The 115,343-nt window shown below is 67.8% G+C and carries 93 protein-coding genes and 1 pseudogene (1 of these 94 cut by a window edge); 47 read left to right on the top strand and 47 right to left on the bottom strand.

The features are described from left to right. From FB473_RS14500 to FB473_RS14475, 6 genes are all read left to right on the top strand, one after another. Positions 1 to 833: the 3' portion of an alcohol acetyltransferase gene (locus tag FB473_RS14500; protein ID WP_167170255.1), read on the top strand. Its footprint begins 571 nt before the window's first position; 833 of the gene's 1,404 nt are visible here — the last part of the coding sequence; the start codon falls outside the window, past its left edge; its stop codon occupies positions 831 to 833. After that, entirely contained in the window at positions 830 to 1,492 is a 663-nt protein-coding gene (locus FB473_RS14495; protein WP_167170251.1) for a DUF6320 domain-containing protein, read from the top strand. The genes FB473_RS14500 and FB473_RS14495 overlap by 4 nt, the downstream gene beginning before the upstream one ends. Positions 1,493 to 1,661: 169 nt before the next feature. Further along, on the top strand, positions 1,662 to 2,426 hold the full coding sequence (gene cobF / locus FB473_RS14490) for a precorrin-6A synthase (deacetylating) (protein WP_167170248.1): 765 nt from the start codon (positions 1,662 to 1,664) through the stop codon (positions 2,424 to 2,426). A 52-nt stretch (positions 2,427 to 2,478) separates the two neighbouring features. Beyond that, positions 2,479 to 3,696, top strand: a complete 1,218-nt coding sequence (locus tag FB473_RS14485; protein ID WP_167170245.1) for a cobalamin-independent methionine synthase II family protein — start codon at positions 2,479 to 2,481, stop codon at positions 3,694 to 3,696. A gap of 133 nt (positions 3,697 to 3,829) precedes the next feature. Continuing rightward, positions 3,830 to 4,546 (top strand): ribulose-phosphate 3-epimerase, encoded by a 717-nt coding sequence (locus FB473_RS14480; RefSeq protein WP_167170241.1) that lies wholly within the window; start codon positions 3,830 to 3,832, stop codon positions 4,544 to 4,546. 49 nt (positions 4,547 to 4,595) lie between these two features. Then, on the top strand, positions 4,596 to 6,128 hold the full coding sequence (locus FB473_RS14475) for an alpha-amylase family glycosyl hydrolase (RefSeq protein ID WP_208390816.1): 1,533 nt from the start codon (positions 4,596 to 4,598) through the stop codon (positions 6,126 to 6,128). A gap of 9 nt (positions 6,129 to 6,137) precedes the next feature. Here the strand turns inward: FB473_RS14475 and FB473_RS14470 are convergent, their stop codons facing one another. Both FB473_RS14470 and FB473_RS14465 read right to left on the bottom strand, forming a co-directional pair. Beyond that, on the bottom strand, positions 6,138 to 6,881 hold the full coding sequence (locus FB473_RS14470) for a TSUP family transporter (RefSeq protein WP_167170234.1): 744 nt from the start codon (positions 6,879 to 6,881) through the stop codon (positions 6,138 to 6,140). Between the two features lie 75 nt (positions 6,882 to 6,956). Beyond that, on the bottom strand, positions 6,957 to 8,294 hold the full coding sequence (locus FB473_RS14465; protein ID WP_167170231.1) for an MFS transporter: 1,338 nt from the start codon (positions 8,292 to 8,294) through the stop codon (positions 6,957 to 6,959). A gap of 173 nt (positions 8,295 to 8,467) precedes the next feature. Between FB473_RS14465 and FB473_RS14460 the strand changes: the two genes are divergently transcribed. After that, complete coding sequence (locus FB473_RS14460; protein WP_167170228.1) at positions 8,468 to 9,241, top strand: HpcH/HpaI aldolase family protein; 774 nt, start codon at positions 8,468 to 8,470, stop codon at positions 9,239 to 9,241. A 332-nt stretch (positions 9,242 to 9,573) separates the two neighbouring features. Here the strand turns inward: FB473_RS14460 and FB473_RS14455 are convergent, their stop codons facing one another. Further along, entirely contained in the window at positions 9,574 to 11,619 is a 2,046-nt protein-coding gene (locus FB473_RS14455) for a potassium channel family protein (RefSeq protein WP_167170225.1), read from the bottom strand. Between the two features lie 12 nt (positions 11,620 to 11,631). Then, positions 11,632 to 12,015, bottom strand: a complete 384-nt coding sequence (locus tag FB473_RS14450; RefSeq protein ID WP_167170222.1) for a DUF6394 family protein — start codon at positions 12,013 to 12,015, stop codon at positions 11,632 to 11,634. Positions 12,016 to 12,240: 225 nt separating this feature from the next. Between FB473_RS14450 and FB473_RS14445 the strand changes: the two genes are divergently transcribed. Beyond that, positions 12,241 to 12,897 (top strand): TIGR03085 family metal-binding protein, encoded by a 657-nt coding sequence (locus FB473_RS14445; RefSeq protein WP_167170219.1) that lies wholly within the window; start codon positions 12,241 to 12,243, stop codon positions 12,895 to 12,897. Positions 12,898 to 13,308: 411 nt separating this feature from the next. On the opposite strand, the gene FB473_RS18305 is transcribed toward FB473_RS14445, so the two are convergent. Further along, positions 13,309 to 13,440: a hypothetical protein gene (locus FB473_RS18305; protein WP_279588668.1), complete on the bottom strand. Its 132-nt coding sequence runs from the start codon at positions 13,438 to 13,440 to the stop codon at positions 13,309 to 13,311. A 1,042-nt stretch (positions 13,441 to 14,482) separates the two neighbouring features. Here FB473_RS18305 and FB473_RS14440 point away from each other — a divergent pair. The 3 genes from FB473_RS14440 to FB473_RS14430 all read left to right on the top strand — a co-directional run bounded on the left by FB473_RS14440 (position 14,483) and on the right by FB473_RS14430 (position 20,316). Beyond that, the gene (locus FB473_RS14440; RefSeq protein WP_167170215.1) at positions 14,483 to 15,841 is read left to right on the top strand and encodes an MFS transporter; all 1,359 of its coding nucleotides are present in this window, start codon (positions 14,483 to 14,485) and stop codon (positions 15,839 to 15,841) included. 120 nt (positions 15,842 to 15,961) lie between these two features. Beyond that, complete coding sequence (locus FB473_RS14435; protein WP_167170212.1) at positions 15,962 to 19,360, top strand: PPi-type phosphoenolpyruvate carboxykinase family protein; 3,399 nt, start codon at positions 15,962 to 15,964, stop codon at positions 19,358 to 19,360. Positions 19,361 to 19,488: 128 nt separating this feature from the next. Continuing rightward, the gene (locus tag FB473_RS14430; RefSeq protein ID WP_167170209.1) at positions 19,489 to 20,316 is read left to right on the top strand and encodes a MerR family transcriptional regulator; all 828 of its coding nucleotides are present in this window, start codon (positions 19,489 to 19,491) and stop codon (positions 20,314 to 20,316) included. Positions 20,317 to 20,414: 98 nt separating this feature from the next. Here FB473_RS14430 and FB473_RS14425 read toward each other — a convergent pair whose 3' ends face one another. The 3 genes from FB473_RS14425 to bglB form a co-directional block, all read right to left on the bottom strand. Further along, entirely contained in the window at positions 20,415 to 21,746 is a 1,332-nt protein-coding gene (locus FB473_RS14425) for an MFS transporter (protein WP_167170365.1), read from the bottom strand. A gap of 224 nt (positions 21,747 to 21,970) precedes the next feature. Further along, on the bottom strand, positions 21,971 to 22,609 hold the full coding sequence (locus tag FB473_RS14420; RefSeq protein WP_167170206.1) for an RpiB/LacA/LacB family sugar-phosphate isomerase: 639 nt from the start codon (positions 22,607 to 22,609) through the stop codon (positions 21,971 to 21,973). A 73-nt stretch (positions 22,610 to 22,682) separates the two neighbouring features. Further along, positions 22,683 to 23,729: a beta-galactosidase BglB gene (gene bglB / locus FB473_RS14415; protein ID WP_208390814.1), complete on the bottom strand. Its 1,047-nt coding sequence runs from the start codon at positions 23,727 to 23,729 to the stop codon at positions 22,683 to 22,685. Positions 23,730 to 24,062: 333 nt separating this feature from the next. Between bglB and FB473_RS14410 the strand changes: the two genes are divergently transcribed. After that, positions 24,063 to 24,989, top strand: coding sequence for an AraC family transcriptional regulator (locus tag FB473_RS14410; protein WP_167170199.1), 927 nt, complete (start codon positions 24,063 to 24,065; stop codon positions 24,987 to 24,989). A 40-nt stretch (positions 24,990 to 25,029) separates the two neighbouring features. Here the strand turns inward: FB473_RS14410 and FB473_RS14405 are convergent, their stop codons facing one another. Beyond that, entirely contained in the window at positions 25,030 to 25,863 is an 834-nt protein-coding gene (locus FB473_RS14405) for a sugar phosphate isomerase/epimerase family protein (protein ID WP_167170196.1), read from the bottom strand. Between the two features lie 231 nt (positions 25,864 to 26,094). On the opposite strand from FB473_RS14405, the gene FB473_RS14400 reads away from it, so the two are divergent. Beyond that, on the top strand, positions 26,095 to 27,300 hold the full coding sequence (locus tag FB473_RS14400; RefSeq protein WP_167170192.1) for a S1C family serine protease: 1,206 nt from the start codon (positions 26,095 to 26,097) through the stop codon (positions 27,298 to 27,300). A gap of 13 nt (positions 27,301 to 27,313) precedes the next feature. On the opposite strand, the gene FB473_RS14395 is transcribed toward FB473_RS14400, so the two are convergent. From FB473_RS14395 to FB473_RS14385, 3 genes are read right to left on the bottom strand one after another with little or no spacing between them, the layout of a single operon-like run. Further along, positions 27,314 to 27,928, bottom strand: a complete 615-nt coding sequence (locus tag FB473_RS14395; RefSeq protein WP_167170189.1) for a CbiQ family ECF transporter T component — start codon at positions 27,926 to 27,928, stop codon at positions 27,314 to 27,316. 1 nt (position 27,929) lies between these two features. Further along, a complete protein-coding gene (locus FB473_RS14390; protein WP_167170186.1) occupies positions 27,930 to 28,676 on the bottom strand; it encodes an energy-coupling factor ABC transporter ATP-binding protein in 747 nt (248 codons plus the stop codon). Continuing rightward, positions 28,669 to 29,367 (bottom strand): biotin transporter BioY, encoded by a 699-nt coding sequence (locus tag FB473_RS14385; protein ID WP_167170182.1) that lies wholly within the window; start codon positions 29,365 to 29,367, stop codon positions 28,669 to 28,671. The genes FB473_RS14390 and FB473_RS14385 overlap by 8 nt, the downstream gene beginning before the upstream one ends. A 419-nt stretch (positions 29,368 to 29,786) precedes the next feature. Between FB473_RS14385 and FB473_RS14380 the strand changes: the two genes are divergently transcribed. The 4 genes from FB473_RS14380 (at position 29,787) to cydC (ending at position 35,698) form a co-directional block, all read left to right on the top strand. After that, on the top strand, positions 29,787 to 31,295 hold the full coding sequence (locus FB473_RS14380; RefSeq protein WP_167170179.1) for a cytochrome ubiquinol oxidase subunit I: 1,509 nt from the start codon (positions 29,787 to 29,789) through the stop codon (positions 31,293 to 31,295). A 15-nt stretch (positions 31,296 to 31,310) separates the two neighbouring features. Then, positions 31,311 to 32,396: a cytochrome d ubiquinol oxidase subunit II gene (cydB, locus tag FB473_RS14375; RefSeq protein WP_167170176.1), complete on the top strand. Its 1,086-nt coding sequence runs from the start codon at positions 31,311 to 31,313 to the stop codon at positions 32,394 to 32,396. A gap of 63 nt (positions 32,397 to 32,459) precedes the next feature. Continuing rightward, positions 32,460 to 34,058, top strand: coding sequence for a thiol reductant ABC exporter subunit CydD (gene cydD, locus FB473_RS14370; RefSeq protein WP_243864024.1), 1,599 nt, complete (start codon positions 32,460 to 32,462; stop codon positions 34,056 to 34,058). Further along, positions 34,055 to 35,698: a thiol reductant ABC exporter subunit CydC gene (cydC, locus tag FB473_RS14365; RefSeq protein WP_167170170.1), complete on the top strand. Its 1,644-nt coding sequence runs from the start codon at positions 34,055 to 34,057 to the stop codon at positions 35,696 to 35,698. The genes cydD and cydC overlap by 4 nt, the downstream gene beginning before the upstream one ends. 146 nt (positions 35,699 to 35,844) lie before the next feature. Here cydC and FB473_RS14360 read toward each other — a convergent pair whose 3' ends face one another. Next, positions 35,845 to 36,870, bottom strand: a complete 1,026-nt coding sequence (locus FB473_RS14360; RefSeq protein ID WP_167170167.1) for an LLM class flavin-dependent oxidoreductase — start codon at positions 36,868 to 36,870, stop codon at positions 35,845 to 35,847. Between the two features lie 70 nt (positions 36,871 to 36,940). On the opposite strand from FB473_RS14360, the gene FB473_RS14355 reads away from it, so the two are divergent. Further along, positions 36,941 to 37,648: an NAD(P)-binding domain-containing protein gene (locus tag FB473_RS14355; protein WP_167170164.1), complete on the top strand. Its 708-nt coding sequence runs from the start codon at positions 36,941 to 36,943 to the stop codon at positions 37,646 to 37,648. Here FB473_RS14355 and FB473_RS14350 read toward each other — a convergent pair. Continuing rightward, entirely contained in the window at positions 37,600 to 38,445 is an 846-nt protein-coding gene (locus tag FB473_RS14350) for a DNA-formamidopyrimidine glycosylase family protein (RefSeq protein WP_167170161.1), read from the bottom strand. The genes FB473_RS14355 and FB473_RS14350 overlap by 49 nt on opposite strands. A gap of 70 nt (positions 38,446 to 38,515) precedes the next feature. On the opposite strand from FB473_RS14350, the gene FB473_RS14345 reads away from it, so the two are divergent. The 5 genes from FB473_RS14345 (at position 38,516) to FB473_RS14325 (ending at position 46,959) form a co-directional block, all read left to right on the top strand. Then, a complete protein-coding gene (locus tag FB473_RS14345) occupies positions 38,516 to 38,821 on the top strand; it encodes a thiamine-binding protein (protein ID WP_167170158.1) in 306 nt (101 codons plus the stop codon). Positions 38,822 to 39,023: 202 nt separating this feature from the next. Then, positions 39,024 to 40,655 carry an NAD(P)-binding protein gene (locus tag FB473_RS14340; RefSeq protein ID WP_208390813.1) on the top strand — a complete coding sequence of 544 codons (1,632 nt, stop codon included), beginning with the start codon at positions 39,024 to 39,026 and terminating at the stop codon, positions 40,653 to 40,655. 35 nt (positions 40,656 to 40,690) lie between these two features. Continuing rightward, positions 40,691 to 44,350: a pyruvate:ferredoxin (flavodoxin) oxidoreductase gene (nifJ, locus tag FB473_RS14335; protein WP_167170362.1), complete on the top strand. Its 3,660-nt coding sequence runs from the start codon at positions 40,691 to 40,693 to the stop codon at positions 44,348 to 44,350. A gap of 1 nt (position 44,351) precedes the next feature. Next, entirely contained in the window at positions 44,352 to 45,500 is a 1,149-nt protein-coding gene (locus FB473_RS14330; protein ID WP_167170151.1) for a dihydroorotate dehydrogenase-like protein, read from the top strand. 184 nt (positions 45,501 to 45,684) lie between these two features. Further along, on the top strand, positions 45,685 to 46,959 hold the full coding sequence (locus FB473_RS14325; protein WP_167170148.1) for an ABC transporter substrate-binding protein: 1,275 nt from the start codon (positions 45,685 to 45,687) through the stop codon (positions 46,957 to 46,959). Positions 46,960 to 47,401: 442 nt separating this feature from the next. Here the strand turns inward: FB473_RS14325 and FB473_RS14320 are convergent, their stop codons facing one another. The 7 genes from FB473_RS14320 to FB473_RS14290 form a co-directional block, all read right to left on the bottom strand. Next, a complete protein-coding gene (locus FB473_RS14320) occupies positions 47,402 to 48,148 on the bottom strand; it encodes an ATP-binding cassette domain-containing protein (protein WP_167170145.1) in 747 nt (248 codons plus the stop codon). Further along, positions 48,145 to 49,116 (bottom strand): ABC transporter ATP-binding protein, encoded by a 972-nt coding sequence (locus FB473_RS14315; RefSeq protein ID WP_167170142.1) that lies wholly within the window; start codon positions 49,114 to 49,116, stop codon positions 48,145 to 48,147. Before FB473_RS14315 ends, FB473_RS14320 begins: the two co-directional genes overlap by 4 nt. Beyond that, the gene (locus tag FB473_RS14310) at positions 49,109 to 50,086 is read right to left on the bottom strand and encodes a branched-chain amino acid ABC transporter permease (RefSeq protein WP_167170139.1); all 978 of its coding nucleotides are present in this window, start codon (positions 50,084 to 50,086) and stop codon (positions 49,109 to 49,111) included. The genes FB473_RS14315 and FB473_RS14310 overlap by 8 nt, the downstream gene beginning before the upstream one ends. Positions 50,087 to 50,106: 20 nt before the next feature. Then, positions 50,107 to 51,489 (bottom strand): ABC transporter permease subunit, encoded by a 1,383-nt coding sequence (locus FB473_RS14305; RefSeq protein ID WP_167170135.1) that lies wholly within the window; start codon positions 51,487 to 51,489, stop codon positions 50,107 to 50,109. A 153-nt stretch (positions 51,490 to 51,642) separates the two neighbouring features. Next, complete coding sequence (locus FB473_RS14300; RefSeq protein ID WP_167170132.1) at positions 51,643 to 53,889, bottom strand: heavy metal translocating P-type ATPase; 2,247 nt, start codon at positions 53,887 to 53,889, stop codon at positions 51,643 to 51,645. Then, positions 53,889 to 54,095 carry a heavy-metal-associated domain-containing protein gene (locus tag FB473_RS14295; protein WP_167170128.1) on the bottom strand — a complete coding sequence of 69 codons (207 nt, stop codon included), beginning with the start codon at positions 54,093 to 54,095 and terminating at the stop codon, positions 53,889 to 53,891. The genes FB473_RS14300 and FB473_RS14295 overlap by 1 nt, the downstream gene beginning before the upstream one ends. Before the next feature lie 43 nt (positions 54,096 to 54,138). Then, positions 54,139 to 54,474, bottom strand: a complete 336-nt coding sequence (locus tag FB473_RS14290) for a metal-sensitive transcriptional regulator (RefSeq protein WP_167170124.1) — start codon at positions 54,472 to 54,474, stop codon at positions 54,139 to 54,141. A gap of 761 nt (positions 54,475 to 55,235) precedes the next feature. Between FB473_RS14290 and dnaB the strand changes: the two genes are divergently transcribed. Next, the gene (gene dnaB, locus FB473_RS14285) at positions 55,236 to 56,585 is read left to right on the top strand and encodes a replicative DNA helicase (RefSeq protein WP_243864020.1); all 1,350 of its coding nucleotides are present in this window, start codon (positions 55,236 to 55,238) and stop codon (positions 56,583 to 56,585) included. Here the strand turns inward: dnaB and FB473_RS14280 are convergent, their stop codons facing one another. Both FB473_RS14280 and FB473_RS14275 read right to left on the bottom strand, forming a co-directional pair. Further along, the gene (locus tag FB473_RS14280; RefSeq protein ID WP_167170118.1) at positions 56,586 to 57,620 is read right to left on the bottom strand and encodes an NAD-dependent epimerase/dehydratase family protein; all 1,035 of its coding nucleotides are present in this window, start codon (positions 57,618 to 57,620) and stop codon (positions 56,586 to 56,588) included. A 173-nt stretch (positions 57,621 to 57,793) separates the two neighbouring features. Further along, positions 57,794 to 58,228: a hypothetical protein gene (locus tag FB473_RS14275; RefSeq protein ID WP_167170115.1), complete on the bottom strand. Its 435-nt coding sequence runs from the start codon at positions 58,226 to 58,228 to the stop codon at positions 57,794 to 57,796. Positions 58,229 to 58,472: 244 nt separating this feature from the next. On the opposite strand from FB473_RS14275, the gene FB473_RS14270 reads away from it, so the two are divergent. Beyond that, positions 58,473 to 59,666 (top strand): MFS transporter, encoded by a 1,194-nt coding sequence (locus tag FB473_RS14270; protein WP_167170113.1) that lies wholly within the window; start codon positions 58,473 to 58,475, stop codon positions 59,664 to 59,666. On the opposite strand, the gene FB473_RS14265 is transcribed toward FB473_RS14270, so the two are convergent. Together FB473_RS14265 and FB473_RS14260 are read right to left on the bottom strand one after the other, a co-directional pair. Then, the gene (locus FB473_RS14265) at positions 59,653 to 60,645 is read right to left on the bottom strand and encodes a hypothetical protein (RefSeq protein WP_167170110.1); all 993 of its coding nucleotides are present in this window, start codon (positions 60,643 to 60,645) and stop codon (positions 59,653 to 59,655) included. The two genes, FB473_RS14270 and FB473_RS14265, sit on opposite strands and share 14 nt — an antisense overlap. A 32-nt stretch (positions 60,646 to 60,677) precedes the next feature. Beyond that, positions 60,678 to 61,262, bottom strand: a complete 585-nt coding sequence (locus FB473_RS14260; RefSeq protein ID WP_167170107.1) for an Lrp/AsnC family transcriptional regulator — start codon at positions 61,260 to 61,262, stop codon at positions 60,678 to 60,680. A 58-nt stretch (positions 61,263 to 61,320) separates the two neighbouring features. Between FB473_RS14260 and ald the strand changes: the two genes are divergently transcribed. The 4 genes and pseudogenes from ald to FB473_RS14240 all read left to right on the top strand — a co-directional run bounded on the left by ald (position 61,321) and on the right by FB473_RS14240 (position 65,002). Next, on the top strand, positions 61,321 to 62,439 hold the full coding sequence (ald, locus tag FB473_RS14255) for an alanine dehydrogenase (protein ID WP_167170104.1): 1,119 nt from the start codon (positions 61,321 to 61,323) through the stop codon (positions 62,437 to 62,439). A 154-nt stretch (positions 62,440 to 62,593) separates the two neighbouring features. Next, positions 62,594 to 63,988: pseudogene (gene cycA, locus FB473_RS14250) on the top strand (D-serine/D-alanine/glycine transporter); the annotation flags it as partial. Between the two features lie 254 nt (positions 63,989 to 64,242). Next, on the top strand, positions 64,243 to 64,584 hold the full coding sequence (locus tag FB473_RS14245) for an MGMT family protein (protein ID WP_208390811.1): 342 nt from the start codon (positions 64,243 to 64,245) through the stop codon (positions 64,582 to 64,584). A gap of 94 nt (positions 64,585 to 64,678) precedes the next feature. Beyond that, the gene (locus tag FB473_RS14240) at positions 64,679 to 65,002 is read left to right on the top strand and encodes an antibiotic biosynthesis monooxygenase family protein (protein WP_167170097.1); all 324 of its coding nucleotides are present in this window, start codon (positions 64,679 to 64,681) and stop codon (positions 65,000 to 65,002) included. A gap of 14 nt (positions 65,003 to 65,016) precedes the next feature. Here FB473_RS14240 and FB473_RS14235 read toward each other — a convergent pair whose 3' ends face one another. The 5 genes from FB473_RS14235 to FB473_RS14215 are packed head-to-tail and all read right to left on the bottom strand — an operon-like array spanning position 65,017 to position 68,729. Beyond that, positions 65,017 to 65,388 (bottom strand): FKBP-type peptidyl-prolyl cis-trans isomerase, encoded by a 372-nt coding sequence (locus FB473_RS14235; RefSeq protein ID WP_167170093.1) that lies wholly within the window; start codon positions 65,386 to 65,388, stop codon positions 65,017 to 65,019. A gap of 9 nt (positions 65,389 to 65,397) precedes the next feature. Next, positions 65,398 to 66,492: an AmmeMemoRadiSam system radical SAM enzyme gene (gene amrS, locus FB473_RS14230; protein ID WP_167170090.1), complete on the bottom strand. Its 1,095-nt coding sequence runs from the start codon at positions 66,490 to 66,492 to the stop codon at positions 65,398 to 65,400. A 4-nt stretch (positions 66,493 to 66,496) separates the two neighbouring features. Continuing rightward, positions 66,497 to 67,078 (bottom strand): AmmeMemoRadiSam system protein A, encoded by a 582-nt coding sequence (amrA, locus tag FB473_RS14225; RefSeq protein ID WP_167170087.1) that lies wholly within the window; start codon positions 67,076 to 67,078, stop codon positions 66,497 to 66,499. Beyond that, entirely contained in the window at positions 67,075 to 67,995 is a 921-nt protein-coding gene (gene amrB, locus FB473_RS14220; RefSeq protein WP_167170085.1) for an AmmeMemoRadiSam system protein B, read from the bottom strand. Before amrB ends, amrA begins: the two co-directional genes overlap by 4 nt. A gap of 56 nt (positions 67,996 to 68,051) precedes the next feature. Beyond that, positions 68,052 to 68,729, bottom strand: coding sequence for an HAD-IA family hydrolase (locus FB473_RS14215; protein WP_167170080.1), 678 nt, complete (start codon positions 68,727 to 68,729; stop codon positions 68,052 to 68,054). A 42-nt stretch (positions 68,730 to 68,771) separates the two neighbouring features. Here FB473_RS14215 and FB473_RS14210 point away from each other — a divergent pair, with 42 nt between their 5' ends. From FB473_RS14210 to malQ, 3 genes are all read left to right on the top strand, one after another. Then, the gene (locus FB473_RS14210; RefSeq protein ID WP_167170077.1) at positions 68,772 to 69,989 is read left to right on the top strand and encodes an NAD(P)/FAD-dependent oxidoreductase; all 1,218 of its coding nucleotides are present in this window, start codon (positions 68,772 to 68,774) and stop codon (positions 69,987 to 69,989) included. Continuing rightward, a complete protein-coding gene (locus FB473_RS14205) occupies positions 69,986 to 70,681 on the top strand; it encodes a DNA alkylation repair protein (protein WP_167170074.1) in 696 nt (231 codons plus the stop codon). The genes FB473_RS14210 and FB473_RS14205 overlap by 4 nt, the downstream gene beginning before the upstream one ends. 213 nt (positions 70,682 to 70,894) lie before the next feature. Next, entirely contained in the window at positions 70,895 to 72,781 is a 1,887-nt protein-coding gene (gene malQ, locus FB473_RS14200) for a 4-alpha-glucanotransferase (protein ID WP_341770147.1), read from the top strand. Between the two features lie 268 nt (positions 72,782 to 73,049). Here the strand turns inward: malQ and FB473_RS14195 are convergent, their stop codons facing one another. Then, positions 73,050 to 74,630: a succinic semialdehyde dehydrogenase gene (locus tag FB473_RS14195; RefSeq protein WP_341770146.1), complete on the bottom strand. Its 1,581-nt coding sequence runs from the start codon at positions 74,628 to 74,630 to the stop codon at positions 73,050 to 73,052. A gap of 324 nt (positions 74,631 to 74,954) precedes the next feature. On the opposite strand from FB473_RS14195, the gene FB473_RS14190 reads away from it, so the two are divergent. The 4 genes from FB473_RS14190 to FB473_RS14175 all read left to right on the top strand — a co-directional run bounded on the left by FB473_RS14190 (position 74,955) and on the right by FB473_RS14175 (position 79,190). After that, positions 74,955 to 76,319, top strand: coding sequence for an ABC transporter substrate-binding protein (locus FB473_RS14190; RefSeq protein ID WP_167170067.1), 1,365 nt, complete (start codon positions 74,955 to 74,957; stop codon positions 76,317 to 76,319). 96 nt (positions 76,320 to 76,415) lie between these two features. Continuing rightward, positions 76,416 to 77,366 carry a carbohydrate ABC transporter permease gene (locus FB473_RS14185; RefSeq protein ID WP_167170064.1) on the top strand — a complete coding sequence of 317 codons (951 nt, stop codon included), beginning with the start codon at positions 76,416 to 76,418 and terminating at the stop codon, positions 77,364 to 77,366. Position 77,367: 1 nt separating this feature from the next. Beyond that, complete coding sequence (locus FB473_RS14180) at positions 77,368 to 78,297, top strand: carbohydrate ABC transporter permease (RefSeq protein ID WP_167170060.1); 930 nt, start codon at positions 77,368 to 77,370, stop codon at positions 78,295 to 78,297. 293 nt (positions 78,298 to 78,590) lie between these two features. Further along, a complete protein-coding gene (locus tag FB473_RS14175; RefSeq protein ID WP_167170057.1) occupies positions 78,591 to 79,190 on the top strand; it encodes a histidine phosphatase family protein in 600 nt (199 codons plus the stop codon). Positions 79,191 to 79,235: 45 nt separating this feature from the next. On the opposite strand, the gene FB473_RS14170 is transcribed toward FB473_RS14175, so the two are convergent. The 5 genes from FB473_RS14170 to FB473_RS14150 form a co-directional block, all read right to left on the bottom strand. Beyond that, positions 79,236 to 81,584 carry an ABC transporter permease gene (locus tag FB473_RS14170; protein WP_243864014.1) on the bottom strand — a complete coding sequence of 783 codons (2,349 nt, stop codon included), beginning with the start codon at positions 81,582 to 81,584 and terminating at the stop codon, positions 79,236 to 79,238. 5 nt (positions 81,585 to 81,589) lie between these two features. Further along, positions 81,590 to 82,366, bottom strand: coding sequence for an ABC transporter ATP-binding protein (locus FB473_RS14165; protein WP_167170051.1), 777 nt, complete (start codon positions 82,364 to 82,366; stop codon positions 81,590 to 81,592). A 172-nt stretch (positions 82,367 to 82,538) separates the two neighbouring features. Next, the gene (locus FB473_RS14160; protein WP_167170047.1) at positions 82,539 to 84,017 is read right to left on the bottom strand and encodes an NAD(P)(+) transhydrogenase (Re/Si-specific) subunit beta; all 1,479 of its coding nucleotides are present in this window, start codon (positions 84,015 to 84,017) and stop codon (positions 82,539 to 82,541) included. Positions 84,018 to 84,023: 6 nt separating this feature from the next. Next, on the bottom strand, positions 84,024 to 85,574 hold the full coding sequence (locus FB473_RS14155) for a Re/Si-specific NAD(P)(+) transhydrogenase subunit alpha (protein ID WP_167170044.1): 1,551 nt from the start codon (positions 85,572 to 85,574) through the stop codon (positions 84,024 to 84,026). Between the two features lie 65 nt (positions 85,575 to 85,639). Beyond that, positions 85,640 to 86,242 carry a class I SAM-dependent methyltransferase gene (locus FB473_RS14150; protein WP_167170041.1) on the bottom strand — a complete coding sequence of 201 codons (603 nt, stop codon included), beginning with the start codon at positions 86,240 to 86,242 and terminating at the stop codon, positions 85,640 to 85,642. 100 nt (positions 86,243 to 86,342) lie between these two features. Here FB473_RS14150 and FB473_RS14145 point away from each other — a divergent pair, with 100 nt between their 5' ends. From FB473_RS14145 to FB473_RS14135, 3 genes are read left to right on the top strand one after another with little or no spacing between them, the layout of a single operon-like run. Continuing rightward, positions 86,343 to 86,561 (top strand): hypothetical protein, encoded by a 219-nt coding sequence (locus FB473_RS14145; RefSeq protein WP_167170037.1) that lies wholly within the window; start codon positions 86,343 to 86,345, stop codon positions 86,559 to 86,561. Positions 86,562 to 86,569: 8 nt separating this feature from the next. Next, complete coding sequence (locus FB473_RS14140; protein WP_167170033.1) at positions 86,570 to 87,262, top strand: HAD family hydrolase; 693 nt, start codon at positions 86,570 to 86,572, stop codon at positions 87,260 to 87,262. Continuing rightward, entirely contained in the window at positions 87,262 to 87,741 is a 480-nt protein-coding gene (locus FB473_RS14135) for a GNAT family N-acetyltransferase (protein WP_167170029.1), read from the top strand. Before FB473_RS14140 ends, FB473_RS14135 begins: the two co-directional genes overlap by 1 nt. 187 nt (positions 87,742 to 87,928) lie before the next feature. Here FB473_RS14135 and FB473_RS14130 read toward each other — a convergent pair whose 3' ends face one another. The 6 genes from FB473_RS14130 to FB473_RS14105 form a co-directional block, all read right to left on the bottom strand. Further along, a complete protein-coding gene (locus tag FB473_RS14130; RefSeq protein WP_167170026.1) occupies positions 87,929 to 88,447 on the bottom strand; it encodes a hypothetical protein in 519 nt (172 codons plus the stop codon). 39 nt (positions 88,448 to 88,486) lie between these two features. Then, complete coding sequence (locus tag FB473_RS14125; protein WP_167170023.1) at positions 88,487 to 89,599, bottom strand: glutathione S-transferase family protein; 1,113 nt, start codon at positions 89,597 to 89,599, stop codon at positions 88,487 to 88,489. 493 nt (positions 89,600 to 90,092) lie between these two features. Continuing rightward, positions 90,093 to 91,313: an anaerobic glycerol-3-phosphate dehydrogenase subunit C gene (locus FB473_RS14120; protein WP_167170354.1), complete on the bottom strand. Its 1,221-nt coding sequence runs from the start codon at positions 91,311 to 91,313 to the stop codon at positions 90,093 to 90,095. A 5-nt stretch (positions 91,314 to 91,318) separates the two neighbouring features. Then, positions 91,319 to 92,581 carry a glycerol-3-phosphate dehydrogenase subunit GlpB gene (gene glpB / locus FB473_RS14115; protein WP_167170020.1) on the bottom strand — a complete coding sequence of 421 codons (1,263 nt, stop codon included), beginning with the start codon at positions 92,579 to 92,581 and terminating at the stop codon, positions 91,319 to 91,321. Then, on the bottom strand, positions 92,578 to 94,152 hold the full coding sequence (gene glpA / locus FB473_RS14110) for an anaerobic glycerol-3-phosphate dehydrogenase subunit GlpA (RefSeq protein WP_167170351.1): 1,575 nt from the start codon (positions 94,150 to 94,152) through the stop codon (positions 92,578 to 92,580). Before glpA ends, glpB begins: the two co-directional genes overlap by 4 nt. Positions 94,153 to 94,377: 225 nt before the next feature. Further along, a complete protein-coding gene (locus FB473_RS14105; protein ID WP_167170017.1) occupies positions 94,378 to 95,334 on the bottom strand; it encodes a sugar-binding transcriptional regulator in 957 nt (318 codons plus the stop codon). Between the two features lie 373 nt (positions 95,335 to 95,707). Here FB473_RS14105 and FB473_RS14100 point away from each other — a divergent pair, with 373 nt between their 5' ends. The 6 genes from FB473_RS14100 (at position 95,708) to FB473_RS14075 (ending at position 102,733) form a co-directional block, all read left to right on the top strand. After that, on the top strand, positions 95,708 to 97,018 hold the full coding sequence (locus tag FB473_RS14100; protein WP_167166414.1) for an ISL3 family transposase: 1,311 nt from the start codon (positions 95,708 to 95,710) through the stop codon (positions 97,016 to 97,018). A 231-nt stretch (positions 97,019 to 97,249) separates the two neighbouring features. Next, positions 97,250 to 98,068, top strand: coding sequence for an MIP/aquaporin family protein (locus FB473_RS14095; protein WP_208390828.1), 819 nt, complete (start codon positions 97,250 to 97,252; stop codon positions 98,066 to 98,068). A gap of 80 nt (positions 98,069 to 98,148) precedes the next feature. After that, positions 98,149 to 99,669: a glycerol kinase GlpK gene (gene glpK / locus FB473_RS14090; RefSeq protein ID WP_167170010.1), complete on the top strand. Its 1,521-nt coding sequence runs from the start codon at positions 98,149 to 98,151 to the stop codon at positions 99,667 to 99,669. A 332-nt stretch (positions 99,670 to 100,001) separates the two neighbouring features. Further along, positions 100,002 to 100,454: a hypothetical protein gene (locus FB473_RS14085; RefSeq protein ID WP_167170007.1), complete on the top strand. Its 453-nt coding sequence runs from the start codon at positions 100,002 to 100,004 to the stop codon at positions 100,452 to 100,454. A gap of 24 nt (positions 100,455 to 100,478) precedes the next feature. Next, entirely contained in the window at positions 100,479 to 101,057 is a 579-nt protein-coding gene (locus FB473_RS14080) for a signal peptidase I (RefSeq protein WP_167170004.1), read from the top strand. Then, the gene (locus FB473_RS14075; protein WP_167170000.1) at positions 101,054 to 102,733 is read left to right on the top strand and encodes a hypothetical protein; all 1,680 of its coding nucleotides are present in this window, start codon (positions 101,054 to 101,056) and stop codon (positions 102,731 to 102,733) included. Before FB473_RS14080 ends, FB473_RS14075 begins: the two co-directional genes overlap by 4 nt. A gap of 7 nt (positions 102,734 to 102,740) precedes the next feature. On the opposite strand, the gene FB473_RS14070 is transcribed toward FB473_RS14075, so the two are convergent. Continuing rightward, a complete protein-coding gene (locus tag FB473_RS14070; protein WP_167169996.1) occupies positions 102,741 to 107,102 on the bottom strand; it encodes an acyl-CoA dehydratase activase-related protein in 4,362 nt (1,453 codons plus the stop codon). Between the two features lie 116 nt (positions 107,103 to 107,218). On the opposite strand from FB473_RS14070, the gene FB473_RS14065 reads away from it, so the two are divergent. Beyond that, positions 107,219 to 107,791, top strand: coding sequence for a TetR family transcriptional regulator (locus FB473_RS14065; protein ID WP_167169992.1), 573 nt, complete (start codon positions 107,219 to 107,221; stop codon positions 107,789 to 107,791). A 48-nt stretch (positions 107,792 to 107,839) separates the two neighbouring features. Here the strand turns inward: FB473_RS14065 and FB473_RS14060 are convergent, their stop codons facing one another. From FB473_RS14060 to FB473_RS14045, 4 genes are all read right to left on the bottom strand, one after another. Further along, positions 107,840 to 109,585, bottom strand: coding sequence for a CapA family protein (locus FB473_RS14060; RefSeq protein WP_167169989.1), 1,746 nt, complete (start codon positions 109,583 to 109,585; stop codon positions 107,840 to 107,842). A 51-nt stretch (positions 109,586 to 109,636) separates the two neighbouring features. Next, positions 109,637 to 111,091, bottom strand: coding sequence for a Na+/H+ antiporter NhaC family protein (locus FB473_RS14055; protein WP_167169986.1), 1,455 nt, complete (start codon positions 111,089 to 111,091; stop codon positions 109,637 to 109,639). A gap of 82 nt (positions 111,092 to 111,173) precedes the next feature. Then, positions 111,174 to 112,382 (bottom strand): amidohydrolase, encoded by a 1,209-nt coding sequence (locus FB473_RS14050; RefSeq protein WP_167169983.1) that lies wholly within the window; start codon positions 112,380 to 112,382, stop codon positions 111,174 to 111,176. Between the two features lies 1 nt (position 112,383). Then, positions 112,384 to 113,010 carry a TetR/AcrR family transcriptional regulator gene (locus FB473_RS14045; RefSeq protein WP_167169979.1) on the bottom strand — a complete coding sequence of 209 codons (627 nt, stop codon included), beginning with the start codon at positions 113,008 to 113,010 and terminating at the stop codon, positions 112,384 to 112,386. Positions 113,011 to 113,186: 176 nt separating this feature from the next. Here FB473_RS14045 and FB473_RS14040 point away from each other — a divergent pair, with 176 nt between their 5' ends. Further along, positions 113,187 to 114,401 (top strand): S1C family serine protease, encoded by a 1,215-nt coding sequence (locus tag FB473_RS14040; protein WP_167169976.1) that lies wholly within the window; start codon positions 113,187 to 113,189, stop codon positions 114,399 to 114,401. Positions 114,402 to 115,343: the final 942 nt, after the last annotated feature.

The raw sequence follows: 115,343 nt of genomic DNA, 5'->3' as shown, positions 1-115,343 counted from the left end.
GCAGGGCGGTCGGACCTCCCGCCACCGGCCGGCCGCGCACCCCGATCATGGGAGGCCTGCGGCTACGTGGCCGACGACGCGTCCATCGCGTCCTCGGCACTCGCACACCCGACAACCGAACCCATGTCGTCGAGCTGGAGATGCCCGCCGAGCCCCTCCTGACGCTGGCTCACAGTCATGGCGTCTCTCTCACGGCCTACCTCACGGCGCTGTTCCTCCATGCGATCCTGATCGTGGACGCCCGTCCCGGGTGGCATCCGACGATGGCGGTCTCGGTGCCGGTGGACCTCCGCCAGCACTTCCCGTCCGGTTCGGCCCGCAACTTCTTCGCCACGACCAGACTCGAGCACACCTTCGACGACGACCCCCACGGCGCCGACGACGGCGTGACGGCGCTGGGCCAGGCGCTCCACGAGCAGTTGCGTGCACAGACGACCCCCGAGGCGCTCGAGGCGAAGCTGCAGAAGCTGATCGGATTCGAGCTCAACCCCGTCGCCCGTATCGTCCCTCGTCCTCTCAAGGACCTGGTGCTCGGCACGATCAACCGGTTCAACAACCGGAACCTCACCATCGCGGTCTCCAACCTCGGACGCATCGGCTTCCCGGGCCCGGCCGACGCACACGTCGGGGCGGTCTTCCTGCAGGTGTCCGCGGCACGGCCCCAGTTCTGCGCAGTGAGCCACGGCGACCGGCTGACGGTGAGCTTCACGTCACCGTTCATCGAGACGGCCCTCCAGAGCGCCTTCGTCCGCTCGCTCACCGCGCAAGGCGTCCACGTGACGGTGTCGGCGTCGAAGGTGACCGTCGACGATCTGGGGGCGAGCCGACGATGACCCACTGCCCCGGCTGTGACGCGGACGTGCGCGGCGACTGGCTCAGATGCCCGCTGTGCCGCGAGACCCTCAGCGGCGAGCCGGACGCAGCCCCGGCCCCGTGGCCCGATGTCCCGCTCCGATTCGACACGCGGCAGGTCGTGCGTGTGCTCACGCTGGTCTCGCTCGTGGTCATCGCCGCCACGCTGCTGGCGCTGGTGGTCTTCCCGGCGCCCCTCGACGGCCTGCGGCTGGCGGGGCTCGGGCTGGCCGCCCTGTGGCTGGTCGTCATCATCGCCGTCCGTAAACGCCGCAACGTCGCGAAGAGCATCGTGTACATGGTCGTGATCGTCTCGCTGCTGAGTGCGTACTCCGACTACCTGGACGGCTGGCACGGCTGGTCGACGACCTATGTCATCCCCAGCGTCTGCACCGCCTCGATCGTGGCGCTGCTGATCGCCGTCAGGATCGCACGCATGCGCCCGAACGACTACCTCGTCTACTCGTGGCTGACTCTTCTGATGAGCATGGTGCCCGGTCTGTTCCTCGTTCTCGGATGGGTCACCCACCCGTTGCCGTCCTGGATCTCGGTGGGCCTGGGCGTGGCGATGCTGGGCGCAATGCAGGCCTTCCGGGGCGCGGAGATCCGCCATGAGTTGGGCAAACGTCTGCAGGTGTGAGGACGACACCACCGCGGGTCCGCGATCGACGCGGAGACGAGCCACCTGGGCGGATCCACGAGGGGGCGACCCCGGCTCACAGCGATAGCGTTGCCGTCATGAAGCACTCCCCCCGGCCACGAGACGGCCGCTCGTCCGGCCCCCTGCTGCTGACGCGACGGGCCACCGCATGAGCCGCGAGTTGCTGCTCGTAGGCATCGGCGCCGGTGACCCGGACTGGCTGACGCTCGAAGCGGTCAAGGCGATCCAACGGCTCGACGTGCTGTTCGTCGTCCTCAAGGAAGAAGACCTGGACGATCTCGTGGAGGCCCGCCGGGCCGTCGTCGAGCGGCACCGCACGGAGCCCCTGCGCACCGTCGAGCTTCGCGACGCGCAACGGCCGTGGCGCTCCGCCCCCGACTACAACGCCGCCGTGAGCGCATGGCGAAAGCAGCGGCTGGAGCAGTGGAGTGCGGCGGTCGCCGCCGAGTTGGCCGATGGGCAGGTGGGCGGCTTCCTGTGCTGGGGCGACCCCAGCCTCTACGAGAGCACGCTGGCGATCGTGGACGAGCTGGTGGCCGCGTCCGACGGGACCACGCTGACACGCCGTGTGATCCCGGGCATCAGCGCCGTCCACGCGCTGACCGCGCGTCACGGCGTCCCGCTCAACCGGCAGGGCCGGGCGGTGCAGATCATGCCGGCCCGGTTGCTGTCCGGTGGCCTGCCCGCCGGTGTGGACGACGCCGTCGTGATGCTCGACAGCCGCGGGCTGTTCGCCACCATCGACCCCGCGGGCATCGACATCTACTGGGGCGCCTACCTCGGCACCCCGGACGAGACGCTCATCCGTGGCCCGCTGGCCGAGGTTCGCGGCGAGATCCTTCGGGTGCGGGACGAGGCCGTCGCTCGCAAGGGGTGGATCTTCGACACCTACCTGCTCCGCCGGCGCGGCTAGAGTCGGCAGACACGGCCTCGCCGGGACGCGATGCGAGACGAGAGGAATCCCGATGCCTGACATCCAGACGACCACAGCCGGAAGCCTGCCACGAACCAGTGCACTCATGGCGGCCAACGCGGCCCGCACCGTGTCGGACGACGGTTTCACCCTCGAGTCGACTCCCGAGTTCGATCGGCTGGTGCGCGAAGCGGTCGCAGATGTCGTCGAACGCCAACGCTCCGCGGGCGTCACGCTGGTCGGCGACGGCGAGTTCGGCAAGGCCATGTCGAACGCCAACGACTTCGGCGCCTGGTGGTCGTACTCGTTCCAGCGTGTGAGCGGGCTGTCGCTGACCGAGGTGAACGCCTTCACCCAACCCGCCGTCAGGTCGACCCCGGGCCACGTCCGGCTCACGTCGTTCGCCGACCGCCGCGACCGCCAGTTGTTCCCCGCCGCCTACAACGACCCGGACAGCGGTGTGGCCACAGGCAGGACCGCAACCGCCTTCCCGACGACCACAGGCCCCCTCACCTACCGGGGCCAGGCGGCCGTGGCGGCCGACATCGGCAACCTCACTGCGGCACTGCACCCCGGCGAGCAGGGCTTCCTCACGGCGATCGCCCCCGGTAGCGCAGCGCGCGTGTGGAACGAGTACTACGCCACGGACGAGGAGCACCTGTGGGCCTGGGCGGATGCGCTGCGCGAGGAGTACGCGGCGATCATCGATGCCGGCCTGATCCTGCAACTGGACGACCCCTCGCTGGCGGAGAGCTGGGATCAGATCAACCCCGAGCCGAGCGTGGCCGACTACCAGGGCTTCGTCAAGGCCCGGGTGGACGCGCTCAACCACGCCATCGCCGGGCTGCCCAGGGAACGGGTGCGTCTGCACCTGTGCTGGGGTTCGTGGCACGGCCCCCATGTGACCGACATCCCGATCGCCGACATCCTGCCGATCGTGCTCCAGGCAAACGTTGGCTCGCTGTCGTTCGAGGCCGGCAACGTGCGCCACGAGCACGAATGGACGGTATGGAGCGAGATCGAGGTGCCGGACGATCTCGTCCTGGTTCCGGGCGTCGTGAGCCACGCGACCAACGTCGTCGAGCACCCCGATCTCGTCGCGCAGCGCATCGGCCGTTTTGTCGAGGCCGTCGGCCCCGACCGGGTGATCGCGTCCACAGACTGCGGCCTGGGGGGACGCGTCCACCCCGACATCGCCTGGGCGAAGCTCGAGGCCCTCGGTGAGGGCGCCCGCCGCGCCGGCTCCCTGCTCCCTCAGCACGTCCGTTGATCATTGCGGAAGGTTGAGGGGCATAGTCGCCTCTCAACCTTCCGCATTGGGACACCCGTCCTCATCATGTGTCCGCGCCCTAGTCTTGGGGTCGGCCCTATTTCCTGGATCCTCCAATGAAGGAGACGCACAGATGCTCAATGCCCCGTCCATCGCCAATTCCCCGTTGCTCCGGCTCGGCGACGATCTCGCCGCGCACGTGGCCAACGGCATCACGTTGGTGCATATCGACATCATGGACGGCCACTACGTCCCCAACCTCTGTTTCCCCTTGTCGATCGTGTCCGAGATCAAACAGACGTACCCCGACCTCGTGACCGACGCGCACCTCATGGTCACCGATGTGGATCCCTACATCGAGCGGCTCGCCGAAGCCGGCTGCGACGCGGTGAGCTTCCCGTCCGATGCCACCCGTTTTGCCCGCCGCACCATCACCGCGATCCAGGCGCACGGCATGCGCGCGGGCGTCGTCCTCAACCCGTCACAGCGTGTCGATGTGCTGGAGCCCTACTTGTCTCTCGCCGACTACGTGAACTTCATGGCGGTCGAGCCGGGGATCTCCGGCCAGAAGATGCTGCCCGGGTCGTTCGAGCGCATGGCCGAGCTCGTGGCGCTGCGCGAGAAGACGGGGTCGACGGCGCTCATCGAGGTCGACGGGGGCGTGACCCATGAGGTGGCGCTGCACAGCCTTCAACTCGGCTTCGAGGTGACGATCACCGGTATCTACGCGACCTACGACCCCGAGCTCGGGCTGGCGAAGGCCACCGAGGTGTTCGAGCAGGCCATGGGAGCGCACGGTTTCGTCCACGATCCCGACGCACTGGCCCGCCTGCGCAGACAGCCCGCCTGAGGCCCGCACCGGGAAGCGGGGTGACCGGCGTCCACCTACCATGGAGGTCGTGACCCCCCACCCGGATTACGCGAACACTCACGACCGGGCCGTCGCCGGGCGCTACGAGGCCCGCGAGGCCGACTGGCGCAACGGCGCGATCGTCTACCAGGTGATCGTCGATCGCTTCGCTCCGCCGAACGATCCGCAGGCCAAGCGGCGCCTCTACCCCGCACCCAAACATCTTCGGTCGTGGGACGAATCTCCTGATCAGGGCATGTTCTTGCCGGAATACCAGGTCTGGTCGCACGAGATCGACTTCTGGGGCGGCGACCTCGCAAGCCTGCGCGGGCGCCTCGACCACATCCAGCGGCTGGGTGCCGACGTGGTCTACCTGTGCCCGATCCATCTCGCGTGGACGAACCACGGCTACGACGCCCTCGACTACCAGCAGGTGCGTCCCGAGTACGGCACCCGGGACGACGTCGTGGCGCTGGCCGACGACCTGCACGGGCGCTGCATGCGGCTCGTCCTCGACGGCGTGTTCAACCACATGGGACGCCAGTCACCGGCCTTCCAGGCGGCGCTGGCCGACCCCAGCGCGCCCACGCGCACCTGGTTCGATTTCTCGGACGCCTACCCCGGCGGCGCGCGCAGCTGGGCGAACGCGACCAACCTGCCCGAGCTGAACCTCGAGGACGACGGGTTGCGCGACTACGTCTACGGGGGTGCGGACTCGGTGGTCCGCTCATGGCTGCGCGACGGGGCGGACGGTTGGCGCCTCGACGTCGCCTTCGAGCTCGGCATGAGCCTGCTCGGCGAGATCACGGCCGCTGCCCACGCCGAGAAGCCGGGTTCGCTCGTCCTCGGCGAGATCTGCAACTACCCCGCCGAATGGTTCCCGGAACTCGACGGCGTACTCCACTTCACGCTCCGCGAGATCCTGCTGCGGCTGGCCGACGAGACGATCGCCGCCCCGCACGCCCAGCGCATGCTCACCCGGTTGTACGCGGACGCCGACTACGAGCATCTGCTGAAGAGCTGGATCTATCTCGACAACCACGACACCGCGCGCGTCGCGAACACGATCCGCGACGACGCGGCGCGACGGCTGGCCACCGTGCTGCAGTTCACCCTTCCCGGCGCGGTGAACCTGTACTACGGCACCGAGCTGGGTCAGCGTGGCGGGGACGACCCCGAGAGCCGCGCACCCATGCGCTGGGACAGGGTGACCGACGGCAACCCGACCCTCGCGTGGTATCGCCAGCTGCTCGACATCCGCCGTAGCCACCGCGCCTTGCGTATCGGCGACCTACGATGGCTCGTCACCGAGCGGCTCATCGGCTTCGAGCGATACACCGACCGCATCGGGGACGCGGTGTTCGTCCTGGCCAATCCGTCCGCGGACACCGTCGGTGAGACGGTGCTGCTGCCCGACTCGAAGCTCATGGACTCCTCGGGGCTCATCGACCAGCTCACGGGTCGGCGCCACGTCTCCCATCGGGCGACCGTCACCATCGAGCTTCCACCGCACACGGCGGTCGTACTCGTCGGTGACCGGGAGCCCCGGCACGGCTACACGCCGTACAAGCGCGTGAAGTGAGGGCCTCCCTCAGACCACGACGAGGACGACGGCCGAGGCGATCGACGTCAACAGCGTGAAGACGTCGAAGAATCGCTGATCCACCTTGTGGATGAGCTTCATGCCAATGGCCGCACCCACGAGCACCAGGGGCACGAGGACGAGCGCGGTGTGCAGCACGCGGGGGGTGAAAAGCCCCAGGTAGGCGGTGAGCGGCGTCTTGGCCGCGTTGACGAGGCCGTAGAACCAGGCAGAGGTGCCGAGGAAGCGCATCTTCTCCACCCGCGCCAGCTGCAGGTAGAGCGCCATGACGGGCCCGGCGGCGTTCGCCGTCATGGTCGTGAAACCGGCCGCCACACCGGCCCCGATGCTCAGGGCCCGCGGCGGCGGGGCGTCGTCCTTGCGCTGGTTGGCCTTGCCCGCCCACGTGAGCAGCAACTGGACCAGCACCGATGCCCCGAGCATGACACCGATCGAACGGCGCAGCACGGTGTCGTCCACGAGCCGGATGAACCCCGCACCGAGCAGGAGACCTGGCAACACGGCCGGGAGCAGGGCACGCAGCAGCCGCCAGTCCGCGTTCTTGCGGTAGCGGAAGACGGCGATCACGTCACCGGTGATGAGCAGCAGGAGGGCGGCCGCCGTCGATTCCTTCGTGGGCATCGTGAAGGCCAGCAACGCCACCGCGACGGACCCGAGCCCACCAAAACTCGTCTTCGAGATGCCGATGATGATCGCGGCCACTCCGCCGAGGATCCACACAGGCTCGATCACGACAAACCCCTGTCCACCAGCGCAGGCTACAGGATATCTGCTCGGTCACCGGGACCGCCCGAAACGGCGGGACGATCACTCGGGCCGGGTGCCGGCGTCCTCACCGATCACCTCGTTGACCGTGGCCGCGTCGTAGGTGCGCGACAGGACGCGGTACGGCCGCGAGCAGAACGCCAGGATCGTCAGGCCCAGGCCGACCACGCTGGCGATGACGAAGACCAGGGCGATGCCCCGGGTCGTCCCCTCGCCGAGCAGCCAGCCCAGCGAGCGCCTGCCCTCGTCCGACTCCATGAACGGGATGATCCAGAACTCGGCCAGCGGCCCCACGAGGAACGTGCTGAGGGGAGCCGCGCCCAGCTCGACGGCCTGCGCGAACCCGAAGACCCTGCCCTGCTGGGCGAAAGGCACCACCTTCTGCAGCACCGTCTGCTCCGATGCCTCGGCGTAGGTGATGAGCGCCATGTAGAAGAAGATCCCGATCGAGAGCAGGACGATCGACTCGCGGATCGTCATCGTCGCGCCGAGCATCCACATGGCCACGTTGACCGCGAGCAGCGTCCGCACCGGATTGGCGCCCAGCCCGGTGCGCTGGATGATCGCACCACCGACGATGAAGCCCATGCTCAGCCCGCCCCACAGCAGGCCCCAAGCCTGCACGGAGACCAGTTCGAGGCCATAGGGATCCATCAGGCTCATGTAGACGCCGCCGAGCAGGTTGTTGAGCGTGGAGAACACGATCAGCCCGAGCAGGCCCGGCACGGCGCCGGCCATCCGGAACGCCGCCACGAAATCGACCTTGGCAGGCACCCCCTCGGCGTGGACGACCTCGGGCTCCGGGATGCGCAGCGTCGCCAGGTGCAGGCCGCTGAGCGCGATGAGCACGACCCCGGCCGCGAGCAGCCAGCCCATCCCGAGGTACCCCACGGCCAGGCCCGAGACCACGGAGTTGACCGCCAGCCCCACCCCCTGGGTCATCCCCACGAGCCCGTTCGCTCGTGGCCGGTCATCGGCCGGGACGAGCATCGTCACGCAGGTGGCCAGCGCCAGCCCGCGGATCGACTCGACGACCGTCCCGCACAGAAGAACCACCACCAGCACCCAGAACGCCGGCCCACCCATGTCGAGGAGCACGTCGGAGGGCACCAGCAGCACCAGGACGAGCCCGGCCGCGAACGCCACACCGGTCGCCACCGTCGCCACCGTCATCGCGGTCTTCTTGCGGACCCGGTCGATCAGAGTGCCGAAGGGGACGCTCGCCAACGCGATCAACAGCATGTACGACCCGCCCAGCACGGAGGTCACGAGCACCGACCGCGTCTCCAGATACGCCCAGAAGACCAGGCCGAACCAGACCATGCCGGTCGTCACGTTGGCCAGCAGGGTGTTCACCAGCACCTGGTGGAATGTCCGCATCGGGCTCCTCACCGCGTGGGGCGTCTGATCGCTTGATACACAACGCGATCTTGGCCCGGCTTTGTTCCACGGCATGCCGACCCCGGCCCGGCGGCGCCGCGAACGATAGGCTGTGACCGCTCACGCGTGGTGCGACAGCGGTGTCGCGAACACATCATCCTCCCGGAGAAACCATGAAAAACCTTGTCAAATCCAAGATCGAGAACAACGGGCATCCCCTGGGGACATTCTTCCAGACCGGCAGCGCGACCACCGCCGAATGTCTGGGGCTTGCCGGTCTCGACTACATCATCATCGACACCGAGCACGGCCCGTTCGAGGTCGAGAGCGCCATGTCCTTCATCCGGGCCGCGAGGCTCACGGGGACGACACCCTTCGTCCGTGTCAAGGACTCGAGCCGTGCCGCGATCCTCAAGATGCTCGACGCGGGCGCCATGGGCCTGGTCATCCCCAACGTCCGGTCGGCGCAGGAGGCTCGCGAGATCGTGACCTGGGGCAAGTACTTCCCGCTGGGCGAACGCGGGATCGCCCCCACGTCCGGCAACGCGTACTGGACGCAGGACTGGGCCCGCAACCTCGACGACTACTTCCGCATCAGCAACACCGAGACCCTGCTCATCCCCCAGTGCGAGACGGTCGGCTGTCTGGAGCAGATCGAGGAGATCGCCGCGATCGACGGTGTGGACGGCATCTTCGTCGGCCCGTTCGACCTGTCCGCGGCGCTCGGGCGACCCGGCGACTTCGAGAATCCCGACCACCAGGCCGCCATCGAGCGCGTCGTCAAGGCCTGCCGGGACGCCGGCAAGCTGACCTTCATCTACGCGTCCTCCTACGAGGAGACCAGGATGCGCTACGAGCAGGGATTCGACTCGGTGACCTACGGGATGGACTCGCTGCTGCTCATCGACGCCACCAAGCAACTCGTCGCCCGCCTCGCCACCGCCTAGGGAAACACTCATCAACGGTCCCTGAGCCTGTCGAAGGTCCCTGAGCCTGTCAACGATCCCTGAGCCTGTCGAAGGGTCGCGGAACTTGCTCAACGATCCCTGAGCCCGTCAACGATCCCTGAGCCTGTCGAAGGGTCGCGGAACTGCCGTCCGCAGCGGGCTTCGACGGACTCAGCCGGCGTTGCCCGCATTGATCAGCGGTTCCCTAGACACGGGCACCGACGACATGGGGCCTGGTGATCAGGGCCAGCACCGGCCGAGGTGCCAGCCCGGATCGTGAACGGCTCGTCGAGGCGCTGCGCCGGTGACCGACCGTTCCTCGATCCCGGGACTCAGCTTCCGCTCCAGGACCCGGGGGTCGCGTCCGGTTCATCGCACGGGTCGTCGTCCGGCCGCCGCTCGCCCGGGCCACCCGGGCCGAGTTCACGCGGCGACGGCTTCCCCGTGAGCATCCGCTGCTGGGGCCCCGCGTCCACGGCCGCGTCCGGAACGGCCACCTCCGGGGGGACGGCGGGCTTCTTCTTGACGGGCTTCTTCGGTTTGCAGTCCTCCCAGTCGAGCGACTCCGTCGTGCCCCCGACGTCGCCGTCGACGCCCCAACCGTCGGGACCAGCCTCGTCCCCATGCCGCGCTTCGGGGCTCGGCAACGGCGTGACAGGATTCGCCCGCCGACGTCGGCCGAGCACCCTCCACAGATATCCCCCGTTGGACTCCTGCCCGGTCATGACGTAGGCCAAGTGGTTCACGTTGGAAAGCGTCAGATCGAGCCGGCGCTTGGCCTCGGGCGAGCCGGCGAGCAGGACGCGATCGTCCTCCTTCAGGACGAACTCGTCGCTCGGCAACTGGATGTTGCGGTTGCCCCGCCGGATGAACAACACCAGCACCGACAGGCGGCGACCGCGGTCGAACGGATCGGCGCGCAGGTGGCCGACGGTGAACCTGCCGCCGCGGACGACCAGATCGGTGACGGCCGGGGCGTGCTCGGAGACGATCCCGAGATCCCACAGCTCGGGATGACACCCCGGGTTCAGCTGGGCCAGCCTGTCGTAGATACGGGTGCAGTCGGCCTCGGAATGCTGCGGAATCAGCTTCAGGAATCGGTTCAGCATCGGCGTGGTGATGCGCGCGAGGAACTCCTGGGCGACGATCCGGCTGGGCACCATCAGCAGGTTCTGGTGGAAGGCCTCGAACAGCGGCGTGTTGACCAGCTGGTTCTGCCGGTTGATCACGTAGAGGTCGTGCCTGAGCGCCCGCGCGGTCACCGCGATGGCCAGGTTCTTGGTGTCCGACGAGTTACCCGTCACCAGTCCGACAGCCCTGTCCAACCCGGCCGCGAGCAGATCCTCGCTGTTGGTCCCCGTCCCGTTGACGTCGACGCCGCCCTCTTCGTAGTGCAACTGATCGATGATCGCGATGTCCATGCCCGCCGCCCGCAGTTCCTGGGTCACCGCATGGCCGAACCGGCCGTATCCGCACATGACCCAATGGCCGGCCGGGGGACGCTCGATGGCCGCGAGGGGCTCGCCCGGGAGCCCGGTCAGGAGTTCACGCAGCCGGTAACGATCCGGGGCGGCGATCGCCCCGGCCAGATGCTCGGCGAACCGCTCGAACGGATTGATCACGACATCGCCACCGAACACACCGATATGTGTCTCGGTCTCCGCGTTGCGGATCCGGGCCAGCACCGGGACCCGCGGGGCGAGCAGCCTCACGGTCACGGCAATCGCCTGGTTGGTGGCGTCGTCGTCCGTGAGCGCGACCACCCCCCGGCAGAACCGGCTGCACAACCCGGCGTCCCGCAGGATCCTCGGCTCGCTGGCGTCCGCTCCGACCACGAGCGGATCGATGGCGAACTCGTCCATCCGGAAGTTCTGCACGCGCGTGGCATCCAGTTCGATGGCGACGAACCGCAGCCCCAGGTGGTCGAGCCCGTGGCAGACGAGCGTCCCGGTCTCCCCGGTGCCGCAGACGATGTAGAACGGCTCCCTCAGCTGCTGGACGCGTTGGCTGAACCGGGCCATCCGCACGGCGTTCTGGAAGGCGCGGTCCTGCAGAAGCGCGATGATCGCGAAGAGCGAGTACGTCCAGCTGGCGACCGACACATACATCGTCATCGTCATCCACAGCCGCTGGGCCGTGTTGTAGGGGCCCGGCACCTCGCCGAAGCCGATGGTCGTCGCGGTGTAGCTGACGACGTAGAACGCCTCGAACAGGGTCATGGGGTCGGTGGGGTCGCCGTTGGCGTCGGTCCCGGGGATCAGTGACAGGCCGGTGGCGCAGAACGCGTAGACGCCGATGACGAGGAGCAGGGGGAACCGCATCCGCCTCAGGATGAGGTAGAAGACATCGCCGAAGACCGGCTGGTGTTCACGGGACATGGTGACGACCGCCTATCGGCGGGCCTGCACGATCTCACTGACCATGAGCACCACGGACACGACGTTGGCGAGCAGGGCGCCGGCCGACATCGAGACGATCACCGACATGTGGCCGGGCGTCATGCCCGAGGAGCTCGCCTGGGTCGCCCACACCCACATCACGGCGGCGACGATGAGGTTCAGGTCGGCGACCAGGCTCGTGGCCAGGTGCACCGCGCCCAGCTGCGTCCGGTCGCCGAACTTCAGCACCGTGGCGATCAGGCTCGCAACCAGGGCCGCTGCCAGCTCGGCGCCGTTGTGGACGGCCACGTTGTCGATCTCGCCGGTCCAGAACCCGAAGTTCAGCGCCGCTGCGAGCGTGATGAAGAAGCCGAAGACGACTTTCTCCAGATTCATGGTGACCTGTTCTCCTCCCGAAGCGGCAATCGGCCTCAGCCTAGGACGGTGCGGGCCCGGGGCGTGACAAAGTTCCTTCGAATTCGTGCGAGTCTTTCGCCGGTTCCGCAAACCAGGTAGTCACAGAGGTTGGGTGTGTCGCAGGGGCCGAGTTTGAAGGACATCTGTCACGGCGGGGCGCACCGCTCGCACGCACGGGGCCCGGATACCGCCTAGGTTTGACCCATGAGCTTGGGGATCGCCCGGGACGAACGCCGGGAACTGTGCGACCTGCTGACCACACTCGGCCCCAGCGCGCCGACCCTGTGCGAGGGATGGGACGCCCAGCGCCTCACCGCGCACCTCCACGTGCGCGAGACCGACCCCGTGGCGGGCATCGGCATCGTCGTGAAGCCGCTGTCCGGACGCCTCGACAGGAGGATGGACCAGTTGCTCGCCGACGTGCCCTTCGACGACCTGGTGGCGCTCGTGCGCCGCGGCCCGGGCCGGTTCAACCCGATGTCGTGGCCGTGGGTGGACGAGCGGGTCAACGCGCTCGAGTTCTTCGTCCACCACGAGGACCTGCGCCGCGGCGGCGGGCACGTCGTCCAGCCCCGCATCATCGCGCCCGACCGCGACGACTGGCTGTGGCATCAGGCGGTGTCGATGGCCCGCCTCCGTCTGCGCCGCAGTCCCACCGGGGTGGTGCTGGAGCGGATTCGCGACGGCGTGCGCACCGACGAGGTCTACGCCGTCTCGACTGGCCCCTCGCCCGTGACGTTGCGCGGCGAGGCCGGCGAGTTGGTGCTGTGGCTGTACGGTCGGTCAGACGCCGCGCACGTCACTCTCGACGGTCGCCCCGAGGCTGTCGAAGCCCTGCGCGGCATGTCCCTGGGAATCTAGGGAACCGCTGATCAATGCGGGCAACGCTGGCTGAGCCTGTCGAAGCCCGTTGCCGGACGGCAGTTCAACGACCCTTCGACAGGCTCAGGGAACCGTTGATCAAGCTCCACGACCCTTCGACAGGCTCAGGGACCGTTGAGCAAGTTCCAGGGACCTTCGACGGGCTCAGGGACCGTTGAGCAAGTTCCACGACCCTTCGACAGGCTCAGGGACCTTCGACAGGCTCAGGGATCGTTGATCAGCGTTTCCCTAGGCCCGGGGCCGATCGCGCCGCCCGAATCGGCAACGACGTCGCGGCCCGAACATGAAAACGGCCCATCACCACGTCGCTGTGGGATGAGGCCCTCGATGGTACCGGAAACCCTCCGGCGGGGATTGTGTTGTGTTCGGGATGCTCCGTCCGACCGGGTGTCAGCCGACGAAGCTGTCCGGCCGGGCGTCGTACATGAGAGGGTCGTTCGAATGGGCGTCGTTCAGGTGCGCCGCCAGTTCGCGTGCCGCTTCGCGGTAACGAGCTCCCATCAGCTTCACAAGTCCGTACATGATGTCACTCCTTCTGATGCCGTTCGGTTTGGTGTGGACGAGTCGTGTCAGCGCTGGTGAGCGAACAAGCGGCTCAGGAACCGGAACACCGCCACTTCCGGCTGTCCGGCCGGCGGCTCGAAGTACCGGTCGCTGACGTGGTCGATTGTCTTGAACATTGTCGGCTTCCTCTCAGGGGCTTTCGTGGGACGCCTGGTGCGGCCTCAGCGCGCCGCGGTCTGCCGCTTCAGGCGCTCCTGGTACTCGGTCAACTCGGTGACGCTGTCGAAGTAGCGATCCATCAGGTCCTGGAAGAACTTGATCATCCTGGGCACCTCCTGCGTTGTATCTGGTCTTGTCGCTTCGGACAACACGAAGGTATCCACAGGCATTCCGAATCCCGAGCATTTACGCAACTGAGTTGTCCTCACTAAACGAAACAGTTGTCTTACCTAGTCATCGACATATCTGCTGTTGCGGCTGCGCGGCCCGGACTTTCCGATCATCCAGACGATCGGCGCGCGGAGATCAGGGTTCACGGCGGGCACGAGAGCCCCAGGGTTGTCCACAGACGGTGTGGACAACCCTGGGGAGAAGTCACCCGAGCCTGTGCACTTCCACCGTGGGGGCTGTGGACCGAGCTGTGCGGGACCAAATTACGTCGACGTAGTTTCTCGTACCGAGTTGTTCATCGGCTCAAGGTGAACTAAGAATATGGCACACGATGCGAAGAGCGTCGATGAACATTGGGGAGGGCTCACGGGCGGGGGATGAACCTCACCACGCCGGTAAGGTGACGGGCCGGCGGGACCTTCCGATGTGTTCATGGTGGCCGGAAGCGTCACACCATCTTCGGCCCACCTCGGGCCCCAGTTGTCTGCAGACAAACCGGGGCCCAACCCTTTCCGGGGGCGATCCGCGGCGCAACCGCGGTCCCACGACCGACCAGGCGCACTGCCATCGCGCGCGTCGCCGCGCCACCGCGTCCGTACCCGGCTCGACCGCGTCCGTCAGGTGACCTCACCCGTCTCCCCGGCGGCGTCCCCCGTGAGAGACTTCGTGCGTGAGCACGGCGTCCAAACCCTATGGGATCAATCCCACACGGACGGCCGTGGTGTATCTGGCAGCGCTGTTCGCCTACACGGTGGCCGTGTTGCAGCGCACCTCGTTCGGCGTGGTCGGGCTGGAGGCGGCGCAACGGTTCTCCGCCGGCGCCAGCGTCGTCAGCATGTTCGTGGTCCTCCAACTGCTCGTCTACGCCCTCGGGCAGGTACCTGCCGGACTGCTCGCCGACCGCTTCGGATCCCGGGCCGTGATCACGACCGGGGCGCTGGTGATGATGTCCGGGCAGGTGATCCTCGCGTTCACCGACTCCGTCCCCGTGGCCATCGCGGGACGCGCACTGGTCGCCCTCGGCGACTCCTTCACCTGGACCCCGACGAGCCGGCTCCTGCCCCAGTGGTTCTCCGCCCGGTGGGTGCCGCTGGCGACGCAGATGACGGCGATCCTCGGAGCCACCGGCCAACTCCTCAGCGCCTTCCCGTTCGCCGCGCTCGTCCACACCGACGGCTGGACGACGGGCCTCCTGGGTGCCGCCGCCGTCGGCCTGCTGGCGGCCTGTCTGGCGTTCCTGTGCATCCGCAACGCCCCTGCCGGCGCCGTCGTCACGACGGGACCGCGTCCCGGCGGCGGGACCCGCGGGCAACTGTTCGAGGTGCTGCGCCAGCCCGGCACCCAGACCGCGTTCTTCGGGCACTGGGTGGCGTCCTCGTGGTCGATGAACCTGATCATGATGTGGGGGCAGCCCTTCCTCGTGCAGGGCGAGGGCTACACCCCGGCGCAGGCCGGCTCGCTGTTCGTCTGGCGCTGGGCTGCGAGCGCCGCGTCAGGCCTGGTGCAGGGCTACATGACCGGACGCCACCCCCTGCGCCGCAGCACCCTGGTGCTGATCGGCTTCGTGCTCGGGGCCGCGCCGTGGGTCGCCGTCCTCGCCTGGCCCGGGCAGGCGCCCTACTGGCTGCTGGCGCTGATGTGCCTCGGCTCGGGCGCCGCGGAGCCGGGGGGCAACGTCAGCTACGACATCGCCCGCACGGCCAACCGGAAGGCCCACACGGGCACGGCCACCGGCGTGGTCGTCATGGGGGGATTCATCTCGTGCCTGGTCACCACGTGGATGATCGGCCTCACGCTCGACCTTCTGGGCGGCGGCTACACCCGCACCGACTTCCGCATCGCGATGTCCACCCAGTTCGTCATGCAGGGGCTCGGGCTGGCCGCTTTCCTCCGTGCACGGGGCCGGGCCCGCAGGCTGGACACCCGGACGAACGGCACGGTGTTCCTGCCCTGGCGGGACGTGATCGCCCGCGAGCGGCAGCGTTGGCGCGACCAGCACGGAGGCGACCCGCAGGCTTCGGGCCGCTGATCGTACCCGGATGCGGCAGCCATGCCGACACTTTGGCAACATATGGCAACACAAAGACTTTGTTGCTCCACGTTCTGGTCCGCCCTCCCGCTCGAAAAACCATTCTGGGAGACTGGCGCCATGGCTTCGGACACCTTGAATGCGGCTATCAACCTGCGGCTGGCTCTCCTCGAGCTGCCGAGACCAGCCGAGACGGAGAGCGGGATCGGCCTCGTTGAGCCCCTGCTCGCCCGCCAGCGCGAACTTTCTCGCCGCCTGTCAGATCGGCTCAGCCCTGCGGACCAGCGCATCCAGGACTTCCTGGACGATTACCTCGAGGGTGCAGTTGCGCGGCCGCAACTCCCCAAGCAGACCCTGATCCTCGATCATGCGGGGCTCGCCCGTGGGCTCAGCCTGCCGGCGGACGGCGACGAGTTCCACTCCGCGCTGTTGTCGAGCTACCGGCTCACCAACGGCGTGCTGCACAATCCCGCGAACGACCGCCGCACCACGGCCGGCGTCTTCCACGTGGCCGAGGGCGGCCTGCCCATCCCGGACGACAAGATCGTCGTGACCCGTGATGTCTTCGCCCAGTTGCTGGAACTCGCCTTCCAGCCCCCGCGCGAGGACATGGTGCTGCCCTACACCGCCGGCCAGGCCGAGCCGGCCGCGTGCTTCGTCTCGCTGCTCATGCGCCCGCTCGTCGTCCCGGAGGTTCCCGGTGGCAGCGTCCGCAAGACGATGGAGACGCGCTTCATCGTCCCCGGCGGCCTGGTCTGCAACCTCGACTTCGTCGAAGGCATCTTCGGCAACGCGGGCGACCCGCAGCTGCCCGAGAACGACGCCGCTCTCGATCCCACCGGCTGGTCGGGGCACACCGGCTGTGTCATCCTGGCCCCGCACCTCACCAAGGTGACCAAGAAGAGCCTCGGCATGCCGCACTGGGACGACGCCACGGAGCGCCAGCGCCGCGACGGCCAGTGTTGGAAGAACGAGGACGACCTCTACAACGGCGGCCAGGCCTTCAAGGTCTGCGCACGCGACGAGCGTGGCGTCATGGTCACCGTGATCGCCGACAACTACTTCGGCTACTGCAAGAAAGAGGTCAAGACCCAGCTGTCCTACGCGGCCAACCTGCTGGGCTGCGCCGAGGAGGAGCACTCGGGTGGCGCCCTCGTCTTCCCCGCGTACAACCTCGGCAACGAGTTCACCGACGGGTACACGCCGGCCGACTACACGCTGGCCGACGTGATCGCCCGCGAGCCGGAGCGCTTCCAACTGCAGCCGGAGGGCCATGCGCTCGACCTGCAGCAGCCGCACATCGTCCTCGTGCCGGGCGGCGCCACCTACAGCATGCGCGACCAGACGGTCACCTGGGCGTCCGACGCGGGCACGAGCCAGGTCAAGCTGCTCGCCGGGAAGGTGTACATCACCCCGAACGGCTACCGCATCTTCGCCAAGCATCGCGAGATGGACGAGACGCAGTGGCACCTGGTCGGGGTGTCGCCGATCTCGACCGAGTGCCACAAGCCCTCGACGGTGTCGGGCGGCGGCAAGAGCGAGATCAGCAAGTCGATCAGCGACGCGTTCGTCTTCGGCAACGCCTACGCGGCCGACTTCGAGGACGACATGCGCCAGGTGCAGCGCCTGCTGGACTCCGACTTCTCCGATCGTTTCAGCGACCCTGAGCGGGTGGGCAAGGACCGCCGCCCGATCCTGTCGGACAAGCGCAGCCTCGGTTCGGTCATCAAGCTGCTCACGCCGCGTAGCGAGTACACCGACGACTACAACCACTTCCTGCGCTCGATCCCGGCGCACGTCAAGGAACTCCTGTTCACCGTCAAGCGCTACTACAAGCCGGAGTGGGGCACCGACTGGCGCAGCCACTTCAGCGTCGGCATCATGAACGGCCGGCCCGGCAACGCGTTGCGGCTCGACGGCGACAAGGTCATCGCCAATCAGTTGCGCGTCGGGTTCCAGCCCGACGGGAGCTGGCGGCTGTTCAGCCTGCGTCCGGACTACAGCCCGGCGATCAAGGTGCAGACCGAGGACGACATCACGGCCTCCACGGTGTGTCCCCCGTTCGAGCAGGCGCCCGCGGGCTTCGGCAACCAGGAGGGGCTGCCGCGCAAGTTCGTCCTCAACTGCGAGCAGTTGCTGTTCCAGCGCCCGGACGACGCCATCCACCGTGGCTACGACAGGCAGACCGAGCACGACCTGGCCCAGTCCGGCACGTTCATCTCCAACTTCGAGCCGTTGACCCACGCCGACGCGCGCGAGCTGAAGAGCAACGCACAGGTCTTCAGCGAGTACACCGAGCCGATGCAGCAGTTGATCAGCCAGGTCTCCGGGAAGGACGACGAGGAGTCGCCCAAGTACTGGATCGCCTCTGACCAGCCGCGTCTGGTCAACGGGAAGCGCTCGAAGAACCCCCGCTACCTGCAGGTGCGCCCCGATGTGTCGAACCCGGAGGCCACGGCTGCCGCCGAGCTCGCGTCCCATCTGGTGCGCAAGCTTCCGACGACCCAGTTCGCACCCCTGTCGGTCGACATCGTCGCCGCGGGCCGTCGCAACAACCCGAAGGAAGAGGGTGTGCCGCCGCTGTGCGTGTACAACCCGCTGCACTACATGGAACTGCCCGAACTGTTCATGGAGTTCATCAGCTCGATGACCGGCAAGTCGCCCTCGACGACCGGCGCGGGCAGCGAGGGCGCTCTCACCAAGGGCCCGTTCAACGCGATGCCTCCGATCATCGACCTCAACGCGGCCTTCCTGTCGTACGCCATCACCGGGTACGACGGCTGGCTCAGCTCGGCCGGCTACATCGGCCCGAAGGTAAAGGTCGACCACGACATCTCGATGCTGGTGCCGGAGCTCTTCAGCCGCATGTGGCCGGACGAGCGCCGCGCCGACGTGCTGATCCGTGACGGTTACCTCGACAAGCTCGAGGACTTCGAGTACGAGGACCGCACGATCCTGGCCTCGCGGCTCGGCTACCGCATGAACGAGCGCTTCGCGACCACCTACTTCGGGCGCATCTTCCTGCATCCCGACGTGGTGTTCACCGACGAGATGCTGCGTCCCGAGTTGCAGGACGCGGCGATCTTCGCCGAGAGCATGGACGTCATCGTCACCACCCACCAGCGGGTGGCCGAGGCGTACTTCCGCGACAACGGCATCGAACTGGCGGTGCCCCCGCTCAAGGGGCTGCTGGAGATCATGGCCAACGGCCAGACGGCCGAGGGATGGAAGCTCGACTCGCCCGAGTTCCGTGAGCTGTTCACCCGCGAGAGCGTGCTCGCCAGCGACTGGTACGCCGCCCGCCTCGACGCCAAGCAGGCCGCCGAGGTGGAGCATCAGCGGCAGGGCCTCGAGCACCTGCAGGCGTTCGCCTCCGAGCCCGGCAACGAGTCGGTCATCGGACGGCTCAACCTGGCCGATCGCGCCGCGAAGGCTCACGCCGAGCTCGAACGGCTGTCGAGCGACGCCTACCGCGCCTCGCTGGTCGGGACGATCGGACGTCAGGTCCGGTTCGGCTGATCCTGGGTCTCCATCACGACGGATGGGCCGTCGCACTCCCGGGTGCGACGGCCCATCCGGCTGTTCGGCTTGAACCTGCCATCATGTGAGCTTGAACCTGCCATCGTGTGAGGGTGTTGGGTGTGGACATGGATCACGATGAAGGCGGGCCGCTGCGGATCGGTGTGTTCTCGACTCTGTCGAGGATCAGCGTGCGGATGCTGCGTCACTACCAGGAACACGGGTTGCTCGAGCCCGCGGAGGTCGACCCGTTCACCGGGCGGCGCTACTACCGGGCACGGCAACTCGTGGACGCGCATCTGATCGTCCAACTGCGCGATGCCGGGTTCCCCGTCGAGGCGATACGTGGCCTCCTCGACGGCATCGACGATCCAGCAAGGGTCGATGCCGCGATCGCGGCCCAGCGGGAGCGACTGCGCTCGGCCCGCGACGAGGTACACGCACGACTCGCAGCCCTTGACCGTGTTGGTTCCACCTTGAAGGAGAGACCCGAGATGACCGATGTGCGCACCATGACCATTCCCGAGATGACTGTCGCCTCCCTGCGGAAGACCCTCCCCGGTTATGCGGACGAGGGGCTGCTCTGGAACGAGATCATGCCTCTGCTGGAACGCTCCGGCGCCACGCTTCCCGCCGGGGGAATCTGCGGAGCGACCTTCCACGACACCGAATACCGTGACACCGATGTCGATGTCGAGGCCTGGGTGCAGGTGGCGGCACCCTTTGATCCGGTGGCACCCCTGGTCTGCCGCGTCCAGCCGTCGCAGGACATCGTCACCGCGACCCTGACCGGGGACTACTCACAGATGCCGGGTGTCACGGCCGCGATCGGCGCCTACATCGCCGAGCACGACCTGGCCACCGGGCCGATGTTCGACATCTACCGAGTCGGCCCGGCCCAGAATCCCGATCCGAGCAGCTGGGTCACCGAGGTGTGCTTCCCCGTCGTCGGGTGACCGTCGGACGAGAATGCGGGATCGCGTCGCCACCCAGCGTGTCGCGGCGACGCGATCCCCGTTCTCGTCCAGCGAAGGCCCGGGGGTTCCCGGCCCGGTTACGCCTCCAGGCTCTTGCCGTTGGCGTTGCGCAGGAACAGTGCCGCCACCGCCGCCACCACGGTGATGCACAGGGTCGTGAGGCCGATCTCCAGCGGGATGTTCTGCGTTCCCGGAGGGGCGATCGCACTGAAGACACTCGGCGCGAAGGCCGCCAGCATCAGGCCGACGTTCTGGGAGACGGCGAAGCCTGTGACGCGCAGGCGCACCGGGAACTGCTCCTGGTAGGCCGTCGCGAAGGTGGCGTTCCACATCTGGAAGAAGACCGACATGGCGAGCAAGCCGAAGACCAGCACCAGCCAGAAGTTCTTCGCCTGGACGGCGTAGAGGTACGGGATGGACATGATGCCGCCGCCCAGGGTCCCGATGATCATCGGGATGCGCCGCCCGTACTTGTCGGAGAGCTTGCCGAACAGCGGGATCGTCGCAGCGGACGCGGCGTTGATGATGAGGGTGATCCACAGGAACTCGCTGGTCGTGAACCCGATGCCGTAGCTTTCCTGCTTGCCGTAGGCGACGCCGAAGACCAGAGTCGCCGTGCCGATGACGTTGGCGAGGGTGCAGACGATGCAGATCAGCACCACGCGCGGGTAGCGGGTGAAGACCTCCACCACCGGGGCCTTGTGCTTCTTGGCCTCGGCGGCCTGCTCCAGGTAGACCGCGGGTTCCTCGACGGTGCGCCGGATGATGTACCCGGCGACGACGACGATCGCACTCAGCAGGAACGGAACACGCCACCCCCAGCTCTCGAATGCCTCTTTGGGAAGCGCGGACGCCAGCGGGAGCAGGATCAGGATCGCCAGGATGCTGCCGATCTGCGAGCCCTGCAGATTGAAGCTCGCGAAGAACGCACGTTTCGCGTCCGGCGCGTGCTCGACGACCAGTGCGTTGGACCCGCCCAGCTCACCGGCCACCGCGAAGCCCTGCACCAACCGGAGGACCACCAGAAGAACGGGGGCCAGGACGCCGACCTGCCCGTACGTCGGCAGGAGGCCGACACCGAAGGTGGCGAACCCCATCAGCAGCATGGCGATCACGAGGACGTGCTTTCGGCCGTGGCGGTCGCCCAACCCGCCGAGGACCACTGCGCCGATGGGGCGCGCGACATAACCGACACCGTAGGTGGCCAGGGACGTGATGATCGCCATGGCCGGGTTGGTCGAGGGGAAGAAGATGGTGGGGAATATCAGCGCAGCGGCTTGGGAATAGAGCGTGAAGTCGTAGTATTCGAGCGCGCTTCCGATCCAGCCGCTGGCTGCGGCATGTCGTAGATTGCGTGCCGATGATTTCTGGTCGGTTGGTGAGGTGTCCGGCACCTGATGTGTTTCCATGGTCACGTGGATTCCTTAATGGAAATTGATCAACCCTGATCTTCCTGACGGAATGGATCAACTCTGATCGTGTCGAATTGAGATGGTGGCTCACCCGGCCAGGAGGAGGCCCGGGTGGTTTTTCGCCGGCCCGTCGTACGTGGCGGGGCACAGCCGGCGTACCCGAAGGCACGGCCTGGTCTCGTACTCGTCGCCGGCGAAGATCTGGCTACGTGCCCGTCCGCTCAGGCGAACAGGGACGAGATGTAGTCCTTGATCGGCCCGGCCTCGGCGTTCCCGGCGAAGTACTCCGCGAACCTCTCGCCGGCGACGGTCTCGGCGAGGAAGTCCTGGTCGATCTCCGCGAGCACCTGGATGAGGGGCTTGTGGATCGCGGCCCGCAGGTCCCAGAGGATGCGGGCGTTGCGCTGCTCGGGCACCGCACGTTCCTTGGGGTAACCGCCGCCGATCGGCTCCGCGAAGAGCCGTTCGAAGATCAGCTCGAGGTTGAGTTCGGCGCCCCAGCCGAACCCTTTCGCATACGGGATCGACAGCGCGTTGCCGCCGTTGATCTGCGAGAACAGGTAGGCGTCGGTGGGTTCCACGGCGAGACCGCAGACCACACCGGGAAAGCTGTTGCAGGCGATCATCGCGCCTTCACCGGTGCCGCAACCGGTGACCACGAAATCCGCGGCCTTCGAGTTGAGCAGGATCGAGGCCAGCAGTCCGTTCTGGACGTAGGTGAGCTGACTCTCACCGTCGACCCCGTACATCCCGTAGTTGAACGCCTCGTGCCCCTTCGCGTCCGCGACCTTCTTCAGCGCCTGGAAGATGACGGCATTTTTCGCGGCTTGGGAGTTCTCATTGACAAGTGCGATCTTCATGATCGATCGAACCTTTCCGTCCCGATTTCCCGGAACTGTTTCGGATGTGGACGAGCAGGGATCTCCCGGCGACTCAGCAGAACGAGAGGAGATATTCGGTGAAGCACAGGACCGTGAGCGACTGGCCGTACGGCATGGCCGTCTTGTCGATCCGCCGATAGAAGTCCAGGTCCTCGCCCATACCGGTTCCCACCGAGACGTCCTGGACCTCGCCGGACTCGTTGATCCGCTCGGCGAGCGCTGCGACAGCCTTGTGCGCCACATCGGCGTACTTCGGGTCGATGTAGCGCTCGTGCACCGACTTGAGCAGCCCGTACGCGATGCCCGCGGTGGCCGACGACTCGACGTACGACGCCGGGTCGTCGAGCAGCGTGTGCCACATGCCCGACTCGTCCTGGAGTTCGGCGAGCTTGGCCACCTGATCGGACAGGATCGACGCCAGCCAGTCCCTGACCGGGTCACCGGCCTTGAGGCGGCTGATGTCCAGGAACTCCGGGATGGCGATGGTGACCCAGCAGTTGCCGCGGGCCCACAGGGCTCCGGCGTAGTTGTCGCGCCTGTCGAAGGACCATCCGTGGAACCACAGGCCGGTCCTGCGGTCCATGAGGTAGTTCGCGTGCACCAGGAACTGGTATTTCGCCTCCTCGACGTACTCCGGGCGGTCGAGCAGCCGGCCGATCTTGGCCAGCGGGAGCACGGTCATCATGAGGGTGTCGTCCCAGAGTTGCTGGGTGTTGGGGCCCGCGTAGGTGATGTGTTGCAGGCCGTTGTCGTGGGTGCGCGGCATGTCGTACATGACCCACTTCGCCCACTGATCGAGGTAGGGAACGTAGCGGCAGTCCCCCGTCTCCTCGTAGAGACATGCCATCGCCAGGAGCGGTGCCATCGTGTTGACGTTCTTGGGCGGGCTGCCCTTTTTCAGGGCCTCGTCGAACCAGTCCTGCACGACCTTCAGTGCCATCGGGTTCTTCGTGATCCTGTAATTCTTGTAGATCCCGTACAGGCCGACGCCCTGGGGCCAATTCCACACGTCCCAGCTCTTGTCGTCGACGACCATGTCATCAAAGCGCAGAAGGAATTCACCTGAATCGTCCCTGATCGTCGTCAGATCAGAAATCATGTCATCGATTCGGCGCTCGATCAGCTCTCTGGTGAGCTTGTTCTCGTGAGGCATATTCCCTCTCCCCGGGATCATCGTTGAAGCCTGTCCGGGAGATGATCGTACGCACCGCCGAGTGGCCTGAGTAGGTGTGCAAGCTAGCAGCTATTGCCCAGAAGCTATGTTCTCTTGCAGACCGCCCGAACGAGGCATACCGGCCGTACCCAAGCATCTGTGCTTGCGAACAAGGAATCTCGTCTCGTCCGCCGGTTCGTCCGCGCGCGTGGGGACGCTTGCCGGGCCCGAGCCCGCCGCGGTGCTATCTTTCCCGCAAGGCCACGGAGGGGATGTGCCATGATGCAACGACGCGCGGTGATCGTGAACACACTGATCTCCAACCGCTTCGAGATCTACCACGTCGACCATGCCGTGGTCGAGCACGCCAGCCTTCACTATCACGATTTCCACGAGATAAACTGCGTTCTCGAAGGGACCGGCGTCTTTCATCTGGGCGGAAATGAATATCCGACGGAGCCCGGAACCGTGACGCTCGTCCACAGGAACGACCTGCACAACATCGTCAAACAATCCAGCGCCTATTACGAGCGCGCCTATGTCCATGTGAGAGAGGAGTTCCTGGCGGCCCGCTCGACCGGCAGGTCGGACCTCAACGCATGCTTCGCCAAGAACGGCAAGCCCGCGAGCCATGTGATCCGCGTCGATCCGACGTGGCTCCGCTCACAGATCACGCGCCTGGACGAGCACCAGGAGGACGACTTCGGCTCGGACCTGCTCTACGAGAACCACTTCATCGAGTTCATGATCCTGCTCAACCAGGCATTCCTCGGCTCCGACAAGGACGTCGTGCCCTACAACCGCCCCGTGTCGTCACTGGTCGCCGCGGTCATGGACCACGTGGGCGACAACCTGGACGCCGATCTGTCGCTCGACACGATCGCCAAGGCGTTCTTCGTGAACAAGTACTACCTGTCCCGCGAGTTCAAGAAGAGCACCGGGCTCAACCTTCACGAGTACACCCTCAAGAAGAGGCTCCTGCACAGCAAGGACCTTCTCACCGCCTACGGGAGCGCCCAGAGCGTCTACCGCATGTGCGGGTTCTCGTCCTATACGCACTTCCTGCGCTGCTTCAAACAGGAGTTCGACATGACGACCAAGGAGTTCATCCGGCGGAGCCGCAATCCCGACATCGTCCATTTCACCGATATCGGTCCGGACGCCGACCCCGGCACCCCGCGACCCGACGAGACCTCGACGCGGTGACGCGCACGCGGAAACCCCGGGTGCGCCAGCTCCGGCACCCTCACAGGCTCCCGTATCGGTCGACCGCCCTCGCGATGGCCTGGTTCGTGGTCTCCTCCATGACGACCACCAGATGCGGCCTGCGTGCGCTGACGGTCGACAGGATGCTGCCCACGGGGAGGACACCCTCGTCGATGTCGCAGCGCACGACCTTTCCCTCCTCGAGACGGTAGTCGTCGACGTGGACGGCGACGATCCGGTCGCCGAAGCGATCGAACGCCTCGTCCGTCATGGCGGCCGGATCGGTGGGCGCGTGAGGGTCGAGGAGCGCCGTGGGGTCGAGGACGATGCCCAGGAACGGGGAGTCGACGTCGCCGAGAAGCTGCTCGACACGATCGAGGTCGTGGATCGGATGGTTGACCCCCGGCTCGATGCCGACGATCGTGCCGACGCGCTCGCCGTACTCGACGAGCCGCCTCACGACCCTCGCGGTCTCCGCGTACACGTCGTCGGTGAAGTTCGCCGTCGTGTAGGCGAAGCCCTCCCGGTTGACGGTCCCCGTCTCGGTCGCCACGATCGGAGCGCCGAAATGGCGGGCGTTGCGGAGGTACGCCTCGAACGTCGCGAGCACCCCGGCCCGCCGCTCGGGGTCCGGATCGATGATGTTGCTGTAGCAACCCATCACCGCGATCTGGACGCCACGGTCGGCCATCACCCGCCGGAAATAGGCACCCATGCCCGGGTTGACCTGCCCGCCGCCGCTCAGCGCCGGGAAGGATCTGCCGAGCGCCAGCTGCACATTGTGCACGCCGTAACCTGCCAGCCCGTCCGCCAGTTCCTCCGGCGTCCTCGCCCACGTCACATCGTGGCCACGGGCCCCGAAATTGATCGTCATCGCACTGCCCTTCCGGTACCGGCTTCCGGGCGGACGACCCGGGGTGTGCTCGTCACCGGGCTCGTCCGCCGATCGCGTTCTCGCGGCATCGCCGATCAGACGATACCCGCCGCGGCCACCGGGACGCGGGGACTGTCCAGGTCGGCCCCTGGGCAGGCGCGTCGCCGCTTCACGAGCTCGGATCTTCGGCGGGCGGGAATAGACTGAGCGCACCGTCGCAAGGAGCCCCACATGTCACAGCAGCCGACCGGCTGGCAGGCGCCGACCCAGTGGCCGGCCCCGCAGGGTCAGCCGTGGGGTGGCGAGGGTGCGGGCAGCCTCCAGGCCGTTCACGGTGCCGGGCAGCGGACGGCCACCCAGCCCGTCGTGCCCCTGTGGCGGGAGGTCGTGGCGGCGATCATCGTCCTGGCGCTCGCCCTCGGCGCCGCCGGCGCCTGGATCGTGGACGGGGCGACCCCCAGCAATCGGTCGACGCCGATCACCCGGCACCCGCTGCCCCAGGTCCAGCGCCCGGCGCAGAACCCGACGAGCACCCATCAGGTCACCGTCACCCCTGATCTCAGCGTCGGGGTCGTCCTCGTCTGGGGTGAACTGACCGACAGCGAGAGCGCGGGGTCGGGCATCGTCCTGACCGACTCGGGACTCGTCCTGACCAACTATCACGTGGTCGCCGACACGTTCGCGCTCACCGTCGAGGTTCCCACCACCGGTGACACCTACGACGCGACCGTTGTGGGGCGCAACATGTGGGCCGACGTCGCGCTCCTTCAACTCGCGGGGGCCTCCGGGCTCCAGCCCGCTGCCATCGACCACGACGGCCTGGCCGTGGGCGACCAGGTGACAGCCGTCGGCAACGCAGACGGGGGTGGTGTCCTGGTCGGATCGGGCGGATCGGTGACCTCGGTCGATGCGAGCGTCACCCTGCCGTCCAACTTCGGCATGTACGGAACCGACACGCTGTCGGGGCTGATCCGCTCGACCGCCGGAGCCATCCCCGGCTACTCCGGCGGCCCGACCTTCGACTCCGACGCCGAGGTGGTCGGCATGACCAGCGCCGGGCGCACCCGCGTCTCGAACGACATGACGACCTTCTCCATCCCCATCGGCAGCGCGCTGGAGATCGTGGACGACATCGTCGCGGGCCACGAGACCGAGCACACCAGGATCGGGCCCGCGGCCTGGCTCGGGGTGTCGCTCGGGGCCGCGGACAGACCGGCCGTCACCTACGTCCAACCCGGATCCCCGGCCGAGGTCGCGGGCCTTTCCCCCGGCTCGACGATCACCGCCTTCGGCGGGATTGCCGTCGAGACCGCCAACGCGTTGCTGAGGTTGGTGGAGTCCACCGATCCAGGCGACCGGGTGGATCTGGAGTGGACCGACGAGGCCGGAATCGCGCAGGCAGCGCCGGTCGTCCTCGGGACGAGTTCCACGAACTGAGCCGGGCCCGACCTCAGTCGTCGAGACCGCGGGCCATGAGCGCCTCGCCGATCGAGTCCGCGTCCCTCAGCGCGCGGACGAGCAGGGGCACCGCGAAGGCCCGCAGGCTGTTGGTCGCCCCCCGTGCGATCTGAGCCTCGCGCACCTCCCGCGCCAGGCCGGCGACCACGGGGACGCACCGGATGCCCAGCAACAGGATGAGGCCGAGCCGCTCGGCGTCCACGCCGAAGCGGCGCAGGGGTGCCGCGGCCCGGACGACCACGTCGATCAGCGAGGTCGTGGGCGTGGTGAGGGTGACCAGCGCGGCGGCACACACCAGGACGGCGATCATCACCGTGACCGCGATCGCACGCTCCCAGCCGGCGGTCCACCAGTTCATGGCGGCGGTGAACACCAGGAGCCAGGCCATCGGGCGTACCTGCCGGAGCAGGAGGAACGGACCGTATCCGGCGATCCCGTAGGCGACTCCCACGAGGGCGAACGCGGCGACGACCAGCCACCATTCCCGCTGAAGCCACACCGAGGCGATCCCGAGCAGCACCAGGGCGGCGAGCTTGACCGCCGCCGGGAGGCGGTGAAGCGGCGAAGTGCCCGGGCGGAACAGGCCGAGCGTGCTGGCCCCGAGCACCTCAGACCCCGGTCCTGGCCCCAGGAAGGTCCCCGTCGGGGTCGGCGTCCATGAGTTCCTGGTAGGCGGCGACGGCCTCGCCGGGCGTGCCGTCGGCGACCACTCGTCCCCCGTCGAACACCAGCACCCGGTCGAAGTCGCGCAGCAGATCGAGGTGGTGGGTGGCGAGGACGACCGTCTGCGGCAGGTCGCCGATCACCCGGCCGATCTGCCGGGCGTTGCGCAGGTCGAGCAGGGTGGTGGGCTCGTCCATCACGATGAGCCGCGGCGAGGTGATGAGCACCGAGGCGAGTGCCAGCAGTTGTTTCTGCCCCCCCGACAGCAGGTGGGCGGGATGATCACGATGCCCGGCCAGGCCGAAACGCGCCAGCGTGTCATCCACACGCGCGGCGATCTCGGCCTTCGACAGGCTCGACTTGCGCAGCCCGAAGGCCACGTCCTCGGCCACGGTCGGCATGATGATCTGACTGTCGGGATCGGTGAACAGGAAGCCGGTCATACGGCGCACGTCGCGGGCGCGGGTCGCGGTGTCGAGCCCGTCCACCCGAATGGTTCCCTGCGTCGGTACGTGCAGGGCGTCGAGCATGCGGACGAAGGTCGACTTGCCCGATCCGTTGTGCCCGATCACTCCGATGCGCCGCTGCTCGAGGCTGACGGTGATGTCGTGCAGCACCTCACGGGCCTGGGGGCCACCCTGGCCGTAGACGTGGCTGACCCCTTCGGCCTCGATGCGGACCGCCTCACTCATGGCCGACGGCGCCATCCCCACTCAGGGTCGCCGCGACCTCACCTGATCCCGGGGTCTCCTGCGAAGGGGTCTCCTGCGGCACCGGCGCCTTCCGGCCGCGCCAGGGGAGCAGGCCCGGGTATGCGGTGTGGACGCCCTTCGCGACCACCGCGGCGACCACGGCCTTGATCGCGTCGCCCGGCAGGAAGGGGAGATTGCCGGCCACGGCCTGCGCGAGGGTCAGGTGACCCGAGATCATCATGCCGGGGATGCCGAAGGCGTACGTCACGGGCAACCCGAAGATCAGGTTGATGATGAGGCCCTTCCACAGCGAGTAGGGCGCGCCCACCCGGTAGGTGACCCAGCCGAGCAGCCCGGCGACGACCGCGTAACCGATGAGGAAGCCCCACGTGATGCCGGCGAAGACGCCGATGCCCCCGCGTCCACCCGACAGGAGTGGCAACCCGAGGGCCACCAGGGCGAGGAACAAGGCCTGGGACGCGAAGGCCCGGCGTCCACCGAGGATGGCCCCGGCGAGCATGACGCCGAGGTTCTGTGCGGTGATCTGCACCGGCGAGAACGGCGTGTAGATCGGGGGGACGAGGCCGAGGGCTGCGGTCACCCCTGCGAAGACGGCGACGAGGGCGAGGTCGCGGGCGGTGAAACCGTTCCGCTTGCCGGCCGCACCGGCGGCGGGTGCGTTCGTGGGCATGGTTGCGAGTCCCTTTCCGGGGCGAGCGCCCCTCTCGGAGAAAGACTCTAACACCGTTAGATCCGTCCCCACCCACGCCTCCCGCGGCACCCACCGCCCCGCCCCGGCCCGGCTCAGGCGGGCCGCCTGTATTCACGCGGGCCGTAGCTCTTTACGCGGGCCACACATCACCCGCGGGAACACACAGCACCCGCGGGAATCACGGAAGATTCGCGGGAAACGCGAACCACACGCCGGAGGCGCGGGCCACGGGTGGGGAATCCGGGCGGCAGGGTGCCACCACTCGGCCGATCGCCGGGCGACGGCGGCGTCGATTCAGTAGGCTATATCAGCCGTATACCACACGCCCCCATCGCCCCTTACCCCCGGGGGCATACTGTGGTGTCCACAAGGGTCTCGACCGGTGTAGTGTTCGCGCCATGGACGCACAGGTTCTCGCGCGCTGGCAGTTCGGGATCACGACTGTCTATCACTTCTTCTTTGTGCCCATGACCATTGGGACCAGCTGGATGGTCGCCGTGATGCAGACGCTGTGGCTGCGCACGAAGAACGACGACTGGCTGCGTCTCACGAAGTTCTTCTCCAAGCTGTTCCTGATCAACTTCGCCGCAGGTGTGGTCACAGGCATCGTCCAGGAGTTCCAGTTCGGCATGAACTGGTCGGAGTATTCGCGGTTCGTCGGCGACATCTTCGGCGCTCCCCTGGCCCTCGAGGCTCTCGTCGCCTTCTTCCTCGAATCCACCTTCATCGGGCTGTGGATCTTCGGCTGGGACAAGCTGCCCCGCGGCGTCCACAACGCCATGATGTACCTCGCGGCGCTCGGAACCACGATCTCGGCCATCTTCATCCTCGCGGCGAACTGCTTCATGCAGAACCCGGTCGGCGCCACCTATGTCAACGGCCGCGCCGAACTCACCGACTTCGGTGCGCTGCTCACGAACCCGTTCTTCCTGGTCACCTTCCCCCACCAGATCGGCGCGAGCTTCATGGTGGCCGGTGCCCTGCTCGCAGGTGTCGGCGGATGGAAGCTGGCAAAGGTCGCGAAGTCGGCCCCCGAGGGAACCTCGCATCCGGACGCCGACGCCTGGCGCAACGTGGCCAAGCTCGGAGCGTGGGTGCTGCTGGCGGCGTCCATCGTGGTGTTCGCTTCGGGCCACGCACAGGCCCAGGTGGAAAGCCGCCTGCAACCGATGAAACTGGCGGCGTCCGAGGGCCATCTCGACACCTCGACGTCAGCCGGGTTCGCGATCGTGGGCGTCTACACACAGGAACGCGACGAGCAGGGCATCACACATGTGACGAAGGTGTTCAGCTGGGAAGTTCCCTACGTGTTGTCGTTCCTGGCCTTCAACGACCCCAACGCCGAGGTCAAGGGCATCAACGACCTCACCGACGAATACCTGGCCGACGGCTACTCCGCCTACGACGGCACTCGCACCGAGTTGCAGGAGACGTTCGCCAGCGAGTTGTCGGAACTGTCGGTCGACCCCGTGCCCAACGTCATGGTGTCCTTCTACAGCTTCCGGCTGATGATCGGGCTCGGCACCCTCGGCATGCTGCTCGCCCTGGCGGTGCTCTGGTACACCCGCAAGGGCCACGTGCCGCCGGCCAACCGCCCGTGGCAGGTGCTGATGGGCGTGCTGCCGTTCCTGCCGCTGCTGGCCAACTCGTTCGGCTGGATCCTGACCGAGATGGGACGCCAGCCCTGGATCGTCATGGGGGTCCTGCCCACGTGGACGGCGGTCTCCCCGACCGTCAGCTTCGGGGAGGTGCTCGCGAGCATGATCGCGTTCACGGCCGTGTACGGCATCATCGCGGTCATCGTCCTGCGGCTGTTCTTCTACTTCATCGCCAAGGGGCTGCCCGAGACCGTGGTCGTCCCGGAGATCACCAGGGACGCCGACGCACCCCTGTCATTCGCCTACTGACCCGGGAGACCTGAGATGTCACACGAACAACTGATCATCCTGTGGTTCCTGCTCGAAGCCGTGCTGTGGATCGGGTTCTTCTTCTTCGAAGGGTTCGACTTCGGCGTGGCCATGCTGTACCCGATCATCGGCAAGGACCCGCGCGAACGCCGGGTGATGATCAACTCCATCGGCCCGACCTGGGACGGCAACGAGGTCTGGCTGCTCACCGCGGGCGGCGCGATGTTCGCCGCCTTCCCCGGCTGGTACGCCACCTTGTTCAGCGGCCTCTATCTGCCCTTGGTGCTGGTGCTGCTGGGCCTGATCATCCGCGGCGTCTCGTTCGAGTACCGGGCTCTTCAGCCGGGCGACAACTGGCGTGACGCCTTCGACGCCTGCTCGACGATCGGTTCCTACATCGTGCCGCTGGTGTTCGGCGTCGGCTTCACCAACATGTGGATCGGCATGCCGGTGGCCGGCGACCCGCCGCTGATGACCCAGGGCTTCTGGAGCCTGTTCAGCCCGTTCGCCCTGCTGGGCGGCGTGCTCACCGTCGTCCTGTTCATGGTGCACGGGGCCGTGTTCCTCTCTCTCAAGACCGACGGCGAGGTACGTGAGAAGGCCCACGGCATCGTCAAGCTGCTCGGCCCCGTGGCCCTCGGCCTGATGCTGCTCTTCGTGATCGTCGGAAACGTCGCCTACCCGGCGTCCGACAACCCGTTCCTCGACCCGGGGGCGGGCGCCGCCGCGCTGTGGGTCATCGGCCTGATCGGGGTCGCAGCCCTCGGCTTCGCGGTGCTGCAACTCACCCGCCGACATGAGGCCCTGGCCTTCGTCGGCACCGCCGTGTCGATCGTCGCCCTGTTCGCCGGCATCTTCGTGAAGATCTACGGGACGCTCGGATTCGCCCCCGCCGACGAAGCCACGCAGTTCGACATGTACGTCGCCGCCAGCTCGGAGGGGACGCTGGGGCTGATGAGCATAGCGGCGCTGATCTTCGTCCCCATCGTGCTGGCCTACACGATCTGGAGCTACCACGTGTTCCGCCGCCGGATCGGTGTCAAGAACATCCCGGACGACGCCGGGTCGCCCGTGCCCGCCCCTGCGGTCGCAGGGGACTGATACGAGTTGGCGCCACCGCTCGACAAGCGCCTCGTCCAACGCGCGACGGCGACCAGGGGTTTCCTGGTCGCCGTCGCTCTCACCGGGATCGCAGGAGCCGTCTGCGTCGTGGCGCAGGCCTGGCTGATCTCCCGGGCGGTCGCCGGGGTCTTCGACACCCGTTCCACCGACTTCCCCGGTCCCCTGCCCGGCCTGGGCGCCTGGGCGGCGGCGGTCCTCGGTGTGTTCGCCGTCCGGGGCGTGCTGAGCTGGCTCAACGCGTGGCTGGCGCACCGGGCGTCAGCGGCCGTCAAGTCGCAGCTGCGCACCGACATCATGGCCGCTCGTCTGGCGCGTCCCGCCGACTCGTCGGTGTCGAGCAGCGCACTGATCACCCTGGTCACGCAGGGACTGGACGCGCTGGACGGCTACTTCTCGAAGTACCTGCCGCAGCTGGTGATGGCCGCGTTCATCCCTGTGTTGATGGTCGCGGTCATCGCGGCCAACGACCTGCAGTCCGCCGGCATCATCGCGGTCACCCTGCCACTCATCCCCTTGTTCATGGTGCTCATCGGGCTGCAGACCCGCGACCAGGTGCGCCGCCGCTTCCGCTTCCAGACACGGCTGGCGAATCACTTCGCCGACCTCATCGCCGGCCTGCCGACCCTCCAGGTGTTCGGACGAGCCCGCGCACAACTCCGCGGCCTCCGCGAGACCGAGGACACGTCCCGCGCCGAGACGATGAAGACCCTGCGGATCACCTTCCTGTCGAGCGGGGTGCTGGAACTCCTGTCGACCCTGTCGGTCGCGCTGGTGGCCGTGTCCGTCGGGTTCCGGGTGGTGGACTGGGACCTCGACCTCGCGACGTCCCTGTTCATCCTCATCCTGGCCCCGGAGGCCTACCTCCCGGTGCGGCAGGTGGGCGTGCACTTCCATGACTCCGCCGACGGCACCGCGGCCGCCGAGGCCGCGTTCGCCCTCATCGAGGCCGGTTCCTCGCGTCCCGGAGGGGACCAGCCGCCACCCGATCTCTCCTCGGCCGCGATCGTCTTCGACCAGGTGTCGGTGACCTACCCGGGCGCGGATTCGCCCGCCCTCGACGCCCTGTCGTTCACCCTGCGGCCCGGAGAGGCCCTGGTGCTGGTCGGGCGTTCCGGCGGGGGAAAATCGACCGCGTTGGCGGTGCTCATGGGGCTCGTCCCGCCGTCGGTCGGCCGGGTGAGGGTCGGAGGGGTCGACCTGGCCACGATCGACATGGACGCATGGCGCCGCCAACTCGCATGGGTCGGGCAGGAGCCCGGCCTGCTGCGGGGGACGATCGCCGACAACGTGCGGCTGGGGTTCGAGGGCGCGAGCGACACCCAGGTGCGCAGCGCGCTCGACCGGGCGGGCGGGAGCTCGCTGGATGCCGGGCGGCTCGTCGGGGACGACGGCGAGGGCCTGTCGGCCGGTGAGCGCAGGCGCGTGGCACTGGCCCGGGCTCTGGTGCGCATCGAACTCGGCGGAGCCCGGCTGCTCGTGCTGGACGAGCCGACCGCGGGCCTCGACCAGGCCACCGAGGCGGTCGCCGTGGCCGCGCTGCGGGACGCGGGCGTGGGCGCCCTGCTGGTCACCCATCGTCCCGCACTGCTGCGGATCGCTGACGAGATGATCGCCGTCGGCGGGCAGGAGGCGAACCGATGAGCCCCACAGTCGCGGCACCCGGCGCGGGAGCCGCCGTCAGGGATGTGGCCGCGCTGGTCGGCGACCTGCTCAACCGCGTCGACCACGGCCCGAGACGGCTCGCGGTCTCGGCGCTGCTGGCCACCCTGGCGAGTGGTTGCGCGGTTGCGCTCATGGGGGTGTCCGGCTGGCTGCTCAGCCGGGCCGCGGAGCACCCACCCGTGCTCTACCTGCTCGTCGCCGCCGTCGGCGTCCGGTTCTTCGGCATCGGCCGGGGCGTATTCCGGTATCTGGAGCGCCTACTCGGCCACGAACTCGCTTTGCGCATGCAGAGCGCCCTGCGCATGTCGACCTACGACCGCCTGAGCCGGACCACCCTGCTCGGACGCCGGCACGGCGACCTGCTCGTCCGGACGACGGCCGACGTCGAGGCGATCGTCGACGTCGTCGTGCGCATCGCGCTGCCCTTCTGCTCGGCGAGCGTGGTGATCTGCGGTACCAGCATCATCATGGCCTGGTTCAGCCCGCTGTTCGCGGTCGTGCTGCTGGGCACCGCCGTGGCCGCGGGCATCATCGTCCCCTGGCTGGCGCAGATGTGGTCGCGCGATGCCGACGAACTCGCTGTGCCCGCCCGGGGGCGGCTGGCCGACGAGGTGCGGCAGACAGCGCGCTGTGCGACCGACCTGGTGGCCTACGGGGCCGCCGACGCCTCCACCGCGCGATTGACCGCCGTGGACGCCACCCTGCGCGTCGCAGAGGGCCGCGGAGCCTGGACGCGGGGGGTCGCCCAGGGCGTCCAATTGCTCGCGGCCGGCGTCGCGGTCGCGGCCGCCCTGGTCATCGGCGGGCCGATGGTCGCCTCCGGGGCGATGCGGCCGCCCAACCTCGCGGTGCTGGCCTTGACGCCGCTCGCACTCCACGAGGTCTTCACAGACTTCACCAAGGCGGCTCAGACGCTGACTCGCGCCCGGGCGGCCCTGGGACGCGTCCTGGCCCTTCTGCGGGCCGACCCGGTGGGCTCGGGTGATCGTCCGGCAGGTGCCGCGGGAACAGCGCAGCGCCTGCGGCTGGAGGGCGTGGAGATCGGATGGCCGGAGGCCGAGACCATCCTGCGCGACGTCGATCTGACGGTGGCTCCCGGGGAGTCGGTCGCCCTGGTCGGCCGCTCGGGCATCGGCAAGACCACGCTCGCGGCCACCGTCATGGGGCTCATCCCGAGCAGGGGCGGCACGATCGAGGTGCCGGGACGCGTCGGCTACCTGGCCCAGGACGCGCACATCTTCGCGACCTCACTGGCCGAGAACGTGCGGATCGGCAACAAGGACGCGACCGACGAGCAGGTGGCCGACGCCATGCGCAGAGCCGGCCTGGAACTCGACCCGAACCGGGTCGTGGGCGAGGAGGGAGCGACTCTGTCGGGCGGGGAGGCCCAGCGGATCGCGCTTGCCCGTGTGCTGGCCGCAGCGGAGCCATACGACCTGGTGATCCTCGACGAGCCCACCGAGCATCTCGACCGCGACACCGCCACCGCCCTGCTCGACGACCTGTTCGTCACGCTCGGGGACGCATCCCTGCTCGTCATCACGCACGACTCCGACCTGATGGCCCGCTGCGGACGCGTCGTCGACCTGGAATCGTGGGCGGTCGGGAGCGACCGGTAGCCGCGCGGGGTCGTCCGCCCTGCTCTGCGTACATCGACACGCCAGAGCAAGCGTTTTCCGGCGGTTCCCGGACGCACTGCTGCGCAATCAGCAGGGTGACGGCCTTCACCCGCACGAACCACCCGACCGGCGTGCGCAACCCCGGCTCAAGCCAGCATGTCGCGCACCAGAGGGGCGACCTTCGTCCCGTACAGCTCGATCGACTCCATGATGCGCTCGTGCGGCAGCGTCCCGGTGCTCACCTTCAACTGGACGCGCTCGGCATCCAGGGCCCGCACGGCCGCGGCGATCTTCCGCGCGGCCGTCTCCGGGGAGCCCACGATCATCGCGCCGTGCTCGATCTCATGGAGGAACTGCTCGCGGTCGGGACGCGGCCAACCGCGCTCGCGGCCGATGCGTCCGGTCATCTCCAGCCACGGCCGGTACACCTGCTCACGGGCGAGTTCGTCGGTCTCGGCGATGTGCCCGTAGGAGTGGAATCCGACCGGCTGGGGCGCCTTCCCGAGTTGTTCGAGCGCGCGGCGATGGAGATCCGCGAAGGGTGCGAAGCGCTCGTGCGGGCCGCCGATGATCGCGAGCATCATCGGCAGGTCGTAGCGCGCGGCCCGCACGACCGACTCGGGGCTTCCGCCGACGGCCACCCACGTGGGCAGCGGCCCGTGCTCGATCCGCGGATGCAGCTGGACGCCCGCCAGCGCCTGTGTGTGCTGCCCCTGCCACGTGACCGGCTCCTGCTTGAGGAGTTCGACGAACATGGCGAGCTTCTCCTCGAAGAGCGACTCGTAGTCGGCCAGGTCGTAGCCGAACAGCGGGAAGGACTCGATGAACGAGCCCCGGCCGACGGTGATCTCGGCCCGTCCGTTCGAGACCGCGTCGAGCGTCGCGAACCGCTCATGGACGCGCACCGGGTCGTCCGAGCTCAGCACGGTGACCGCGGTGCCCAGCCGGAGGCGCTCGGTACGCGCGGCGATCGCGGCCAGCACCATGTCGGGCGCCGAGATCGCGAAGTCGTCGCGGTGATGCTCGCCGATGCCGATGTGCTCGAGGCCCACCTGGTCGGCCAGTACGCCCTCCGCCACGACGTTGCGGATCACCTGCGCCTGCGACAGGCGGTCGCCCGCCGGATCATCGGTCACGTCGCCGAAGGTGTCGATGCCAAACTCCACGCTCATGCCCGTCCCAACGTAGATGACAGTTCAATCATTCCTGGAATACCGGCGCCCCCACAAGCATTGAACCGGCGTGAGCAAGGTTCTGGGCATCGTCGGAGCGGGCAAGCTGGGCACCACCATCGGCAGACTCGCCGCGGACGCCGGCTGGCAGGTGCTCGTCAGCAGCGGGCACCCCTCGCCCATGCAGGAACTCATCGTGTCGACCATGGTGCCATCGGCGCGTATGGCCGGGTGGGACGCACTCGTCCACGACGCCGACATCGTCCTGCTGGCGATCCCCTTCGGGAAGTCGGACGCGATCGACTACTCGTCCCTGTCGGGCAAGGTCGTCATCGACCCCATGAACCACTGGCAGGCGGTCGACGGCCAGGTGGACGCCCTGGACGGCCGCACCGGCTCGACCAGCGAGATCGTCCGGCTCCGCAACCCCGCCATGCGACTGGTCAAGACCCTCAACCACCTCTCCTACACCGACATGGTCGCGGACGCCAGGTCGTTCCCGGCGCCCGACCGCCGGGCCGTCGCGGTCGCATCGGACGACCCCGGGGCCCGGACGCTGGCCGCGTCCCTCGTCGACGACCTGGGCTTCGACCCGGTCGAGGTCGGATTCGACGCGGCCGCGACGCTCGATGCCGACGGCCCCGTCTTCGGCGAATGGTTCGACGCCGAACACCTCCGCCAGGTGCTCGGTTCCCGTTCCACCGAGACCGCCGGGACGACCGGCGAAGCTCAGACGGACGGCGTCGCCAAGGACACCCCGGTCGCTCCGCTGGGCTGACACGACGGGCACCAGTAGAGATTGCGCCCCGCCATGACCTCGGTGCGCACCTCCGTGCCGCACACCAGACAGGGCATCCCGGCGCGCCGGTACACGTAGACCTCGCCGCCGTGCGGGTCCTCCCGGGGCGGGCGTCCCATGGCCTGCGGCGTGTGGTCCTCGTCCACGGTGTCGATGCGCCCGACGCGATAGGCATACCGCATCAGCCCGACCAGGTCGGCCCACACGGAGTCGAACACCGCCCGCGGCACCTGCCGGGCCGCGACGTGCGGGTCGATGCCGTGGCGGAACAGTGTCTCGGCACGGAAGATGTTGCCCACGCCGGCGAACACCGACTGGTCCATCAGCACGGCCCCGACCGGACGCGAGGTCCGCGACAACTTCGCCCACGCCCGGGACGGGTCGGCATCGTCCCGCAACGGATCGGGGCCGCTGGCCGCGACGACCGCGTCCGACTCCGGACCGGTGATCAGCCGGCACCACTGGGGGCCCCGTAGGTCGGCCGCCTGCCCGTCCGCCGAGACACGTAGCCGCAGCGTGGACGGGTTGGACGGCGTCCCGGCCGGGACGAACGCGAGTCTGCCGATCAATCCCAGGTGGATCCACACGACATGATCGTCCTCGAAGCCGACCAATAAGTGCTTGCCCACCGCCTGCGCATCGACGAGCACAGAACCGTCCAGCAGTGCGGCAGCGTCGGCGAATCGGCCCTGTGGGCTCGCGACCCGGACGCTTCGTCCAGCGAATCGGGTTGTCATGCCGGTGGCGAGGCGGTGGATCACGTGACCCTCGGGCACCTGCCCACCTCTTTTCTTTGTAAGGCGACCCTCAGCAGTCTATGAGCACGATTGTGCGTATCCTGAGGCCATGCTCGTTGCATTCTCCGTCAGCCCATCCACCTCAGGCGAGCAGGGCTCAGTTCACGATGCGGTGGCGGCGGCAGTCAAGGTGGTTCGCGACTCCGGACTGCCCAACCGAACCGATTCAATGTTCACAACCATCGAGGGCACGTGGGACGAGTGCATGGATGTCGTCCGGCGTGCCTGCGAGGCCGTGGGCGAGTTCGGCCCGAGGGTCTCGCTCGTCCTCAAGGCCGACATCAGGCCCGGTTTCACCGGGGAGATCACGGCGAAGCTCGATCGGCTCGAAGAAGCTCTCGATCGTCTTGATTGACAAAGACCGCGATTCAGCGGGATTCACAGGAGATCGTCGCTCGGTTGCCGCGGTTGCCGGACGCGTATCTCGTTCAATGCGGACTTGAGTAGAGTATCCGCTGCAAGAGCGCCGGTTGCGGCGCACGGTCACGATGAGGTTGCCGGCCAGGCTGCTCGCCGAAGGACAGCCCGAACGACAGCCATTAGGGAAAAGGTCTCCTATGACTGACGGACCCCTCGATATCACACAGGTGCCCGACCTCGCCGGGGGCACAGGACGCGTGAGCCCGGTGCGTACGCGCATGCCGGTCTACGTGGACCTGCTGCCACCGTGCAACAACGCCTGCCCCGCAGGCGAGAACATTCAGGAATGGCTGCGGCTGGTGAAAGAGGACCAGTCGGAGGCCGCGTGGCGTCAACTCGTCCGCGACAACCCGTTCCCCGCCATCCACGGACGCGTCTGCTACCACCCCTGCGAGTCCGCCTGCAACCGCCGTGATCTTGATTCCGCCGTGTCGGTCCACTCCGTGGAGCGTTTCCTCGGCGACCTCGCGATCGAGAAGGGCTGGAAGTTCAACCCTGCCCGCAACAACACCGGCTACCGGGTGCTCATCGTCGGTGCCGGGCCGTCCGGTCTGTCCGCCGCCTACCATCTGGCCCGCCTCGGCCACGAGGTCGAGATTCACGACGCCGGTGACCACGCCGGCGGCATGATGCGTTACGGCATCCCCGAGTACCGCCTCCCGCGCGACGTTGTGGACGCGGAGATCGAGCGCGTCGAGGACCTGGGCGTGAAGATCGTCCTCAACCACACGGTGGACGACCTGCTGGAGGAGCAGCGCGCGGGCAACTTCGACGCGGTCTTCGTCGCCATCGGCGCCCACCTGTCCAAGCGGGTCGAGATCCCCAGCATGGACGCCTCCCACATGGTCGACGCGGTCGATTTCCTGCGCGACGTGGCCTCCGGTGAGAAGCCCCGGATCGGGCGCAGGGTCGCCGTCTACGGTGGCGGCAACACCGCCATGGACGCAGCCCGCGTCGCCCGCCGCATGGGCGCCGAGGAGGCAGTGATCATCTACCGCCGCGACCTGGAGCAGATGCCCGCCCACAAGGAGGAGCTGGAGGACGCCGAGGCGGAGGGCGTCAAGGTGCACTGGCTGCGCACGATCAACGAGGTGGCGGCCGACGACATCGAGGTCGAGATCATGGAACTCGACGAGAACGGCAAGCCCCACGGCACCGGGACGTTCGAGAAGCTGCCCGCCGACACGGTCATCATGGCCGTCGGCCAGATCGCCGACACCGGATTCCTGCGCAACATCCCGGGCCTGCGGTTCAAGGATGACGTCGTCCAGGTCGATCCGACGACGCTGATGACCGACGTGCCAGGCATCTTCGCCGGTGGCGATGCAGTGCCCTCGGGACGCACGGTGACGATCGGCGTCGGCCACGGCAAGAAGGCCGCGAAGATGATCGACACCTGGCTCAACCGGCAGCAGGTGCAGCCGCGCGTGAAGCACCCCGTGGTCGAGTTCGACGACCTGCACCTCTGGTACTTCGGCGACCACCCGCGCAGCGTTCAGCCCGAACTGTCACCGGACGAGCGCGTCGACGACTTCGAAGAGGTCGTGAAGGGCCTCACCGACTCCGAGGCCAAGTTCGAGGCCTGGCGCTGTCTGTCGTGTGGCAACTGCTTCGAATGTGACGGATGCCTGGGCTCCTGCCCCGAGGACGCGATCATCAAGCTCGGCAAGGGCCATCGCTACCGCTACGACTACGAGAAGTGCACGGGATGTGCGACGTGCTTCGACCAGTGCCCCGTACACGCCATCGAAATGATTCCGGAGAAGTGATGACTGAGGCTAAGATCCCCGCCCCGCAACCCAACATGCTGGGCGCTGAAGATCCGGTGGCCAACAGGGCCGCCATCGCCAAGGGCTCCAAGCGGTCGATCATCGACGGCAACACCGCCGCCGCCGACGTGGCTTTCCGCATCAACGAGCTCTGCTCGATCTACCCGATCACCCCGAGCTCCCCGATGGCCGAGCTCGCCGACGAATGGTCGGCCAAGGACCGCATCAACATCTGGGGCCAGGTTCCCCACGTGATCGAGATGCAGTCGGAGGGCGGCGCGGCCGGCGCCCTGCACGGGGCCCTGCAGGCCGGTGCCCTGTCGACGACGTTCACCGCGTCGCAGGGCCTGCTGCTGATGATCCCGAACATGTACAAGATCGCCGGCGAGCTCACCAGCACGGTGATGCACGTCGCAGCCCGCTCGCTCGCGGCCCAGGGCCTGTCGATCTTCGGCGACCACCAGGACGTCATGGCCACCCGCCAGACCGGTTGGGCGATGCTCGCCTCGTCGTCGGTGCAGGAGTGCCACGACAACGCACTCATCGCCCAGGCGGCGACGCTGCGCTCGCGGGTGCCGTTCATGCACTTCTTCGACGGCTTCCGCACGAGCCACGAGCTCAACACCTGCTGCATGCTCACCGACGACCAGTTGCGGGCGATGATCCCCGACGACCTGGTCATCGAGCACCGGCGCCGGGCGCTGAGCCCGGAGCACCCCTTCATCCGTGGCACGGCCCAGAACCCCGACGTCTACTTCCAGGGCCGGGAGTCGTCCAACTCCTTCTACCTGGACACTCCGGGCATCGTCCAGCAGATGATGGACGAGTTCGCGTCCCTCACGGGCCGCCAGTACCACCTCGTCGACTACTTCGGCGCCCCCGATGCCGACCGGATCGCCGTGGTCATGGGATCGGGCCTGGAGGTGGTGCAGGAGGCGGTCAAGTACCTCAACACCCAGGGTCAGAAGGTCGGCGTCCTCGTCCTGCGCCTGTACCGGCCGCTCCCGACCGCGCAGCTGCTCGCCGCGATCCCGTCGACGGTGAAGAAGGTCGCGGTGCTCGACCGGACGAAGGAACCGGGCTCCGGAGGCGAGCCCCTTTTCCTCGACGTGACCACCGCCCTCGCGGAGGCCGCCTCCCGCGGCGAGCGCGAGTCGATGCCACTGGTCATCGGTGGCCGCTACGGGCTGTCCAGCAAGGACTTCACCCCGGCCATGGCCGTCGCCATCTTCGACGAGCTCGCCAAGCCGGCGCCCCGCCCTCGTTTCACGGTGGGCATCAACGACGACGTGACCCTGCTCTCGCTCGACTACGACCCGTCGATCGACCTGGAGGACCCCGCCACCAAGCGCGCCGTCTTCTACGGCATGGGCTCCGACGGCACCGTCGGCGCCAACAAGAACACGATCAAGATCCTCGGTTCGGACGAGGACACCTACGCACAGGGCTACTTCGTCTACGACTCGAAGAAGTCCGGGTCTCGCACGACCAGCCACCTGCGGTTCGGCCCCGACCCGATCAAGGCGCCCTACCTGGTGAACAAGGCCGGTTTCATCGGCTGCCATCACTGGAGCATCCTGGAGCGCATCGACGTGCTCGAGTTCGCGCGTCCCGCGGTCTACAACGAGGCGGGCGAGCGGGTCGGTGGCACGACGCTGCTGATCAACTCGCCGTTCGAGACCTCCCAGGTCTGGGACCACCTGCCTGCCCCGATGCAGCGCAAGATCATCGACCTGGGCATCGACCTGTGGGCCATCAACGCCAACGACGTGGCCCGCACCGCCGGCCTGGGCGGGCGCACCAACACGGTGTTGCAGACCTGCTACTTCGCCATCTCGGGCGTCCTGGAGCGCGACGTCGCCATCGAGCGGATCAAGGAGGCGATCACCAAGACCTACTCGAAGAAGTCGATGGAGATCGTCCGCAAGAACCACGTGGCCGTGGACGAGGCCCTCGCCCACCTGCACCACCTCGATGTGCCGGACGAGGTCACCAGCGACCACGGCTACCTCGCCCCGGTGCCCGACAGCGCCCCCGACTTCGTCAAGGACGTCACCGCGACGATGCTCATCGACCGGGGCGACCTGCTGCCGGTGAGCAAGGTGCCGGTCGACGGCTCCTACCCGAGCGGGACGACCAAGTACGAGAAGCGCAACATCTCGGACATCATCGCGGTGTGGGATCCCGAGACGTGCATCCAGTGCGGCAACTGCTCGTTCGTCTGCCCGCATGCCGTCCTGCGCGCCAAGCACTACGGCGAGGAGTACCTGGACGGAGCCCCCGAGGGGTTCCAGTCCGTCGCCCTGGACGCCACGGGCCTGCCGAGCACGCGCTACACCCTTCAGGTCTACGCCGAGGACTGCACCGGCTGCGGCCTGTGCGTCGAGGCCTGCCCGGTCTCCCCGATCGGCCAGCCTCAGCGCAAGGCGATCAACCTGGCCCCCGTGCTCGAGCGCAGCAAGGAGCGCGCCAACGTCGAGTTCTTCGAGACGCTGCCGCGGCCCAAGCGCAGCAAGGTCAACTACGGCTCGGTACGCGGCGTCCAGTTCCTGACCCCGCTGTTCGAGTTCTCGGGTGCCTGCTCCGGCTGCGGCGAGACCCCGTACCTGAAGCTGCTCACCCAGCTGTTCGGTGAGCGCCTGCAGGTGGCCAACGCGACGGGCTGCTCGTCCATCTACGGTGGCAACCTGCCGACGACGCCCTGGGCGAAGAACGCCGAGGGACGTGGCCCTGCCTGGTCCAACTCGCTGTTCGAGGACAACGCGGAGTTCGGGCTCGGCATGCGGCTCGCCGCCGACCTGCACAACGAACTCGCCCGTACGCGCCTGGAGCAGCTGCGCGACCGGATCGCCGACGACGAGTTGGTGGACGGCCTGCTGGGCTCCCCGCAGGACACGATGCACGAGTTGCGCGTCCAGTACCGCCGCCAGGAGGCCCTGAAGGACAAGCTGGAAGGCCTGGAGGGCCCGCTGGTCGACGATCTCAAGTCGGTGGCCGATCACCTCATGCGCCGCTCGGTCTGGATCGTCGGTGGCGACGGATGGGCTTACGACATCGGCTCGGCGGGTGTCGACCATGTGCTGGCGTCCGGACGCAACGTCAACGTCCTGGTGCTCGACACGGAGGTCTACTCCAACACCGGTGGGCAGTCGTCCAAGTCGACTCCCCTCGGTGCGGTCGCGAAGTTCGCCACCGCGGGCAAGACGACCAACAAGAAGGACCTCGCCATGCAGGCGATCGCCTACGGCCACGTGTACGTGGCCCGTGTCGCGCTGGGGGCCGATCCCCAGCAGACGCTGAGGGCCTTCCGTGAGGCCGAGGCATACGACGGCCCGAGCCTGATCATCGCCTACAGCCACTGCATCAGCCACGGCATCGACATGCGCAAGGGCCTCGAGCAGCAGTACAAGGCGGTGGCCTCAGGCCACTGGCCGCTCATGCGGTTCAACCCGGTGCTGCGCGAGGAGGGCAAGAACCCGTTCCTGCTCGATTCCCCGCGTCCGCGCATCTCGCTGCGCGACTACCGCAAGAACGAGCTGCGGTTCAAGATGCTGCAGGCATCCGACCCGGCCGAGGCCGAGCGGCTGCTGGAGTTCAGCCAGGAGCGCGTGCTCCAGCGCTACGCGGAGTACGAGGACCTGGCGGGCAGGCCGGCGGAGATGTTCAGCGCGGACGCCCGCAGCAAGGAGAACTGAGATGCCGAACTTCGATCCGGAGGCCCTGCGGGCCGCGGCCGAGTCCGCGCGCCGCAAGTCCGAGATGGGCAGCAACGCGACCGACCAGCTCGCCCCGCAGGGGTCGATCGTCATCGCACCCGATTCCCCGGCCGGTGCCACGGTCGACCTCACGACGACCTACATGGGGCTGCGGCTGCGCAACCCCGTCGTCGCCTCGGCCGGCCCGCTCAGCCAGACACTGGACGGGATCCGCGAGCTGGACGACGGCGGCGTCGGCGCGATCGTCATGTACTCGCTGTTCGAGGAGCAGATCCGCTACGAGGACGCTCGTCAGACGGCCATCGAGGAGCAGGGTTCCGACAGTTTCGCCGAGGCTCTGTCGTACTTCCCGACCACGCCCAGCAACGAGTCCGGGCTGACCCGGACCTACCTGAGCCTGATCGAGAAGGCCGCCCCGACGGTCTCGGTGCCGCTGATCGCGAGCCTCAACGGCTCGACGACCGGCGACTGGACGAACACCGCCCGGCGCATGCAGGACGCGGGGGCATCGGCCATCGAACTCAATGTCTACTACGTGGCGGGCGACCTCCACACCCCGGCCCGTGAGGTCGAGGAGAGGCATCTCGACATCCTCGCCGCCGTCAAGCAGGTCGTGAGCGTGCCGGTGGCCATGAAGCTGTCACCGTATTTCTCCAGCTTCGGCGAGATGGCCGGCAGGCTGGACGCGGCCGGAGCGGACGCCTTCGTCCTGTTCAACAGGTACCTGCAGCCCGACATCGACCTCGACCGCATGGCCGTGGTGCCGGGCTTCGGCCTCAGCGGCTCCGACGAGGCCAAGCTGCCGCGCAGCTGGATCGCCGCGCTGTACGGTCGCGTCGGTGCCTCGCTCGCCGCGACGACCGGCGTCGAGACCGTCGAGGACGTGCTGAAGTACCTGCTCGCCGGTGCGGACGTCGTCATGACCACCGCGTCGCTGGTGCGTCACGGGCCGGGGCATGCGGGACAGCTCGTCGATGGTGTGACGAGCTGGCTCACCCGCAAGGGGCTGACCCTCGACAAGGCGCGCGGCATGCTCGCCGTGCCGTCCGACGTCGACGGGGGCCTGTACGCCCGCTCCGGATATGTCAGTGGTCTGGAGCGCGCCAAGAAGGTCTACGGACGCAACTGAACCGCCCGGCAGCGGTTTCCCTGGGGAGGATCTCTGGTCGCAATCGACCGGGGATCCTCCTTTTGTATCCCTTTCGTTATCGAGTAGCCATCGGATTTTTCGTGGCCGTAACATGCGGGGTCTAATTTTTGCGTCAAGACACAGCCGCGTGTGGCTTGCTCATACGCAAACACAGGAGCCGCCCATGACTATCCAAAGAAGCCGGGTCCCATCCCGCTCGGCCATCATTCGCACGACCGCGGTCGGAGCACTCGCGGCGCTCGCACTCTCGGCCTGCTCCAGTGGCGAGTCCTCCGGGGGATCATCAGCCAGTGACGCCGCTGGCGACCTGGCGCTGAGTATCGGCACCATCCTTCCGCAGACTGGCTCACTGGCGACCCTCGGGCCGCCCGAGATCGCCGGCGTGGACCTGGCCGTCAAGGACATCAACGACGCCGCCAAGGGCGTGTCCGTCACGGTCACCCACACCGACTCCGGCGACACGACCACGAACATCGCCACCCAGTCGGCGACCTCGCTCATCTCCCAGGGGGTGTCCGCAATCCTCGGCGCAGCGTCGTCCGGTGTCTCGATGACGATCATCGACCAGATCACGCAGGCCGGGGTCGTCCAGATCTCGCCCGCCAACACGTCACCCGACTTCACCGACTACGACGATGACGGGTACTACTGGCGGACCGCTCCGTCGGACGTCCTGCAGGGTCAGATCCTCGGCAACAAGATTCTCGAGGACGGCAAGACCAAGGTCGGCGTCCTGTACATGAACGATCCTTACGGCATCGGTCTGGCAGAGAACCTCGTTCAGACCCTTGAGGCGGGCGGCGTCACGGTGACGTCGAACATCACCTACGATCCGTCGGCGTCCAACTTCACGTCGGAGGTCGGCGAGGTGCTCGCTCAGAGCCCCGACGCCGTGGTGGTGATCGGCTTCGAGGAGTCGAAGATCATCTTCTCCAACCTGGCGACCGAGGGCTTCGACTTCGCGAACCTCTACGGGACCGATGGCAACTACGGCCAGATGGTGCCGGGTGACCAGCCCGACATCGCAGGCGCCCAGTTCACCAACCCCGGCGTCAGGGCGACCGACGACTTCCAGGCCCAGTTGCAGGACCTCGTCGAGTCCCAGGGCGCGGATCCGCTGGACGTCTTCAGCTACGCGGCCGAGTCGTACGACGCGACCATCCTCGTGGCGCTCGCCGCGTTGCAGGGTGGGGACACGGACGGCCAGACCATCAGGGACAACCTGCAGTCCGTGTCGGAAGAGGGCACCAAGTGCACCACCTTCGGGGAGTGCGCCGACCTGCTGGCCGATGGCACCGACATCGATTACGACGGCCTGTCGGGCCCGATCACCTTCGATGCCAACGGTGATGTGACCGAGGCGACCATCTCGATCTACCAGTACCTCGCCGGCAACGAGTCCGAATGGATCGACCAGGTTTCGGGCACCCTCAGCTGAGGTAACCGAGTCCCGATCCACACCAATCGCCCGGGGGCGCATGCCCCCGGGCGATTGTCTGTCTGGACGCCTCTTGGGTGCCGTCCCTTCGACAAGCTCAGGGGCCCTGACGCGATGACGACCGTCTCCGCTCCCGCTTGGGTCTCGTCCCTTCGGCAGACTCGAGGTCCCTTCGACAAGCTCAGGGACCCTCCGCAGACAACGCCCCCTGAGCCTGCCGAAGGGACCTCCCGCAGACAACGCCCCTTGAGCCTGTCGAAAGGCCCCTGAGCCTGTCGAAGGGACCTCCCGCAGACAACGCCCCCTGAGCCTGTCGAAGGGCCCTCCCGCAGACAACGGGCCCCTGAGCCTGTCGAAGGGCCCTTGAGCCTGTCGAAAGGACCTCTGCACGCAAGAATCCCCTCACCCCGCGAGCGGAGGAGGGGATTCTGGCCGTAGGCCTCTAGCCGGCCTTGTGGTCGGTGGCCAGGGTGCCCAGGTAGAGCTGGATGACGTTGGGGTCGTTGAGCAGTTCCTGCCCACCGCCGACGTAGGCGTCACGCCCCATGTCGAGGACGTAGCCACGATCGCAGATCTGCAGGCACCGGCGAGCGTTCTGCTCGACCATCATCACCGACACGCCCGCGGCGTTGATCCGCGCGACGTTCAGGAACGTCTCGTCCTGGCGCACGGGTGAAAGACCGGCGGACGGCTCGTCCAGCAGGAGCACGTGGGGGTCCATCATCAGGGCCCTCGACATGGCCACCATCTGGCGCTCGCCACCCGACAACGACCCGGCACGCTGGCCGAGCCGTTTCTTGAGTTCGGGGAACAGGCTGACGACGAAGTCCAGGCGCTCCCCGTACAGACTCGGCTTCTGGTAGCACCCCATCTGCAGGTTCTCGGCGATGGTGAGGCTCTCGAAGACGTTCTCGGTCTGGGGGACGAAACCCACCCCCTTGGTGACCAGCTTGTTGGCGCGCAGCCCGGTGATGTCCTTGCCGTTGAGTGTCACGGAGCCCGATCGGATCGTCACCAGGCCGAAGATCGCCTTGAGCAGGGTCGACTTGCCGGCGCCGTTCGGTCCGATGATCCCGACAAGTTCGCCCCGGCCCACGTAGGCGTTCGTCCCGTTGAGGATGTTGACCTCAGGGACGTAGCCGGCCACCAGGTTCTCGACCTTCAGAACTGGCTGAGGAATGATGCTCACTGGGCAGATCCCCCTTCCGGCCGCGATGCGGCATAGCTGGCGCGGATCTCCTTGACGACCTCGCCCAGATCGCGATCCATGTTGGCGCCCAGATAGGCGTCCACGACGACCGGGTCCTTCATGACCTCGGTGGGCTTGCCCTCGGCGACGACACGGCCCTCGGCCATCACCACCACCCAGTCGGCGATCGCCTGCACCATGTGCATGTCGTGCTCGACGAAGACGACCGTCATGCCTTGCTGCTTGAGGCGGACGATGTGCCCCAGGAGCGACTGCGTGAGGGCGGGGTTGACGCCGGCCATCGGCTCGTCGAGCATGACGAGCTGGGGCGCCGACATCAACGCCCGGGCCATCTCCAGCAGCTTGCGCTGGCCACCGGACATCGACAGTGCGAGGTCGTCGCGCTTCTCGTAGAGCTTGAACTGTTTGAGCAACTCCAGAGCACGCGCCTCGATCTCGCGCTCCTGGGTCCTCCACAGCGGTGGGAGGAGGGAAGCCCAGAAGCGTTCGCCCTTCTGGTCACGAGCGCCGAGCTTCATCGAGTCGAGCACGCTGAGGCCACCGAACGCCTTCGTCAACTGGAAGGTGCGGACCTGTCCCTTGCGCGCGATCTTCCATGCGGGGACGCCCGCCAGGTCGGTGCCGTCGAACGTCCAGCTTCCGGTGTCCGGCTTGTCGAAGCCGGTCAGCAGGTTGAAGAAGGTCGTCTTACCCGCGCCGTTCGGGCCGATGAGTGCCGTGATGCCGTGACGCGGGATCTCCACGTGCTCGACGTCGACCGCCACCAGGCCACCGAACGTCTTGCGCACACTGTCCGCGACGAGGATCGGGTCGACCTTGGCGCACCCCGGCCCGGCATCGCCCTTCCACAGGGGATCGGGCAGCGGAAATGCCTCGGCGGCGGCCTGTCCTTCGGCCGCACTCGCCTCTGCCACGGCTTCGCGTTCCGCGACCACGTCGTCAGCCATTGAACAAAACCTCCGACTTGTGTCCGAAGATGCCTTGAGGACGGAAGATGACGAGCAACATGATCGCCAGGCCGACCAGCATGTAGCGGATCTGGCCGGACTGCAGCGTGGTGATGGGCAGGATGCCGGACGACACGCCCAGCGACACGAAGCCGTCCGTGAGTGCCAGCAGCGCCCAGAAGATCATCGAGCCGACGACCGGCCCGAGCACGGTGGCCGCGCCACCGAGCAGGAGTATCGCCCAGAGGAAGAACGTCGTCTGCGTGCCGTAGTTGTCGGGCTGCAGGGATGTCGGCATGATCGCGAAGATCGCGCCCACCCCGGCGAGGATCCCGCCGATCACGAGCACCTGCATCTTGTAGGCGAACACGTTCTTCCCGAGCGCGCGGACCGCGTCCTCGTTCTCACGGATGCCTGTGACGACCCGGCCCCAGGGCGAGCGCATGATCTGCCAGACGAACAACGCCGCCAGCAGGACCACGGCCCAGGCGACCAGGCGGACCCACACCGCGTCCGAGTTGTAACGGATGGTGCCCAGCATCCAGGACAGGTCGTCCGGAAGCGGGTTCATGGCGAAGAAGTCCGTCCCCGACCGGTTGATGCCCGTCGAGCCCCCGGTCCACTTCCCCAGTTCCGGGGAGCGCACCACGAGCCGGACGATCTCGGCGGTACCGATCGTCACTATCGACAGATAGTCGGCCCGCAGGCGCAGGGTTGGGACACCGAGCAGGAGCGCCAGCAGGACCGATCCGAGGATCGCCGCGAGAATGCAGACCCAGAACGGTTGGTCGAAGGTCACGGCGAACATCGCGAAGGCATATCCACCCACCGCCATGAAGCCCGCCTGACCGAAGTTCAGCAGCCCCGTGTAGCCGAAGTGGACGGCCAACCCCAACGTGGCCAGCACGTAGGCCGCGGTCTGGGGCGTGATCAGTTCGCCGAGGGCGACCCACAGGAAGTTCCAGTTCATCATCGTGTCCTTACCGGCACTCAGCCGACCCGTTGTGCCTTGCCGAGGATGCCTTGAGGTCTGACCAGCAGGATGGCGATCATGACCAGCATCGCCGCCACGTTCTTCATCGACGTCGGGATGACGAAGGTCGACAGTTCGACGAACCAGCTGAGGATGAGGGCGCCCACCAGCGCCCCGTATGCCGATCCCAGACCGCCCAGCGTCACCGCGGCGAAGATCAGCAGCAGGATCTGCGCCCCCGCCTGGAAGCTCAGGGTCTGGTAGAAGGCGACGAGCACGCCGGAGACGGCGGCCAGTGCGGCCCCGCCCACCCACACCACGAGGATGACGCGTTCGACCGCGATGCCGGCGGTGGCGGCCAGCAGCTTGTTGTCGGCCACTGCCCGGATCGACTTGCCCAGGCGGGTGCGTTCGAGGATCAGGACCACGGCGGCGATCAGCGCCAGGCACAGCACCGACCCCCACAGGCCCCAGTAGCTGACCGGAACCCCGAACGGCGAGGCCACCGCGTCGAACGACTGCGGCATCACCAGGCGGTTCGGGCCGAAGATGAAGGCGTAGACGTAACGCAGGAGCAGCGACAGACCGATCGAGACGATCATGATCTGGATGAGACCCACGTGCTTTCTTCGCAACGGGTGCCAGATGACCGCGTTCTGGAGCCAGCCGAAGCCGCCTCCGATGATCAGCGCGAGCAACATGGCCACCCAACCGTTCACACCCGCGGACGAGGTCATCGCGACGTAGGCGACGAAACCGCCGAAGCTGACCAACTCACCGTGCGCGAAGTTGTTCAGCCCGGTCGTGCCGTAGATCAGCGAGACGCCGATCGCGGCGAGGGCGAGGATGAGGCCGAAGATCGTCCCCCGGACCATCTTCGTGGCCAGCTGATGGCCGAACGAGCCGGTGTCCGCCGAAGTGCTTTCGCCGCTGGTGCCCGTGTCTGTGGTCCCGGTGTCTCCCGACGTCGGGCTCGGCGAGGACGCCGAGGATCCGGCCGTGGCCGGCGTCGAGGCCGACGACCCCGCCGTGGCCTCCTCGCCGAGTTTCAGCGCCACGAACGACGACCCGGAGGACACCTTGTCGAACTCGAGCGGACCGCCCGGGGCGGGTACTCCCGCCGGGAGCGTGGCCTCGTCCACCGTGATCGTGTACGAGCCGGTTCCCGACACCGCGACGTCTGCGCGGCCCGCGTCGTCGGTCGTTCCCGACGAGTCCCCCGATGCTCCACTGACGAGCACGGTGACTCCCGAGACGGGCTGTCCCTCGTTGGTCACGGTCACCCTGATGGTGTCTCCGTCGGCGTGCGCCGGCGACACGGCGATCAGCCCGCAGACCGCGAAGACCAGGGCAGAGACGATGCTCAGGAATGCGATCCTGTTGCGGACGGTCAGGGCCATATTGTTCTCCCGGATGAGGACGGCTGTCACCGGGTGGGTCCGCGAACCGTTCGTTATGCGGGACTCGCGGGCCTGCCGGCCATTGGCATGCTACGAGCCGTTCATCACAGGCGTGTTACGGATATTTTCCTGCCGTGTTCCCGATTCCCCGGATCACCGTCCGGGACGATAGGCCCTCAGCCGCAGGCTGTTCGTCACCACGAACACCGAACTGAACGCCATCGCGGCTCCTGCGAACATGGGGTTGAGGTAGCCGAGGGCGGCGATCGGGATCGCGATCACGTTGTAGACGAAGGCCCAGAAGAGGTTCCCGCGGATTGTCGCGAGCGTCCGGCGCGAGAGCTTGACGGCATCGGCGGCGAGCATCAGGTCGCCCCGCATCAAGGTGAGGTCGGACGCCGCGATCGCCGCGTCCGTGCCGCCGCCCATGGCGATGCCGAGGTCGGCCTGGCTGAGAGCCGCCGCGTCGTTGACCCCGTCCCCGATCATGGCCACGTGCTGTCCGTCGGCCTGCAGTTCGCGGACGACCGCGAACTTGTCGCCCGGGAGCACCTCGGCCCGCACCTCGTCGATGCCGACCTGCTGGGCCACATGACGGGCGGCCGAGCGGTTGTCGCCGGTGACCATGACGGTGCGCAGGCCCAGCCCCTTGAAGGCGGCGATGGCCTCGGCCGCGTTCGGGGCCACCCGGTCGGCGACGCTGACGACTCCCGCGAGGCGGTCGCCGTCGGCCACGAACACCACGCTCGCCCCTTCAGCAGCGGCAGTGTCCGCGGCTGTCACGAGGCTGTTGGGCACGTCGAGACCGAGTTCGGTCATGAAGGCCGCGCTCCCCGCGGCGGCCCGGCGTCCCGCGACGGTGGCGCGCACTCCTCGTCCGGGGACGTTGGCGAAGTCCTCCAGCGATGGCAGGGGGGCCGTGGCAGCGGCGACGATCGCCCGTGCGATCGGGTGTTCGGAGGCCGACTCGAGCGTCGCAGCGAGGGTGAGCAGGGCGTCGCGCTCGTAGCCGTCGGCCGGCACGATCTCGTGCACCGACATCCTGCCCGCGGTGATCGTGCCCGTCTTGTCCATGGCGACCACCTGGATGCGATGGGCCTCTTCCAGCGCCTGGGGCCCCCGGATCAGGATGCCGAGCTGGGAGCCGCGGAGCGATCCCGCGAGCAGCGCCGTGGGAGTGGCCAGACCCAGCGCGCAGGGGCAGCTGATGATGAGCACCGACACGGCGGCCGTGACCGCGAAGGTGGCGTCCTGGCCCGCGACGAGCCATGCCACGAGGGTCAGCAGCGCCAGGCCGATGACGATCGGGACGAAGATGCCCGAGATCGTGTTGGCCAGGTCTTGCGAACGCGACTTACCGGTCTGGGCGAGTTCGACCAGCCGCGCGATCTGCGACAGCTGGGTGTCGGCGCCGACGGCCGTCGCACGGACGACGAGACGGCCCGTGGTGTTGACCGAGGCCCCGACCACCGACGAACCGGGGACGACCTCCACAGGCAGCGACTCGCCCGTGATGACCGAGTTGTCGACCGCCGAATAGCCCTGCACGATCACGCCGTCCGTGGCGACCTTCTCGCCGGGACGGACGACGAACTCGTCACCCACCGCGAGCGCCTCGATCGGCACCGTGACCTCCGAGGAGCCTCCGGCACCGTCGTCACGCAGCAGGGTCACGGCCTTGGCGCCCACTTCGGCCAGGGCGCGAAGCGCGGAGCTCGCGTCCTGCCTGGAGCGGGCCTCGATGTACCGGCCGAGGAGGATGAAGCAGATGATGCCGACCGCGGCCTCGAAGTAGATCGCGCTGAGCCCCTCGTCGCGGACGAGATTGAGCGTCCAGTGATGCCGCATGCCGATCATGCCCGCGTCCCCGAAGACCAGGGCGACGATCGACCAGATGTAGGCGGACGATGTGCCCAGGCTGATCAACGTGTCCATCGTAGTGGCCCCGTGCCGCAGGTTGACCAGGGCGGACTTGTGGAACGGCCACGCACCCCACGTGACGACCGGGGTGGCCAGCGCGAGGCTCACCCATTGCCAGCCGGGGAACTGCAGCGCCGGGACCATCGCCATGGCGATGACGGGGACGGCGAGGACGGCACAGGCGATCAGGCGACGCCTGATCTCGGCTGCCCTGTCGCGTGGGGGCGCGTCCGGGACGGGCAGGGCGGCGTCGTAGCCAGCGGCGCGCACGGTCTCGATGAGGTCATCGGCGCTCATCACCTCGGGCGCCACGACATGGGCCTTCTCGGTGGCGTAGTTGACGCTGGCCTGCACCCCGTCGAGCTTGTTGAGCTTCTTCTGGATGCGTGCCGCGCAGGACGCACAGGTCATGCCCTGCACGTCGAGCTCGATGATCTGGGGACGTGCCTCCGGCCGGACGCCGACCTGCTCGGGACTCATCAGGCCAGCGCCACCTGGTAGTCGCCGGCCTCCTGGACGGCCTGGCTGACCGCGTCGAAGTCGATCGCGGAGTCGCTGGTCACGGTCATGGGGCCGGCCTGCAAAACCTTGACGTCGGTGACGCCCGGGATGGCCGACACCTCTTCGGTGACATGAGCGACGCAGTGACCACAGGTCATGCCGGTGACGGTGTAATTGGTGATCATTGAGGTTCCCCTTCGGTTGGTGATGGGCCGGCGTCGTGCCTGATCACGATCGGACGAGTCGCGCGATGGCGGAGCTCGCCTCGGCGAGCTTGGCCTGCGCCTCGTCCCCACCCTGCCGGGCGGCGTCGAGCACGCAGGAGCCCATGTGTTCGTCCAGCAGGCCGAGCGCGACCGACTGCAGTGCCTTGGTGGCCGCCGAGACCTGGGTGAGGATGTCGATGCAGTATTCCTCGTCCTCCACCATTCGGGCGATGCCCCTCACCTGCCCCTCGACGCGGCGCAGCCGCTTGAGGTAGGCGTCCTTGTTGGCGAGGTAGCCGTGCTGGTGGCCCGGTGCCTCACACGAGTCGCCACAGCCGTGATCGTGATCGTGATCCATGCGGTCACTATACCCCTGTGGGGTATGTGAACAACTCGTTTCGACAGGCTCAACGAGCATCCGGTCCCTGAGCCCAACGAGCATCCGGTCCCTGAGCTCGTCGAGCATCCGGCTCTTAAGCTCGTCGAGCATCCGGCCCTTGAGCTCGTCGAAAGGATCACCCCGGCCCTTGAGCTTGTCGAAAGGACCACCCCCGGCCCTTGAGCTTGTCGAAAGGACCACCCCCGGCCCTTGAGCTTGTCGAAAGGACTCGGATGCAGATTCCCTACGCGCCGTTCGTCAGATACGGTCCTTGAGCTCGTCGAAAGGACCACCCCGCGCCGACCACGCCCGTTGTCCACAAGGCTGTGGAAATCTGTGGACGACGCACCACCTTCCCGGCTTGCCAACGGCACCCCGTTTGCGACATCCGACGGCCCGCATCAGACGGATTCTCCGGTGAAAATGCTCTCGCCGGAACGAATGCACTTGTCAACTCAGGAATATTGTGACTCCGCCCGGCCGTTTCAATGCGCGACCACCCAGGTTGTCCACAGGGTATCCACGACTTCCCGAGGGTTTCCACAGCCCCTGTGGACAACTTTGTCCTGCCGAGCTTTCCGATCCGGATGACGAGATCGCTCGATCCTGCTAGCGTTGCCGGTTCGGGCGGCCACAGCTGGGCCTTCCACCCGTCGGCCAACACTGTCCTCGGGACACCAGCTCGGCCACCGGAACGTCGACGAGGGGTGATCATGTACGAGGACGAGCCGCCGGCCGACATGCACCCCGAGGGCGGTACACCTCCGGTGTCGGCAGGCGTCAGCCGTACCCCTCCCCAGGACTTCGCGGCCGAGCAGGGCGTCCTCGGCGCGATGCTCATGAGCAAGGACGCCATCGCCGACGTCATCGAGGTCATCAAGGGCGCAGACTTCTACCGGCCCGCGCACGAACTGATCTTCAACGCGATCATCGACCTCTACGGCCGCGGCGAGCCCGCCGACCCTGTGACCGTCGCGGCCGAGCTCGAACGCCGTGGCGACCTGTCGCGAGTGGGCGGCCACGTTTACCTGGCCGACCTGCTGACCTCGATCTCGATCGCGGCGAACGCGTCCTACTACGCCGAGATCGTCCGCGACAAGGCCGTGCTGCGCAGGCTCGTGGACGCGTCCATCAAGATCGCGCAGATGGGCTACGCCGGCCAGGGCGAGGTGGCCGACATCGTTGACGCGGCCCAGCAGACCGTCTACGAGGTCACCGAGGGCAAGGCGTCCGAGGACTACAAGCCACTCCGTGAGCTGTTGGAGCCGACCTTCGACGAGATGGAGGCCATCGGCTCACGCGGCGGGGGCCTCAGCGGGGTGCCGACAGGTTTCGCGAAACTCGACGACATGACCAACGGCCTGCACGGCGGCCAGATGATCATCATCGCGGCACGCCCAGCGGTCGGCAAGTCGACACTGGCGCTCGACTTCGCGCGATCGGCCGCGATCAAGAACCGGCTGACAACGGCGTTCTTCAGTCTCGAAATGAGCCAGACCGAGATCGTCATGCGCCTGTTGTCGGCCGAGGCCGGCGTCCTGCTGCACAGCATCCGCAACGGCCGGCTCACCGAGGACGACTGGAACCGCATCGTCTCCCGCACCTCCGCGTTGCAGGAGGCACCCCTGTTCATCGACGACTCGCCCAACCTGACGATGATGGAGATCCGCGCGAAGGCCCGGCGGCTCAAGCAGCGCCACGACCTGCGTTTCGTCGTCATCGACTACATGCAGCTGATGAGTTCGGGCAAGAAGGTCGAGAGCCGCCAGCTCGAGGTCTCGGAGTTCAGCCGCCAGATCAAGCTGCTCGCCAAGGAACTCGACATCCCCGTCCTCGCGCTGAGCCAGCTCAACCGCGGCCCCGAACAACGCCAGGACAAGAAACCCATGATGAGCGACCTGCGAGAGTCGGGCTCGCTGGAGCAGGACGCCGACATCGTCATCCTGCTGCACCGCGAAGACCTCTACGACCAGAACAACCGGCCCGGTGAGGCCGACCTGATCATCGCCAAGCACCGCAACGGTCGCACCGACACCATTCCGGTGTCGTTCCAAGGGCACCTGAGCCGGTTCACCGACATGCCCGACTGATCATGCCGTCACCGCGATGCGTCCTTCCCGCTGGAGCCAGCGGATGGTGTCGGACAGCGTCTCGGCGAAGGGACGGGTGCGGAACCCGAGGTCGCGCCGAGCCTTGGAGCTGTCGAAGATGTTGTTCCGGGTGAGGTTGTAGACCGCGAAACTCGTCATGCGCGCAGACCTGTGGAAGATCCGCTGCATCCAGTCGGACATCCTGCCGAGCGCCCGGCCCGCCCACGCGGGGACGATCCGGGTCACCTCGGGAGTGCCGGTCAGCTCGCTGAGCAGGTGGAACATCTCCCTCATGGTGACGCGCTCGTTGCCGAGGATGTAGCCCTCACCCTTGCCGCCCCAGTCGCAGGCCGCGATCACGGCATCCGCCAGGTCACGCACGTCGACGGCGTTGAAGCTGCCCTCCACGCCCGCGCGCAGCTTGCCCTCGCAGTAGTCGAGGATGAAGCTCGACACCGGCCCGAAGGCGTAGTCGTCAGGGCCGCAGATGCCGGTGGGGAAGACGATCGAGGCGTCGAGGTCACGCTCGCGGACCGCGTCCAGCACGAGCCCGGACGCCTTCGCCTTCGTCCAGCCGTAGTAGCCGACGACCGCCTCCGGGTCGAAGCTGTCGACCTCAGCGATCGGCGTGCCGTCGGGTGCCTCGGGAATCGCGCCCGTGGAACTGACGTAGACCAGCTTCCGGACGTGATGCGCGACACAGGCGTCGACGACATTGCGGGTGCCGTCGACGTTGACGTCGTGCACCTTCTGGCTGAAACCCGCGTTCACCGTCACGATCGCCGCGCAGTGGATGACGACGATCTCGCGGCTGTCGCCGACGTCGAAGAAACGCTCCAGGCTGTCGCGATCGGTCACGTCGCCTACCTGAAGATCGACCCGCGGTGAGACGCTCAGGACGGCCGGATCACCTGCGAGCACGAGCCCGCGAACTCTCCTGCCCTCCGCGACGAGCTTGGTCGCCACCGAGCTGCCGAGATTTCCGGCCACGCCGGTGATCAGATAAATGGTGTCGTCGTTGCCGGTAGGGGTCATGCGTGGTCCCTTCGCTCGAGGAGTGGCGTTCTTACTCCTCGATGGTCCCCATCCCACCTCCGGATGAAACCATCCCCGGGGAGCGTCTCGTCCTGCTGCGTCCGCAGTAGGACGACGCATACGACCCCTGCGTGGGCCCGGGTCGATCCCGGAGGCCGCCGACGCCGCGACCCTCAGGCACCCACCCAGCAGTACAGGTCGCCCACTTCGTCTGTCGCCTGGCAGAGCTCCTGGAAGTCCTTGAGGAAGTCCCTGAGATCGGTCGGCATCGCCTCGCCGCCGAACTCCTCGTCCGAGGCCCAGGTCTCGGCCAGGGCGAGCAGGTGTTCCTGATCGGCGTTGCTCACGGCATGGACGAAGGGCCGGTCTATGCGGACGACGGACCGCTCCCCGTCCAGTTCGCCGGCGACCTCCTCGCGATAGAAGGGGTCATTGAGCTGGTCGGAGAAACTGCGGCCGGTGATGAGGGTCTCGAGTGTCCCGAGCTGAACGAGCGGGTCGATGCCCACCGGGTCGATGCTGCGGAACCGGCCCTTGGGGCCATGCTCGAGGGTCTGTTGGGCTTCGGTCTGGGTGGCTGCGGTGAAGTACTCGTACGAAGTGCCCATGCATCCATCATGCGGGCGGTCCGGCTTCGATCGCCGTCATGACGGCGTGTCGCGAGGCCTGCGTTGCCGCCCCTTCCCAGGTGGACATCGTCCCGTTCAGGCGGCCCGCCTGTGCTCACGCGGGTGCCGTTGCTTCCCGCGGGCCTCACACGACCCGCGGGAGCACGGGACACCCGCGCGAATCACCCACCACCCGCGGGAACCAGCGGCCCCGCGCGGAAAGCGCTTGCTGTACGGTGAGCAGGTGACGCGCGAACGGCTGCTGACCCCCGCCTACGCCATGTTGTGCCTGGCCTACTTCGGCGTCTACATCGACTTCTACACGCTGGGCGCGACGATCGTCAGCTACGTCGTGGACGAGTTCGGCGCCAGCCAGGCGATCGCCGGGGCGGTGGCGGCAGCCTTCTCGCTCGGCAGCACCAGCGCCCGCCTGGTCAGCGGCCGGCTCATCGACGCCCTCGGCATGCGGAACGTGGTCGTCTGGTCGCTCGTGCTGCATCTGGTGGCCGCGCTGCTGTACCCCCTGACCCCGACCACCGACCTCACCATCGCCGTACGGTTCGTCCACGGCATCGCCATGGGCGTGAGCACGACCGCCATCGCCGGAGCGGCGGTGGCCAACGCGCCGGCGTCACGGCGGGGCGAGGCGTCCGGATGGGTCACCGGTGGCGGCGCTGTGGCGACCGGTCTCGGGCCGTTGATCGCGCTGCGACTGGCGGACGCTCCCATCGGGCAGACCGGGGTCTTCACCGTGGCCGTCGTCGCGGCGGGCATCGCACTGCTCGCGTCCGTCGTCGCGCGCAAGGGCCTCGGCGAGACCCACCCGGCCCGATCACGCCGCGAGCGGGGATTCATCTCGCGACCGGCTCTCCCGGTCGCGGCGGTCGTGGCGCTGTGCGCCTTCCCGTTCGCGGTGATCCTGGCCTATCTCGCGGAGTTCTCCGAGTCCGCCGGGCTCGCCCAGCCGGCGACCGTCTACTTCCTCGTCTACGCGATCGCCGAGGTCATCGGACGTCCGAGCGTCGGTCTCCTGCAGGACCGCATGGACGATCGCGCCGTCCTGGCCCCCATGATGGCCTTCCTCGTCGTCGGCGCGATACTGACGGCTCGGGCGACGAGCGCCACGATGCTGCTGGCCGGGGCCCTGCTGCTGGGCCTCGGCTACGGGACGCTGGTCACCGCCGGCCAGACCGTGGCGATCAACCGGACGGGTGCCGACCGGGCCGGCCTCGCGCTCGGCAGCTACTTCCTGCTGGTCGATCTGGGAACCGGCCTCGGACCGTTGATCCTGGGCCTGCTGATCGATCCCCTCGGCTACCGGAACACGTTCATGGTGGGCGCCGGCTGCGGGGTGCTGGCCCTGGTGCTGTCGTTCGTCCTCGGTCTGGTGCCCACACGGCACAGCCCGGGCGCGACCATCCCCGTCACTCGTACATGACGTAGTCGGGACGCGGATCGAGCCCCATCACCTGCTCCGGTGTCATGAGGACGCCGCTGGTCTGCACGTCCTCCTCGTAGAAGAGTTTGAAGCCCATGCGCACGTACGGCGGCACCGCCTGCTTCACCCGGTCGTAGGTGCCCACCTTGTCGGCTGGCGAACCGATGCCGTCGACACTCTTGATCAGGACGACCCCCGGATGCGGGCGCAGAGCAGATTCGTCGCCGACGATCTGCGGATGGAGGACGTGATAGAGCATGACCTTCTCCGGCAGGCGATCGCGCTCGACCAACTCCGCGAGATAGGACGCGACCGCGTCCAGTTCCTGACCGGTCGTCGACCCGAAGCTCTGCATGGGCACCTGGCCGGGCTCCATCGCCCATTCCGGATCGAGCGCCACACCCACGTCGGGCTGCGACAGGTAGGGCTCGAGCGCCTTCACCTCGGTGAGGAAGTCGGACTGGCCGGGCTGGATGTCGAGCAGCAGCATCGCCTGGTGCTCGCGCGCCACCCGGAGCCAGGAGTCGATCACCGCCGGATCCGTGCGATGACGCCACATGCCGTCGGCCCCCGGATTCGGCATGACGGTCACCGCGATCAACTCCATCACCGTCATGACCTGCCGGTCACCGGCGTAGGGGGCGCAGGCCTCCTGCGACTCGGACACGCGCTCGCCCAGGTCGCCGACACCGAGCCTGCCCTGGCCGGGTGCACCCGGCGAGCCCACATACCCGCACAGCCGGTATCGGGGCAACAGCACCTGCCCACCACCCGGAAGCTCCGCGGGCCGTGGAGCGGGCGTCGACTCCGGCGTGCCGCTCGTCAGCGGGGACGCGGTCGGCCCGGCGACCGTCGGCCCCTCCGTGGAGGACTGCACCGGTGAGGAGTCTGCTGAGGCGTCGTCCCCGGAGGGTGCGCTCGCGCAGCCGGAGATCAGCAGGAGCCCGGCCAGGAACACGGGGAGTCGTCGTCCGGCCATGCCCCCAGTAGACCACGCCGCGGCGGGAACGCTCAGGCCGACAGCACCAGCATCTGCGTCCCGCGGAAATGCTCCAGCACCATGGACGTCTCGGTCGCGGCCACGGTGGGCCACCGATTCAGCTCGTTGACGACGAAGTCGCGCAGGGCGGCCGCGTCCGCGACCGCGACCCGGACCAAAAGGTCCCGGGAACCGGCGAGGAAGAACACCTCGACGACCCCGGGACAGTTGGCGAGCCGCTCGGCCTCCTCGCGCAGCCGCGAGCGGGCGGTCGGCTGGATCTGCACCTGGATCATCGCCTCGATGGGACGCCCGACCGCAGCCAGATCCACTTCGGCGTGGATGCCGCGGATGACGCCCGCCTCCGTCAGGGCGTTCACGCGATTGTGCGCCGTCGATTCCGCGACGGACGCCGCCTGCGCGATAGCGGCGTTCGGCATGCGTCCGTGGGCGATCAACAACTGCAGGATCACGCGGTCGGTAGCGTCCAGGGACCGAGGATTCTTCGGTTTGGATGCTCTGGAGTGAGGACCTGCGTTGGTCACTCCACGGATTTTACTCGAAGGATCCACACCATTGGCAATGAGTGATTTACCGCTGCGGCTGTTTTCGGTCATGCTCGGCTCATGGGATCCGCAGCGGAGCGATCCCCCAGAAGCCCGAAAGGGGCACACCATGAGAATCGGTGTTCCGAAGGAGATCAAGAGTCAGGAGTGCCGCGTCGCGATCACTCCGGCCGGCGTGCATCATCTGGCCCAGCGGGGCCACCAAGTCCTCATCGAGACCGGGGCGGGCGTCGGCTCGGCCATCACCGACGCGGACTACCAGCACGCCGGTGCAACCATCGTCGGCTCTGCGGCACAGGCCTGGGGTGACGCCGAACTCGTCCTCAAGGTGAAGGAACCCATCGAGCAGGAGTACGGCTACCTGCGTCCCGACCTGGTGCTGTTCACCTACCTCCACCTCGCCGCCGACCAGCCCCTGACCGACGCCCTGTTGTCGTCCGGCACGCTGTCGGTCGCCTACGAGACCGTGCAGACCGACAGCGGTGCGCTCCCGCTGCTCTCGCCGATGAGCGAGGTCGCCGGACGATTCGCCGCCGTCATCGGCTCCCAGTGCCTGCTGAAGCACAACGGCGGCGACGGCATCCTGGTGTCCGGCGTCCCCGGCGTCGCCCCCGGCAAGGTCGTCGTCATCGGAGGCGGCACGGCCGGCCACAACGCGGCGCAGATCGCCTACGGCCTGCGCGCGAATGTCACCATCCTCGACATCAACGCCGAACGGCTCGTCCAACTCGATTCCGAGTTCGGCGGCAGGGCCAGCACCATCACCTCGACCGCCTACTCCATCCAGGACGCCATCCGCGACGCCGATCTGGTCATCGGCTCCGTCCTGGTGCCGGGCGCGCGGGCACCCAAGCTCGTGACCAACGAGATGGTCGCCGCCGCCAAACCCGGCTCGGTGTTCGTCGACATCGCCGTCGACCAGGGTGGGTGCTTCGCCGACACTCATCCCACCACCCACGCGGATCCCACCTACCAGGTGCACAACAGCCTCTTCTACGCGGTGGCGAACATCCCGGGTGCCGTCCCGGTCACCTCGACCTACGCACTCACCAACGCGACCCTGCCCTACGTCACGCGTCTGGCCGACCTCGGCTGGCGGACCGCGCTCACCGGCGATCGCGCACTGGCACGGGGCCTGTCGACGGTGGCCGGCGAGCTGACCAGCGAGCCCGTCGCCACTGCCTGGGGCCACAGCTTCACTCCCGTCGAGCACGTGCTGGCGGCCTGAGCAGGCTCCGCCGGCCACCGTGCCGGATGTGTGCTCCGCCGCTCGACGGCCACAAGAGCACGCATCCGGCCGGCCGGGTGGGCACCTCCACCCCCGCCCGCCCGGCCACGCCCGACGAACCTGTCTACCGCCCTGGAAACAAAGGAGTTCCCACGTGAGTAGCCATCAACCATCCGCAACCACCACCTGCCCGGAGGAACCCGCCACTTCGAGCGAGGGCCTCCACCGCGGCCTGGGCAACCGGCACCTGCAGCTGATCGCCATCGGAGGCGCCATCGGCACAGGCCTGTTCATGGGATCCGGCAAGACGATCTCGCTCGCCGGCCCGTCGATCCTGCTCGTCTACGCCATCATCGGCACCGTCTTGTTCTTCGTGATGCGCGCCATGGGCGAGTTGCTGCTGTCGAACCTGAACTACAAGTCGTTCCGCGACATCGCGGAGGACATCCTCGGCCCCTGGGCCGGTTTCTTCGCCGGTTGGACCTACTGGTTCTGCTGGATCGTCATCGGCATCGCCGACCTGACCGCCGTGACGTCCTACGTGCAGTTCTGGTGGCCCGACGTCCCGAAGTGGCTCCCGGCCACCTGCCTGGTCCTCCTGCTCCTGGGCCTGAACCTCATCGCCGTGCGGCTGTTCGGCGAGATCGAGTTCTGGTTCGCGATGATCAAGATCGTGGCGATCATCGCCCTGATCGTCGTCGCAGTCGTCCTGATCGTCTCGGGGTTCATCTCGCCGGAAGGCCATCGGGCGACGCTGGCCAACCTCTACAACGACGGCGGGTTCTTCCCCACCGGCGGCCAGGGGTTCCTGGCCGGCTTCCAGATCGCGTTCTTCGCCTTCGTCGGCATCGAACTCGTCGGCACTGCCGCCGCCGAGACCAAGGACCCGGTCAGGACGCTGCCCAAGGCCATCAACGCCATCCCGGTGCGGGTGATGCTGTTCTACGTCTGCGCGCTGACCGCCATCATGTCGGTCACCCCGTGGCGTTCGATCAACCCGTCGGTGAGCCCGTTCGTGTCGATGTTCTCCCTGGCCGGATTCGGCGCGGCGGCCTCGGTGGTCAACTTCGTCGTCCTGACGTCGGCGGCCTCCTCGGCCAACTCCGGGATGTTCTCCACCTCCCGCATGTTGTACGGGCTGTCCCTCGACCGCAAGGCGCCGGTCGCCTTCGGGCGCCTCACCTCGCACGGCGTGCCGGCCAAGGGGCTCGTGTTCTCGTGTTCCTGCCTGCTGCCGGGTCTGGTGCTGCTGTACGTCTCCGACTCGATCGTCGGCGCGTTCACGCTTGCCACGACGGTGGCCTCGGTGCTCTTCATCTTCGTGTGGGGCGTCATCATGGTCTGCTACCTGGTGTACCGGCGTCGCAGCCCCGAACTGCACGAGGCCTCGCCCTACAAGATGCCGCTGGGCATACCGCTGACCTACGTGGTGCTGGTCTTCTTCGTCGCGATGATCGTGGTCCTGGCCTTCGAGCCCGACACCCGTGCGGCACTGATGGCCACGCCCGTCTGGTTCGTCCTGCTGGGAATCCTCTACCTGCTGCATCGCCGGTCGCATCGGGGCGCCCTCCCCGAACCGGAGCCGGCCGGCTCCGGTCATCCACTGGAGGTGGCGCTGGTGGCCGAGGGCGCGGGCCTTGCCGAGGCCGAGCCCGTGGTGGACGACGGACCCACGACCGGGACCGCCGCCGTGGTGGAAGCCGAGACGGTCGTCGAGGTACAGGCCGTCATCGAGGCGGCACGCAACCAATCCGCACGCTCCACATAGCGCGCGAGTGGACACCGCCGTTCGCACGAGCGACCATGCTCACCATGGACGATCTCGTCAGCCGGGTGCGAACGGCGGTGTCCGCCATCCCCACCGGAACGATCGCGACCTACGGCGACGTCGCGGAACTCGTCGGATGCCACGCCCGCCAGGTCGGACGGATCATGGCGGCCGAGGGGGCCGACCTGCCCTGGTGGCGTGTCACGAACGTGCGGGGCGAGTTGCCGGCCCATCTGCTGCCGGCGGCGCGGGCGCGGTGGGACGACGAGGGCATCCCCTTCGTCCCCGACGCGCCGGGCGCACGAATCGCCTCGTGCCGCGCCGATCCCTCGGCATGGGTCGCACGCCTGCCGCGCGAGTTCCCGACCGGTGGGTGAAGATGTCATCCCCGTGTCGCGTCGGCGTAGCCGATTCGTCACCATCCGCGGCAACCCTTGGTGGCGAACAACGACGAGACCGAGGGGACTCGAGATGATCATCGAGTACAGCCGCTACACCATTCCGGCCGACCGTGTCGACCAGTTCACGACCATGTGGCGCAGCGCACGCGAGCCGTTGCGCTTGTCGGGGCACGTGCTGAGCTGCGAGGTCAGCCAGTGCGTCGAAGTGCCCTCCAACTGGACCGTGCGGATCGAGTGGGACTCGCTGTCGGGCCACACCGAGGGCTTCCGGCGCGGCAGCCAGTGCGACACCTACTACCAGCTGCTGAAGCCGTTCGCCGAGTACCTCCTCGAGCACCGCCACTACGAGCAGCACATGGAGTTCGGCGACGAGGCCCTCATGCTCACCGCCTGAGGCGGTGGCCGACCTCAGCGCACGTCGCGCAGCTCGCAGACGAAGATCAGTGCCTCGTTCGGGCCGATGACCCCGGGGACGCCCCGGCGGCCGTACGCGAGGTGAGCGGGGATGACCAGCCTGCGCCGTCCACCCACCTTCATGCCGAGCACGCCGTCGTCCCATCCCTTGATGACCTGACCGATGCCGAGCCGGAAGGCCAGCGGCTCACCACGGTTGTAGGAGGCGTCGAATTCCTCGCCCGAATCGAAGCCGACGCCGACGTAATCGACGAACACGGTGGCACCGCGAGTCGCCTCCTTGCCCTCACCGACGACCTCGTCGATGATCTGCAGTTCGGCGGGGACCGGGCCGGTGGGTGGTTCGATGAAGGGCTTTTCGCTCATGCAGGCAGGTTACTGGACGCTGCCAACGTCGCGGTGCGACGACAGCCGGATGGGAATCCGGTGGGAGCCGAAGTCACCGGCCCGCTCACCGAACCGCCCGGCGATGCGCGTCCCGCAGACCGGGCAGCAACCGTGCTCGTCCAGCAGATAGGCGTCGATCGTGTACCGGTCGCGGGCCACCACGGGGGTGGAGCAGGTGGGGCAATGGGTCGTCTGACCCGCCGGGTCGTGCACGTTGCCGGTGTACACGTAGTGCAGCCCCGCCTCGTAGCCGATCAGGCGGGCCCTGGCAAGGGTGCGGGACGGCGTGGCCGGCACGTCGAGCATCCGGTGGGCCGGGTGGAACGCCGTGAAGTGCAGGGGGACGTCAGGCCCCAGTTCGCCGACGATCCACCGGCACATGGCCCTGATGTCGCTGGACGCGTCGTTGGTGCCCGGGATCAGCAGCGTGGTGAGTTCGACCCATGCGTCCGCCTCGTGCACCAGCCACATGATCGTGTCGAGCACCGGCTGCAATTCGGCTCCGGTGACGGTGCGGTAGAAGTCGTTCGAGAAGCCCTTGAGGTCGACGTTCACCGCGTCCATCACCGAGAACAGGTCGCGTCTGCCCTCGGGGCAGACATAACCCGCCGTGACCGCGATGTTCGCCAGGCCGCGCTCGCGGCAGGCCAGCGCGGTGTCGATCGCGTACTCGGCGAACACGATGGGGTCGTTGTAGGTGTAGGCGACCCCGGCGCAGCCGGACGACTCCGCAGCGCGGGCCACCTCGCCGGGGGAGGCCGCGTCCGACAGCCGTTCCATCTCGCGCGAGGTGCTGATGTCCCAGTTCTGGCAGTACTTGCAGCCCAGGTTGCAGCCCGCGGTGCCGAAGCTCAGGACGGCCGAGCCCGGCAGGAAGTGGTTGAGCGGCTTCTTCTCGATCGGGTCGATGCAGAACCCGGACGACAGTCCGTAGGTGGTCAGGACGAGCCTGCCGTCCTGGTTCGCTCGTACGAAGCAGTACCCACGCTGGCCCGGCCGCAGCCGGCACGCCCGCGGGCACAGTGTGCACTGGACGCGTCCCTCATCGTCCAGCGACCGCCAGTAACGCGCCGGGCGGTTCATCGGATCAGCCCCTCCCCTTCGACTCGTACCCGTCCGGCTCGGACCAGGCGCGGACCCCGTACCGCTCGACCACAAGTTCGTCAGGTTCCCACCATGATTCGGGGAGACCGGCTTTGCGCAGCAACTGCTCCACGAACCGGCCGGGATCGGGCAGTTTCTCCCACACCTGCGGCAGGAAGGTCGCGCGGCGACCGACCGCCCGGACGATCAGCCCGTCGGTACCCGGACGCAACCGGGCGAGGAGGTCGTCGCGGCTGGTGAAGCGCACGGGGTCGGGGGCGGTGAGCACCGAGACCTCCAGGGTCACCGCCCCGAACTCGTCGGCTCGCAACGGCGCGAACCGGGAGTCGTCGAAGGCCGCGTGCCGGGCGTTGGCCACCACGTCGTCGCCCAGCGGCCGATGCGCCAGGATCGTCCCGATGCACCCGCGCAGCCGATCACCGATGGTGAGGGTGACGAACGAGGCACCCGGTTCGTCCAGCCAGTCGGCACGTTCGACGTCCGGTGCTCGCAGACCGAGGCGCTCGGCGATCGCCCCCCGCGCCAGCGGCAGCAGGACGCGTCCCGCGTCGTCCGGGACGCTCATGCCACGTCCTCGCGCCGGGCGCCCTCGTGCCACGCGATGGACGCATAGCCCACGACCCCCGACCGGTCGCCCCTGGTGTCGCCCGAGTTGCACATGCCCAGCAGGGTGGGGCGCAGCCGATGGCCGGGTGCGGCGGCCAGCAGCCCGTTGAGGGCGCGCACCCCGCAGGCCCGCTGATCGCCGACGGGACCCTCGACCCGCAGGATGCGCGCGACGGTGTCCTGATCGAGTGAGCGGGCCTGCTCGTAGGGGTGGTAATGGGACAGGTCGGAACTGACGATCACGAGGGTCTCGGGGCCGCCCCAGCATGCGTCGAGGGCTGCGGCGGCCACCTCGGGGGGCACATCGCCGACGGCCAGCGGCACGAGGCTGAACTCGTCCAGCACACGTTGCAGGAACGGGAGTTGCACCTCGATCGCGTGCTCCTGGGCATGCACGTCGGGCCGGACGACGACCTGCGGCAGGGTCGCGATCCGCGACGTCGTCTCGCGGTCGACGGGGATCGTCCCGAGCGGGGTCACGAACGCGTCCGCGTCGGGAAGCGCGATCCCGCGGACGCCGACACGGTGGGTCGGGCAGGCCACGACCACACGCGTGATCGGCCGCTCGCCCGGATCGAGCGCGGCGAAGCCGAGCGCTGCGGTGGACCCCGAGAAGACGTATCCGGCATGGGGGCTGATCAGCGCCTTCGGCGGCGCGACGGACGACGGCACGACGCGCGGTCGCGGCACGTAATCGTCGAGGCGATCGTCGCGTGCGTGCTCGTCGAGCATGCGGTGCGCATCACCGTCATGCGCGTCGATCGGCCGATCGCCCAAATGGCGTGCCCTCGACAGCAGCGCGTCCACAGTGGCGGCGAGTCCGACCGGATCAGCAGGGTAGAACGACCCTGCGACAGCGGGCGGCCTGGTGGTCATGGGTGCTCCCCTCCCGCCCCCGAGTCTACTTTCGAGACCCGGTGACCGACAGGGGGCTAGCGGCTTCGATCCAAGATCAGATCGACCGCCTGCGGGAACGCGATGCCGATGTCGGCCGGTTCGGCGACATGGGTGGGACGCGGCAGCCCCGCGGGATAGGGGCGGCCCCGAGCGATCCACACCGACGGGAGCCCCGCCGCGGCCGCGCCCGCGATGTCGGCGTCCGGGGAGTCGCCCACCATCCAGGCTCCCTCCAGCGTGTCGCCCGCCTGCCCGGCGGCGATCCGGAAGATCTCGGGATCGGGCTTGCGGACGCCGACGCCCTCGCTCACCACCATGCCGGCCACGTGGTCGGCGAGCCCGAGCCTGGCCACCTTGCCCTCCTGTTGCGACACCTTCCCGTTGGTGACGATGAACGGGGTGTGGCCCGCCGCCGACGCGCGGTCGAGGGCCTCGACGATCCCCGGGGTCGGCTGGAGCGCAGCGAGCGTCCCGGCCCGGAGCACGGCGATGATCCCATCGCGCTCGGCAGGCGTGAGACCCAGTACCTCGGCGAGGTCGTCGGCCGCCTCACCCTTGTCGCGCAGGCCGTCGCCGTCGGCACGCACGATCTCGGCGGCCAGCCCGGGGTCGGCCTCGCCGTAGCGCTCGGTCAGGTAGGTGGTGATCCATCGGCGTAGCGAGGACGCGCGGTCGGAGATGGTGTTGTCGAGATCGACGAACAGGAGGGGCACGACTTCAGCCTATGGCACCGCTTGGCAACCTACGATGGTGCCATGTCTGAACAACGAGTGGTTGTCGTCGGAGCCGGCCTCGCAGGGACGCAGGTGGCACAGACGCTCCGCGACGAGGGTTTCAGCGGGACGATCACACTCGTGGGCGACGAGCACGGGCTGCCCTACGACCGCACGAAGCTCTCCAAGGAATACCTCCAGGGCCGGGTCGATCTGCCCGGCATCCTGCTGCATCCGGACGAGTGGTACGACGCGGAGCACCTGACGCTGTTGCGGGGCGAGACCGTCGTGGCGATCGACCGCGGTGCGAAGTCCGTCCGCCTGGCCTCGGGCGCGAGCCTCGCCTACGACTGGCTCGTCCTGGCGACCGGCGCCGCGCCGCGCCGTATCCCGTTGCTGGGAGGCGATCTGCCCGGGGTGATGGCCCTGCGTTCCCTCGGTGACTCGGACGCCCTGCGCGAATTGTTCGCCTCCGGAGGACGCCTGGCCGTCATCGGGGCGGGCTGGATCGGCCTGGAGGCGGCGGCCGCCGCCGTAGGGGCCGGGATGTCGGTGAGCGTGATCGCGCCCAACAATCAGCCCCTCGACCGCGTCCTCGGGCCCACCATCGGCGAGCACTTCGCGAACCTCCACCGCCGCAACGGGGTCGACCTCCGCCTGGGGACGACCGCGCGCGGCATCCTGGAACGCGACGGTCGCGCTGCCGGTGTCCGCACCGATGCCGGCGACGTCGAGGCCGACGCCGTGCTGGTGGCCGTCGGGGCGACGCCCCGGGTGGAGCTCGCCGAGCACGCCGGCATCGAGGTCGACAGGGGCGTGCTGACCGACGAGCACCTGGTCACCAACGATCCGGCGGTGCTCGCCGTGGGTGACATCGCCGACGCCTGGAACACGACGCTGCAGACCCGCATCCGCCGCGAGCACTGGGACAACGCCATCCGGCAGGGTGCCCTGGCAGCCGGGACCGTTCTCGGCAGGGGCGGGGTCTACGACTGGCTGCCCTACTTCTACACCGACCAGTTCGACCTGGGCATGGAGTACGTCGGCGACAGCCTCCCCACCGATGACGTGGTGGTGCGGGGGACGCTGGCCTCAGGCGAGTTCATCGCGTTCTGGTTGCGCGACGGCGTCGTCACGGCGGGCATGAACGTCAATGTCTGGGACGTCAACGAGACTCTCCGCGGGCTCGTCGGCCGGCAGGTGGATCCCGCCCGCCTGGCCGATCCGGGCGTGGACCTCTCCGAGCTGCTGACGGCGTGACCACCGCAGGACAGCTCGCGGACGACATCCGCACCGAACTCGCGGCGTCCGCGGACCCGCAACGCGCCGAGCAGGTGCAGGCCTACCTGAAGTCCACGCTGCCGTGCTACGGGGTCCCGGTTCCCAGGGTGCGCCTGATCGCGCGGCGTGCCCTCCAGGGTGCGCCCGATCTGGGCCGGGACGACTGGATCGCCGCCATCGCTGCCTTGTGGGACGGCGCCGTCCACCACGAGGAGTGCACCGCGGCGATCGAGATCGCCGATGCCCGCCGCTCGTGGGCGGCCCCCGACCTGATGCCGCTGTACCGCCACATGGCGGTCACCGGGGCGTGGTGGGATCTCGTCGACCCGCTGGCATCGCACCTGGTCGCCGAGGTCTTGCGCCGGTATCCGGACGAGTCCGCGACGATCCGCGAATGGGCGCGGGCGGACGATCCCTGGCTGCGCCGTGTCGCCGTGCTGAGCCAGGTGGCCTTCGGCCGCGACACCGACACGGACCTCCTGCGCGACGTGCTGGAGCAGAACCTGTTCGACTCGCCGTTCGGCACGGGCTTCTTCATCCGCAAGGCGGTCGGCTGGGCTCTGCGGGCGTATGTCCCCACGGACGCCGCGTGGGTGCGGGAGTTCGTCGCCGAGCACGACGATCGGCTGTCGACCCTCAGCCGGCGGGAGGCGCTCAGGCTGCTCGACTGACGGCAACCCGATGGCAACCGGGTTGCCGCAGCGTTTCCCCGCTGCGGCGGCCTCCGACCGGACCGGGTCCGAACCCCGTCTGGGTGCCCCGGCGTCACCGAACCTTGACGGCGGCGGCACAATTGTCGGAGCGTTACGGGTCCGGGCGTCGCGGCAGTTCCCGCAGCATCCGGGAGTCCCCGAACCGCACCGAACGTACGAAAGGAGTTGGCCGTGGGAGTTGCCACAGCTGTCGCTGTCCGCTCGGACCGTGAAGAGATCGCGGACCGGCTCGCCCCGCTCGGCGTGTCCTTCGGGTACTTCAACACGTCCGGACAGTGGATCGACACCCCCACCAGCACACTCGCCCGTGTGGCGGACTCGTTCGACCAGACGATGGACGACACCGAGTTCGCCGAGCCGATCGTCTGTACGCCGGGGCGCTATCATCCGGCCCTGACCGGCACGCTGATCCTCGAGGACGGCTACCACTTCCAGTGCCACGGGGTCGTCGACGTCCCCGGCTACCACATCCTCTACACGCGCGACGGGGTACGCCGGTTCGTCATCGCCGCACCCGAGCGGCTGCGGGTTCCGGACAGGTCGTGGGGATGGCAGATCCAGCTCTACGCCGCCCGGTCACGTGGCTCCTGGGGAATCGGCGACTTCCGCGATCTGGCCCTGGTGTGCAGGCTCGCCGCCGCACAGGGCGCCAGTTGCGTGCAGGTCTCGCCGGTGCACGCGATCGCCCCCATCACCCAGCCACAGCCCTCCCCGTACTCGCCGGCGTCCCGGCTCTTCCTCAACCTCCTGCACATCGCACCCGGCGAGGTGTTCGGGGCCGAGCGCGTCGACCTGTCCGATCTCGATCGGGAGGGGCGCGCGCTCAACTCGCAGCGCATGATCGACCGCAACACCGTCTGGGCGCTCAAGCGCGAGGCCCTCGCACGCATCTGGGCTGTCATCAGGGACGAGCCTGACGCCGAGTTCCGCGCCTGGGAGCTGTCCCAGGGACGCAATCTGCGGCGCTTCGCCGTCTGGTCGGCGATCACGGAGGTGCTCGGGGACGCCGACTGGCGCAGTTGGCCGGAGCCGTTGCGTCGTCCCGACTCACCGGCGGTGCGCGACTTCGCCTCCGAGCACTCCGAACTCGTCCGGTTCCACACCTGGGCGCAGTGGGTGGCCAACGTCCAGTACCGCGACGCCTGCGCGTCCGGGGTGGACGTGGTGGCCGACCTGGCCGTGGGCTTCGACGCGAGCAGCGCGGATGCCTGGGCGTTCCAGGACCTCCTGGAGTTCGACTTCGAGATCGGCGCGCCGCCCGACCACAACAACACCGAGGGCCAGCGTTGGGGGCTTCCGCCCTTCAACCCTCGCGCGCTGGCGGCAGCCGATTTCGCGCCGTTCATCGAAATGGTCCGCTCGGCTCTGCAGCACGCACGCAGCCTGCGGATCGACCACGTGATGCAGCTGTGGCGACTGTTCTGGGTGCCACGCGACGAGGACGCGGGCCAGGGCGTGTACGTCTACTACCCCGTGGACGCGCTGTTGGCGATCCTGCGGCTGGAGGCGATGCGCGGGCACGCGTGGATCGTCGGCGAGGACATGGGCACCGTCGCCGAGGGGGTGCGCGAGACCATGGCCGCGATCGGCATGCTCGGCAACCGGTCGGCCATGCGGACGGCGGTCGGTGACTTCCCCCATCTCGGTGTGGGCACGAGTTCGACCCACGACCAGGTGACCATCGCCGGCCTGCTGAGCGGCAGCGACATGGACGATCTGCGGCGCATCGGGAAGAACGCCGACTGGGCGCAGATCACCCGCACCCGCCGGAGCCTGGCCGAGTTGGCCCACCTGAATCCCGATCTGCCGCAGTCCACGCTGACCGAGGCCGACATCAAGGCGGCGGTGCTCGCCCGTTACCGCCTCCTGTCGGACGCGCAGTCCGTGGTCGTGGTGGTCAACATCGACGACGCCGCGTTGGTCGCCGAACGACCGAACATGCCCGGCACGATCGACACCTACCCGAACTGGCGCATCGCGCTGCCGAGGCCTGTCGACGACATCATGACCGCCGACGTCACCCGCGACCTCGTCCGCCTGATGAACGAGGACCGCTGAGCTCTGTCTGAGCCAGGCTCCTTTCGACAGGCTCAAGGAGCCACCCGGCGGCGATCCCCTCGTCCTCGGTGACGGGCCAGGCTCCTTTCGACAGGCTCAAGGAGCCACCCCAAACGCTGATCGGGACCGCCCCAAACGCTGGTTGAGCCTGTCGAAACCAACCCCACAACCCTGGTTGAGCCTGTCGAAACGCTGGTTGAGCCTGTCGAAACCAGTTCCTTCAACGTTGGTTGAGCCTGTCGAAACCAACCCTTCAACAGGCCACCGCTCACGCCCGCCCGACCGCCCGCAGCACGCGGAGTCCCCGGTTCAGCAGGCGCACGAAGCCCTCGGCGCCCCCTGTTGCGCTCCCGATCGGCCCGAAGGGCGTCAGCGGGACGAGCCGCTGCGTGGCCACGGTCTGGGGCTCGGTGAACCGCAGCAGACCCTCGGCCCCCTGGCGGCGCCCCATCCCGGAGGTGCCCATGCCGCCCATGGGTGCGTCGATGGACGCCAGCGCCGCCGCGTAACCCTCGTTGATGTTCACCGTGCCCGCGCGAAGCCTGCGGGCGATCCGGCGGCCGTGGGCGTGGTCGGTCGTCCAGATCGATGCGTTGAGACCCTGGGTGCCCTGATTCGCCAGTTCGACGGCCTCGTCCTCACCGTCGAACCGGTAGAGGCTCACCACCGGGCCGAACGTCTCGTCCAGGTGACAGCGCATCGCAGGGGTCACCCCTTCGAGCACGGTCGGCTCGTAGCACCAGGGGGCGAGATCGGGCCGCGGATGACCACCGCACAACACGGTGGCGCCCTTCGTCCGGGCGTCCGAGACATGGTCCTGCACCTTCGCCAGCTGCGCGGGAGAGATGAGCGTCCCCACCTGGCAGTCCCACCCCAGCCCCGGTGCGAGGACGAGGCCTGTGACCGCCGAGACGAGCCGCTCACGGAACTCGTCGTACACCCGGGCGTCCACGTAGATGCGCTCGATGTGGACGCACAGTTGCCCGGCGTTGTCGAAGCACGCCCTGGCCGCACCCTCCGCGGCGGCCTCCAGGTCGGCGTCCGCGAGGACGAGCAGGGGGTTCTTGCCGCCCAGTTCGGCGCTGATCGACGTGAGGCGGCCGGCGGTCGCGGTCGCCAACTGGCGGCCCGTCGCGGTCGACCCGGTGAACGCGATCATGTCGCAACCGGCGACCAGCTGCGGCCCCACCTCCCTGCCGGGTGCGGCGACGACCTGCCAGGCGTTCTCCGGCACGCCCGCAGCCCGCAGTAGCGCGATGCCCATGAGGGCCGTCAGCACGGTCTGCGAATCGGGCTTGTGGACGACGGTGTTGCCCGCGACCAGGGCCGCGATGCCGTCGCACAGGGCCATCGTCAGCGGGTAGTTCCACGGCGTGATGAGGCCGACGACACCCTTGGGCACGCGGTTGACGTCCACCCGAGTCAGCCCCGGGACGATTCCGGCTGCCCGGCTCGTCCGCAGCAACCGGGCCGCCCGGCGACCGTAGTAGCGGGCCGTGAGAACGAGGTGGACGAGTTCCATGTACGCGTCCATCCGCGCCTTGCCGGACTCGGCACAGATCAGGTCGAGTATCGCGTCCTGGTTGTCGAGCAACAGGTCGTGCAGCCGCAGGAGGCAGTCGGCGCGCTCCGCGACAGGCACCGCCGCCCAGCGGGGCTGGAACTCGCGTGCGGTGGTCACCGCGGCACCGATGTCGTCCGCGGAACTGCGTGGAACGGTCGCCAACGGCCTTCCCGTGAGCGGGGACTGCTCCTCGAACGTCTCCCCCGAGGTCGCGCGCAACTGCGCGGTGAGGCCGCGGACGAGGTCATCGTCGAAGCCGAGAGTCGTCGAAGTAGCTGAGGTCACATCATCGAGCGTAGTGCGCGACCCCGCCGGAACCCACCGTGTGATTGATCGTTTAAGCGCGCCGTCCCGGGCAATGCGTCCGCATGACTCACGTGAGCCACCCGCGAAGCCCCGCTCCCGGCCGGTCGCTTCCTCGGCAGACGCCCACATCTCCGGGCCAGAAATTACCGCGTGGCGCCACGAGAGGAACATATTCGCGCGTCGCGAGCCCAACCGTTATGGAAATGTTGCGCGAATCAGCCGCGATGGCCCCTCGAACGACCGACGATTGTGAGAGCGATTCGCAGAGACGACCACGTCCCGAACCTCAGCGAGGAGACAAAGATGTCACGCAACCTGGTACGAACGATCGCCGTCGCGGGCGCCACTGCCCTGACATTGAGCATGGTGGCCTGCAGCTCCGACGGAGGTGATGCCGGCGATGCGAGCAGTTCGATCGACTGTTCGGCGTTCAGCTCCTACGGAGACCTCAGCGGAACGGAGGTGAGCGTATACACAGCGATCGTGTCACCCGAGGCCGACCCCTACATCGAGTCCTTCAAGGCGTTCGAGAGCTGCACCGGCGCCACCATCGTCTACGAGGGCGACAAGGCATTCAGCGAACAGATCTCGGTGCGGGTGCAGGGCGGCAACGCGCCCGACATCGCCTTCGTCCCGCAGCCCGGCATGCTGCAGACCCTCGTCGCCACGGGTGAGGCCGTCGCGGCGCCGGCCGAGACCGAGAGCAACGTGGACGAGTACTTCTCCGAGGACTGGAAGGCCTACGGCACCGTCGACGGCACCTTCTACGCCGCCCCGCTGGGCGCGTCCGTGAAGTCGCTGGTCTGGTACTCACCCCAGGCGTTCGCCGACAACGGCTACGAGGTGCCCACGACCTGGGACGAGCTGATGACCCTCACCGAGCAGATCGCCGCCGACCACAACGACGGCCTCACCAAGCCCTGGTGTGCAGGGTTCGGTGACGGCGCGTCCACCGGATGGGTCGGCACCGACTGGATCGAGGACGTCCTGCTGCGCACCGCCGGCGGCGAGACCTACGACCAGTGGACCAGCCACGAGATCCCGTTCAACGACCCCGCGGTCGTGGATGCCTTCGACACCACCGGCGCGATCCTCAAGAACGACGACTACGTCAACGGTGGCCTCGGCGACCACAAGACCATCTCGAGCACGGCGTTCGTCGACGCCGGCCTGCCGATCCTCGACGGCACCTGCTACCTGCACCGCCAGGCCTCCTTCTACGCCAACTCGTGGCCCGAGGGAACCACCGTCGGCCCCGACGGTGACGTGTGGGCGTTCTACCTTCCGGCCACAGACCCCGACCAGGCCAAGCCGGTCGTCGGCGGCGGCGACTTCGCGCTCGCCTTCTCCGATCGTCCCGAGGTGCAGGCTTTCCAGACCTACCTGGCCAGCGCCGACTGGGCCAACGAGCGGGCGAAGGCCACGACCGCGGGTGGTGCCGTCAGCGCCAACAAGGGCCTCGACACCGACCTGCTGACCAACGAGGTCGACAAGCTGTCGGTCGAGATGCTGACCGACGACAAGACCGTCTTCCGGTTCGACGGCTCCGACCTGATGCCGAGCGCCGTGGGCGCGGGCACCTTCTGGACGGCGATGGTCGACTGGACGACCGAGGACAAGTCCTCCGAGGAGGTCACCACGCAGGTCGAGTCCACCTGGCCCGCCTGATCCGGCACAACACATCGACCGACAGCCGCAGGGTGCAGGTGGGACGAACCGCCTGCACCCGTGGCGTCCGGCCTGAGACAGGAAGGAGGTTGCCCGATGGCGGAGAAGTTCGGCCAGATGCTGCTGGCCATCGTCGTCCTCGTGGCCGTGGTGGGGGTGCTGCTCTTCCTCGCGAGCCTGGCTCGGGGGAAGCGGGGCGACGTCGTACGGTCGTTGTTCTTCGTGGGGCCCACCATCGTGCTCGTCGCAGTCGGCCTGGTGTGGCCGACGATCCTGACCATCGTCCAGTCGCTCCGCGGTGCGAGCGGCAGCGGAGCGCTCTCGTTCACGAACTTCGCGACGATCTTCACCCGCGACGACCTGCGCCAGTCCATCGGCAACACGGCGATCTGGGTGCTGCTGGTTCCACTGCTCGCGATCGCGATCGGCCTGCTGTACGCGATCATCGTCGACCGCACGCCGATCGAGGCCTTCGCGAAGACCCTGATCTTCCTGCCCATGGCCATCTCGATGGTCGGCGCATCGGTGATCTGGAAGTTCGTCTACGAGTACAAGCCGACCCTCGCACCCCAGATCGGCCTTCTCAACCAGGTGCTCAAGTCATTGGGATTCGAGACCCAGCAGTTCCTCGTCAACGGGCCGTGGAACAACCTGTTCCTCATCATCGTCATGATCTGGATCCAGGCGGGCTTCGCCATGACTGTGCTGTCGGCGGCGATCAAGGCCATCCCGGACGAGATCATCGAGGCCGCGAAGATCGACGGCGCCAGCGGCTGGTCGCTGTTCCGGTTCATCACGCTGCCGAGCATCCGCAGCACCCTGGTGATGGTGCTCACCACCATCGCGATCGCCGCGCTGAAGGTCTTCGACATCGTCCGGACGATGACCGGAGGCAACTTCGGGACGTCGGTGGTGGCGAACGACTTCTACTCGGCCAGCTTCACACAGAACCAGCCCGGGCTGGGATCGGCACTGGCCGTCCTGCTCTTCGTCCTCGTGTCGCCGATCATCATCTACAACGTCAAACAGCTGAGGGAGGCGTACTGACATGAGTGCGATGGTGCCTGTCGTCGAGGCCGGCGGACGAGCCCCGGAGCTGTCGTCCGGCGCCCGCCGACGCCGAGGGAACGGGGCCGCGACCCGTACGACCAGTTCACCGCTGGCCACCGTGGTCGCGATTCTCATCGCGACGGTGTGGACGGTGCCCACGATCGGCCTGTTGATCACCTCGTTCCGGCCGCAGCGCGACATCTCCACGAGCGGCTGGTGGACGGTGTTCGCCAACCCCGACTTCACGCTGGACAACTACGCCCAGGCACTGTCGGGCAGCGGGTCGTCGTCCATGCTCGACTTCTTCGTGAACTCGCTGGTGATCACGATCCCGAGCACGCTGTTCCCCCTGGCGATCGCCGCGCTGGCAGCGTACGGGTTCGCCTGGCTGCAGTTCCCCGGGCGCCAGTGGCTGTTCGTCGCCGTGTTCGCGCTGCAGATCGTCCCACTGCAGGTGACGCTCGTCCCGCTCATGCAGATGTACGGGGCCATCGGCATCGACGGCACCTACTGGACGGTGTGGATCTCGCACACGATCTTCGGCCTGCCGCTCGCGGTGTTCATGATGTTCAACTCCATCCGAGAGCTGCCGCCGGCCCTGATCGAGGCGGCGACCATCGACGGCGCGAACCCGGTGCAGGTCTTCCTTCGCATCGTCCTGCCGCTGGCCACGCCGGCCATCGCGTCCTACGGGATCTTCCAGTTCCTGTGGACGTGGAACGACCTGCTCGTCTCGATGGTCTTCCTGGGTGGCAGTGCCCGCGTGGCGCCGCTGACCGTGTACATCTCGCAGCTGTCCGGCAGCCGCGGCTCGGCCTGGTACCTGTTGTCGGCGGGGGCCTTCATCTCGATGGTCATCCCGGTCGTGGTGTTCCTGGTGATGCAGCGCTACTTCGTGCGCGGCCTGACCGCGGGCGCGGTCAAATAGGCAGGATAAGACGCCCGTTGAGCCTGTCGAAACGCCCGTTGAGCCCGTCGAAACGCCCTTCGACAAGCTCAGGGGACGTTAGCCGAGATGCCCGTTGAGCCCGTCGAAACGCCCGTTGAGCCCGTCGAAACGCCCGTTGAGCCTGTCGAAACGCCCGTTGAGCCTGTCGAAACGACCCTTCGACAAGCTCAGGGACCGACCGTTGAGCCTGTCGAAACGCCCTTCGACAGGCTCAGGGACCGACCGTTGAGCCTGTCGAAACGACCCTTCGACAGGCTCAGGGACCGTCTACTATGAGCGACGTGCGCCTGCTGATGATCCGACACGGGCTGACGGACAACAACGTCAACCACATCCTCGACGGGGCATACCCCGGACCCTCGCTGAACGCGGTCGGCTTCGATCAGGCGGATCGTCTCGCCGAACGCCTCGGATCGGATCCGATCGAGGCGGTGTTCGCCTCCGACATCACTCGTGCGGTGCAGACCGCGACCCCGCTCGCCGAGCGCCTGGGCCTGCCCGTCACGGCCCTCGCCGGGCTTCGGGAGATCCCCGGGGGTGATCAGGAGGGCGCCACGGACTGGACCGCCTACATGTCCATGCTCCGCACGTGGATCACCGATCCGCTGGCGAAGCTCGACGGGGGCGAGGACGCCCCCACGTTCCTGGGACGCTACGACGCCGCGATCGACGAGATCGTGTCGACCCGACGCCGCCTGGTCGCGGTGGTGAGCCACGCCGCGGCCATGGGCGTGTGGATCTCGGCGCGCGCGGTCAACGTGCGGCCGGGCGGCGCCGGGCTGCCGCCGCTCGGCAACACCGATGTCGTCGTCCTCGACCGGGTGGACGACACCTGGCGTGCCGCCAGTTGGGCCGGGACGCCACTCGACTGAGCCAGCGCCCGAGCCCGTGGGACACGGCGGGATCGCCGGCCCCGTTCATTCGGTGACCAGTGCATAGGCACTGATCCTGCGCAGCGACAGCGAATCCAGCCAGCACACCAGCGCGGCGAGCACCGTCACGACCACCGCCAACCCGAGCGGATACGTCCAAGGAAGCCAGAAACCGGCCTTCTTGATGCCCAGGCCGCTCAGCAGCGCGATCATCACCGGGTTCTGCAATGCCATCCCGGCCGCGCCGCCCAGCAGGGAGCCGATCAGCACCGCCGGCAGCTGGGTCATCGCCGTCTGGGCGGCCAGGTCGGCGCTGGTGAACCCCAGGGCCTTCAGCGTCCCGTACCGGCGCCGGCAGTGCACGATCAGCGTCGAGACCACCAGTGCCACCACGAGCACCACCACGACACCCATGAAGGCCAGGATGATGACCGACATCGCGGCGATCATCGACTGGTATCCCGACAGCTGGGTCGACAGGCTGGTCACCACGTTCTCCGTCGAGACCACGTCATCGGGGGACGCCGCGCTGAGGCGATCCAGCAGGTCCGGTATCTGTGCCGGATCGCTCACCTGCAACGAGACGGTGTCGGCCTGGTAGCCGGGGTCGAGCCGGCGCATCGCGTCGACGGTGAGGTCGAGGCTGCGTCCCATCCCGCGGCCGCTCGAGGTCTCGCCCGTGACCAGGTAGGTCGCCGTGTGCTCCGAGACCGTCAGGGCGACCTCGTCGCCGGTGCTGACGCCCAACTGGTCTGCCAGCACCGAACCCAGGACCACCTCGTCGTCCCGGCTGGGCATCCGGCCCTCGTAGGTGGCGTCGTAGCGCAGTCGTCCGAAGTCGTCGGCCACGTAGACCGACGTGTTGATGTTGTTGACGCTCAGGCCGGTCAGCTCGGACATGAATGCCTGCTCCACGCCGGGCAGCGCGGCCGCCTCGTCCCGGACGCGGTCGGCGGCCTCCGCGTCCGGCGTGACGACCTGGGCGTCGGGCATGTCGCCGACCATCATGCGGGTGAATGCCGCCGGATCACCCAGGATGTTCACCGAGAGGCTGACCGCGATCACCGACATGGCCGTGACGACCAGCATCGTGGCACCCACCAGAAGCGTCTGCGGCAACCTCACCAGTGCCTGCTTCGCACCGAGGAGCCAGTTGAGCGGCCCGGGAGTGATCGCCAGCGGCAACGGATGATGTCCGGAGCCGCGAGCCACCTCGCCGCCCCGCAGGGCGGTCAGGGTTCCCATCCGCCGCACCCGGAGTGCCGCGACGGCCGACATCACCAGCACCGCTCCCGTCAGCAAGACGACCGTCGCCAGGAAGCCGACGACGCTGAACCCGGGCTGCCACAGCAGGCCTGTCTGGTCGCTCAGCGAATCGGCCAGCGTGGGCAGCACCGCATACGACAGGCCGACCCCGACCACCGATCCGGCAGCAGCGCTCGCCGCCGAGGTCGCCACCAGCGTGGTGATCACCTGCCCGGTGGTGAACCCGGTCGCCCGAAGGACGCCCAGTTGCCGCAGCTCGCCGTCGATCGCGTTGACGGTGAGGAACCTGATGACCACCAGGGCCACCACCACGATGATGACGGCGAACGCGACCAGGGCCGCCGCGAAGATGTTGGCTCCCAGCAGGACGCCCTCGGCGAGCAGGTCGCGGCTCACGTCCCAGGCCGGGGTGACGGTGGCCCCGGGATGCGCGTTGTTGTACTCGGCCAGGTTGTCGGCCAGGACCTGCGTCGCGTCCCCGGAATCGATGGTGCGTGCCTTCACCAGGAGCATCGTGGACAACGGGCCCGGCTCCCGCAGCAGGTCGTCGAACTGCTCACCCGGCACCCCGAAGCCGACGGCACCCATGTTCGGCACCCCCATCGTCGGCAGTTCCGCGAATCCCTGCACCTGGAAGCTCAAGTCGCCCGCCGGGGACGAGAAGTCGATCTGCTGGCCCAGCGAGTAACCGCCGCCGGCGCCGTAGATGGCAGGGGCCAGGATCGGGTGGTCGAGGGGGTCGCTGGTCTGCGAGATCGTGTGCCAGCCGTCGAGCCGCGGACGAGCGTCGGAGTCGAACACGAGCGCCAGCACGGACGCGCGCTCCCCACCGAAGGTGGTGTCCACCGGCCCGGCCAGCACGGTGTCCGCCTCCAGCTCGGTGATGTCGGAATCGGCTCGGAGCTGCTCGACGAAGCGGCCGGCGGCGTCGTCGTCCGGCACCAGCGCCATGAAGTCGGAGGCATTGACCGAGGTCAGAGAGTCCTCGATGAGACGGGGATAGCCGGTCGCCATGATGATGCCGAGGTTCAGCGGCACAGCTGCCACGGCCGCCAGCAGCAGCATCGCCAGCGCCTGTCCCCTGCGGTGCCGCACGTTGCGGGCGACGAGAATCGCCAGGGCCTGCATGCGACTCACCAGCCCAGCTCGTCGAGGAACCCGGCGAGCCGCTGCTGCCTGTGGGACCAGCCGGGATCATCGCGCCCCAGGTCCAGTTCGCCCTGGACGTGCCCGTCGCGCAGATAAAGAATGCGGTTGCCACGGGCGGCGGATCGCACGTCGTGGGTGACCATCACGATGGTCTGCCCCGCGGCATTGACCTGGCTGAGCAGGTCGAGCACCCGTGTGGAGGTCTCGCTGTTCAGCTGGCCGGTGGGCTCGTCGGCGAACAGCACGTCCGGGGCGTTGATCAACCCACGGACGATGGCCGCGCGCTGGGCCTCACCGCCCGACAGCATGGTGGCCGACTTGCGCGTCTGGGCCTGCGACAGGCCGACCATCTCGAACAGTTCCTCGGCGCGCCGGCGGACGCCGCCCCGGTCGTGGCTGACCAGAAGACCGACGGCCATGACGTTGTCCATGACGCTCATGGCGTCCAGCAGATACACCTGCTGGAACACGAACCCGCAATGGGAGCGGCGGAACCGTGCCAGCCGATCCTCGCTGTAGTCGGAGATGTCGGTCCCGTCGAACTCGACCGTGCCGAGGGTGGGCCGGTCCATGCCCGACAAGGCGTACAGTAACGTCGACTTGCCGGCCCCCGAGGGGCCCATGATGACGGTGAAGTCGCCCTCCCGGATGTCCAGGTCGAGGCGATCGAGGACGTTCTGCTGGGTGCCCGTGTGAGAGAACGTCTTGGACAGGCTGTGGGTCGAGATGACGCGGCGCGATGATTCGGGGGCGTTGCTCATGGCATCACGCTAGGCACCCGCGGCTTCACCAAACGCGGGTCATGGCCCTGATTCGTCCCTGCACCCGCGGGTCAGGGTAAACGGTGCCGGACATGGAACGACCGGGACGCGGACCCTCGGCCACCGTTGCCGGCGTCCGTCCGCGTCCCGGTCGTGGCCCGGGCGATGAACCTCAGGCGGTGAGCGCCTTGTGCTGGTCGGCAGCCGGGAGCGCGGAGTTGATGGCCTCCACCGACGCCTTGGCGTCCCCGAACAGCATGTAGGTGTTGTCGTAGAAGAACAGCGGGTTCTCGACGCCCGCGTAGCCGGGCTTCATCGACCGCTTGAACACGACGACCTTCTTGGCCTCCCACACGTGGAGCACCGGCATGCCCGAGATCGGCGTCCCCGGCTCCATGGCGGTCGGGTTGACGGTGTCGTTCGCACCGATCACGAGGACGACGTCGGTCTGGTCGAACTCGTCGTTCACCTCGTCCATCTCGTAGACGATGTCGTAGGGCACGTGGGCCTCGGCGAGCAGCACGTTCATGTGACCGGGCAGGCGCCCGGCAACCGGGTGGATCGCGAAACGCACCTCGATGCCGGCGTCCGTCAGCCGTTTGGTGAGCTGCGCCACCGGGTACTGCGCCTGCGCGACGGCCATGCCGTAGCCCGGGGTGATCATCACCGAGCGGGCGTCCGCAAGCCAGGAGGCGAGCTCGTCGGCCTTGACCTCCTGGATCTCTCCCTGGGGGCCGGCCGCGGTGGTGGTCGCCTGCGTCCCGAACCCACCGAGGATGACCGAGATGAACGAGCGGTTCATGGCCTTGCACATGATGTACGACAGGATCGCACCGGACGCGCCCACGAGCGCACCGGTGATGATCAGCACGTTCATGCCGAGGCTGAAGCCGCTGAAGGCGGCGGCGAAGCCCGAGTAGCTGTTCAGCATCGAGATGACGACGGGCATGTCGGCGCCGCCGATGGCCGCGACGAGATGGAACCCGAGGAACAGGCTGAGCAGCGTGAGGAGGATCAGCGGGATCCAGCTCTGCGACGACTGGAACCAGATGCCGCAGGCGATGATGCCCACGATGCTGACAAGGTTGATCAGGTTGCGGCCCGGCAGGGTCAGCGGCTTGGAGGGGATGCGCTCCGACAGCTTGCCCCAGGCCACGATCGACCCGGTGAAGGTGACCGCGCCGATGAAGATGCCGATCCAGACCTCCGCGAGGTGGAAACCGAGATCGGACACCGAACCCGACGCCAGCTCACGCTTGGTCTCGATGAACACGTTGAACCCGATGAGCACGGCGGCGAGGCCGACGAAGCTGTGCAGCTGGGCGATCAACTGCGGCATGCCGGTCATCTCGACCCTGGTGGCCTTGTAGACACCGATCACGGCACCGATCACCATGGCGACGACGAGCATGATCGCGGGCGCCACACCGGCGATGCCGACGAAGCTCGGCATCGCCGAGTGCCAGTTGTCACCGCGCCAGCTCTCGGGCGCCCATGCGGCCACGCACGTGGCGACGACCGCGAGGAACATGCCGAGGATGCCGAAGGCGTTGCCGCGCTTGGAGGTCTCGAACTTGGCCAAACCGGCCAGCGCCAGGATGAACAGCAGACCGGCGACGATGTAGGTTGCCTGGACGAAGTTGGCGAGCATGGTGGATCACGCCTTCCTGAACATCTTGAGCATGCGCTGGGTGACGGTGAATCCACCGAAGATGTTGATGCTGGCGATCAGCACCGCGATCATGGCGATGATCTTGATCGCCCAGCTGTCACTGCCGAGCTGGCTGATCGCGCCGACCACGATGATGCCGCTGACCGCGTTCGTCACGCTCATGAGCGGTGTGTGCAGGGCCGCGGTGACGTTCCACACCACGTAGTACCCGACGACCAGGGCCAGCGCGAACACTCCGAACAGTGAGACGAAGGAGCTGGGGGCGAGGGTGAGCAGGACGATCAGGGCCACCGCGAGCACCCCGACGACGCTGAAGGCCACCCACCACGGACGCGGGGTCTTCACCTCGGCGACGACGCCCCGGGGCGCCTCCTCCTTGTCGGGCAACGGCTTGGGGGCCGCCGACACCTGGATCGGAGGCGGCGGGAAGGTTATCTCGCCGTTGCGGGTCACCGTCATGTTGCGGATGACCTCGTCGGAGAAGTCGACGACGAGGTTGCCGTCCTTCTCCGGGGTCGCGAGCTTCAGCAGGTTGACCAGGTTGGTTCCGTAGAGCTGGCTCGCCACACCGGGCAGCCGGCTCGCGAGGTCGGTGTAGCCGATGATCGTCACACCGCCGTCGGTCACGTACTTCTCGCCGGGCCTGGTCAGCTCGCAGTTGCCACCGCCCAGGGCCGCGAGATCGACGATCACGCTGCCGGGCCTCATGGCGGCGACCATCTCGGCGGTGATCAGCTTCGGCGACGGCTTGCCGGGAATGGCCGCCGTGGTGATGATGATGTCCACCTTGCGGGCCTGCTCCATGTAGAGCTCGGCGGCGCGCACGTTGTAGTCGTCCGAGGTCTCCTTGGCGTAGCCGTCGGAGCTGACACCCTGGTCGTCCGCCCCGGTGCGCACCTTCAGGAAGGTGCCGCCCATCGACTCGACCTGCTCGGCCGTCTCGGGCCGCACGTCGGTGGCGTAGACCTCGGCTCCCCGGGCGCTGGCGGCGCCGAGCGCCGCGAGGCCCGCGACACCGGTGCCGATGACGAAGACCTTCGCCGGGGGGATCTTGCCCGCCGCGGTCACCTGACCGCCGAACGTGCGCCCGAACGAATAGGACGCCTCGACGACCCCGCGATAGCCCGAGATGTTGGCCATCGAACTCAGCGCGTCCATCGACTGGGCCCGCGAGATGCGCGGCACCATGTCCATGGACATGCCCGTGACCCCCTGCTTCTGCAGGGCCTCGACGAGCGCCTCGTTCTGCCGCGGGTGCAGGAACGTGATCAGGGTCGAGCCCGGACGCATCGTCTCCAGCTCGTTCACGCTGGGCTCGTTCACCGCCAGCACGATGTCGGAGAACCAGACATCTGCATACGAGCCGATCGTGGCTCCGGCTTGCACATACCCTTCGTCCGGATACGCCGCACGAAGGCCGGCGCCAGCCTCGACCACAACCTCGTAGCCGAGCTTCACAAGTTGCGGCACCGTCACTGGCGTCGCAGCTACACGGTTCTCTCCGGGGAGGGATTCACGTGGAACACCAATCCTCATGGTGGCCAATCTATCGGGGGAGGGGCCCACGGGCACATCGGCCCCTCTATTTGGACAACACAAGCTCAAACAGGGCGCTGCCAGGTCGCGACGTATCGCCATCCGGGTACGCGCCGCCACTGCAGCCCGGGGAGCATGCGTGCCATCGTGTCGCGGGTCTGCGTCCACCCGAGGACGGGGTCCACTGTCGGCGTGCCGGGGTCCCAGGGTGTGGTCACCCGCTTGGCGAGCAGATCGCCCGGGACGTCGAGAGCCGAACGGGCGAGGTCGCCGATCCCCTTGTCCCGGGCGCTCCCGACGTCGACGAGCAGGCCACCGGGTTTGAGTACGCGGCGCATCTCCACCAGGGCCAGGTCGATGCGCGTGTGGTGCAGCATCATGACGCTGACGACCGCGTCGAAGGAGTCGTCCGGGAAGGGCAGGTTCGTCACGTCCGCGAGGATGAAGTGGGTTCCGGCCGTGTCCGGCGGCAGCACGGAGGCCTCGCGATCGACGCCGATCACCGTGTGGCCGCGGGACGCGAGGTGACGCGCGAGCGTCCCGTCGCCGCAGCCGGCGTCGAGCACCACCTCGCGTCCCTCGACGGCCTCGGCGACCGTGGGGTAATAGCGCGTGTTGTGGTTCCACTGCGCCCGGAACGGATGCGCCCGCAAGCTGTTGACGCCCATGGGCCGAGCCTACCCACCCCGCGCCCGCGGGCGGAGAGGTCGTCGGTTCGGCCGCCCATCACCTAGAGTTGACCGCGACCCGTTGCAGACAGGAGCAGAGATGGCGGATCGGCTGGACTTCCTCACCGGCGTCAGCAAGTTGCACGCCTTCTACACCGAACAGGTACGCATGCTCGCCCATGCGTACAGCCTCAGCGATGAGGACGCCGCGACGCTGCTCGACGGCTATGGGTACCACAACGTGGCACGGGCGATCCTGTACCCGCCCAAGGTCGAGGTGACGCCCTCGGACGCGCAGGAGGCGGAGGGCAACAAGTAGCGACCGGCATGGTGTTCCACGTTCCACCGGGCATCGCCGGCGTGCTGTTCGACCTGGACGACACCCTCAGCGACTACGCGTCCACGCGCGACGCCGCGGTCCTCGAGTGGACGAGCGGGATGTCCGGCTGGGAGCTGGCCCCGCGCGAGACCGCCGAGCGCTGGGAACAGTTGGAGGTGACCTGGTTCGGGCGCTACACCCGTGGCGAGCTCGACCTCACCGAACAGCGGGCCCAGCGGGTCCGTGAGTTCCTTCCCGGTGCCCGTGACTGGCCGTACGACCGGGCGATCGCGGCCTTCGACGAGTTGCGGGCGATCTACGAGTCGTCGTGGCGTCCGTTCCCGGACGCGAGGGACGCCCTGGAGCGCGCCGTCGACTCCGGGCGGCACGTGGGCGTCCTCACCAACGGGGAGACCGACTACCAGTCGCGCAAGCTCGAGAGCCTCGGCCTGGCCGATCCGCGGGTTCGCCTGTTCGCGACCGGCGACCTGCCCGCGCACAAGCCCGATCCGCGGGCATTCCTGGCTGCCTGCCAGGGGCTCGGCGTCCCGCCCTCCGAGACGCTGATGATCGGCGACAACCCGGTCACCGACGTGGCCGGGGGCGTGGCGGCGGGGCTCGTGGTCGTCCAGCTGTGCCGCAACGGGCAGGAGCCGGTCGCGCCGTATCACACGGCGTCGTTGGCGGAGGTGGAGTTCTGATGCCTGCCGAGGTGAGCATCGACCTGACCGACGACGTCGAGGCGCTCATCGTCCCGCATCGCGAGGCGATGCTGAAGGCCTATCAAGGCCTGTTCACCACGCCGTTCCCGGACGACGACACCCTGCGCGGCGAATGGCGGACGGTGCTCGCCACGAGGGACGCGCGCGCCTACCTGGCGAGGCTGGCCGGTCGTCCGGCGGGCACCGTCTCCACGTTCGTGGACGCGGGCGGCAACGGCTGGATCCAGAAGCTGTACGTGCACCCGGACGCCCAGCACCGCGGCGTCGGGCGCGCCCTGCACGACCGCATGCTCGACGACCTGCGGGAACGCGGTTGTCATGAGGCCAACCTGTGGGTGCTGGCCGCGAACTCGTCCGCCATCCGGCACTATCGGCGCTGGGGCTGGCAGCGGCTCGACTCCCCGCCGTACGCGCCCCACGGCCTGCCGGAATGGCGCTTCGTCCTGCCGCTGGGGTGAGCGACTGGTTTCGACAAGCTCAACCAGCGTGAGGACAAGCTCAATCGGCGTCCAGCCGCACCACCAACGCTCATTGAGCCCACCACCACCAACGCTCATTGAGCCCGTCGAAATGACCTCACCACCATCAACGCTCATTGAGCCTGTCGAAATGACCTCACCCCGACACACGTTCTCGCGGACGGCGTCAGCGTCCCAACGGGCGCTTGCGCGCATTGCTGCGGACGTCGGGGGCATCGTGTTCCAGCAGCGAGTCCACCAGCGAACTCGCGCCGACGACGCGTCCCAGCATCGCGCCGTGGAAGCCGAGAGAGTTGGGTCGCCCCCAGCCCCGCCGGGGCTTGCCGACAGGGCGCCAGCCCAGCCAGACCCCGTCGGGACGATCCAGCACCTCGACGGACGACACCTCGTCCCAGGGGATCCGGACTAGCCTCCGGGCACGGCGCCGCAGGACCAGGCCCTCACCGGTCACGACGAGACGCGGAGGACGGCCAACGGCGACCCAGGCGAGGATCGCTGCCAGCAGGACCAGGACGGCGAGCGCCGCCAGCCACCAGGGGAACGCGTCCGCCTCACTGGCCTGCACGGGCACGAGGACCGCGCACACGATCGCCAGCGCCGTCGCCAGGAGCGCGACCGCCACCCCACCGGCACGGTTCGCAAGCCGGAACGTCTCGGGACGCGATTCCTCCGAGGTGACCGACATGCATCCCAGCGTACGGCCGGGACGCCGCCGGGCGGGCGATCAGGCGGGGAACAGCGGGTTGCTGCCAGCGTTCGGCCGCTCGGCGACCGGGACGGGCCGCGGCGCGGTGCCGTCACCGAACGGCGTGCCGCCGAGCACCTCGCGTCCGTGGGGAGTGAGGAGACCCGACAGATCCGGCCCGAGCGGGACGATCTGCGTGGGGTTCACCTCCTTGTGCACGATGTAGTAGTGCTGTTTGATCTGGGTGAAGTCGACGGTGTCGCCGAACCCCGGGGTCTGGAAGAGGTCACGCAGGTAGCCCCACAGCACGGGGATCTCGCTGATCTTGCTCCGGTTGGCCTTGAAGTGGCCGTGGTAGACGGCGTCGAACCGCACGAGTGTGGTGAACAAGCGGATGTCGGCGAGCGTGATGTGGTCGCCCACCAGGTAGCGGCGCTTCGACAGGATGTCGGTGACCCAGTCGAGGGCGTCCCACAGTTCGCGGTAAGCCCGTTCGTAGGCGCCCTGGGAAGCCGCGAAGCCGCACTTGTAGACACCGTTGTTGATCTTGTCGTAGACCACCTCGTTGATCGACTCGATCTGGTCGACGAGATCGTCCGGGTAGAGGTCGGGGGCGCCGGGACGCCGGAGGGCACCCCACTGGCGGGCGAGGTCGATGGTCATCTGGTTGTAGTCGTTGGTGACCACCTTCCCGGACGACACCTCGGCGATCGCGGGCACGGTGATCCCGCGCGGGTATCCGGGCACACGCGCGAAGTAGGCGTCCTGCAGGCGGACGATGCCCAGCACCGGGTCGACGTCGCCCGGGTATGCCCCGATGTAGTTCCACGACCGGACGTCGTGGGTGGGCGCGGCGAGGCTCAGCGAGATCGCGTCCTCAAGACCCATGAGGCGCCGGACGATGACCGCCCTGTGCGCCCACGGACAGGCGCGGGCGGCCATCAGCCGGTAGCGCCCGGCCTCGACAGGCCACAGCATCTCGCCCACGCGACCCCGCGTCCCGGGCATCGCCACGGGGGCACTGCCCGCGGGCACCGAGGCGACGATGCGGTCCGCGATGTAGTGCACGTCGCGGACGAACTCGCCGTCGACGGACGCGTTCTGCGGATCCCCGGCCCAGTCGGTGGTCGCCGTGCTCGATAAGTTGTTCATGTTTCAACTATATCTTGGTGGCCCGGCGCGGTGACTCTTGTACGCCGTCGGCTGACCCCGGTCGCTGAGCCTGATGCTCCTTTCGACAAGCTCAAGGAGCGTCCACACCCGAAGCCCCCTCCGACAACCAACCTCGATCCCTGAGCCCGTCGAAGGGACACCAGAAACACCTTTCGACAAGCTCAAGGAACGTCACGCATCTGAGGCCTCTCCCGACAGCCAACCTCGGTCCCTGAGCCTGTCGAAGGGACACCAGACGTCCTCTTTCGACAAGCTCAAGGGACGTCACGCCCGCAGGCTCCCCGACAACCGACATCGATCCCTGAGCCCGTCGAAGGGACACCAGAAACACCTTTCGACAAGCTCAAGGAGCGTCGCGCCCGCAGGCTCCCCGACAACCGACATCGATCCCTGAGCCTGTCGAAGGGACACCAGACGTTCCTTTCGACAAGCTCAAGGAGCGTCCTCTTTCGACAAGCTCAAGGGGCGTGCGTCAGTCCGACAGCCCGTAGGCCTTGTGCACCATCCAGATCGGATGCTCGACCTGGGCACCGGTCCCCTTGCGGATCTGCCAGCGGCAGGTCTCGGTGTCGCACAGGGCGAACTCGGGATTGGTCTGCCGCACCATGTCGAACAGGGGGCGGCCGACGGCCTGGGCGACCTCGTACTTCTCCTTCTTGAGCCCGTAGGTGCCGGCGATGCCGCAGCACGCCCGTCCCGACTCGACCACCGTGAGCCCGGGGATCAGCCGCAGCACCTCGATCGCGGGCATCCCGATCCCCTGGCTCTTCAACTGGCAGGGGGCGTGGTAGGGCACCGTCATGTCGATACGCCGGAAGTCGGTGGGCAGTTCCCCGGCCTCGTGCAGTTCCAGCAGGAACTCCATGATGTCGCGGGTGCGCACCGCGACGTCGGCGAGCCGGTCGTCGGTCACACCCATGATCTCGTGCGCCTCGTGCTTGAGCATCCCGGTGCACGAGCCCGAGGCCGAGATGATCGTGAGCCCCTGCCCGGCCGACCTCAACTGGTCGCAGAGCTTCAGCACCGAGGCGGTGGCGGAGTCGAACAGGCCGTTGGACTGCTGGGCGAGCCCACAGCAACCCTGCTTCGGGACGATCACCTCGTACCCGAGGTACTCCAGCACCTCGACGGCCCGTTTGGAGGTCTCGACCTCGAAGTAACCGCCCGCGCAGCCGTGGAAGAACACGAGAGGGCCACGAGTCGGCTTGGCCGTCGGCGCCGTTCGCTTCTTCAGCCATCCCTCGAACGACTGGTGCTGGGCCGGAGGCATCGGGGCATCGCGATGTACCCCGACCACCTTCTCCACCACCGTGCGGATCGGCTTGTTGCCGAGGGCGGCGTTGGCGATCGGCGCGAAGGGAGTCATCACCTTGCCCATCAGCGTGGTCTGGCCGATGAGCCGATCCCTCACCGGCATGTGATCGGCCTTCATGACCGCCCTGGCCTGCGAGTTCAGTTCGGCGATCTGCACCCCCTGAGGGCACGACAGTGTGCAGATCCCACAGCTGGAGCAATAGTCGAGGGAATGGTCGACCGACTCCCCGTTGCGGTACCGCTCGGCCTGCGGCCCGACGAACTTGGGCCCTGAGAACAGCGGCGTCACCGCCGCCACCGGGCACTGGGTCTCGCAGACCGTGCACTTCACACAGTGGTCGAGGCTCGCACGGGCGAGCTCATGACCCGCGAACTCCATCCCGTTCACTCCGACTCCTCCACGATCGCATCGGCGGCGCGCACCGCGCTGCCCAGGGCTATGCCCTCGCCCGACTTCTCGCTCCACCGCTGTGCCCCTGCGAGCACCCCACCCGCCGCGTGAAGGTTCGCGTACACCGGGGTCGCGTCGGCGCCCAGGGGACGCATACGTTCGTCGACCCGGACGCCGACCGCGAACAACGGCTGCTCGGCGCCCCAGAACTCGCCGACGACGAGTTCGTCCGGTGCCTCGGGCAAGCCCGCCAGCGGCAGGCCGAAGATCGTCTCCGACACCCTGCCGTACGAGTCGAGCACGAGGCCGCCCGATTCGAATCCTCCTGCGGCCAGGACGAACGCGTCGGCCGCGAACTTCCGGGGTCCCCCGGCCGCCGCGATCGAGACCGCGCGCACCCGGCCCGGCTCCGCGTCGACGCCCGTCACGCGGCTTCCCAGCACGACCCTCACCCTCGCGGCCTTGACGGCGGCGGTGAGCGTCTCGTTGAGGCGCATCCCGGGCACCGACGGCGGGGGCAGCGGTATCTCGAACACCGGGTGCCCGATCCGGTCGGCCAGGTCGCGCCAGGCACTGCGATCGTTCAGCCCGAGGACGGCGGGCAGGCCGACGACCTCCCCGTCTGTGACCAGCGACGCCACGAGTTCGGCGAAGCGGCCTCGGAAGCCCTCGTCGTCGAACGCCCGGGCGTACACCAGCCCGGACGAGTCGGCCTCCCCGTCGCGCGCAGGGAAGTCCACGACGACATGGCGCGCCGACATCCGGCCTCCGCCGTCCAGCACCGTGCGGGCCAGGTTGCCCGCGATCAACGCGGCCGGGAAGTCCTTCAACTGGCGCAGGCCGACGATGGTGAACCGGGCACCGTCCCGGCACTCGCCGGCGATCATGCTGGGCTGGGCGAGGCACGTCGGCCGCACCGCCCCGACCGCCGTGGGCAGTTGGTGGTTGGACCCGACATCACCGGTCAGCAGGTCGGGGCCCACGGCGTCGCGCAGAAACTCCGCTCCGGTCCGAACCGCCTCGGCACCTATCACCGCATAGGGATGATCCGGCTTGTCACGAGCGACGTCGCCCACCGCCTCCAGCGGACAGCCCACTCGGTGGGGAGCATAACCGAAGATGTCGACGGTGCCCTGCGAGAGCTGCAGCCCGCCGATGCCCTTGGTCAGCAGAGTCACTTGTGCACCTGCCGCGGCCAGCCGGAGGCAGGTCGTCAGGCCCGCGATCCCGGCTCCGATCACAACCACCCGGGTCATGCCGCCACCTCCGCCCCGGCCTCGGCCCCGGGTAGGTGGTCGACGTCCAGCGTCCCCCGGAGGATCCAGTTGTCCAGGGCGGTCTGCCGCACCTGATCCCCGTAGAGGATCGGCCACAGCCCGATCCAGCGGTTCTTCAGGAATCCCCCCAGCAACTCGCTGCCCCTCGTGGCGTCGACGTGGCCGCCGTCCACCGCCACGCCGGCTGCCCGCACCGAGCAGAAACCTCCTTGGCAAGGCCCCATGCCGACGCGGAGCTGGCGCCGCAGATCGTCCAGGCTGCCGGTGGGCTGCTCGTTCAGCGCACGCTCGAACATCGACCGGCTGACGAGTTCGCACTCGCACAGGATCTGGTCGTCCAGCCGGTCGGCCTCACGGTCGCCCAGGCGGTGGGTGACGGCATAGTTCCGTCCCCCCTCCGAGCCGGGCACGGCCTCGGACGCAGTCGTGCAGGGACGCGACTCGCCGAGCTGGCGGCACATCTCGTCGACGATGTGCTCGGCCATCAGCCGATAGGTGGTGAGCTTGCCGCCACCGATGGTCAGCAGACCCCCTATACCGTCACGCTCGCTGTGGTCGATGACCGCCATGCCACGGCTCATGTGCCGGGTGTCGGACGCCGACACCCGCGTGTCCTTGATGAGCGGACGAGCCCCCGCCCAGGCGTGGAGCGCCCTGGCCTGCCGGAACCCCGGTATCAGGATCTCCCCCGCGTCCAGCATCCTGCGGACCTCGTCACGCGGGATCGCGAGGCGATCCGGGTCGTCGGCCCTGACGTCGGTCGTCCCGATGATGCTGACCGTGTGGACGGGCACGAGGATGTCGCCGTCGTCCGGGTAGATACAACGGTTGATCACCCGGTTGACCAGGCGGTGGTTCATCGCGATCATGATGCCGCGGCCGGGCACGACCTCCACGGGCTGGCATCCGGCGGCGGCGGCCACCTGGCCGGCCCACGGACCGGCGCAGTTGAGGACGAAGCCGCACTCGATCCGGACCTCTTCGTCCTTCTTGCGATCTGTGCACACCACGGTGGCCACCCGGCCCTCGCGGCTCTCGATCCGCGTGACGCGGTGGTAGGTCAGGATCTGTGCCCCGTGGGCCTTCGCCGAGTTGGCGGCGCCCCACACGAGCTGCCACCCGTCCACCGTCCCGTCGTGCACCTCGATCGCTCGCTGGATCTTCGGGTTCAGCCGCGGCTCGGTCCGCAGCGCCTCCGCCACACCGATCTCGCGCGCCGGAACCCCCGAGGCCGCCGCGCCGGCCAGGAACCGGTCGGCGAACCCCGGATCGTCGTCCGGCCCGGTGACGAAGTATCCCCCCGTCCGCTCGACCGCATCCGCGTGGATCCGCGCGACGATGGCGCTTTCCTCGGCGCACTCCCTGGCCGACTCCGGGTCGCTGACCACGTACCGCCCGCCGGAGTGGAGAAGGCCATGGAACCGGCCCGAGGTGCCCTGGGCCAGGTCGGCGCGCTCGACGAGGACCGCCGAGAAGCCACGCATCGCGACATCCCGGACGACCCCCACGCCGGTCGAGCCACCCCCGACGACCACGACGTCGGCTGTCAATGTGCGTACCACGAATCCTCCAATTCCCGGGCTCCCCGAGCTTCGCTGCCCCAGGGGCTCCTGCGGAAGAGAGCCTCGCGATCAGGGTAGCGAGGGGACCCTGGAGGACAGCCGCAAAAGGGCACATTCATGCAAACGTGCATCCCATCGGCCCGGGGATGAAAAAACGACACAGTCCGAAAAAGGGGAATCAGGCGCGACGACAAGGGAATTCGCCGCAGCGGGTCAGAGACCGGCGCGCTCCACGACAGCCCGGGCCGTCACGTCGTCGATCACCAGATCCGTGGCGGTGCCCGCGCGGAGCGCACCCACGATGGCCGGGGCTCGCGGGGGATCGGCGACCACGCAGATGCGGCGCGGAATGTTCGCCAGCTCGCCCGGGGAGAGCCCGGTCGCGCGCGCGTTGTCCTCGATGTCGGCGTACGAGCCGTCCTCACGCAGCAGAACCGTGCACACGTCCCCCACCACCCCGTCGGCGGCGAGGCGCATCATGTCCTCGCCGTTCAGGTAGCCGCCGCTGTACACGTGGGAGAGCACCTTCCCGTGGAAGGAGCCGACGCCGAAGATGGCCAGATCGATCCTGGACTGGAGCCGGAGCACGTTGCGCACCGAGCGCTCCCGCCACATCAGTTCCTTGGTCACCGCATGGTCGAAGAAGGCCGGCACGGGGAAGAGCACGACCCGGGAGTCGAAGGCGTCGCCGACGGCCTGCAGGATCCCGCCCACGTACGGGAGCTCCGAGCTGGACTGGCTGACCCCGCCGTTCATCTGCACGACCGTGGAACCGACCAGCGGACGCTTGCCCAGATGCCTGACCACATGCGTCAAGGTGACGCCCCACGCCACGCCGATCAACTGCCGGTCGTCGGCGGCCTCGGTGAACAGCTGGGCCGCCAGACGGGCGACCTGGTCGAACCGGACGGTCGCGTTCGCGCTCTCGCGCACCGGGACGAGATGGACGCGTACCCCGAAGGCGTCGGCGATCGCGGACGCCAGCGGTGACTGGGAGCCGAGGTCGTCGGCCAGGGTGATGCGCACCAGGCCCGACTCTCGCGCCTCCTTCAGGAGCCGCGAGACAAACGAACGCGACACACCGAAGTGACGGGCGATCGACTCCATCGTCTCTCCGTTGATGTAGTACCGCGCCGCGGCCTGATACATCTCCTCGTAACGATCGTTCATTGTCTCACCACCCCTCTGCACGTTCGCTCACAGAGTGGCACAGGCATTCACGATGAGCCAAACTGGGCGGACAGGACAATGGGGTGGATTTCTGCCGAACCGCCGGCAGCGCAAAGCAGAATGAATACAAAAAGAACGGGGTGGATCGCAGGGGAACCACACAACATCGAGGACGCCGAATCACAGCCCGCCCGGGATCATCGCCGAAATCTGACGGTGAGGCCGGGGATCACGAATCGGCATTCACGCGGATCCACCAGAGTGGCTCTTCGCAGTTGAGGGTGTAGTGCGGGGCGGCGCGTCGGTCACCGGATAGGGGTCGAGGTCTTCCGAAGATGGAGGTTCTCACGCCACCCATCCGGAAGACCTCGACGTGCCCGACGCTACCTTCGCTCGCCCTGACCTGACCACATTCGCCCGCCTCGACGAGCTCGGCCTTCAGGTCGTCGGGCAGCGCCTCGAGCCCGACCGGGCGGTCCTGGCCTGCCGGGTCGTCGAGCCCGACGGGTGGTGCCGTCGGTGCGGCTGCGAGGGCACGCCACGCGACACCGTCACCCGCGAGCTCGCGCACGAGCCGCTGGGGTGGCGCCCCACCACGCTGGAGGTCACGGTGCGCCGCTACCGGTGCACCGGATGCGGGCACGTGTGGCGCCAGGACACCACCGCCGCGGCCGAGCCGCGGGCCAAGCTCTCCCGCCGGGGCCTGCGCTGGGCCCTGGAGGGCATCGTCGTCCAGCACCTCACCGTCGCCCGCGTCGCAGAAGGGCTCGGTGTCTCGTGGAACACCGCCAACACCGCGGTCCTGGCCGAAGGAAGCCGCGTCCTGATCGACGACCCGACCCGCTTCGACGGCGTCACGGCCGTCGGCGTGGACGAACACGTGTGGCGCCACACCCGCCGCGGGGACAAGTACGTCACCGTCATCATCGACCTCACCGGCGTCCGGGACGGGACCGGGCCCTCGCGGCTGCTCGACATGGTCGAGGGACGCTCCAAGCAGACGTTCAAGACCTGGCTCGCCGAACGCCCCCAGGCCTGGCGAGACGGCGTCGAGGTCGTCGCTATGGACGGCTTCTCCGGCTTCAAGACCGCCACCACCGAGGAACTGCCCGACGCGGTCGCGGTCATGGATCCCTTCCACGTCGTCCGCCTGGCCGGTGACGCGCTCGATGAGTGCCGCCGCCGCGTCCAGCAGCACACCCGTGGCCACCGCGGCCGCAAGGGCGACCCGCTCTACACCGCCCGCCGCACCCTGCACACCGGCGCCGACCTGCTCACCGACAAGCAGAAGCAACGGCTCGATCGGCTGTTCACCGGGGACGACCACGTCGAGGTCGAGGCCACCTGGGCCGTCTACCAGCGCATGGTCACCGCCTACCGCGAACCCGACCGGACCCGGGGACGAGACCTCATGACCCACCTGATCGCCTCCCTCGCACAGGGAGTCCCGGCCACGCTGACCGAGCTGCGGACCCTGGGCCGTACTCTCAACCGACGCGCTGCCGACGTCCTGGCCTACTTCGACCGCCCCGGCACCTCGAATGGGCCTACCGAGGCCATGAACGGCCGACTCGAACACCTACGCGGCTCCGCCCTCGGCTTCCGCAACCTCACCAACTACATCGCCAGATCGCTCCTCGAGGCCGGCGGATTCAGACCCCGACTACACCCTGGATTCGGATGAGCCACCAGAGTCCCCGATCGGACGGTCAGGCAAGCCGATGACCCGTCAGCACCTTCGAGGTCGGCAATGCAGCCGATGAATGCATTGGTGGTGGAGGACGACGCCGAGTACCGGCCGAGACGAAAAGGCGGCCGCATACGACCAGTTTCATAGGAGCCTGAAAACATATTGACACGAGACGTTGTGGTCTCGGCTACGCAATGTCGCGTCACAGAAAGGTGAAACACAATGATGCCGTTGCTTCTTCCGCTCGAGGTGACGATTCCGGCGAATCCGACAGGATGGGACATATTCGCCTCCGAGTTCCTCGGGACGCTGGTCCTGATCCTCCTCGGCGCCGGGGTCTGCGCCACCAACAACCTCGCGAAGTCCAAGGGCCGCGGCGGTGGTTGGTTGATGATCACCATCGGATGGGGCCTCGCGGTCTACATGGGCGTCTACGCCGCGTGGAAGACCGGTGGGCACCTCAATCCCGCCGTGACGATCGCGAAGGTCGTCGCACACATCTACGATCCGAATGTGACCCTCAACGGCGCGGTCGTGGGCTCGGGTGGTATCCCCGTCACTTTCGGGAATGTCACCTTGTACATCGTCGCGCAGTTCGCCGGCGCCATCCTGGGCGCGATCCTGGCGTTCCTCGCCTTCAAGAAGCAGTTCGACTCCAGTGAGGACGTCGATCCCGGCCTGAAGCTCGGGATCTTCTCGACGGCCCCCGAGGTTCGCTCCTACGCATGGAACTTCATTACTGAGGTCATCGCCACCTTCGTCCTGATCGCCTTCGTCCTCGTCGCCGGTGGAACCCCCGCACAGGTCGGGCCGCTCGCCGTCGCACTCATCATCGTCGTGATCGGCGCCTCGCTCGGCGGGCCGACCGGATACGCCATCAACCCCGCCCGAGACCTGGGCCCGCGCATCGCGCACGCCATCCTGCCCATCAAGGGCAAGGGAACCTCGGACTGGGGCTACGCCTGGATTCCCGTCTTCGCCCCGATCGTCGGCGCGATTCTGGCCGTCGTCGTGGTCTACGCCCTGGGAATGCAGGCGGTCTGATCCCGTGGATTCGACGCACCGTCAGTTCCACAGCTACGGCATAACATCACAGTTTCCGGCAAGGACGCGAAAGGAGCACAATGACTGAGAACACGTATGTGTTGGCCATCGACCAGGGGACCACGTCGTCCCGGGCCATCGTCTTCGACCATTCGGGGAAAATCGTCGGTATCGGGCAGCAGGAATTCCCCCAGATCTTCCCGAATCCCGGATGGGTCGAGCACAATCCGATCGATATCTGGGACTCGGTGCGTGCGGTCGTCGGGCTGGCACTCGCCGATGCCGAGATCAACCGTCACCAACTGGCCGCGGTCGGCATCACCAACCAGCGGGAGACGGCCGTCGTCTGGGACAAGAACACCGGCGAGCCGGTCTACAACGCCATCGTCTGGCAGGACACCCGCACCTCTCAGATCATCCGCGAGCTGGCCGGCGACAAGGGAATGGATCGCTACCGCGACATCTGCGGGCTGGGGCTTTCCACCTATTTCTCCGGCCCGAAGGTCAAGTGGATTCTCGACAACGTACCGGGGGCCCGTGAGCGGGCCGAGCGCGGCGACCTGTACTTCGGGAACATGGACACCTGGGTGCTGTGGAACCTGACCGGCGGCACCAACGGCGGCGTGCACATCACCGACGTCACCAATGCCTCACGCACCATGCTCATGGACGTGCGCACCCTGCAGTGGCGCGAGGACATCTGCGCCGACTTCGGGATCCCGACGTCGATGCTGCCCGAGATCCGGTCGTCCTCCGAGGTCTACGGTCACGGCCGCAAGGAGGGGCTGCTGATCGACACCCCGATCGCCGGCATCCTCGGTGACCAGCAGGCCGCGACGTTCGGCCAGGCGTGTTTCCAGCGGGGCATGGCGAAGAACACCTACGGCACCGGCTGCTTCATGCTGATGAACACGGGCGACGAACCGGTGTTCTCCGAGAACGGCCTGCTGACCACCGTGTGCTACAAGATCGGCGACCAGCCGACCAAGTACGCGCTCGAAGGGTCGATCGCGGTGACCGGGTCGCTCGTCCAGTGGTTGCGCGACAACCTGAAGATGATCGAGTCGGCGCCCGAGATCGAGGAACTCGCGGCGACCGTCGAGGACAACGGCGGGGTGTACTTCGTCCCGGCCTTCTCGGGGCTGTTCGCTCCCTACTGGCGCGATGACGCCCGCGGCGCCATCGTCGGGCTCACCCGGTACAACAACCGGGGACACATCGCCCGGGCCGTCCTCGAGGCCACAGCCTTCCAGACCAGGGAGGTGCTCGACGCCATGAATGCCGACTCGGGGGTGAACCTGGCCGAACTGCGCGTCGACGGCGGCATGACGCACAACGAGACGCTGATGCAGTTCCAGGCCGACATCCTCGGTGTGGACGTCGTGGCGCCCGTGGTGGCCGAGACCACCGCGCTGGGGGCCGCCTACGCAGCCGGGATCGCGGTCGGGTTCTGGCAGGGCGAGGAGGACGTCATCGCGAACTGGCAGGAGGGCCATCGCTGGACGCCACAGCTGCCGCAAGACGAAGTCGACCGGCAGTACCGCCTGTGGAAGAAGGCTGTGACCCGCACCTTCGACTGGGTCGACGACGACGTGAAGTAACTCTCGTCAAGGCATGTGGACGCCGTGACCGCGCGGCGTCCACATGCCCGGTCTCGCGACGGCCCCTGCGGTTCGGGGAAGCCGTCTCTTGACAAATAGTTTTTGCTTCAATTAGATTGTTTGGGTCGGACCTCCAGCCACGAGAATCCGTCCGGTTTTCTGCGCTCAGATTTGGATCGCCGGATAGGCCCGGCTACGATAACCCGCGGCGTCTTGGGGGGACGTCACCCCATTTTCGCCCTGAGTTCATCGCGTCCTGATTCTTCGGACGCGCGCCACAGGCCGCACGGGAAAGCGGCCTTCACCGGAAGAACATCTCAGGGGGAACGGCAGTGGGGAAGAACGGCAAGAAGAAGTTCGTCGCGGTGGCCGCGGGACTGACGATCGCAGCGGCAGTGGGCGCATCAGCGGCCACGTTGGGCGGGCTTCGGACGAGCGACTTGGGCGCGAACTCGAACAGCGTCCAGGCGCAGGTCGAGAACGGCATCGCCGTGTCGTGGACGACGGGCTACGAGGCCACCACGAACGGCGGCGAGGGAGCCTACGCCGTCACAGGTGTGCACATCGAACCCATCGACGCGGACGAGACCATCGGCTCCGAGGCCGAGGTGCAACTGACGCTCAAGGACGACGCCGGCACCTCACTCGGCGAATACCAGAGCGACGACGGCGGCACGACGTGGAGCGTCGCACCGGACGAGCAGGTCCTCGCGCAGCAGGTGTACGGGGTTTCGCTGGTCATCAACGGCGGCTCCTACACTGACGTCGTCATCGACCGCCCCTGACACGTGGCGGGGATGATCCCGCCCGTGGGCGAGCTCCGCTCGAAGACCCTGTCCGCGGGCAGCACCGCGCTGCCGTCATCCGTGCGATCCCGTTCGAGAGCGAAGTCCCGCAGGATCGGGTCGGTCGCACGCGCCGTCGCGCTCGTGTTCGTCGTCCTGGCATTGTGGCCCGCCACCTGGGGTGGGCTGACCGGGTTGACCGCGGTGTACGGCCATTCCATGGAACCGACCTACCGCACCGGTGACCTGGTGGTCACCGTCCGCGCACCCTCGTACCACGTCGGTGACGTGGTGTCGTACAAGGTGCCGGAGGGGCAGCCCGGCGCCGGGGGCCGGGTAATCCACCGCGTGGTCTCGGTGGATGCTTCCTCCGGGACCGAGGTGTACACGACCAAGGGCGACAACAATTCGAGCGCCGACGAATGGCGGTTCGGCGCGGACGACGTCCTCGGCCGGGCCGTGCTGCGCGTGCCATCTGCGGGCAGGCTTCTCGGCCCGGGGCTGCTGCCCTGGTTCCTCGCAGTGGTGTGCGGGGCGGCGGTCATCGTGCTCCTCTGGCCCCCGCAGGAGGACGGGGAGCCCGACGTTCCGGCCACGCCATGACCGCGGGAGGATCCCCACGGTGCGCCCGCCCGATCGCTCGCCGCACCGTGGGGGAATACCTGACCGCAGCGCTGACCGCGATCGCGCTGCTCACCTTCGGCATCTCCCCCGCCTATGCGACGACCCTGGGCGGGCTGACGACCGCCGGTCTCGGATCGGCGGACGCGGTGACACGACTGCTGACCGGCGTGCAATTGGAGTGGGACGCCCGGCCCGTGGGCTCCGACTGGATGCTGTCGGGGCTCGCCCTGACCCCGGATCCCGGCCAGTCGTTCGCGGCGGGCGACACGGTGAGGGTCGCCCTGGAGGCCGACATCGACTCCGACCCGGTGTGCGAGTTCGTGATCCCGGTCTCCGAGGAGCAGGCCGCCGCGGGAGCCGTTCGTGTCGATGAGGGCGTCGTCGGGGACGAGTGCCCTGCATTCCCCCTCGGGGAGGCGACCACAGTGGCGGTCGCCGTCACGGGTACCGGTGTCGCCACGACCCTTACCAGCAGAGTCGGACCGGTCAGCGGAACCCTCGCCAGCTACTCGGGCACGGTCCTCGACACAGGGCGCACCCTGCAGGCCGGGTTCGACACCGAGCAGGTGTCGGGGCAGTCGTACGTCAGCGAACTGTTCGTCGACGTCACCTCGGGCGCGACCGCCGGCGAGCTGATCGGCCAAGAGGTCTCGGTCGCCCTGTACGACACCGACGCCGACGTCGCCTACCAGTTCACCGGCACGATCTCGGACGACTCCGATGCGCCGGTGCGGGTGACGACGACCCGCTCCGCAACCGGGGCGTCCTTCCCCACCATCCTGATCGACCCCAGACAGGGTGACGATCCCGCCGGCTGGCCGAGGGAGGACACCGTGGCTCGGTTCAGCGTCATGCTCTCGTCTCCCCAACACCTCGGCACCCCATATGACGGAGCGGCACCGGATCAGGCACTCTCGATCGTCGACGGCACCATCGACGCCGACGACCCGGGCACGCGGGTGCCGTCGAGCGCCCTCGACCCCATCGGGCTCGACCAGCGCCTCGTCTACGCCTATCCCAAGGACAAGACGAACGACACCAACCAGCTGTCCTTCTGTCACACCTTCACCCTCGTCAACACCAGCGACGAACCCGTCGCCTGGTCGCTGACCTTCGACACCTCGCTGCCACCCATGTGGGGACTCGACCCAACCAAGCCCGGAGCGTTCTCCAGCGCCTGGAACTTCGTCACCACGAGCTACGACGCCACCACCCACCTGTGGACCATCGCCGGCGTCGCCGGGAACAACGACGTGCTCGCCCCCGGGCAGAGCCTCGGCGCGGTGGGGTACTGCGTCCAGAACGTGCCCGTTCCCCCTGTGGACCCCGACTCCTTCGACGTCCAGGTCGAGGTCGAGCCCGGGAGCACCGAGTGGTGGGTGGCACTCCGCATCACGGTGACCTCGACCAGCCAGTGGTCGGTTCCCTGGGAAGCCACGGTCGACCTGGCCGACTACGTATGCCCCACCAACCTGGCCGGACGCTCGGTCACCTTCCAGCGATCGGTCGCCACCCCCGTCGCGGGCAGCAGCACCGCCTACCTGATACGGGGTACAACCGGCGACACCCGGTTCGTCTCGGCCTCCCTGCCACGTGACTACGTCTTCGTCGCCTACAGCCCCGGCGGCACGAAGTGGCAGAAGTCCTGCGGATGAGGGAGCCCTAGACCGCGGGCATACCCAGCGGAACCGACCCGGCGGATATGCCCCCGCCGGCCGGCGCGTCCGGGCCGAACTCGTCGGCATCGGTCCACTGGGCCAGCTGGCTCTTCGTCCCGGCCACCTTGTGCGCAGTGGCCACCATCAGCTTGATGCGGTTGAGCTGGTTGACCTCGGAGGCGCCCGGGTCGTAGTCGATCGACACGACGTTGGCGGCCGGGAACTGGCGGCGCAGTTCCTTGAACATGCCGCGGCCCACCACGTGGTTCGGCAGGCACGCGAACGGCTGCGCGCAGATGATGTTGGGGGTCCCGTGCTCGATCAGTTCGACCATCTCGCCCACCAACAGCCAACCCTCGCCCGCCTGCGTGCCGAGCGAGATCACCTGCTGGGCCTTCTCGGCCAGATCCGTGATCGGGTGCGGCACATCGAACTTGCCGCCGCACGCGGCCAGCGCGCGGCGCATCGGACGCTCGTACTGTTCGATCATCCACACCCCGAGCCGCTGGCCCATGCGGCCCTTGCGGGAACCCATACCGAAGGTGTCCCATTTGTAGTCGGCGGTGTACATGCCCTGGAGGAAGAACGCGGTGAGCCCGGGCAGCACGGCTTCACAGCCCTCGTCCTCGATCACGCGCACGGCGTCGTTGTTGGCGTCCGGCTGGAACTTCACGAGGATCTCGCCCACGACGCCCACGCGCGGCTTGCGGCCGATGTCGAGCAGGGGCAGTTCGTCGAACTCCTTCACGATGGTGCGGCACATCCAGGCGAACCCGACGCGGCGGTTCAGCGTCGGCGACCATCCGCCGTTGTCGAAGTACTCGCGAGTGATCGCGTCCCACTTCCGGTAGAGGCGCATCGCGGCGCCCTCGTCGCGCTCGTACGGCCGGACGCGCAGCAGCACGATCTGCAGCAGATCACCCAGGACGAGGCCCTGGATGGCACGGTGCGCGAGGCCCGCGGACAGCTTGAAGCCGGGGTTCTGCTCGATGCCCTGCGCACTCACGGCGAGCACCGGCACCTGCGGGTAGCCCGCGTCCCGCAGGCCTTTGCGCAACAGGCCCACGTAGTTCGTCGCGCGGCACATGCCACCGGTCTGGGTGATGGCGACGGTCGAGGCGTCGGGGTCGGCCCCACCGGAGACGAACTTGTTGATGAGCTGGCCGATCACCATGATCGCCGGGTAACAGGCGTCGTTGTGCACATACTTCAGGCCGCACTCGACGTCCTCGCGCGACGCGTGCTCCAGCACCTCGACGTTGAGCCCCGCGTACTTGAACACGGGCTCGGCCATGCGGAAGTGGATCGGTGACATCTGGGGCACGTAGACGGTGTGCGAGTCGCGTTCGGCGACGCCGAACACCGGCACGTCCTGGCTGGTGTCGATCTCGGCGGAGGCGAGCGGTGCGCGCCGCTCCTTCGTGGCGGCCTGCAGCGAACGCAGCCTGATGCGTGCCGCGCCCAGGTTCGACACCTCGTCGATCTTCAGCACGGTGTACACGTCGCCGGCCCGCTCGCAGATCTCCTGCACCTGATCGGTGGTGATCGCATCGACGCCGCAGCCGAACGAGTTCAACTGGACGATGTTGAGGTCGGGCTGCGTGGCCACCTGGCCGGCGGCCTCGTACAGGCGGGTGTGGTAGGTCCACTGGTCGAGCACCCGCAGCGGCCGGGCCACGGTGGAGGTGGTCATGCCGGCCGTCAGCGCGTCCTCCGAGAGGACGACCATGCCCAGCGACGCGATGACCTCGGGGATGCCGTGGTTGATCTCGGGGTCGATGTGGTACGGGCGGCCGGCCAGCACGATGCCGCGCATGCCGCGCTCACGCATGTACTGCAGCGCCCGATCGCCCTCGGCGCGGATGTCGGTGTGCACCCGGTCGAGTTCGGCGTAACCCTCCTGTGCGGCAGCGGTGGCCTCGTCCAGCGTCACGCCCCAGTCTGCGAAGACCTCGACGAGACGGGAGGGCAGCTTGTGCCGGTTGTCGAGGTTGAGGAACGGGTCGAGGAAGCGCACACCGTCGGCGTGCAGACGGTCGAGGTTCTTCTCCAGCACCTGCGGGTAGAAGGCCACGATCGGGCAGTTGTAGTTGTTGTTGGCGTCGTCGAACTGTTTCAGCTCGTAGTTGACGCACGGCATGAAGATGGTCTTTATTCCCTTGTCGAGCAGCCATTCGACGTGGCCGTGCGCGAGTTTGGCCGGGTAGCACACGTTCTCGGAGGGGATCGACTCCATGCCGCTGGCGAACAGTTCGTGTGAACTCCGTCCCGAGACGACCACCTTGAAGCCGAGCTTGGTCAGGATCGTGAACCACAGCGGGTAGTCCTCGTACATGCCGAGCGCGCGGGGGATGCCGATCTCGCCGCGGGTGGCGTCGGAGTCCTTCAGGCGGCGGTAGCCGAAGATCCGCTTGTACTTGTAGTCGTAGAGGTTCGGCACCTCGGACTTCTTGGGCCGGACGTCCAGCGAGGCGCCGCGCTCGCACCGGTTGCCCGACACGTGACGCGAGCCGTCGTCGAAGTTCGTGATCGTCAGCTTGCAGTGGTTCTGGCACAGCTGGCAGGTGCGCTGGGAACTCGTGACCTCGAACCCGTCGAGGTTGCGCTCCATCACCGCGCTCACCGCGCCGGGCTCGTAGTGTGCCTTCGCGATGAGCGCCGCCCCGTAGGCGCCCATGAGGCCCGCGATGTTCGGCCGGACGACCTGTACGCCGGTCTGCAGCTCGAAGGCACGCAACACCGCGTCGTTCAGGAAGGTTCCGCCCTGGACGACCACCCGGTCACCGAGGTCGCCGGAGTCCCGCAGCTTCATCACCTTGTACAGCGCGTTGCGCACCACCGAGTACGACAGGCCCGCCGAGATGTCGGCGATCGAGGCGCCCTCCTTCTGGGCCTGTTTGACCGACGAGTTCATGAAGACCGTGCAGCGGCTGCCGAGGTCGACCGGCGCGGCCGAGGTGAGCCCCACCTGCGCGAAGGCCCGCACATCGGTGCCCATGGTCTCGGCGAAGGTCTGCAGGAAGCTGCCGCAGCCCGACGAGCACGCCTCGTTGACCGAGATGGAGTCGACGGCCCCGCCCCTGATCTTGAGGAACTTCATGTCCTGCCCGCCGATATCGATGACGCTGGTGACTCCCGGGCACACCTGCGCGGCCGCCCGGAAGTGGGCCATGGTCTCGACCTCGCCCTCGTCGGCGTGGAGCGCGGCCTTGATCAGGTCTTCCCCGTAGCCGGTGACGCAGGTGCGGCCGATGAAGGCGCCCTCGGGCAGCGCGCCGATCACCTGCCGGGCGATGCCGACGGCCGCCGCGACCGGATCGCCCTCGTTGGATCCGTACGTCGAGGCGACGATCGTGCCGGAGGCGTCCAGCAGCACCGATTTGATGGTGGTCGATCCCGCGTCGATGCCCAGCCACAGCGGCCCGAAGGCTCCGTCGAGCGTGCCCTGGGGCACCTGATCGGCCGCGTGGCGATCCTCGAACTCGGTGCGCTCGTCCTCGTCGGCGAACAGGGGACGCATGGTGTGGGTGGTCATGACGACCTGGTTGGCCGCCTCCAGTTCGCCGGCCAGGTGGGGCAGGCTGAGCGCCGGCCCCTGAGCGCCGAACGCCGCGCCGAGGGCGACGTACAGCTGGCCGTTGTCGGGGGTGACGTAGCGTCCGACGTTGTCACCGAGCACTCGCTGGAAGGCCGCGCGCAATTCCGGCAAGAAGTGGAGCGGGCCGCCGAGGAAGATGACGGTGCCACGGATCGGGTGCCCGCAGGCCAGTCCGGCGACGGTTTGGGTGGCTACCGCCTGGAACACCGACGCGGCGATGTCCGAGTGCGCCGCACCCTGGTTGAGCAGGGGCTGCACGTCGGTCTTCGCGAAGACGCCGCATCGTGACGCGATCGGGTACAGGTTCTCGTAACGGGACGCCAGCTCGTTCAGCCCGGACGCGTCCACCTTGAGCAGGGTCGCCATCTGGTCGATGAAGGCACCCGTGCCGCCCGCACACGTGCCGTTCATGCGCTGCTCGGGCACGGGGTGCAGGTAGGTGATCTTGGCGTCCTCGCCGCCCAGCTCGATGATCACGTCGACGTCGGGGTTGAGCCGCTCGATCGCGGCGGTGGACGCGATGACCTCCTGGACGAACTGGACGCCCATGATCTTCGCCACCCCGAGCCCGCCCGACCCGGTCATGGCGACGCGCACCACGTCGTCGGGAAACTCGGCCTGCACGTCGCGCAGAAGTTTGGCCAACTCACCGCGAACATCGGCGTTGTGACGGCGGTAGTCGCTGAACAGGATCCGATCGCCTCGCGTGACCACGGCCTTGACCGTGGTGGACCCGACGTCCAAACCGAGGGAAAGTGAACTGTCCATGTCGTCCGCTCCACTCATCCGGCAGCGCCAGAACGATCGTTCTGTTTCATGCTCAACGGTACCCGACAATCGTCCCCGCCGTAACCGAGCCGGTGGTTGACGCCTACGATGGGCCGGTGACTGTGAAAGCGAGTAGCCGCCAGGCCATCGTCGATGCCGCAGCACAGCTCATCCGGGCCAGCGGCGTCCAGGGAACCTCGATCTCGGACCTCATCGCCGCGTCGGGGACGTCCGCGGGGGCGATCTACCACCACTTCCCGAGCAAGAACGCCATCGTGGTCGAGGTCGCCCGCGAGGCCATGGCCTGGCCGATGGCCGCGTTGGCGGAGTATCGCGACCGGCCGGCGTCCCCCTCGGACCTGCTCTCCTACGCCATGACCGCGCTCACCGACGCCCCCGAGCTCGGCGACCTGCTGATCGCCCTGGGTGCCGGCGCCGCCACCGACGACGACCTGGGCCAGCAGCTGCGCGACGAGGTCGGGCGGCTGCGCGACTCCGTCGAGGAGACGATGCTGGCCTGGGCGATGGCGAACGGCGTCCCCCACGGGCGGGTGCAGGGCTACAGCCAGCTCCTGATCGGCCTGACCCTCGGCTTCGTCTCGCAACGCAGACTGGTCAGCAACTTCGACGAGCAGAGCTACGCCGCCCAGGCGGTTCGGCTGATGGCCCTGCCCCAGGCCGAGGGCTGAGTCGGGGGTACCCAGATCGTGCACGAGCGCTCCGCGCGTGTCCCGGCATCAGTCGGACCAGCCACCAGCGGGGATATGAGACAACGGCGAGAGGATCTGATCCCACACCACGTCACGGAGGTGAGGCAGTTCCGACTTCTCCCAATCGGTGAGACCGTAATCATCGGGGTCTGCCAGGACGCTCTCGAACTTGACGATCCGGCAGTCGTAGGAATCGCCACCGAGATGTGCGTTCACGATGTACATCGGCAGCGCCTCCAGGTGATCCCAGGAGACGTATGTGCGCGATGCTGTCTGAACCTTGGCGATGTCGAACTTCACCGCGTAGGCGAGCTTGGAGTTGCGGCTCTGCGGGTGATAGCTCACAAAATCACCGAAAGCGTAGAACACCAGGGCGTTCGGCTGGCCTGATCCGCGCTCGATGACCTGTGCGGGCTGGCTGACGTGCGGATGGTTGCCAAGAATGACGTCGACGCCAAGCGCGACGATGTCGTGCGCTGCCTCGGTGATGTTGACGTGGGGGTACATCTCGAACTCCCACCCCCAATGGCAGTACGCGACGATGAACTCCGCGCCTTTGTCTCGTGCGGCAGTGATCTGTCGCCGGATGAGCGAGTAGTCCGGGGCGGGGTTCACGTCGTTGAAGCGCACCTCGTTGACCAGATAGGGCATGTCTGCCGGCACCGCGCGACCGTTCAGATCGAACGTGTATGACAACAGGGCGACTTTGATGCCGTTCTGCTCCACGACGACGACCCCCTCCTGCTGTTCCTCGCTGTCCGCAGTGCCGGAGTGGTAAGCGCCCGATTCCCGGAGCACGTCCAATGTGCCGAGAAGTCCCTCGGTGCCCCAGTCGTTTGCATGATTGGTGGCCGTGCTGAAGTAGTTGATGCCGGCCTCGTCGCGGAACTTGTCGAACATTGCCCGCGAGGTGTTCATCCGGTAGGGCTTCCCAGGATCTTCATCGCGGCCAGGAATCGCTCCTTCGTAGACGGTGGACTCGAGGTTCGCACTGACGATGTCTGCCGAGCTGTAGAAGTCGACGATGTCATCGAACAGGTGCGCGGTGTTGGCCTCTGTCAACCTGTCGACTGCGAGAAGATCCCCTGCGCAGGAGAGTGACAGCCGCTGAACTGGACCGATTGCACTGTCGTCGATACCGAAGGGATTCCCCAGAATCTGCGCCCGGAAGAAGGCCTCCAGGCCGGAGCCGCGCTCGGCGACCTCGAGCTGGTTGTACCAGTAGCGGTATACCCACTTCACCTTGTCGAAGGTGTTGTCCGCAATGTCGTAGACACCGGTTTCCGGCTGGGGGTAATGAAAACTCTCGTAGAAGATGTAGCTCAACATGATGAGCGCGAGCCCAAGCAGGCCATGACGCTCGTACCCCTCCGAGGCTTCGCGGAGGATCCCCTCGATGTCGGAGAACGGGGGACGCGTACCGAACTCCGGGTCCAGCGCCATGTAGGCGTCGCGGGCCGCTCGAAGCGCGGCCTCGACGAGGAACGCGGGACTCACGCCGTGTCCCTCGTCGTCCACCAGCAACGATGCCGCTGCTGTGGCCGCTGCCCCGAGTACTGCCCAGGCATTTGCGGGACCGACCTCGATCATCCAGGCAAAAAGCCTGCGGGCGATATCCTTCTCGGTGTCGCTGAGAGTCTCGACCATGTCGAGTTCTCCGGTGGAAACCCGGTGCAGCGTGTCAGTCACCTCACTTTCGTGCGTGGCGATATACCGCGTGATGACATCGTTCAGCGCAACGGCTCCAGCCAGGTCATCGGGAGTGATCTCCATGCCGGTTCCCTTTCGATCGTGTTGTGGTTGTCGAGATCGGATCGAACACGGCTACCTCGTCTCGAAAAGCAGGATCGCCATGTACATGACCACGACCGGCACCAGCAGAACCCAGCCGGTCAGCAGCATGGTGCGCAGGTTCTTCGAATGCGCCAGCCCCATGGTGCTCACCATGTTGGGGTTCGGGAACGGGCCGTAGGTGTCGGCTTTCGACGCGAACAGCAGGACGACGACCCATGAGCCGGCACCGACGCCGATCTGGCCGGCGAGCGGACCGAAGACCTTGTCGATGAGCACGACCTGCGCCGCCGTCGCACCGGGAACGCCTACCCACCCGATGAGCGCCACGATGATGGAGAACACGAACGGGGAGCTTGCTTCCAGTTGGGGGCCGAGAAGCTCGAGCACCGCTTCGAACGGTTGCAGCCGGTCGATGACGATGAACAGCACGGCCAAGAGCCAGAACAGCAGGAAGGTGCCTGCCATGCTCCACATGCCTCGGCCCGTCGCAGCTAGCCATGCGCGCAACGGCGTCCGTGCGGCGCTCCCGGTGACGACAGCGAGCAACGGGAGCGCGATGAGGGGAAAGACGATCCCGATCGCCGTGACGACGGCAATGACGACGAGCGTCGCCAGGACGATGAGGAACACCACGGTGGCCACTCGCGTCGAGCCGGTCACCGCGCTGCGCACCTCTGCGGCTTCGGTCGCCGTGTAGAAGTCGCCGCTGCTCACGCTTCGGCGCTGCACGAACGGCACCCAGACCATGCCCACGATCAGCGTCAGCAAAGCCAGCGGCCCTGCCCCGTACAGGATGTACTCCCCGTAGCCGACTCCGGCCGCGTCCATGATGGCGACGTTGCTGCCGGCGAACGGGGCCAACGCGAGACCCGCACAGCCACCCACGAACATGAGCGTCGCAGTGGCGGTGCGTGTATACCCCAGACGCGCAGCGACAGGGATGAGAAGCGGAGCTGCGATCGCCAGCGCTCCGGCCAGCGTTCCGAGTGCTGCCACGAGGACGAGACAGGCGAGCATGACGCCTACGGCTACCGCCCGCGGGCCGCGACTGCCCGCCAGTCGCAGCACTCCGGCGACGATCATCTGGGCGACCCCGGTTTCTCGTAGCACACCACCGACACCGGCGCCCAAGACGATGATGAGTCCGATGATCGTGACCTGGTTGGTCAGCGAGCTCAGGAGCATGGTCCCGATCTCGGGCAACGACGGCAGGTTCAGCACCAATGCGGCGGCCAGCGCGACCAGGGTCGAGGCGAGGATTCCCAGTCCCGAGATCGCGAGGACGGCGTACAGGCCGATGGGCAGCAGCCCCCACAGGCTGGCCGGGTCGCTCCCGCCGGCATCGGTGGCTGCGCGTACCGCAGAAGAAACTGCCAGCGCGAGGACGATTCCCGAGGCAGCAACGACGATCCTGATCAACCTCGCGGGCTGATACCAGGGTTGCTGGGACGTTCGGTTGGTGATGGGAGCCGTGTCGGTACGCATCGGGGTCCTCCGTCGTGGGTACGAACTGGTAGAGAGCGATCAGGGACGCAAAGATGCGTCGTTTGGACGAGTTGGTCAGCGCTCAGCTCGTGCGGGTGCGGGCGAACGCGAGGCTGGCGAGCGCTGCGGCCTGGTCTGCGAGCACTGCGTCGTCGAACACCACCCGCGGCGAGTGGTTCCATTCCGTGCGACGAGGATCGATGCCGGGAGGCGAGGCCAGCAGTCCGAAGAAGGTGCCAGGGATCTCATCGAGTACGTGCGCGAAGTCTTCTGATCCCATGGTGGGGGCCGGCGCGGTCTGCACCCGCTGTGCACCGAATGTCTGGCGGAGGGTCGTGAGGGTGCGCGCGGTCTCGGCGGGATCGTTGAGGGTAGCGGGATACATCACGGTGAACTCGACCTCGGCGTCCAACCCGTGTGCGGCGGCGATGCCCTTGACAAGGCGGGGAAGTCCCTCCTGCAAGACAGCGAGCGATGTTGCCGACATGGTGCGAACCGTGGCCGCAAGGCGCGTCTGGTCAGGGATGACGTTGATGGCGCCGTCGCCGGTGTCGAGGCACGTGACCGAGAGCACGACCGGGTCGAAGACGTCGAAGCGACGGGTGACGAAGCTCTGCAGTGCCAGCACGATCTCTGCGGCCACCGTCACCGGGTCGAGCGTCTGGTGCGGTTGCGCGCCGTGCCCGCCGCGACCGGTAACGGTGACATGGAGTTGATTCGACCCGGCGGTAGCGGTGCCGGGACGAGTGGCGAACACACCGCGCGGGCCTGGGGCGACGTGGATCGCGTACGCGGCGCTCGGGCGTTCCCCTGCCGCATCGAGCAGGCCTTCGTCCAGCATGATCCTCGCGCCGTCGTACCCCTCCTCTCCGGGCTGGAACATGAAGATCACGGAGCCATGCAGTCGGTCCCGGCACGCGGACAACAGCCGTGCGGCCCCCACAAGGCCCGCAGTGTGCAGGTCGTGGCCGCAGGCGTGCATGGCACCGTTGATGGAGGCGTATTCAACGCCTGTTTCCTCCTGGATCGGCAACGCATCCATGTCACCGCGCAACAACACAACGGGCCCGGGCACCGCGCCCCGCAGGACTGCGACGATGGAGGACGTGCGGCTACCCGTGGTGATCTCCAGCGGGAGCCCGGCGAGGGCGTCGAGCACTTTCTGCTGAGTGCGGGGCAGATGGAGGCCGATCTCTGGGTCGGCGTGCAACGAACGACGCAGCGCAATCAGGTCGGGCAGAAGGGCTTCGGCGTCAACGGGGAAAACAGGAGGGAAGCTGGGGACGCCCACCTCAGTCCCCCTCGATGTCGCCGGTCAGCAGGCGTGGTGGATGGACGAGCAGCGCGTCGATCACGTTCAGGAAGTGCTGCCGATCGACACGAATGCCTTTGACGGCCTGCCGGTACAGGGTGAGCCCTGCGAGCGCGTCGAGGATCACATCCGCATCGACGTCGTCCGGAAGCTCGCCCCGCGCGACGCCGCGAGCAATGATCGCCACGCCGCGCTCGCGACGCAGACGAAAGATCGAGTCCCACAGGATCGGGTACACCTCGGGCTCAAACATCGCCTGCATGCCGCGACCAGTGGCGAAGCCGAGGCCTTCCTGGTTGCTCTGGTTCTGCAGGACGTGGGCGAGCAGGTCCTCCCTCACCGAACCGGTGTCGGGAGCCTCACCCAACCGCGCACGCGACTCGATGATCGCCGCCACCAGCGCCGCCTTCCCCGGGTACCGCCGGTAGATCGCAGCCTTTCCACATCCGGCATCGCGCGCAACCTGCCCCACGCTCAGTGCCGCGAAGCCCTGCTCGTGCAACAGGTCCGCCCCGATCTCAAGAATCCGTGTCGTGAGTTCCTCATCGGTCGGGCGACCACCGCGATCCCGTCGGGAGCCAGTGGTGGTGAAGGCCTCGGTCGTCATGGAGTAACGATACGGCTCGTTCCGTTTCGTATGTGTAACAGATCCACTTCGCATTTGTTACGAATCCGCTCCGCCTTAGCGTCGACTCAGCTACCCATGCGGACAGCCGCACGATCCACAGGGACCCCACAGGTTTCCCCAAGCGACCCGACAGCCTGCGGACGTGTGCTGTGGACATGTCCAACCAGACCTCCGCTACCGGAACCACCGGCACACCGGTTTCGCCGCGGCCGCCGCGGCTCTCCCCGCTCCGCAAGGCCCTCATCGCGGCCGCCGCCGTCATCGGCATCGCCGGCCAAGTAGCGGTATGGACCGCGCCGACCTGGTCGTCGGCCATCATCGAGGCGCTGCCCCAGGTGGTCACCGCCTCGCCCACCCCGTCCGCATCGTCGTCACCGTCGTCGGGGACGTCCTCGTCCTCGGGGGCATCCTCCTCGGCCGCCGCCGCGGCCGACGTCAGCACCGACGCGATCGTCCTCGTGAACACGACGCTCACCGGGGGCACGGGTGCCGGCACCGGCATGATCATCGACTCCTCGGGGATCGTGCTCACGAACTATCACGTGGTCGAGGGGACGACCAGCGTCCAGGTGACGCTCACCGACGGCACCACCTCCGACGCCACCGTGCTGGGATTCGACGCGTCCGAGGACGTCGCGGTGCTCCAGCTCGACGATGCCTCGGGGCTCGAGACTGTGGCTCTCGACGAGGACGGCGTGACCACCGGCGAGGACGTCACCACCATCGGCAACGCGAACGGGCAGGGTTACCTGTCCAGCTCCGCCGGTGAGATCGTCGCCACCGACCGCACCGTGACGGTCGACGACTCCACGGGCGGATCGTCCGAAACGCTCAGCGGCATGATCGTCACCTCCACGGCCGCCGTGCCCGGCGACTCGGGCGGCCCCACGGTCGACGCGGACGGAGAGGTGATCGGCATCACCACGGCGGGCGCCTCGTCCAACCAGACCACGAGCTCGCGGACCGGCCAGGAATCGACCACCTACGTGATCCCGATCGCCCACGCCATGTCGGTGGTCACCAGCGTCCTCGACGGGGATGAGGGCAACGGCGTCGTGATCGGGCCGCGTCCGTGGCTCGGTGTCTCGGTGATCAGCGCCTCCGAGGTGCGCAACTCCGGCCCGGGCGGACGCGGGACGACGACCACGTCGGGCGCCACGGTCGTCTCGACCGAGGGCCCCGCGGCGCAGGCCGGCATCGTCTCCGGCGACACCATCGTGGCGGTGGACGGCACGCAGATCACGGATCCGACCTCGCTGTCGGAGGCGCTCCTCGAGTACCAGCCCGGTGACACCGTCACCGTCACCGTCGTCGGCTCGACCGGGACGCGTCACGTGCAGGTCACGCTGGAGACCAGCTCGATCAACTGAGCCGGTCAGCCTCCCTGCCAAAGAGCCACGGTGCGGAGCCGTTCCCACGGAGGGAGAGGCTTCGTGCCCCAGTTCCGCTCCGGTCGAGTCTCTGCGGGCCGCAAATGATGTACCCCACTGGCCACGAACCGCCTGTCCGCCGCGTAGGGCGTCCCCTGGCACTCCGCCAGCGCCGTTGTTGAGCCGGACGGAGGAGGACAGTCGTGTCCTCCTCTTTTCATGCCGCTCACCGCGGATGCCTAGGGTCGCTTGTACGGATTATGTCTCCATATAGCCGGCGTTGTGCAATTCGCGTGCGTCGGCATCTCAACCCTGGACCGAGTTGCTTCACCCCGGCAGCGAAACTTCTCAACCGGCGCAAAGAGCACTGACCCGCGGGCGCATCGTGATGACACTTCCTTGGCGCACTACGGAAGCTGAAGGCGAAGCGCTGAAAGTACTTACGCCACCTTCTTGGCAGCTCCTTACCGTTGATCCTCTCGCTAATCCGGACAAAGAATGGGTTGCGCACCGTAGATCACTCTATTATCAACATGACCTTCTGCACTTGACATGTTGAGATCAGCCGTCGGCCCATTCCAAGCAAGGGTCCAGGCACCTTCCTCAAAGGGATCGTACGCAAGTTCACCAGTGCTCCAACGACCTCCTGTGTCGTGCAGAATGGTCGGACCTGACGATGCTACGAAGACTTTCCCTGCATACCCAGGCATCGTACCAATTCCCTCTGACACCACAACACGACATCCCCCATCGCTAGCAGGCGACAAGATGGTGTAGGAGTCCATCGCCACTAGAATAGTAAACCCAGTCAGAGCAGACAAAATAGACATAACAAATGCAGCCGAAGCCAGGGAGACCGCCTTAGCGAAAGGCAGCCACCCCGGCAACCCCGGCTTGAATTTCGTACCGTCCAGCCAAAAAGCTAGGTGCACCAACCAACAT

Source organism: Brooklawnia cerclae (assembly GCF_011758645.1).
Classification (GTDB): domain Bacteria; phylum Actinomycetota; class Actinomycetes; order Propionibacteriales; family Propionibacteriaceae; genus Brooklawnia; species Brooklawnia cerclae.
The sequence above is the reverse complement of the archived record's forward strand: the minus strand, read 5'-3'. Positions and strand labels throughout refer to the sequence as shown.

Excerpts from the sequence above, each read along its gene's own strand:
- nifJ (WP_167170362.1), top strand. The coding sequence starts at position 40,691 with ATGCTGGGCGCTGAAGATCCGGTGGCCAACAGGGCCGCCATCGCCAAG.
- FB473_RS14060 (WP_167169989.1), bottom strand. The coding sequence starts at position 109,585 with ATGGAGATCACTCCCGATGACCTGGCTGGAGCCGTTGCGCTGAACGAT.
- FB473_RS14185 (WP_167170064.1), top strand. The coding sequence starts at position 76,416 with ATGGCGGAGAAGTTCGGCCAGATGCTGCTGGCCATCGTCGTCCTCGTG.
- FB473_RS14170 (WP_243864014.1), bottom strand. The coding sequence starts at position 81,584 with ATGCAGGCCCTGGCGATTCTCGTCGCCCGCAACGTGCGGCACCGCAGG.
- FB473_RS14155 (WP_167170044.1), bottom strand. The coding sequence starts at position 85,574 with ATGAGGATTGGTGTTCCACGTGAATCCCTCCCCGGAGAGAACCGTGTA.
- FB473_RS14265 (WP_167170110.1), bottom strand. The coding sequence starts at position 60,645 with ATGGCCGGACGACGACTCCCCGTGTTCCTGGCCGGGCTCCTGCTGATC.
- glpB (WP_167170020.1), bottom strand. The coding sequence starts at position 92,581 with ATGACCCGGGTGGTTGTGATCGGAGCCGGGATCGCGGGCCTGACGACC.
- FB473_RS14385 (WP_167170182.1), bottom strand. The coding sequence starts at position 29,367 with ATGCCCACGAACGCACCCGCCGCCGGTGCGGCCGGCAAGCGGAACGGT.
- amrS (WP_167170090.1), bottom strand. The coding sequence starts at position 66,492 with ATGAACCGCCCGGCGCGTTACTGGCGGTCGCTGGACGATGAGGGACGC.
- FB473_RS14165 (WP_167170051.1), bottom strand. The coding sequence starts at position 82,366 with ATGAGCAACGCCCCCGAATCATCGCGCCGCGTCATCTCGACCCACAGC.
- FB473_RS14140 (WP_167170033.1), top strand. The coding sequence starts at position 86,570 with ATGGTGTTCCACGTTCCACCGGGCATCGCCGGCGTGCTGTTCGACCTG.
- FB473_RS14430 (WP_167170209.1), top strand. The coding sequence starts at position 19,489 with ATGGATCACGATGAAGGCGGGCCGCTGCGGATCGGTGTGTTCTCGACT.
- FB473_RS14075 (WP_167170000.1), top strand. The coding sequence starts at position 101,054 with ATGACCGCGGGAGGATCCCCACGGTGCGCCCGCCCGATCGCTCGCCGC.
- FB473_RS14495 (WP_167170251.1), top strand. The coding sequence starts at position 830 with ATGACCCACTGCCCCGGCTGTGACGCGGACGTGCGCGGCGACTGGCTC.
- FB473_RS14235 (WP_167170093.1), bottom strand. The coding sequence starts at position 65,388 with ATGAGCGAAAAGCCCTTCATCGAACCACCCACCGGCCCGGTCCCCGCC.
- FB473_RS14300 (WP_167170132.1), bottom strand. The coding sequence starts at position 53,889 with ATGAGTCCCGAGCAGGTCGGCGTCCGGCCGGAGGCACGTCCCCAGATC.
- FB473_RS14390 (WP_167170186.1), bottom strand. The coding sequence starts at position 28,676 with ATGAGTGAGGCGGTCCGCATCGAGGCCGAAGGGGTCAGCCACGTCTAC.
- FB473_RS14340 (WP_208390813.1), top strand. The coding sequence starts at position 39,024 with ATGACTGACGGACCCCTCGATATCACACAGGTGCCCGACCTCGCCGGG.
- FB473_RS14105 (WP_167170017.1), bottom strand. The coding sequence starts at position 95,334 with ATGAACGATCGTTACGAGGAGATGTATCAGGCCGCGGCGCGGTACTAC.
- FB473_RS14485 (WP_167170245.1), top strand. The coding sequence starts at position 2,479 with ATGCCTGACATCCAGACGACCACAGCCGGAAGCCTGCCACGAACCAGT.
- FB473_RS14260 (WP_167170107.1), bottom strand. The coding sequence starts at position 61,262 with ATGACCGAAAACAGCCGCAGCGGTAAATCACTCATTGCCAATGGTGTG.
- FB473_RS14280 (WP_167170118.1), bottom strand. The coding sequence starts at position 57,620 with ATGACCCCTACCGGCAACGACGACACCATTTATCTGATCACCGGCGTG.
- amrB (WP_167170085.1), bottom strand. The coding sequence starts at position 67,995 with ATGACCACCAGGCCGCCCGCTGTCGCAGGGTCGTTCTACCCTGCTGAT.
- FB473_RS14330 (WP_167170151.1), top strand. The coding sequence starts at position 44,352 with ATGCCGAACTTCGATCCGGAGGCCCTGCGGGCCGCGGCCGAGTCCGCG.
- FB473_RS14325 (WP_167170148.1), top strand. The coding sequence starts at position 45,685 with ATGACTATCCAAAGAAGCCGGGTCCCATCCCGCTCGGCCATCATTCGC.
- FB473_RS14070 (WP_167169996.1), bottom strand. The coding sequence starts at position 107,102 with ATGGACAGTTCACTTTCCCTCGGTTTGGACGTCGGGTCCACCACGGTC.
- FB473_RS14480 (WP_167170241.1), top strand. The coding sequence starts at position 3,830 with ATGCTCAATGCCCCGTCCATCGCCAATTCCCCGTTGCTCCGGCTCGGC.
- ald (WP_167170104.1), top strand. The coding sequence starts at position 61,321 with ATGAGAATCGGTGTTCCGAAGGAGATCAAGAGTCAGGAGTGCCGCGTC.
- FB473_RS14345 (WP_167170158.1), top strand. The coding sequence starts at position 38,516 with ATGCTCGTTGCATTCTCCGTCAGCCCATCCACCTCAGGCGAGCAGGGC.
- FB473_RS14125 (WP_167170023.1), bottom strand. The coding sequence starts at position 89,599 with ATGAACAACTTATCGAGCACGGCGACCACCGACTGGGCCGGGGATCCG.
- FB473_RS14130 (WP_167170026.1), bottom strand. The coding sequence starts at position 88,447 with ATGTCGGTCACCTCGGAGGAATCGCGTCCCGAGACGTTCCGGCTTGCG.
- FB473_RS14435 (WP_167170212.1), top strand. The coding sequence starts at position 15,962 with ATGGCTTCGGACACCTTGAATGCGGCTATCAACCTGCGGCTGGCTCTC.
- FB473_RS14095 (WP_208390828.1), top strand. The coding sequence starts at position 97,250 with ATGCCGTTGCTTCTTCCGCTCGAGGTGACGATTCCGGCGAATCCGACA.
- FB473_RS14450 (WP_167170222.1), bottom strand. The coding sequence starts at position 12,015 with ATGAATCTGGAGAAAGTCGTCTTCGGCTTCTTCATCACGCTCGCAGCG.
- FB473_RS14045 (WP_167169979.1), bottom strand. The coding sequence starts at position 113,010 with ATGACGACCGAGGCCTTCACCACCACTGGCTCCCGACGGGATCGCGGT.
- FB473_RS14210 (WP_167170077.1), top strand. The coding sequence starts at position 68,772 with ATGTCTGAACAACGAGTGGTTGTCGTCGGAGCCGGCCTCGCAGGGACG.
- dnaB (WP_243864020.1), top strand. The coding sequence starts at position 55,236 with ATGCACCCCGAGGGCGGTACACCTCCGGTGTCGGCAGGCGTCAGCCGT.
- FB473_RS14420 (WP_167170206.1), bottom strand. The coding sequence starts at position 22,609 with ATGAAGATCGCACTTGTCAATGAGAACTCCCAAGCCGCGAAAAATGCC.
- FB473_RS14275 (WP_167170115.1), bottom strand. The coding sequence starts at position 58,228 with ATGGGCACTTCGTACGAGTACTTCACCGCAGCCACCCAGACCGAAGCC.
- FB473_RS14290 (WP_167170124.1), bottom strand. The coding sequence starts at position 54,474 with ATGGATCACGATCACGATCACGGCTGTGGCGACTCGTGTGAGGCACCG.
- FB473_RS14310 (WP_167170139.1), bottom strand. The coding sequence starts at position 50,086 with ATGAACTGGAACTTCCTGTGGGTCGCCCTCGGCGAACTGATCACGCCC.
- cydC (WP_167170170.1), top strand. The coding sequence starts at position 34,055 with ATGAGCCCCACAGTCGCGGCACCCGGCGCGGGAGCCGCCGTCAGGGAT.
- FB473_RS14295 (WP_167170128.1), bottom strand. The coding sequence starts at position 54,095 with ATGATCACCAATTACACCGTCACCGGCATGACCTGTGGTCACTGCGTC.
- FB473_RS18305 (WP_279588668.1), bottom strand. The coding sequence starts at position 13,440 with ATGTACGGACTTGTGAAGCTGATGGGAGCTCGTTACCGCGAAGCGGCA.
- FB473_RS14135 (WP_167170029.1), top strand. The coding sequence starts at position 87,262 with ATGCCTGCCGAGGTGAGCATCGACCTGACCGACGACGTCGAGGCGCTC.
- amrA (WP_167170087.1), bottom strand. The coding sequence starts at position 67,078 with ATGAGCGTCCCGGACGACGCGGGACGCGTCCTGCTGCCGCTGGCGCGG.
- bglB (WP_208390814.1), bottom strand. The coding sequence starts at position 23,729 with ATGATTTCTGATCTGACGACGATCAGGGACGATTCAGGTGAATTCCTT.
- FB473_RS14055 (WP_167169986.1), bottom strand. The coding sequence starts at position 111,091 with ATGCGTACCGACACGGCTCCCATCACCAACCGAACGTCCCAGCAACCC.
- FB473_RS14190 (WP_167170067.1), top strand. The coding sequence starts at position 74,955 with ATGTCACGCAACCTGGTACGAACGATCGCCGTCGCGGGCGCCACTGCC.
- FB473_RS14425 (WP_167170365.1), bottom strand. The coding sequence starts at position 21,746 with ATGGAAACACATCAGGTGCCGGACACCTCACCAACCGACCAGAAATCA.
- FB473_RS14405 (WP_167170196.1), bottom strand. The coding sequence starts at position 25,863 with ATGACGATCAATTTCGGGGCCCGTGGCCACGATGTGACGTGGGCGAGG.
- FB473_RS14360 (WP_167170167.1), bottom strand. The coding sequence starts at position 36,870 with ATGAGCGTGGAGTTTGGCATCGACACCTTCGGCGACGTGACCGATGAT.
- FB473_RS14120 (WP_167170354.1), bottom strand. The coding sequence starts at position 91,313 with ATGGAGTTCGCGGGTCATGAGCTCGCCCGTGCGAGCCTCGACCACTGT.
- FB473_RS14305 (WP_167170135.1), bottom strand. The coding sequence starts at position 51,489 with ATGGCCCTGACCGTCCGCAACAGGATCGCATTCCTGAGCATCGTCTCT.
- FB473_RS14160 (WP_167170047.1), bottom strand. The coding sequence starts at position 84,017 with ATGCTCGCCAACTTCGTCCAGGCAACCTACATCGTCGCCGGTCTGCTG.
- FB473_RS14315 (WP_167170142.1), bottom strand. The coding sequence starts at position 49,116 with ATGGCTGACGACGTGGTCGCGGAACGCGAAGCCGTGGCAGAGGCGAGT.
- FB473_RS14410 (WP_167170199.1), top strand. The coding sequence starts at position 24,063 with ATGATGCAACGACGCGCGGTGATCGTGAACACACTGATCTCCAACCGC.
- FB473_RS14380 (WP_167170179.1), top strand. The coding sequence starts at position 29,787 with ATGGACGCACAGGTTCTCGCGCGCTGGCAGTTCGGGATCACGACTGTC.
- FB473_RS14240 (WP_167170097.1), top strand. The coding sequence starts at position 64,679 with ATGATCATCGAGTACAGCCGCTACACCATTCCGGCCGACCGTGTCGAC.
- FB473_RS14150 (WP_167170041.1), bottom strand. The coding sequence starts at position 86,242 with ATGGGCGTCAACAGCTTGCGGGCGCATCCGTTCCGGGCGCAGTGGAAC.
- cydB (WP_167170176.1), top strand. The coding sequence starts at position 31,311 with ATGTCACACGAACAACTGATCATCCTGTGGTTCCTGCTCGAAGCCGTG.
- glpK (WP_167170010.1), top strand. The coding sequence starts at position 98,149 with ATGACTGAGAACACGTATGTGTTGGCCATCGACCAGGGGACCACGTCG.
- FB473_RS14040 (WP_167169976.1), top strand. The coding sequence starts at position 113,187 with ATGTCCAACCAGACCTCCGCTACCGGAACCACCGGCACACCGGTTTCG.
- FB473_RS14455 (WP_167170225.1), bottom strand. The coding sequence starts at position 11,619 with ATGTCCCGTGAACACCAGCCGGTCTTCGGCGATGTCTTCTACCTCATC.
- FB473_RS14180 (WP_167170060.1), top strand. The coding sequence starts at position 77,368 with ATGAGTGCGATGGTGCCTGTCGTCGAGGCCGGCGGACGAGCCCCGGAG.
- FB473_RS14445 (WP_167170219.1), top strand. The coding sequence starts at position 12,241 with ATGAGCTTGGGGATCGCCCGGGACGAACGCCGGGAACTGTGCGACCTG.
- FB473_RS14245 (WP_208390811.1), top strand. The coding sequence starts at position 64,243 with ATGCTCACCATGGACGATCTCGTCAGCCGGGTGCGAACGGCGGTGTCC.
- FB473_RS14465 (WP_167170231.1), bottom strand. The coding sequence starts at position 8,294 with ATGCGGACATTCCACCAGGTGCTGGTGAACACCCTGCTGGCCAACGTG.
- cobF (WP_167170248.1), top strand. The coding sequence starts at position 1,662 with ATGAGCCGCGAGTTGCTGCTCGTAGGCATCGGCGCCGGTGACCCGGAC.
- FB473_RS14460 (WP_167170228.1), top strand. The coding sequence starts at position 8,468 with ATGAAAAACCTTGTCAAATCCAAGATCGAGAACAACGGGCATCCCCTG.
- FB473_RS14145 (WP_167170037.1), top strand. The coding sequence starts at position 86,343 with ATGGCGGATCGGCTGGACTTCCTCACCGGCGTCAGCAAGTTGCACGCC.
- FB473_RS14400 (WP_167170192.1), top strand. The coding sequence starts at position 26,095 with ATGTCACAGCAGCCGACCGGCTGGCAGGCGCCGACCCAGTGGCCGGCC.
- FB473_RS14175 (WP_167170057.1), top strand. The coding sequence starts at position 78,591 with ATGAGCGACGTGCGCCTGCTGATGATCCGACACGGGCTGACGGACAAC.